Source organism: Actinomadura rubteroloni, from assembly GCF_002911665.1.
Lineage (GTDB): Bacteria > Actinomycetota > Actinomycetes > Streptosporangiales > Streptosporangiaceae > Spirillospora > Spirillospora rubteroloni.
The window spans coordinates 1191459-1303776 of sequence record NZ_MTBP01000002.1 but is presented as its reverse complement, the minus strand read 5'-3'; the positions used below and the strand labels follow the sequence as shown (position 1 = coordinate 1303776).

Below are 112318 nucleotides of genomic sequence, written 5' to 3'. Positions count from 1 at the left end.
CAGGCCGAGGAGGTCGCGCAGGAGGTCCTGGTCGAGGTGTGGCGCACCGCCGCCCGCTACGACGCCGACCGGGGCGGGGCCCTGGCGTGGATCATGACGCTGGCGCACCGCCGCGCCGTGGACCGCGTCCGCTCCGCGCAGGCCGCCGCCGACCGGGAGGAGCGCGCCCACCGCGCGGACGGCCCGGCGTTCGACGCCGTCAGCGAGGAGGTCGAGGGACGGCTGGAGCGCGAACGCGTCCGCCGCTGCCTGGACGGGCTCACCGAGATCCAGCGCGAGTCCGTCACGCTCGCTTATTACGGCGGCCATACGTACCGCGAGGTCGCCGAACTGCTCGGGACGTCCCTCGGTACCGTGAAGACGAGAATGCGCGACGGCCTGATCCGGCTGCGCGACTGCCTGGGAGCGGGATCATGACCGACGCCGTCCACGGGCTCGCCGGCCCGTACGCCCTGGACGCGCTCGGACCCGACGAGCGCCGCGACTTCGAACGCCACCTGGACGGCTGCGCCGTGTGCGCCGCCGAGGTCGGGGAACTGGCGGAGACCGCCGCGCGGCTCGGCGCCGCCGCCGCGCGCCCGGCGCCCGCCGCGCTGCGCGCCCGCGTCCTCGCCGAGGCCGCCCGCACCCGGCAGGCCCCGCCGCGCCTGCCCGCCGCCCGGACGCGGCGGCTGCGGCGGATCGTCCCCGCGCTCGCGGCGGCGGCGTGCCTGGTCCTCGCGACCGGGCTCGGCGCCGGCTGGTACCAGGCCGATCGGCGCGCGCGGCACGCCGAGGCCAGCTCGCACATGATGGCCGACATGATGTCGGCGCCCGACGCCCGGACGGTCGCCGGATCGGTCGCGACGGGCGGGCACGGCATGGTCGTCATGTCCCACGACCGCGACGCGGCCGTCGTCATGCTCAGCGGCCTGGACGAGGCCCCCGCCGGACGCACCTACGCCGTGTGGCTCATGGGCGACGGCGCGCCCCGCCCGGCCGGGCGGATGCGCGTCGCCGACAAGCCCGCGATGATCCACGGCCTCGGCCGCGCCACCGGCGTCTACGTCACCGTCGAGCCGATGGACGGGTCCGCCGAGCCCGCCGGGCCGGAGATCTTCACGGCGCGCTGGACGGGCTGAGCTACTTCGTCCGGCGGTCCACGACGGGCACCGCGTGGCGGCGGCGGATCTCCCGGACGAGTTCGGGGAGCGTCGCGTCCCAGCGCGGGCCGACCGGCACGCACCAGCGCAGCGCCTCGGCGGCGCCCTCGGGGAGCCTGTCGGCCGGGACGTCCGGCAGCGTCAGCACGACCAGCCGGTTGCGCTCGGCGGTGCGGACCATGTCCATCATCGCCTCGGTCGGCAGGAACACGACGAAGTCCTGCCGTCCCTTGCGGGTGCCGTCCACACCGCGCCGCAGCGCGCCCACGGCCGTGACCCCCGACCACGCCAGCACGGCCCCGCGCGCGGCGGGCAGCGGCCAGCGCGCAGGACGCCGCACGCCCGCGTCGTCCACCACCAGGACCGGACGGCGCGACAGCATCCGCCCGAGCGCCACCGCCAGCCCCGCGCCGAACAGCACGATGCCGAGCGCGCCGAGGACCGCGAACACCGCGCCGCCGAGCCCGAACCCGCGCAGCACCCCGCCGGTGATGAACCCCGCCGACGCCAGCAGCAGGATCAGGCAGGACACCGCCTGCGCGGCGGCCCGCCACGTCGGCCGGGCCCGGACGGCGAACGGCTCCACCGTCAGCGCCTCTTCACCGCGCAGAGCAGCCCGTCGCCGACCGGGAGCAGCAGCGGGACCAGGCGTTCGTCCTCCCGGACGGCCTGGATCACCTCGCGTATCGCGCGCGTGTCGGCGTCGCGGCGCGTCGGGTCGGCCACGCGGTGGTTCCACAGCGCGTTGTCGAACGCCACGACCCCGCCCGGCCGCAGCAGCCGCAGCGCCGCCTCCAGGTACTCGGGGTACTCCTGTTTGACGGCGTCGCAGAAGACGATGTCGTAGGCGTTGTCGGTGAGCCGGGGCAGGACGTCCAGCGCCCGTCCGACGATCATCCGGGTCCGGGCCGTGCCGAGGCCCGCCTCCCGGTAGGCCAGCTTGGCGAGCCGCTGGTGCTCGTGGTCGACGTCCACGCTGGTCAGGACGGCGTCCTTGGCCATGCCGCGCAGCAGCCAGATCCCCGAGACGCCGCAGCCGGAACCGACCTCCACGACCGTCCGGGCACCGATCAGCGCGGCCAGGAACCGCAGCGCGGCGCCGCCGGCGGGGCCGATCGGGACCGCGCCGACCTCCGCGCCGCGGCGGCGGGCGGCCAGCAGCGCCTCGTCCTCGGCCGGGAAGTCCTCCACGTAGGCGAGCGTGGCGGAAAGGGCGTCGATGGCTGCCTCCTAGCGGGACCCCGCCTGGCTCATGCTGGAAAGACCATATCGCTGACCGGGAACCAAACGCCGGTACCGCGCGTTGGAGCGGGTGATGACGTCGCCGGACGATCTCCCAGACGCCCGGCGGTGCGACAGAAGGAAACGCCCCAGCCCAGGCGCGACCGTGTCGTTCCAGACGACGGTGTTGGTCATCAGAGAGGAACACCCGGCATCATGGGAGTGGCAGCACTGAGATTCACGGGCGCCGTGGGCGTGGCCCCCCGGCAGTCCGCCCGCGAGAACGCCCCCGAGGCCGCGTGGGCGCCGCCGTCCTGGGACGAGGTCGTCCGCGAACACTCGGCGCGGGTCTACCGGCTGGCCTACCGCCTCACCGGCAACCAGCACGACGCCGAGGACCTCACGCAGGAGGTCTTCGTCCGCGTGTTCCGGTCGCTGTCGAACTACACGCCCGGCACGTTCGAGGGCTGGCTGCACCGCATCACCACGAACCTGTTCCTCGACGGCGCCCGCCGCCGGCAGCGGATCCGCTTCGAGGGCCTCGCCGACGACGCCGCCGAACGCCTCCAGGGCCGCGAGCCCACCCCGGCGCAGGCGTTCGACGACAGCAACTTCGACGCCGACGTCCAGGCCGCGCTGGACGCCCTCGCGCCCGAGTACCGGGCCGCGGTCGTTTTGTGCGACATCGAGGGGCTCTCCTACGAGGAGATCTCCGCGACGCTCGGCGTCAAGCTCGGCACCGTGCGCAGCCGCATCCACCGGGGCCGGTCCCAGCTCCGCGCCGCGCTGGAGCACCGCGCCCCGCGCCGTGCCGCCGCACCGGACATCGCACCGGACATCGAGGCCGCCGCGCGCTGACCGGCGCCCCGACCGACCTGCCCGATCCGCCTGCCCGATCCACTAGGAGCCACGTGAGCTGTCTGGGGGAACGTCTGACCGCGCTGGTCGACGGTGAACTGGACGCCGAGGAGCGCGAGCGCGCCCACGCGCACCTCGCCCGCTGCGCGGACTGCCGCGCCGAGGCCGAGGTGCTGCGCGGCCTGAAGAACCGGCTGCGCGGCCTCGCGGGGCCGGGCGCGGGGGCCGCTCCGTCCGGGGACTTCCTGGCCCGGCTGAACGGGCTGGCCGAACCGCCGCCCGCGCCGGCGTGCGGACCCGTCCGGCCGCCGCGCCCCGCGCGTCCGGTCCGGCCCCGCGACACCCGTCCCCGCGCCGGCAGGCCCGCCGGACGGCCCGGAACCCCCGCCGACCGGCGGGGCACCCGGCGCACGGTCGTCGCCGTCGGCGCGGCCACCCTGTTCCTCGGGCTCGGCGGCGGCGCCTACATCGCGGGCGGACGGCAGGACGCCCCGCAGGTCAGCCCCGCCTTCGACCGGTTCGCGGTCGAGCACTCACTGCTGTCGGGCGAGTCGCCCGTCTCCGACCCCCTGACCGACCCCAGCACCCTCCAGACGGCCGTGCCCCTCCCGACCCGGCCGTGACGCGTGCGCGGCTGCGCGCGCCGTACGGACGCGGCTGCGCCCTGCTCGCGGGCGGGCTCGCCGCCGCCGTCGCGCTGACCGGCGGATCGCTCGGGGAGCCGCCCGGCAGCCGCGGCCCCGCCGACGACGCCGGGGCCGTCCGGCTGCTGCGCGCCGCCGCCGACGCCGCCCGCCGCGTGCCCTACCGGGGCCGCCGCTACCTGACGGTCGGGGACGCGCGCACGACGTCCACCGTCGTCCACACGCCCGGAACGGGCACCGCGTACGGGTCCGTGCTCAGCCCGGACGGGATCGCCGCCGACCCGCCGTCCGGGCCCGTGCTGTCCGCGCTGCTGCGCAACTACACCGTCCGTCGCGCCGCCGGGACGCGCCTGCTCGGCCGCGCCGCGCACCTGGTCGAGGCGCACCGCGACGGCGGACGGGTCGCCGGACGGTTCTGGCTCGACGCCGCCACCGGCCTGCTCCTGCGCCGCGACCTGTTCGACGTCCAGGGCCGCCGCGTCGTGGAATCCGGGTTCAGCCGCCTGACCATCGGATCGGGAGGCCCGCAGCTCGCCGCCCGCCTCCCCAGCGGGATCTGGCCGGACCGGCTCGGCCCCGCCGCCCGCGCCGCGCTCCGCGACCGGGGCTGGCCGCTGCCCGAGACCCTGCCCGGCCGGTTCCGGCTGTTCGACGCCCGCCGCGCCGCCGACGGGGCCGTCCACCTCGGCTTCTCCGACGGCCTCGCGGCGCTGTCGGTGTTCGTCCAGCCGGGACGGCTCGCGCCCGGTTCCCTCTCCGGATGGCATCGCTTCGGCCAAGGGCTGTTCGTCCGTGATGACGATCTCCTGCATCATTGGGCGATCACGTCCGGTGCTGGGTATGTCCTCACCGTCGTGACGGAGGCCCCGGCGTCCACCGCCGTCTCCGTCGCGGCCGGGCTGCGGCCCCGCCGGGACGCGGTCGGCGCCCGGCTGAGCCGTGGTGCGCGCAGGCTAGGCTCATGGCTCGATCCGCTCGACTGACGGGTTTTACGCCCGTCACATGCCTTCCTCGCCACGATGAGGGCAACTGATCAGAAACGGTGCTCGGCAGGAGAGTTGGGGATGACGGAAGAGAACCGGTCGCCGTCGGACGACGAGCGCCCCGTCGCCGGGGCCGGAGCGGCGCGCCAGGACGACGAAGCACTCGCCGCGCGGCCGGAGGCTCCCCGGGCCACGATGATCGACCAGGAGCAGCCCGTCCCGGTGGACGACCCCGAGGAGCCCCCCGCCGCTCCCGAGCCCGGCGACCGGCACGTCGCGGGCGGCTTCACGCCGCCGGACGGGCCCGCCGACGTTCCGGTCGCGATGCCGGCGGGCCCGCCCCCCGAGCAGCAGCCGCGCCCGTGGGGCTCCCCGGCCGGGCCAGAGGCGCCGGTCGACCCGCGGCAGCGGCCCGGGTTCGTCCCGCACGACGCGCCCGCCCACCCCTACGGGTGGCAGGGGGCGCCGCCGCAGGGCCCGCCGCTGAACGGCCAGCCGCCGCAGGGCGCGCGCCCGATGGCCGGATACGGCCAGCAGCCGCCGCCGCCCGGCACCGGCCCGAACTGGGCGCCGGTGCCGCCGCCCCCGCCGTCCTCGCTGCGCGGTCCCGGCCTCGGCCTGATCGCGATCATCGTGGCGGTCGTGGCGCTGGTGTCGGCGGGCGTCGGCGCCGGTGTCGCGGTGCTGGCGTCCGACGACGACCAGGGCACCGTCAGCCTCGGCGGCGACGGGGGCGGGGGCGGCGGCGGGGCCAGCCGCCCGCCGGACTCGGTCGCGGGCATCGCGCGGCGCGTGCTGCCGAGCGTCGTCATGATCCGCGTGAAGAGCGCCACCGAGGAGGGCGCCGGGACGGGCTTCATCGTCAACGGCGGCTACATCGTCACCAACAACCACGTCGCGGCGGGCGCCGGGCAGGGCGGGCAGATCCAGATCGTCTTCAACGACAAGAAGACGCTGCCCGCGACCGTCAAGGGCACCGACCCGAGTTCGGACGTCGCCGTCCTCAAGCCCGAGGGCCAGCACGACCTGCCCGCGCTCTCGCTCGGCAACTCCGACCAGATCGCGGTCGGCGACCCGGTCATCGCGATCGGGTCCCCGCTCGGGCTCCAGGGCTCGGTGACGACCGGGATCGTCAGCTCGCTGAACCGCGCCGTCCCGACGCAGAGCGAGAACGGCGGCGACGCGACCTACCTCAACGCGATCCAGACCGACGCGGCGATCAACCCCGGCAACTCGGGCGGGCCGCTGGTCGACACCAAGGGCCGCGTGATCGGGATGAACACGGCGATCGCGACGCTCGGCAGCCAGTCGCTCCAGGGCCAGAGCCAGAGCGGCAGCATCGGCCTCGGCTTCGCGATCCCGATCAACCAGGCGCGGCGCGTCGCCCAGGAGATCATCAACAACGGGAGCGTCAAGCAGGCGAAGATGGGCGTCCTGCCGGACCCGCGGTCGCAGGACGGCGCCAAGATCATGGAGCAGCCGGTCCAGGGCCAGCAGCCGATCACCCCGGGCGGCCCGGCGGCCAAGGCGGGCCTCAAGCCCGGCGACGTGATCACCAAGGTCGACTCCCAGCCGATCGAGGACGCGTCCGACCTCATCGCCCTGATCCGCAGCAAGGCCCCGGGCGACAAGATCAAGGTGACCTACGTCCGGAACGGCAAGGAGAACACGGTCGAGCTGACCCTCTCCGCCGGCTGACCCCGGAAATGCCTGACGGGCGCGGAACCCCACCCACCTGGGGGTCCGCGCCCGTCGTCGTGGGGCGGGGGGCTGGTCAGCGGCGCTGGTGTCCCCAGGGGCCGGTGATCGCGAGGACGATGCCGGGCGTCTGGATGTTGGCGAACAGGATGCGGCCGTCCAGGCTGAACGTCGGGCCGGTGAACTCGCTCTCGTTGAGGTCGTTGCGGGCGACGGTGTAGGCCTTGCCGCCGTCCGTCACGCCGTAGAGGTGGCTGACGCCCTCGCCGTCCTCGGCGAGGATCAGGCCGCCGTGCGGGGAGACGGTGATGTTGTCGGGGCCGTCGTAGTTGCCGGCGTCCTTGGACGGGTCGGGGTTCACGCCGAAGATCGTCTTGAGCGTGACGGTCTCGCTGCGCGGGTCGTAGAACCAGACCTGGCCGTCGTGCTCGTTGACGCTGCCGTCGCTGCTGCGCGCGAAGCTGGCGACGAAGTACGCGCCGCCGTCGCCCCAGTACGCGCCCTCCAGCTTGTGGCTGCGGGTCACCTGGTCGTCGGTGAACTGCTTGCGGACCGACGTGGTCTTGGCGTCGCGGTCGGGGACGTCCACCCAGGTCACGCGGTAGCGCGTGCCGGGCTGCGTGGCCTGCGACAGGTCCTTGATGTGCGTGGTGCCCTTGAAGACCTTCATCGCCTGGAGACGGCCGGCGGTGTCGCCGCCCTTGCCGAGGGCGAGCTTGCGCAGCGCGCCCTTGCCGGCGCGGTAGCCGTGCGGCGGCGTCCAGCGGTAGTAGAGGCCGTTCGGGCCGCCCGCGTCCTCGGTGAGGAAGATCGCGCCGGTGCGCGGGTCGACGGCGACGGCCTCGTGCGAGTAGCGGCCGAGGAACTTCAGCGGGACGGGGCTCGTGTTGGCGTCCCGCTCGAACGGGTCTACCTCGAAGACGTAGCCGTGGTCCTTGGTGAACGCGCCGCCCGCGCGCTGCTCGGTCTCCTCGCAGGTCAGCCAGGTGCCCCACGGGGTCCGGCCGCCGGCGCAGTTGTTGTGCGTCCCGGCGAGCGAGACGTACTCGCGGACGCGCGAGCCGTCCTTGGCGACGTCGATCGTGGTGGTGCCGCCGCCCGCGCCCGGGTCGTAGGTCAGGCCGTCCAGCGCCGGGACCTTGAACGGCTCGCCGCCGCTGATCTCGTGGTTGTTGACGAGCGCGTAGCGGTGGCCGTGGGCGAAGAACGCGGTGCCGTCGGCGTCGCTCGGCGTCGCCTGGCCGGACTCCAGCTTCGTCACGCCCGCCTCGGCGACGACCTTGTAGGAGAAGCCCTTGGGGAGCGCGAGGAGCCCCTTCGGGTCCGGGACGACGGGGCCGTAGCCCGCCGCGTGCCGCGTGACCTGCGCCATCGCGGGGTCGGCGATGGCCGCGAGACTGCCGGCGACGGCGATGCCGATGCCGCCGGCCGCGCCGGAGCGCAGCACGTCGCGACGGGAAAACGAAGAAGCCAAGACGATCACCTTTGGAAAACTCGTCCACAGCGGCCGGATCGCCGCAAAAAGCATTGAAACGATCCATATCGTCCGCGCGACCGGCCCACGGGCGACGCGAAGGGAAACTTCCGACGAACGTTCACGTTCGGCGTCCCCGCCGCGCCGGACGGGCGTCGGGGGCGGGTCCGGCGCGCTCGGGACGGCGGCTACGCTGAGGTGACCCCGGCCGCGCCGGGGCCGCTCATGTGGGGAGGTCGGGTGTTCGACGTCGGACTCGGCGAGATGGTGGTGCTCGTCGTCCTGGCCCTGGTGATCTTCGGCGACAAGCTGCCGGGCGCCGCCCAGCAGCTCGGCCGGACGCTCCGCCAGTTCCGCATGATGGCCGACAACGCCAAGGCCGAGCTGCAGAAGGGCCTCGGGCCGGAGTTCAAGGACTTCGACGTCGCGGACCTGAACCCGAAGACGTTCGTCCGCAAGCACCTCTTCGAGGACGACCCGCTGGACTTCATGCGCGACGAGGCCCCGTTCGACGACCCGGTCGCGCACGGCGGGCTGGGGAACGGCGAGCGCCCGCCCTTCGACCCCGAGGCCACCTGAGCGGACGCCGCGCCGGACGGTCAGCCGCCGAAGTAGTGCCCCTTGTCCAGGTCCTCCAGCAGTCCGGGCTGCGTCGGCTCCCAGCCCAGAAGCTCCCGGGTCGCCGCGCTGGACGCCGGGGCGTCGGCCCCGATGAACGCGGCCAGCCAGCCGAAGTGCGCGGGCGCGTCCTCGGGTGAGACCGACGCCGCCGGGACGCCGAGGTGGCGGCCGATGACCTCGGCGATCTCCCGGATCGGCACCCCCTCGTCGGCGTTCGCGTGCAGCACCGACCCCGCCGGGGCCTTCTCCAGCGCTAGCCGGAACAGCCGCGCCGCGTCCAGCCGGTGCCCGGCGGGCCAGCGGTTGGCGCCGTCGCCGATGTAGCCGGCGAGGCCCTTCTCGCGGGCGACGGCGATCAGCGTCGCCATGAAGCCCTGGTCGCCGTCGCCGTGCGTCGTCGGGGCGAGCCGCACGACGGACGACCGGACGCCCGTCGCCGCCAGGGACAGCGTGTAGAGCGCCGTGGCCTGCCGGGCGCGCGGGCCTTCGGGCAGCAGGGGGAACGTTCCGAGGCCGTCCGCCTCGGTGGCGACCCGGCCGGGCGGGGCGATGCCGACGGTGCCGGACGCGATCGTGAACGGACGGTCCGAGCCCGCCAGCGCCGCGCCGATCGTCTCGACGGCGCGGCGGTCGGCCGTCGCGGCGGCGGCGAAGTCGCCCTGGCCGAAGGCGACGTCGTGCTTGAACGCGAGGTGGGCGACGCCGTCGGAGTCGGCGGCGGCGGCGCCGAGGACGTCGAGGTCGTCCAGCGAGCCCCGGCGGACCTCGGCCCCGGCCGCGGCGAGGGCGGCGGCGGAGGCGTCCGAGCGGGCCAGGCCGACGACCTGGTGGCCCGCGCCGAGCAGTTCGGGGACGAGGGCGGAACCGATCCAGCCGGTCGCGCCGGTGATGAGAACGCGCATGGGGTGACCCTTCGCAGCGGAGTTGATGTCAGTCACTGTCTTCGACACTACCACCGTCATGTCAGTGCCTGTCATCGTCTACGATGCCCAACATGGGGCGATGGGTGCCGGACGCGCGCGGCCGGCTGGAACGGGCGGCGCTGGAGCTGTACGCCGAGCACGGCTACGAGCGGACGACCGTCGCCGAGATCGCCGCCCGCGCGGGCCTCACCGAGCGCACGTTCTTCCGCCACTTCGCCGACAAGCGCGAAGTGCTGTTCGGCGGGGCCGAGCCGCTCCGGGACCTGATCGTGCGGACGGCCGCCGAGGCGCCCGCGTCCGCCGCGCCGATCACGGTCGCGGCGGCGGCGGTCGAGGCCGTCGGCGTGGTCCTCGGGGAGCGCCGGACGGCGGCGCGGCAGCGGCAGGCCGTCATCGACGCCCATCCCGAGCTGCGCGAACGCGAGCTGATCAAGCTGGCGGCGCTCGGGGACGCGCTGGCCGGCGCCCTGCGCGACCGGGGCGTCCCCGACCTCGCCGCCGCGCTCGCCGCCGAAGCGGGCCTCGCCGCGTTCAAGGTCGCCGCCGACCGGTGGATCCACGGGCCGGACGGGGAGCCGCTGGCCGCCGGGATCCGGGAGGCGTTCGCCGAGCTGAAGACGATCACCGCCGGCTGACCGGGGGAACGCCGAAGGCCCCGTCCCGGACGTCCGGGACGGGGCCTTCGCGGTGCGTCGGCGCGGTGTGTCAGCGGCCCTTGGGCGAGATCCCGAGGGACATGCCGGCCAGCCCGCGCGACCGGCCGCCGAGCGAGTCGGCGATCTTCCGCAGCTCCTTGGCGGCCTCGGCGTCGGGGTCGCCGAGGACGAGCGGGGTGCCGTTGTCGCCGCCCTCGCGCAGCCGCGCGTCGATCGGGACCTGCCCGAGCAGCGGGACGCGGGTGCCGAGCGTCGTGGCGAGCGCGTCCGCGACCGCCTGCCCGCCGCCCGAGCCGAAGATCTCCTGCCGCTCGCCGCAGTGCGCGCAGGTCAGGTACGACATGTTCTCGATCACGCCGACGACCTGCTGGTGCGTCTGCGCGGCGATGGCCCCGGCGCGCTCGGCGACCTCGGCGGCGGCCTGCTGCGGCGTCGTCACGACCAGGATCTCGGCGGACGGCAGGAGCTGCGCCACCGAGATGGCGATGTCGCCGGTGCCGGGCGGCAGGTCCATCAGCAGGATGTCCAGGTCGCCCCAGTACACGTCCGCGAGGAACTGCTGGAGCGCGCGGTGCAGCATCGGCCCGCGCCACACGACCGGCTGGTTCCCGGCGGTGAACATCCCGACCGAGATCACCTTCACGTCGTGCGCGGTCGGAGGCATGATCATGTCCTCGACCTTGGTGGGCGCGTGCTCGACGCCGAGCATGCGCGGCACCGAGTGGCCGTAGATGTCGGCGTCCACCACGCCGACCTTGCGGCCCTGCGCGGCCAGCGCCGCCGCCAGGTTCACCGTGACCGACGACTTGCCGACGCCGCCCTTGCCGCTCGCGACCGCGTAGACCTTGGTCAGCGAGTTCGGCTTGGCGAACGGGATCTCCTTGGCGGCCTCGCCGCCGCGCAGCTTGGTCTGGAGCGCCTTGCGCTGCTCCTCGTTCATGACGTCCAGCTCGACGGCGACCGAGGTCACGCCGTCCAGACGACTCACGGCCTCCGTGACGTTGCGGGTGAGGGTGTCCTTCATCGGACAGCCCGCCACGGTGAGGAAGATGCCGACGCTGACCGTGCCGTCCGGCGCGATGTCGACGCTCTTCACCATGTCGAGCTCGGTGATGGGCTTGCGGATCTCAGGATCGTTCACGGTCGCGAGCGCCGCGGTCACCTGCTCCGTCGTTAGCTGGGAGGCCATGCACCCATGGTATGGACTCCGGAACGGTGCTAGGGCCGCGGGTCCCGGTTGTCCAGCTCCTTGATCAGCGCCTGCAGCTCGGACCGGACGAAGTCCCGCGTCGCGACCTCGTTCAGCGCCAGCCGCAGCCCGGCGATCTCCCGGGTCAGGTACTCGGTGTCGGCGATGCTGCGCTCGTTGCGCGCCCGGTCCTGCTCGTACTGGACGCGGTCCCGGTCGTCCTGCCGGTTCTGGGCCAGCAGGATCAGCGGCGCCGCGTAGGACGCCTGGAGCGACAGGATCAGCGTCAGGAAGATGAACGGGTAGGGGTCCCAGCGCAGGGCCGGCGGCGCGAGAGCGTTCCACGCCCCCCACACGACGATGAACACGGTCATGTAGACGAGGAACCGAGCCGTCCCGAGGAACCGGGCGATGCGCTCGGACACCTGCCCGAACGACTCCGGGTCGTAGTGCGGCCGGGGGACGAGCGTGCGGCGGATCTCGCGCGGCTGGTCCAGCCGTGGCGACGTCATGGGTCCTCCGTCGGGCCGGTGCGTTCGTCGTCGGCGGCGCGGCGCAGCGCCTCCTCCTCGGGGTCGGCGCCCTCCAGCGCGGACGCCTCCATCACGGTCTCGCGCCAGTTCGCGGGCAGGAGGTTGTCGAGGACGTCGTCGATCGTCACCGCGCCGAGCAGGTGCCCGTCCTCGTCCACGACCGGCCCGGCGACCAGGTTGTAGGTGGCGAGGTACATCGCGACGTCCTGGAGCCGTTCGCGCGGACGCAGCGGCTCCAGCTCGGTGTCGGCGATCCCGCTGACGAGGGTGGGCGGCGGTTCGCGCAGCAGCCGCTGGAAATGGACGGTGCCGAGATAACGCCCGGTGGGGGTCTCGACCGGGGGACGGCAGACGTAGACCTGCGCGGCGAGCGCGGGGTTGAGGTCGGGGTTGCGGATGTTGGCGAGGGCTTCGGCGACCGTCGTGTCGGGGGCGAGGACGACCGGGTCGGTGGTCATGAGACCGCCCGCCGTGTCGTCCTCGTAGGTGAGCAGGCGGCGCAGCGGCGCGGCCTCGTGCGGCTCCATCAGCAGCAGCAGGTTCTCGCGCTGCTCGGCGGGCAGGTCGCGCAGCAGGTCGGTGGCGTCGTCGGGGCCCATCGCCTCCAGGACGTCGGCGGCCCGCTCGACCTCCAGCTTGCCGAGGATCTCGACCCGGTCGTCCTCGGGCAGCTCCTCCAGGACGTCGGCGAGACGCTCGTCGTCCAGCGCGGCGGCGACCTCCCCGCGCCGCTTCTCGGGCAGCTCGTGGACGACGTTGGCGAGGTCGGCGGCCTTCATCCGCTCGAACGCGGCGAGCAGCCCGGCCGCGCCCTGCCCGTACTCGACGATCGAGAAGCCTTCGACCTCGTCCCAGTCCACGACGCGGCTCTCGCCCCGGCGGCGCAGCCCGCGCGGCCGTGCCGGGCGCGGCGGCCGCACGGCGACCTTCGCCACGACCCAGTCGCGGGTGCGGGTGGGCTCCATCGCGACGTCCACGACGGTGACGCGGTCGCCGTCGGTGCGGAGCCGGACCGTCCGGTCCAGCATCTCGGCGAGCACCAGCGTCTCGGACTCGTGCTGGCGGAAACGGCGGATGTTGAGCCGTCCGTCGAACACGACGGCGTCCGGCTCGATGACGGTGACGCGCGTGATCGGCAGGAACACCGGACGGCGCGGCGAGACCTCCACCACCAGGCCGAGGACGCGCGGCATGCGGCGGCCGAGACGGAGCGACACGACGACGTCGCGGACCCGTCCGACCTGGTCGCCGACCGGATCGAACACCGCGATCCCGGCCAGGCGGGCGATGAACACCCGCGTCGAAGATCCGCTCATGCGCACGAGCGTACCCACGGGACCTGCGGCCATCCGGCGGCCGGTCGGGTCCTAGCGGTCGGCGCGGCGGCGCTTCCCGCCGACCAGGCGCGGCGGCGGACCCGCGGTGGCGGCCGGGGTCGGGATCGGGCGGACGGTCGCGTACGCGTCGTCGTGCGCGCCGGGGCCGTCCGCGTCGCCGTCCGGGGTGAGGCGGATCACGTACGATTCGGCCGCCCAGCGCTCGGCCTGGCCGTCGTGGGACGCGGCGTTGAGCCGGTCCTTGGCGAGCTGCGGGACGACCGCGTCCCACAGCTCGGTGCCGGGCTGAACGGTCTCGGTACGGGCCGTGAACGCGACGAGCCGTCCGCCCTTGTCCTTGCTGCGGACGATCACCCGGACGGTCTCGGCCTCGGGCAGGCCGGGCAGCGGCTGCTCGCCGTCGCCGCCCGTCAGGACGTACGCCGACCCGTCGTGCCACAGGTGCCAGGCGGCGCGGGGCTGCGGGAGGCCGGGCAGGTCCAGCCACAGCAGGCCCGACTTCTTGGCCGCCTCCTCCACCAGCGCGCTGTTGTCCTCACCCATGCCCGTCAGGGTCTCACACCCGCCGCTACGATCCGGCGCATGAGATCACGGCGCACGGTCCTCGCGGTCCCCGGCAGCAATCCCCGCTTCATCGAGAAGGCGCAGGGGCTGCCCGCCGACGAGATCTTCCTCGACCTGGAGGACGCCGTGGCGCCGTCGGCGAAGGCCGAGGCGCGCAAGCTGGTCGTGGCGGCGCTCAACGAGGGCGACTGGACGGGGAAGGTCCGCGCCGTCCGGATCAACGACCTCGCGACGCCGTGGGCGTACCGGGACGTCATCGACGTCGTGGAGGGCGCCGGCTCCCACCTCGACTGCCTGATCCTGCCGAAGGCGCAGGACGCCTCGCACGTCCAGTGGCTGGACCGGCTGCTCACCCAGATCGAGCTGGCCACCGGCCTGGAGCGCGGACGCATCGGCATCGAGGCCCAGATCGAGGACGCCCGGGGCATGACCGCGATCGACGCCATCGCCGCGTCCTCGCCCCGGCTGGAGAGCCTGGTGTTCGGGCCCGGCGATTTCATGGCGTCCATCAACATGCGGACGCTGACCGTGGGGGAGCAGCCGCCCGGTTATACCGAGGGCGACGCCTACCACTACATCCTCATGCGGATCCTGCTCGCGGCACGCGCCAACGATCTGCAGGCGGTGGACGGCCCGTACTTCAACGTCCGCGACGTGGACGCGTTCCGCCGCGTCGCGGGCCGGTCGGCGGCGCTCGGCTTCGACGGGAAGTGGGTGCTGCACCCCGCGCAGATCGAGGCCGGGAACGAGGTGTTCTCGCCGTCGCAGGACGACTACGACCACGCCGAGCTGATCCTCGACGCCTACGCCCACGCCACCGACGTGGAGGGCCGCGGCGCGGCGACGCTCGGCGACGAGATGATCGACGAGGCGTCCCGCAAGATGGCGCTGGTCGTCGCGGCCAAGGGCCGCGCCGCGGGCCTCCGCCGCACCCGGACGTTCTCGCCCCCGTCCTGACGCGGATCGTCGGCGGGTCCGCGTACGCTGCGTAGCGACGGGTTCGGGGCACGGGGAGGCAGACGGTGACGCGACCTTCGGACGACGGCTGGGCTCCGCCCGACGCGGCCTACCCCGACGGCCCCCGCCCCGCCCCGACCCCCGACGCGGACGGCTGGGCGGGCCCCGACGAGAACCCCGCCCCGCCCACCCCGCCCCCGCCGGGCTGGCAATGGCCCCAGCACTACACCCCACCCGGCACACCGGGCACCCACGTCCCTCCAGGCACACCTGGCACACCGGGCGGCTACGCCCCACCCGGCACGCCCGCCCCACCCGGCACGTACGGGCAGCCGGGCGGCTACGGTCCGCCGGGCACGCCGGGCATGTACGACACGTCAGGCGCGCCAGGCACGTACGGCGAACGCGACGCCTTGGGCGCCCCCGCCCAGCCGGGTGCGTACGGGCAGCCGGGCGGTTACGGGGCGCCGGGTGCGCCCGGTGTTTTCGCCCCTCCCGGCGCGTACGGGCCGCCGGGGGGCTATGGGCCGCCGGGGCCGGCGGCTTACGCGTACGGGCAGCCGCCGCCGCGTCGGGTGTGGAGCGTCGCGCCGGAGGCGGGCGTGCCGTACCACCGGATGGCGCGGACGGCCGCGCATCGCTGGTGGCGGCCGATCGCCGGGACGTTCGCGGGCGCCGCCGCTTATCTGCTGCTCGCCGTCGCGCTGATGATCGCGTTCCTCATCGGGTACGCGGTCGTGACCGGCGGAGCCCCGGACGTGTCCGGCGACGACACCGAGTTCTTCGGCGACCCGACGACCGATCTCGCGTTCAACCTGCTGTCCATCGCGCTGCTGCTCCCGGTCGTGCTGCTGGCGGCGTGGGCGGTGCAGCGGCGGCGGCCGGGGACGGTCGCGTCCGTGGTCGGGCGGCTGCGCTGGCGGTGGCTCGCCGTCTGCGGCGGCGCCGCCGTGCTGTTCTGCGCCGTGTCGTACGGGTTCGGGCTCGCCGCCCAGACCGTCGCGCCCGACGACGCGACCGAGGACGGCACGTGGGTCGGCTGGGGGAGCTTCATCGGCCCGGCGATCGTGATCCTGCTGTTCGCGCCGCTCCAGTCGGCGGCCGAGGAGTTCACCTTCCGGGGCTGGATCCTCCAGGGCGTCGGCGCGTGGACGCTGGAGAGCCGCACCGGGCGCGTCGCCCGCGCGTTCAGCCGCGTGCTGCGGACGCCGTGGCCCGGCATCGTCGTCGGTTCGGCGCTGTTCGCGTCCGCGCACGGCTACACCGGCTGGGGTGTCCTCGACGTCTTCCTGTTCGGGGCCATCGCCGCGTGGCTGACCGTCCGCACGGGCGGGCTGGAGGCGGGCATCGCGATGCACGTCTGCAACAACCTCATGGCGTTCCTCGTCCCGGCGGCGATCGGCACGCTCGACCTGGAGCAGGGCGCGGTGCCCGGCGCGTACGTCGTCGCCGACGTCGCGTCGATGCTGGTCTACGCGGGGCTCGTCGTGCTCCTGGCCCGCCGGTTCAAGGTCGCCCGGGTCACAGCGCCGGTCACAGCGGCGGGCTGAACGTCCAGCCCTCGGCGAGCAGCGCGTCCACGGCGGCGACGGCGGCGGCGAGGCGTTCGCCCGGCGTCCCGGTGACGACGACGTGCCGCATCCCGCGCCGCGACAGCTCGTCCCGGAACCGGCCGTCCATCCACGCACGGATGTCGGCGCCGTCGCGCCAGCCGTCCTGTTCGAACGGCACCCCGGCGGCGGCCGTGAGGATCCACAGGTGGTGCGGGGCGCGGGCGTGCAGCCGCTCGACGTCCGGGGCCGCCGCGCCGAGGTAGCGCTCGTGCCACAGCGCGGTCGCGAACGCGTCGGTGTCGCAGACCAGCAGCGGCGAGCCCGCGCGGGCCGCCGCGTCCTCCAGCGCCAGGTGCCGCTCGGCGATCGTCGTGAACTCCGCCGACTCCCACGCCAGGTCGTCCAGCCACAGGCCCGGGTTCCCGGACGCGCGGCGCGCCGCCGCCAGCTTCTCCTCGGTGAACGTCCGGCCGTACTCGGGCACCCACCGCGTCGCGGCCCACGGCCCGCCGCGCGCGGCGTAGTGCGCGGCGAGCGCCCGCGCCAGCGTGGTCGAGCCGGTGGACTCCGCGCCGACGACCACGACGCGCCGCGCCAGGTACGCCCGGACGGGCGGCGCCAGCCACTCCCACGCCGCGACCGGGTCGCGGCGCACGGCCGTCCCGCTGACGGGGAACCGGACGCGCGGCGGGTCGACGGGCACGTGCGCCGCGCCGAACCGGCGGGCCAGCTCGGGGCCGTACTCCTCGGAGCTGAACACCGCGTCCACGGGCGGACGGGGCGCGTCCGGCCCGGCGAGCGCGGCCAGGCCGCTCCGGAACGCGTCCACGTGCGCCGTCCAGATCGCGTCGGACGCGTAATCGACCTCGACGTCGTCCATCACGGGGACGACGTCCACCTGCGGTTGCGGATGCTGCTCGCGCAGCCACGCCGTCCGCAACGCAAGGGGCACGCTCTCCGCCGTGGACGCGCACACCAGCACGGAGACCCGCGCACATTGCTCCGCCGCTCGGTCGATGAGGTGATGGTGGCCCGCGTGCGGCGGATAGAACTTGCCGATGACGAGTCCGTGCGCGTACCGGGTCATCCGGCGACCGCCGCGCGCCGGTCCCGCGACCAGGCCAGCAGGCCGCCGACGCACAGCGCGAGGAACAGCACGTACAGGCCGGACGTGAGCTTGAGGTCCTTGTAGAAGTACAGCGGGATGTAGACCAGGTCGGCGGTTATCCACAGCCACCACGACTCCAGCAGCTTGCGGGACTGCCCGTACGTCGCGGCCAGGGACAGCGCGGTGGTGAACGCGTCCCAGAACGGGACGGTCGAGTCCGTCCACCGCGCGAGCATCCACGTCAGCAGCCCGGTGGCAACGACGGTCGCCGCACCGAGCGCCGCCCATTCCATCGGGGTCGTCCGCCGGACGGGCAGCGCGTCCCGTCCGTCCCCGGCGTACAGCCAGACGTACCAGCCGTAGAACTGAAGCACGAGGTACACGGCCTGGAGCCCGGCGTCCGCGTACAGGCCGCCGTCCAGGAACACCAGGCCGAGCAGGACCACGTTCACCGCCCCGACCGGCCAGTTCGCGATGTTCTGCCGCACGACGAGCCACACGTTCACCGCGCCGGTCGCGAAGCCGAGCAGCTCCGCCCGGCTCGTCGGGACGGTCCCGAGATGGAACGCGGGCCGCAGCAGCGGGCCGATCAGGTCGTGCAGCACGGGAAACTCCAGGTGGGGCGAGGGGCGGCGAAGATCCTAGAGGACGCCGAACGACACGAGCGCGGCCACCAGCCCCGGCACGAGCGGCAGCCCGTCCAGCTCCGCGACCGGGACGAACCGGACGTCGTCCGCGTCGTCCCCCGCCCGCAGCGCCCCGCCCGCGACCGTCGCCGCGTAGTCGTGGATCTCGTAGACGCAGCCCGGCCCCGGACGGTCCACCGTGCCGAGCAGCGCGCCCGGCACGACGTCCAGGCCGGTCTCCTCGCGCAGCTCGCGCACGACGGCCGCCGCGTCGTCCTCGCCGGGCTCGACGCGTCCGCCCGGCACCGACCACGACCCGGCCGACGGCGGACGGCCGCGCCGCACCAGCAGGATCCGCCCCGCGTCGTCCCGGACGACCGCCCCCACGCACCGCACGCGCATGAACCTCATTGTGGCGGAAGGATGACCAGGTTTTTGCAGGTCCACGCGTTGACGTCCGCCGGCCCCCCGGCGCAGGGTGAGGAGTCATGGAGGCATGCCCACGCTGCTTCGGGGCGCTGCACGCCGACCGGACCTGCGCGACGCACGGCGCGGTGCTCCCGTGGCGGCCCGCGAACGTCCCCGGCCCGGACGAACTGGCCGCCGTCCTGCTCGACACGCGCGTCCCGGTCTGGGTGCCGTGGCCGCTGCCGTCCGGCTGGCTCGTCACCGGCTTCGCGTCGGTCGGCGACGCCGGCACCGGGACGCGCGCCGTCGCCGTCGCCCTGTCGGCCCCCGGCCTGCTGCGCGGACGCGCCGACCTCGTCCTGGTCGCCGAGGAACCCGGCATCGGGCTCGGCGCCCACCTCGCCGGGCTGCCCGGCCCCGACCCCGGCGCCGGGTTCGACAGCGCCGCGCCGCACGCCAAGCTCGCCGTCGGCGGTCCGCGCGCGTCCTGCGGCCTCGCGGTGCCGCTGTGGGCCGTCCCGTCCGGCCCCGGCCGCGCCGCGTTCGTCGGCGAGGCGCTCGGCGACTGGCTGTGGGCGGTGCTGTGGCCCGCCGAGGCGGGCGTCCTGCTCATGGAGGCGACGGGCCTGCTCGACCTCCGCGAACCCGGCCTCGCCGTCGACCTCCCCTACGGCCCGCTCAGCTCCCGCGTCGCCGTTCGGCCATGAGGAGCGCTCGGCCGTCGCGCGCCCCGGGCGGGAAGATCGCGAAGCGATGCGGCACTCGCACGAGCGCAGCAGGCCGGGATTGCTATGAATGACGCATGGACCCCCGGCGCATCGACCTGCACAGCCACAGCGACGTCTCCGACGGCACCCGCCCGCCCGCCGAAGTGGTGGCGCGGGCCGTCGCCGCCGGACTGGACGTCCTCGCGCTCACCGACCACGACACGACCGCCGGGTGGGACGCGGCGGTCGCCGCCCTGCCGCCCGGCCTGACGCTCGTGCGCGGCGCGGAGCTGTCGTGCCACCGGGACGGACGCGTCGTCCACCTGCTCGCCTACCTCTTCGACCCGTCCGACGCCGCGCTCACCGCCGAGCTGGACCGCGTCCGCGACGACCGGACCGTCCGGGCGCAGGCGATGGTGGACAAGCTCGTCGAACTCGGCGCCGACCTGACGTTCGAGGACGTCCTCGCGCAGGCCGGAAGCGCCGCGATCGGACGGCCGCACATCGCGCGGGCGCTGGTCGCGGCGGGCGCCGTCGCCACCGTGGAGGAGGCGTTCACCCCCGACTGGATCGGCGAGGGGGGCCGCGCCCACGTCGACCGGTACGCGCTGGACCCGGCGACGGCCGTCCGGCTCGTCCGGGGCGCGGGCGGCGCGGCCGTCCTCGCCCACCCCCGCGCCCGCCGCTACGGCTACGACTACCGCGACGAGCTGATCGAGGAACTGGCCGCGGCCGGGCTGACGGGCGTCGAGGTCGACCATCCCGAGCAGGACGCCGCCGAACGCGAGCCGCTGCGCGCCGCCGCCCGCGCGCTCGGGCTCGTCGTCACCGGGTCCAGCGACGACCACGGCGCGATGACCGGCGACCGGCTCGGCGCGGAGACCACCGACCCCGCCGCCTACGCCGCGCTCGTCGCCGCGACGTCCGGCGCTGTAACGCCCGTCACCGCCGCGCGGTAGGGTGCGGGGCGTGGACGCGCGCATTGATCAGGTGGTGACGTCGGGGACGACCGCCGTCGAGGACACCGAACACGACGTCGAGAACAACACCTACCTCGTCGGCGACGACGACGAGGTCATCGTGATCGACCCGGGATTCGACGCCGAGGCGGTCCTCAAGGCGGTCGGCGACCGCGAGGTCATGGCCGTCATCCTCACCGACGGCAACGAGCACCACCTCGCCACCGCGCTGGAGGTCGCCGCCGCCGGCGAGGAGGACGAGGACGACTGGGCCCCCATCGCCCTGCACCGCTCCGACCGGCTGCTGTGGCGCGACTACTTCGGCCGCCTCGCCAAGTCCGAGGAGGACGAGGACGACGCCAAGGCGCTGCGGTCGGTCGAGCCCGACATCTGGCTGGAGGACGGCGGCGTCTTCGAGATCGCCGACGCGCAGCTCGAGATCGTGCACACGCCCGGCCACACGCCCGGCAGCGTCAGCGTGATCAGCGAGCAGCTCGGCGTGCTGTTCTCCGGCGACACGCTGCACCGGGGCCGTCCGGGCTCGGTCGGCGGCGTCTTCGACGACCTGCGCAAGCAGCTCAACTCGATCGGCGCGCTGCTCACCCCGCTGCCGAAGGACCTGCGGGTCCTGCCCGGCCAGGGCGAGGAGACCACGGTCGGCGAAGAGGACGCGCGCTGGGACACCTGGGGCGCGCTCGGCGGCGAGGACGACTGAGCGCGCGGTGAGCGGCGAGCAGCTCGGCTTCGAGGGGATGCCGCGCCGGCTCTACGCCTGCACGCCGTCCCGGCTCAACACCTGGCTGGACTGCCCGCGCCGGTACCGGATGACGTATCTGGACCGTCCGGCGCCGCCCAAGGGGCCGCCGTGGGCGCACAACAGCCTCGGGGCCAGCGTTCACAACGCGCTCGCGGGCTGGTGGCGGCTGCCGGAGCCGGACCGGACCCCGGCCGCCGCCGGGACGCTGCTGGCGCGCGGCTGGCTGACCGACGGCTTCCGCGACGCCGAGCAGTCGGCGCAGCAGCGGGAGCGGGCGCGGGAGATGGTGGAACGGTACGCGTCCGGGCTCGACCCGGCGGCCGAACCGCTCGGCGTGGAGCGGACGGTCGCGACCCGCACCGACCGCATCGCCGTCTCGGGCCGCATCGACCGGCTGGACGCGCGCGGCGACGAACTGGCCGTCGTGGACTACAAGACGGGCCGCCGCCCGCTGACCTCCGACGACGCGCGCGGGTCGCTGGCCCTCGCGCTGTACGCGGTGGCGGCGTCGCGGGTGCTGCGCCGCCCGTGCCGGACGGTCGAGCTGCACCATCTGCCGACCGGCGAGGTCGCCGCCTGGGAGCACTCGGACGCCTCCCTGGACCGCCAGCTCCGCCGCGCCGAGTCGATCGCCGCCGAGGCCGAGGCCGCCGACACCGCCTACCGGAACCGTGTTCCGAAACCGCGTTCCGGTACCGCGCCGATCGACCACGCGCCGCACGACGAGCTTTTCCCGCCCCGTCCGGGCACCCTGTGCGCTTGGTGCGACTTCGCCCGCCACTGCCCCGAAGGCCGCGCCGCCGCCCCGGCCAAAGACCCCTGGGCCGCCGTCTCCTAGATCACCCGGCGCACGCGCGCCGTCGCCCGGTCAACGCACGTGCGCGACCGTCGACGGGAACACGCTCCCGGGGACGGTCAGGCGGGGACGGGCCAGCGGCGGGGGTCGCGCAGGCCGTAGAGGCCGCGGGCGAGGTCGTAGCCCTCGGCGGCGAGGCGCTGCCGGGCGCCGTCCAGCATCGCGCGGGTCGGCTTGGCGAAGGCGCGGTCGTGGACGCGTTCGGGCACCGTGCTGAGCGCCGTCCGGAAGGAGCGCAGCGCGGCGGTCACGGCGGGCCGGGGGACTTCCGGCAGGGTGCCGTACATGCGGCGCGCCCAGTCCGGCAGCGCGTAGTAGCAGAGGGCGCCGAACGGGAAGTAGCCCGGCTTGCCCGCGCTCAGGAAGCGCAGTTCGGGCGGCAGCGTCGGCCACAGCAGGAACCGGACGGTCGCCGCCGCCTCCTCGGTCACCCGCAGGACGGGCCGCATGGCGGCGAAGTAGTCCTCCATCTCCGCGACGCTGCCCGGCACGTCCTCGGCGTGCAGGCCCACGTAGGTGGCGGTGCGGCGCTGCTCGTCCAGGTACCGGTCCGCCATCGCGGGCGTCAGCGGCAGCCCGGACCGCCGCGCGACCTCCAGGTAGGAGTAGACCTCCGCGCAGTGCACCCAGAGCAGCAACTCGGGCTGGTCCAGCCGCTCCCGCTTGCCGGTGTCGTGGTTGAGGATGCGCAGGCTGCGGTGGATGCCCCGGACGCGGGCGGCGAGCGCGTCGAGCTCGGCCGGCGCGCCGAACGTGGCCGTCCCGACGAAGTCCGCCGTGCGCTGGAGCCGGCCGAACGGGTCCTCCTGGAAGGTGGAGTTCTGCCAGACCCCCCACATCGCGAGCGGGTGCAGCGCCTGGAGCATGAGGCTCCGCACGCCGCCGACCCACATCGACCGGTCGATGTGGACGCGCCAGGTGACGCTCTCGGGGGGCTGGACGGTCGCGGACATCGGCACGCCTCCGCATCGGTTGATCGGTCGAACCGATGAAAGTGTGCCATTACTGACGTCCGCGGCCCACCCCCGGGTCAGCGGAGGCGGCGCTCGGCGGCGTTCCAGAACGTGGTCAGGGCGGCGGCGGTCGTCTCGGGGGCGTCCACGGCGGGGGAGTGGGCCGCGCTCGGGATCACGACCCGCGTCGCGTCGAGCTGCTCGGCCATCTCCGCCTGGATGCGCGGCTGCCAGACGTCGTCGTCCTCCCCGTACAGGACGAGGACGCCGAACCCGTCGTCGCGGGCGCGCTTGGCCAGCTCCTCGACCCGGTCGGGGGCGGTGAGCAGGCCGTCGGCCATCGCGCGCAGGCCCGTCGGGCAGTTCGCGAGCGTCCGCCGGCGCAGGAACGCGATGATGTCGGCCGGGACGCCGCGCTCCACCGCGTCCGGCTCGATCGCGAGCGTCCAGATCTGCTCCATGCCGATCTCGGGGATCGCGTCCCGCAGTGCCGCCGCGCGCCGGGCGGCCGGGCCGACGAGCCCGGCGGGGCCCGAGCTCATCAGTGTCAGCGAGGCGGGCAGGACGGCGTCCGCCAGCACCGCCTCCCGCACGATCAGCCCGCCGAACGAGTGCCCGACGAGGTGGAGGGGTTCGGGCCCGAGCGTCTCGGCGATCGCGGCGATGTCCGCGCCGAGCTCCGGCCGCGCGTACACCGCCGGGTCGTCGGGCGAGCCGGGGCTCTCGTGCTGGCCGCGCTGGTCGATCGCGAGGACGCGGCGGCCGGCCGCCGCGAGCGTCTGCAGGACGGCGATGAAGTCCTCTTTGCTGCCGGTGAAACCGGGCACGAGCAGGGCCAGGCCGCGTTCGACGACCCCCGACCCCGGCAGGGCCTCCAGCGCGGCGAACGTGCCGCGCGAGGTCTCGACGGACGTCCGGCGGACGCCGGGGGGCAGGGTCAGGAACGGGGGCGTGCTCACAGAGCGCCACCATACTAAACCCGACGGCGAGAACACCGGTCACGGGCCTTCGGTGGTAACGTCCGGTTCGTGGGGCCGCTACCGGAGATCTCCGCGCACCGCCGGGACGCCGCCGGCGTGACCGGGCTGCACGACGCCGTCGCGTCCGGCGCCGAGTACGTCGAGATCGACGTGCGCCGGGCGGGGGACGGGAGTCTCGTCGTCCACCATGATCCCGTGGTGGGCGGGCTGCCGCTGCGGCGGCTGAGCCGGGAGCGCATCGAGGAGGTCGCGGCCCGTCCGGTGCCCGCCGTCGCCGACGCGATGGAGATCATCGCGCGGGGCGCACGCGGGCATCTCGACCTCAAGGAGCCGGGCGTCGAGCAGGAGACGGTCGGGCTCGCGATGGAGATCTTCGGGCCGGGACGGTTCGTCGTCACCACCCGGGACGCGGCCGTCCTGCGGCGCGTGAAGAACGAGTTCCCCGACGCGTCCACGGCCCTGTCGGTGGGCCGGGGAATGCTGGAGCGGGGCGCTGCGGGCGATCTGGCGCCGCTGCGGGCGATCCGCACGTCCGGCGCCGACATGGTGGCGCTGAACCACCGCCTCGCGCGCGTCGGCGTGCTGCGCCAGTGCGCGCGGGCGGGCTATCCGGTCATGCTGTGGACGGTCAACGCCGAGCGCCTGATCAGGCGCTTCCTGCGCGATCCCCGGGTGGCGGTCCTCGTGACGGACCGCCCGAGGACCGCGCTGGCGCTGCGTTGAACCGTGCCCCGCGCGACGGCGGGGCCGGGCCTCACGAGTTGTACGGGTCGTGGTCGGCGGACTTGCCGGCGCGGGTGCGGCGGCGGGTCCGGGTGCGCTCGGTGACCACGGTGTCACCGGACGCCTCGGCGGGCTGTGCGGGCTGCGACGCGGCCTCGGCGGCCGGTGCGGCGGCGGGCTTGGCGGCACGGGTCCGCTTGCGGGCGGGCCTGGTCCGCTTCGGCGCCTCCGCCGGGGCGGCGGCCGCGGGCTCGGCCGCGGGCTCGGCTACGGGCTCGCTGGGCGCGGACGTCTCGGCCACCGCGTCTTCGGCGACGGGCTGGCCCGCACGCGTCCGGGAGCGGCTCCGCTTGCGCCGCGGCTTGGCCGGACGCTCGGGCTCGGGCTGCTCCCGCTCCCGCTCGCGCGGGGCCTGGCTGCGGTTGCGGCCCGTCTCGCCGATGTCCTCCAGCGCCTCGGCGTCCAGCCCGGCGCGTTCGCCGCGCTGCTCCTTCGGGAGCGTTCCGGTCGTGCCGGACGGGATGCCGAGCGTCGCGTAGAAGTGCTCGGACGTGGAGTAGGTCTCCTCGGGCGTCGCGAACGGCAGCCCGAGCGTCCCGTTGATCAGCTTCCAGCGCTGCAGGTCGGACCAGTCCACGAGCGTGACCGCCACGCCCTCCTTGCCCGCGCGGCCGGTGCGGCCGATGCGGTGGACGTAGGTGTCGGCGCTGTCGGGGCACTCGTAGTTGACGACGTGCGTGACGTCGTCCACGTCGAGCCCGCGGGCGGCGACGTCCGTCGCGACCAGCACGTCGATCTTGCCGTTGCGGAACGCGCGCAGCGCCCGCTCGCGCTGACTCTGCCCGAGGTCGCCGTGGACGGCGGCCGCGTCGAACCCGCGCTGGGCCAGGTCGCCCGCGACCCGGTCGCACGCGCGCTTGGTCTGGCAGAAGACCATGGTGAGCCCACGGCCGTCCGCCTGGAGGATGCGCGCGAGCATCTCGGGCTTGTCCATCTGGTGGGCCTGCCACACGTGCTGCACGACCTGGGGGGTCGCGTCGGACTCGCTGTGGGACTCGGCGCGGACGTTCGTCGGACGGGTCAGGTAGCGCCGCGACAGCGACACGATCTCGCCCGGCATCGTCGCCGAGAACAGCATCGTCTGCCGCTGGGCGGGGATGCGGTCGATGATCCGCTCGATGTCGGGGAGGAACCCGAGGTCGAGCATGCGGTCGGCCTCGTCCAGGACGAGGACGCCGACCTCGGAGAGGTCCAGGTGCTTCTGCTTGACCAGGTCGAGCAGGCGGCCGGGGGTGCCGACGACGACGTCGACGCCCGCGCGCAGCGCCTCGACCTGCGGCTCGTAGGCGCGTCCGCCGTAGACGGCGAGGACGCGGGTGCCGATCTTGCCGCCGGCGACGACCAGGTCGTCGGTGACCTGGCTGGCCAGCTCGCGGGTCGGGGCGACGACGAGGGCCTGGGGCCGCTTGCCGCCGTGGGTGATCCGCTGGAGCAGGGCCACGCCGAAGGCGAGGGTCTTGCCGGTGCCGGTGCGGGCCTGGCCGATGATGTCGTGGCCGCCGAGGGCGATCGGCAGCGCCAGTTCCTGGATCGGGAACGCGTTGACGATGCCCTCGGTCTCCAGGGCGTCTGCTATCTCGGGTCGGACCCCGAGTTCACGAAAGGTAGTCAGGGCTTTCAGCCTCCATAGTGCGGGGTCCTCGCTCCGTGCGCGGCGCCGCGGTGGTACCCCGGCCGCGCCGGGGCGGCGGGCCGAAGGGGTCCGCCACGGGGGCGGGTCGCGGCGCCGGTCGGGTTCCGGGCCGTCGTCCGCGTCCCGTGTCCGCGCGCTCATGCGGGAGGGACCAGCCGTCGATCATTCCTTGGGCGACCGCAGTCAGGGGTTGAAAGCAGTCACTCGCTGTGGCTGCGTGCGGTCACACTCCGCGACGCAGTGTACCGACCTCGGTTTCACTACACCAATGGTCGATCACTGGTGCTAACGGTTCCCGCCTTCGCCGTATTCCATGCCCGGGCACCAGGCCCGATCTGACAAGCGATTTTACCGTTTCATCGAGGTTCTGGCCAGTTGCGGCCACGGCGTTTCGCGGCGGAGTTGCGGGGGGCTCGTGCCCGGACGCGGCGAGGCCCCCGTCGCGGGGGACGACGGGGGCCTCAAGCCTGCCGTGGGCTAGTGCGAACGGCCGATCCGGCCGCCGCGCGCGGACGTCATGCCCGCGACCCCGAGCGCCGCGATCACCACCGAGAACACGAACGCGATCACCGATCCGGCGCCGAGCGCGTGCGCGACCACGCCGCCGAGGACCGCGCCGACGATGCCGATGAGGATCGTCAGCAGGATGCCGATGGGGTTGCGGCCCGGCACGATCAGACGGGCCAGGGCACCGATGACGGCACCCACCAGAATGAACCAGAGAACCGTCAGGACCATGAGTCGATCACCCTTCCGTTCCAGGTCGTGCCGTCGGGCGGCGCGACCGTTCGGTCAGATGACGATGTGCCCGCTCAGCGGAGTTCAAACGTCGCGGTCAGATGGTGCCGCCGAAGCCGACGCGGCGGTCCTCATCCTCGCCGAACTCCAGATAGCCCAGCCGCCGGGCGGGTACGACGATCTTTCCGCCCTTGCGGTCGGCCAGGACGAGAACGCCGTTCTCCTCCGCCAGCGCCTCGGCGAGCGCGCGTTCCACCTCCGCCGCGCTCTGCGGCGTGTCGACCACGAGTTCCCGCGCCACGTACTGGACGCCGATGCGCACCTGCACGGCCGCCCCCTCTCGCCTGTGGCCGCCCCGGACGGGCGTCCCGGCTTCGATCGTGGCACGCCGGGCGGACGGTTCGCGCGCCGGCCGGTTCGCCGGGAGTGAAACGCTAGGACGTGCGCGGGAAGCCCGAGATGCCGCGCCAGGCGAGTCGCGCGATGATCGACTCGGCGGTCTCCTTCGGGATCGGACGGTGCTGGCCGAGCCAGTACCGCGCGCTGACCTCGGCCATCCCGACCAGGCCCATGCCGAGCAGGTGCGCCTCGTCCTGCGGGCAGCCGGTGTCCTCGACGATCACCTGGGCGATCATCTCGGCGCACTGCTGGTTGGCGCGGTCGACGCGGGCGCGGACCGGGGCGACGTTGCGCAGGTCCGACTCGAACACCAGCCGGTACGCCTCGCCCTCGCCCGCCACGAAGTCGTAGAACGCCTGCATGCTCGCCTGCACGCGCAGCTTGTTGTCGGAGGTGGACCCGAGCGCGTCGCGGACGGTCTTCACCAGCGACTCGGCGTGCTCGTCCAGCAGCGCCAGGTACAGCTCCAGCTTGCCGGGGAAGTGCTGGTAGAGCACCGGCTTGCTGACCCCGGCCCGCTCGGCGATCTCGTCCATCGCCGCGGCGTGGTAGCCCTGGGCGACGAACACCTCCTGCGCCGCGCCGAGCAACTGCCTGCGACGTGCCAGCCGCGGCAGCCTCGTGCCACGGGGGCGGGCGTCCGGGGTAGCGGCCACCTCACACTCCGATCACCGGTTCAGTGCGACGGGAGGGGCGCCCGTCGCGGAAACTGTGTCCTTATCCTACGCGTCAGTAACCTCATGGTCATCAAGCGACGCCCAGGTCATGGTGTCAGGGTGCGATCGCTCCCGGGGCTGAAACCGCAGGAGAAGGCCGCAGAACGGGCGTGTCGCCGGTCAGCGGTAGTCGTCTTCGTCGTCCGGGATCTCGTGGCCCTGTTCGGACACATCCGCTTCGTTCGCTTCGTCCGGAACGTTCCCGGGCCAGACGCGCGGCTCCTCGCCGGGCCGGAGCGCCGCCCGCTGCTCGGCGGTGTCCGCCTCGGGCTTCTCGTCGTCCGGACCGATCCCGCTGTTCTCGCTCATCGGCTTCCCCTCTCGTAGGTTCCCCTTGCTCAGGGGAGGGCGGTCGTGCGTTCGTCCAGCAGGGGGGCCAGCAGATCGCCGTCCTTCTCGACGCGGGCCAGGACCTCGTCCGGGGTGAAGGCCAGGTCGGACGGGTCCGCGCAGGCCTCCACCTCGGCCCAGGTGACGGGCGTCGAGACCGACGGGTGCGCCGCCGCCCGCAGCGAGTAGGGCGCGACCGTTGTCTTCGCCGGGTTGTTCTGGCTCCAGTCCACGAAGACCTTCCCGGTCCGGAGTTTCTTCTCCATTCTGCTGACGACCAGGTCCGGGTGTTCGCTCTCCAGGCGCTGCGCGGCGCGTTTGGCGTAGTCGGACGTCCTGCCCGTCTCCTTGACGGGCACGTAGAGGTGCATTCCCTTTTTGCCGCTCGTTTTGGCCAGCGGTTCCAGGCCGTCCTCGGCGAGCAGGTCGCGGAGCAGGAGCGCCACGCGGCAGGCGTCGAGCAGGCCGGCGGGAGGGCCGGGGTCCAGGTCGAACACCATGAGGTCGGGGTCGCGGCGGGCGCCGCGCGGGCCGACGCGCCATTGCGGGATGTGCAGTTCCAGCGCGGCGAGATTGGCGCACCAGACGAGCGTCGGAAGGTCGTCCACGACGACGTAGTCGACCGATTCACGGCCGCGCGAACTGCCCGGCGTCGCGATCGTGACCGTCCGCACCCAGTCGGGCGTGTGGGACGGCGCGTTCTTCTCGAAGAACTTCTGGCCGTCCACGCCGTCCGGATAGCGGATCCGCGTCGCCGCGCGTGCCCGGACGTGCGGCAGCAGCACCGGCGCCGCCCGGACGTAGTAGTCGATCACCTCGCCCTTGGTGAAGTCGGGGAAGAGGGGCTTGTCCAGGTTGGAGAGGGTGAGATCCCGTCCTTCGACGGTCACGCCCGTCCGCTCACGACTGCTCATGGGTCACCTCCCGCGGGTCCTTGTCGTCGCGCAGGCCCCGCCACGTGGGGAACCGCAGCCGTCCTTCCCCGGTGAGCGCGCCGTACGCCACGTCCCCGACCAGGCGCGGCTCGACCCAGCGGGCGTCGCGGGTCAACTCGCGCGGCAGCGGCTCGGCGAACGGGCTGCCGGGACGGGCGAGCGGGGCGAGCAGGGCGCCGAGGTCGTCCAGGACGCGGTCGGTGAACCCCGTGCCGACGTGGCCGAGGAAGACCAGGCGCCCGTCGGCGTCGTACTCGCCGAGCAGCAGCGAGCCGACCCCGCCCTCGCGGCGGCCCTTGCCGGGCTTCCAGCCGCAGACCACGGCCTCGCGGGTGTGGAAGTTCTTGACCTTCCGCCAGTCCGGGACGCGGCGGCCCGGCCGGTAGGGCGAGTCGAGGCGCTTGGCGAGCAGGCCCTCCAGCCGCTGTTCGAGCGTGAAGTCCAGCAGCTCCTTGACCTGGCCGGTGTCGGAGCCGTCGAGGTAGGGCGGGACCTCCACCGGGCCGCTGGCGGCGAGGTCGAGGCCGGCGAGATGGGCGCGGCGCTCGGTGTAGGGGAGGTCCAGGAGCGTCCGGCCGTCCAGGGACAGCAGGTCGAAGACGACATAGCGGACGGGCACGTCCCGGACGAGCCGCGCCGGCGGACGCTCGACGTGCATGCGGTGCTGGAGGCGCCCGAAGCTCGGCCGGCCCTCCTCGAACGCGACGACCTCGCCGTCCAGCACGGCGTCGCGCCCGGCGAGCAGGTCGGCGAGGCCGGACAGCTCGGGGTAGCGGCCGGTCACCTCGGTCCCGCGCCGTCCGACGGCGTGGACGGCGCCGCCCGCGGTGCGCGCGAGGACCCGCACGCCGTCCCACTTCAGCTCCAGGGCCCAGCGCGCGCCGTCGGCGGGCAGGTCCCCGGTGACGGCCGTCATCGGCGGGATCGGCCACGGCAAGCTCATACCGGCTCCCTACCCGGCCCGGGGTTCCGGGAAAAAGGCCGGAAGGGTGCCGGAACGCCAAAACGAATCTAGCCATGACGCTAGTGAGAACTGTCCTGCGGGTAAGGGTCGGTCATGCGCAGTATCTGGAAGGGCGCCATCTCGTTCGGGCTGGTCACGATCCCGGTGAAGCTGTACTCGGCCACCGAGCAGCGCGACGTCTCCTTCCACCAGGTGCACCGCACCGACGGGGGACGCATCCGCTACAAGCGGGTCTGCACGCTCGACGGCGAGGAGGTCTCCTACGGCGACATCGCCAAGGGCTTCGAGCTGCCCGGGGGCGAGATGGTCGTCCTCACCGACGAGGACTTCGCCGAGCTGCCGCTGTCCACGAGCCGGCGCATCGACGTCCTGCAGTTCGTCGAGGCGGCCGAGGTCGACCCGATCTACTTCGCCAAGTCGTACTACCTGGAGCCCGACCAGCAGGGGGCCAAGCCCTACGTCCTGCTGCGCGACGCGCTGGCGGGCAGCGGACAGGTCGCGATCGTCAAGGTGGCGCTGCGCCAGCGCGAGTCGCTGGCGACGCTGCGCGTCCGCGACAACGTGTTCGTGCTGGAGACGATGCTGTGGCCGGACGAGGTCCGCGCGCCGTCCTTCCCGTTCATGAACGAGGAGATCGAGGTCCGCAAGCAGGAGCTGACGATGGCGTCCTCGCTCATCGAGTCGATGCAGGGCGACTTCGACCCGGGCGAGTACAAGGACGCCTACCGCGAGGCGCTCCAGGCCGTCATCGACGCCAAGGTCGAGGGACGCGAGGTGACCCGTCCGGCCGCGCCCGAGGAGGAGGCGCCGGCCGCCGACCTGCTCGGCGCGCTGCGGGCCAGCGTCGAGGCGGCCAAGAAGAGCCGGGCGGAGAAGAAGCCGGCGGCCCCGCGCAAGGAGGCCGCCCCGGAGAAGAAGGCCAAGGCCAAGCCGCGGAGCAGGAAGACGGCCTGACCGGTCCTGACCGCGGCGGCGCGGATGCCCTCCGCACCGCGCCGCCACGGGGATCAGGGGCCGACGCCGAGATGTCCCCATCCTCCGGTCGCCGGACCGGTGATCACAAGCACTTTCCGTGATTTCGCGGTCACGTACCGGCCGGTTCGAGGACGGGCGGCGCGGCCTCCTCGCGGATGCCGTACCGGCGGTAGAGCCGGGCGAGCGGGCCGGGCGACCACCAGTTGACGCGGCCGAGCAGCCGCATCGCCGCCGGGACGAGCAGCATCCGCACCAGCGTGGCGTCCAGCGCGACGGCGACGACCATCCCGACGCCGGTCATCTTGATGAACGACACCCCGGACGTGGAGAACGCGCCCATCACCACGATGAACAGCGCGGCGGCCCCGGTGATGATCTGCCCGGTGCGTTGCAGGCCCGACGCGACGGACGCCGCCACGTCCCCGGTGGCGTCGTACCGTTCGCGGACGCGGGACAGCAGGAACACCTCATAGTCCATCGTGAGGCCGAACAGCATCGCCACCATGAGGATCGGCATCGCGGGGTTGAGCATGCCGGTCGCGGTGAAGCCGAGGACGTCCGAGAGCGTCCCCTCCTGGAAGATCTGCACGACGATCCCGAACGTCGCCGACAGCGACAGCGCGGTCATCAGGATGGCCTTCAACGGCAGCACGACCGATCCGAACGCGAGGAACAGCAGGACGAACGTCGCGAGCCCGACCGTCAGCGCCAGCCACGGCAGGCGCGACCCGAGCGCGTGGAGGCTGTCCACCAGTTCGGCGGTCTCGCCGCCGACGAGCACCCGCGCCCCGGGGGGCGGCGCGGCGGCCCGGACGTCGGCGACGATCCGGCGGGCGGTACCGGAGTCGGGGTCGCCGGGGTACCGGACGTCGATCTCCGCGGCGCCCCCGCGGGCGCGGGCGACGGCGGCCCCGGCGACCCCCGGGATCCGGGCGAGCGTCGCGGCGAACCCGGTCGCGTCGCCCGGCCGCTGCATCCCGGTGACGATCACGCGGATCGGCGTCGTCGCGCCGCCCGGGAAGTCGCGGTCCAGCGCCTCGGCGGCGACGCGCGTCTCCGCGCCCGCCGGCAGGACGCGCGCGTCGTTCCCGCCCCAGGAGATGCGCAGCAGCGGCGAGCCGAGCGCCAGCAGGACGACCACGATCCCGGCGAGCGCGAGGACGGGACGCCGCATGACGCCGCGTCCGAGCCGGTACCAGCGGCCCTGGTCCTCGGGCTTGCGCTCGGTCCTCCTCCGCCGGAACGAGAGGGCGTCGACGCGGCGTCCGAGCAGGGCCAGCAGGACGGGCAGGACGGTCAGCGCCGCCGCCGCGCACACGAGGACGGTCGCGACGCCGCCGAAGCCCATCGACCGCAGGAACATCTGCGGGAACAGGGTCAGTCCGGCCAGTGAGACCGCGACCGTGACGCCGGAGACGAGGACCGTCCGTCCGGCGGTGGCCATCGTGCGGCCGAGCGCGCCCTCGACGCCGTCGGGGCCGTCCAGTTCCTCCCGGAACCTCGACACGATGAACAGGCCGTAGTCGATCGCCAGGCCGAGGCCGAGGAACGTCGTGATGTTGACCGCGAAGATCGACACGTCGGTGACGGCGGTGAGGACGTGCAGCGCGGTGAACGAGCCGAGGATCGCCACGCCGCCGATGACGAGCGGCAGGCTCGCGGCGACCAGCCCGCCGAAGATCACGACGAGCAGGATCAGCAGGATCGGCAGGGACAGGCCTTCCGCGCGTCCGATGTCGGCGCTGACGCGGTCGTTGACGGCCGTTTCGGTCGCGACGGGGCCGCCGAGGCGCACCGTCAGGCCGTCGGCGCGCTCCAGGCGCGGCTTCACCGCCTCGTAGGCGTCCGAGCGGGCCTGGTCGGTGGCGCCCGCGAGGCGCAGGGCCGCGTAGGTGGCCGTCCGGTCGTGGCTGACCAGCGCGGGCGAGCGGGTGGACCAGTAGGTCCCGGCGCTCGCGACCCGGTCCTTGGGCAGCGCGCCGAGCTGCCGGTCGATGGCGGCGCGGACGGACGGGTCGTCGATCGTCCGTCCCCGCGGCGCCCGGTAGAGCACGACGACGTCCGTGGCGTCGCGGCCGAGCGCGCGTTCGGCGGCGTCGACCGCGGCGGCGCTCTCGCTGCCCGGCGTCGTGAACCCGCCGGCCGAGCTGAGTGCGCCGAACACGCCGGTGCCCCAGACGGCGGCGATGACCAGCGCGATCACCGACAGGACGAGTGCGGGCCGTCGCCGTCGGTGCAGTAGTCGTCCCCAGCGTTCCAGCATGGGCCCCTCCGTGAAACTGCTTAGCTCTAGTAAACGGTGTTAACTGGTGAACGGTGTTAACATCGCATGGCTCCAGTGAGGGCGTCAAGCGGCGGAGGAGGGCGCGATGGAGAGCCGGCGGGAACGGCAGCGCGCCGCGACCGTGGACGAGATCACCCGCACGGCGCGGCGGATCCTGGTCGCGGACGGCGTCGAGGCGGTCACGCTGCGGGCCATCGCCCGCGACATGGGCATGACCGCGCCCGGCCTCTACCGCTACTTCGGCAATCACGGTGAACTGCTGCGCCATCTCGTGGCCGCGCTGTTCCGCGAGATCACCGAAGAGCTGGAAAAGGGGATGGACGCCCTCCCGAACCGGGAGATCGGCCTCAAGTTCCTCACGGTCGGCCGGGTCTTCCGCGAATGGTGCCTGGCCCACCCGCGCGAGTTCGCGCTCTTGTTCGGCGCGCCGCCGCCCGCGTTGGACGACGAAGGGCCGATCGACATCGCCGACGAGTGCGGCCGTCAGTTCGCCATGACGTTCATGCAGCTCTTCCTGCACCTCTGGGAGCACCACCCGTTCCCGGTGGCGTCCGACGACGAGCTGGACCCGTCGCTGCGCGTCCAGCTCGCGCGCTACCGGGAGACGCGCGGCATCGACCTTCCGCTCGCCGTCCTGCAAATCTTTTTGAACTGCTGGGTGCGGCTGGAGGGCGTGATCAGCATGGAGGTCTTCGGGCATCTCGATTTCGCTCTCGACGACGCCGAGCCCCTTTTCGAGCTGACCTTGAAGGACCTCGCCGAAATGCTGCACGTGCCGTACACGCCGCCCCGGGGCTGAGGACGGCGCGGCGGTTCCCGCGGCCTCGCGCGGCGGCGTCGGCTAGCGTCGGCCGCATGGGGGACGGCCTGCGGACGGTGCGGCTCGACCGGTGGCACGACGCCGACTTCGAGCTGCTGCGGCGGTTGAACGCGCCGGAGATGACCGACCATCTGGGCGGCCCGGAGAGCGAGTGGGACGTCTTCGGCCGCCATCAGCGCTACCTGTCGTACACCGAGCCGGGCGTCGTGGAGCTGTTCGCGGTGGAGGCCGACGGCGAGCGGATCGGGACGATCGGCTACTGGGAGCGGACCTGGCGCGACGAGCCCGGGTACGAGACGGGCTGGACCGTCCTGCCCTCCTTCCAGGGGCGCGGCGTCGCGACGGCGGCGGCGCTGGCGCTCGTCGCGCGGCTCGGGGCCGTGGCGCGGCACCGCTTCCTGTACGCGTTCCCGTCAGTGGACCATCCGGCGTCGAACGCGGTGTGCCGCAAGGCGGGGTTCACGCTGCTCGGCGAGACGGACTTCCTGTATCCGCGCGTCCCCTCGATGCGGGTGTGCGAGTGGCGGCTCGACCTGGACCCACCTTGATGTAGCTAGGTACATTAAGCGGGTGAGCGGAGTGCAGCGGGTCACCGGGCCTCTCCTGGACGTGCTGGAAGCGCTGGTCGAGGTTTACCGGCAGGACGGCGAGGTCCACGGCTGGGACCTCATGAAGACGACGCGGCGGGCCGGGCCGACCGTCTACCGCGTGCTGGACCGGCTGGAGGACGCCGGATGGGTCGCGGCGCGCTGGGAGGACGCGGCGCCGGACCCGTCCCGGCCGCGCCGCCGCTTCTACCGGCTGAACCCCGACGGGCTCGCCGCCGCGCGGACCCTGCTCGCCGAACGCCGTCCCGCCGCGCTCGACCGGACGTCCCGCCCGCCCCGGCCCGCATCCGGAACAACGTTCCGCCGCCTCTTCCGCCCACGTCCCACCGGAGGCACGACGTGACGGCGGCGCAATTCGTGTGCGCCGTCGCGGCGGGGCTCGTGGCGGCGGAGTGCGGCGACCTCGCGCCGTGGATCGCGCGGCGACTCGTCGTGTGGTCGGCGCACGCGCGCTACCGCGACGCGGAACGGGCCGCCGTCCGCACAGAAGAGTTGCAGGCCGTCCTCGCGGACCGTCCGACGCGCCTGCTCAAGCTCGCCACCGCGTTCGGCTTCACCCTCGCCGCCGTCGCGACGCTTACGACCCGCGCCACGCTCCACGCAGCGTCCCGCGCATCCCGGGCCGGGTTCGGCCGTCGCGCCGCCGTCCGGACGCGTGTGCGCGCGGCCGGCGTCCTGGCCGCCACGGCGAGTTCCAGCGGCGTGCTGACGTACTGCCTGCTCGGGCTGAACGAGGAACCGTCCGGCGGACTGGCGCTGGGCGTGGCGCTGAGCGGACTCGGCCTCGCCGGCACCTGGCGGTTGCGGCACGCCGTCCGCAGTCGGTGAAAAGAGGACGGCGCCCCTCCGCCGGGAGGGGCGCCGTCGCGCGTGTCAGTAGCTGGGCAGGCTCGGGTCGATCTGGTTGACCCAGGCCACGATGCCGCCGCCGACGTGGACGGCGTCGGAGAAGCCCGCGCTCTTCACGACCGCGAGCGCCTCCGCCGACCGCACGCCCGACTTGCAGTGCAGGACGATCTTCTTGTCCTGCGGCAGCCGCTCCAGCGCGGACCCGTTGAGGAAGTCGCCCTTCGGGATGAGCGTCGCCCCCGGGATGGAGACGATCTCGTACTCGTTGGGCTCCCGGACGTCCACGAGGAAGATGTCCTCGCCCCGGTCCTGGAGCGCCTTGAGGTCGTGGACGGAGATCGTGGAGTCCTTCGCGGCCTCGGCGGCCTCGTCCGACACCGCGCCGCAGAAGGCGTCGTAGTCCTCCAGCAGCTCGGTCTGCGTCGGGTTCTTGCCGCACAGCGGGCACTCGGGGTCCTTGCGGACCTTCACCGAGCGGTAGCTCATCTCCAGGGCGTCGTAGATCAGCAGCCGTCCGACGAGCGGCTCGCCGATGCCGGTGAGCAGCTTGATGGCCTCGTTGACCTGCACCGACCCGATGGACGCGCACAGCACGCCGAGCACGCCCCCCTCGGCGCACGACGGGACCATGCCGGGCGGCGGCGGCTCGGGGTAGAGGCAGCGGTAGCACGGGCCGTGCTCGGCCCAGAACACCGACGCCTGGCCGTCGAACCGGTAGATCGAGCCCCACACGTACGGCTTGCCGAGCAGGACGGCCGCGTCGTTCACCATGTAGCGGGTGGCGAAGTTGTCGGTGCCGTCCACGATGAGGTCGTAGCCGGAGAAAATCTCCAGGACGTTGTCCCGGTCCAGCGCCGTGTTGTGGACGACCACGTCGATGAGCGGGTTGATGTCGCGGACGGTCGCGGCGGCCGACTCGGCCTTCGGCAGCCCGAGCGTGGACTGCCGGTGGATGATCTGCCGCTGGAGGTTGGACTCGTCCACGACGTCGAAGTCGATGATCCCGAGCGTCCCGACGCCCGCCGCCGCCAGGTACATGAGCGCGGGGGAACCGAGGCCGCCGGCGCCGACGCACAGGACCCGGGCGTTCTTCAGGCGCTTCTGCCCGGACATCCCGACGTCCGGAATGATCAGATGGCGCGAGTAACGGTTGACCTCGTCGCGGGTGAGCTCCGCTGCGGGCTCGACCAGAGGTGGCAACGACACGGTGACTGCTCCTGTGCTGACGCTCGAAGGGGGCGGACGCCATCGTCCTGTCATCGCACAACCTTGCCATGCGGCTCGCGCATTCCCGAAGCCTGCCCTGGGGCTGTGAACACGCATGTCAACGCCCGGACGGGCATGGACCGTCCCGGAACGGGGACGAGGCGTCCGACGAGAGGAGCCGTCATGCTGTTCCGGAGACGCCGTACCAAACGCACGCCCAGCCTGCGCGAGACGAGGGCTCGGATGCGCACCGACAAGGCCGAGACCGATCTGCTCGCCACCGAGGCGCGCATCCACGCGGAGGCCGCCTTGATCCGGCGGGGACTGCGGCCCCGGCGCTGAGGTAAGGCCGCGATGGCGGGAACAATCGCTAATCTTGGCTGTTGTGGCGTTCCTGCCCCCCTCCTCCCGGCTTCCGGCCCGTCCCCCCGACGCGCCGTGGACGCCCCCGCCGACGCGGCTCGGCCTGACGGCCCGCCAGTGGGCGGTCGCGGCGATCACGGTGGCGTCCTGCCTGCTGCTGACCGCCGGGGTCTCCGTGGTGGCGGGCTGGCTGACGCTGCACCGCGACCCGACGGCGGCGGAGTTGGAGCGCGCGGCGAACCGGGACGTGGCCCGCCGCTGGTCCGCCTGGCCCGCCGGCCGGATCTTCCCCGGCACGCTGCCCTACCAGCCCGGCGGCGGGCCCGGCGAGACCGCGCGGCGGCTCGGGATCCTGCCCGACACCGGTTGCCCGGACGCCGTGGACGCGCAGATCGCCGCGCTGCTCACCGCCAACGGCTGCCGCGCCGCGCTGCGCGCCACCTACGCGGACGCGCTGGGCGGCGTCGTGACGACCGTCGCCGTCGTCGCGTTCCCCGACCCGTCCGGGGCGGACCGGGCGTTCCGCGAGCTGCAGAAGGCGTCGTCCGGGGACGGTGACGGGCGCATCGGCCCGGCGGTGCGCGCGGCGGCCTTCCCGGGGACGTCCTCGGCGCCGTTCACCGACGCGTCCCGCATGAACCGCACCTCGACCCGCGCGGGGCCGTACCTTCTGCTGACCGCTTCCGGCCTGTTCGACGGACGTCCCGCGAGCACGGTCACCAAGCCGCTGCCCGGCGACCCGTTCGGTATCGCGCCGCAGCTCGCGGCGCAGATCGGGCGGACGCTGGCGGCCCGTCCGCTGCCGTCGTGCGGCGGCGCCGATTGGCGGTGCTGACGATGCGTCTCGTCCGTGGCGCGGCATTCCTCGCCGCCGCTCTCGCCCTGCTGCCGCAGGTTCCCGCGTCCGCCGACGGGATCCGCGACCGGCAGTACGGCTTCCTGCGGCTCATCGAGGCGGACAAGGCGTGGCGGACGACGCGCGGCGCCGGAGTCACGGTGGCCGTCGTGGACAGCGGCGTCGATCCCTTGCACGCCGACCTCGCCGGGTCCGTCACCACCGGCCCCGACATGATCAAGGACGCCGACCGGGGAACGAAGCCCAAACGCCTGCACGGCACCGGCATGGCGTCCCTCATCGCGGGCCACGGGCACGGTCCTGGGAACGGGTCGGGCGTGATCGGGCTGGCGCCGCAGGCCAAGATCCTCGCGATCCGCGTCCTCGCCGAGCCGGAGGACCCCGGATACGCGCGCTACCGGTCGACGGAGGCGGACCGGAACTCGGTCGCGCAGGGCATCCGGTACGCCGCCGACCACGGCGCGGACGTGATCAACCTCTCGCTCGGCCGGACCGGCGAGGCCCCCGCCGAACGCGCCGCGATCGCCTACGCGATCAACAAGGGCGTCGTGGTCGTGTCGGCGGTCGGCAACGACGGCGACAAGCTCGGCGGCCTCGACCAGGACGGCTTCGCGCCCTACTCCTACCCGGCGTCCTACCCCGGCGTGATCGCGGTCGCGGCGACGACCGAGGGCCGGACGCGCGCCGAGTTCTCCAACCGCAACTACTCCGCGCTCGTCGCCGCGCCCGGCGAGGGCCTGACGATCGCGGGTCCGGGCAAGGCCTACTTCGTCAGCGCCGGGACGAGCGACGCGAGCGCCGTCGTGTCCGGCATCGCCGCCCTGATCCGCTCGGAGCACCGCGGGCTCGCGCCCGCGCTCGTCGCGCAGGCCCTCGTGCAGAGCGCGCAGGGCGGCGGACGCTACACGCCCGACGTCGGCTATGGCGAGGTGGGCGCCGCCCGCGCCCTGACCGCCGCCGCGCGCCTCGCGGGTTCCCCGCCCCAGACCGGCAAGCGGGCGGCCGAGCGCTTCGGCGGCCCGTCCGGCCCGGTGGCGATCATCGACCGTCCGGCCTGGATGAAACCGCTGATCGTCTTCGTGATCGTCGGGGGAGTGGGCGGCGCGGCGGCCGGAGTCCTGATCGCCTTGACGCTGTTCCGGCGTCACCCGCGTCCGGCCACAGCACCTTTCATGACGGGCCCACCCCCGGCTTCCCCACCTGGCATGGCCGGCCCTCCGCCGACCATGACGGATTCCCTGCCCGGCACAGCATCTCCGCGACCCCTGCCTCCGGACCCGCCGGAAACGATCGTCCCGCCGCCCCCGGACACAGCGGATTCCCCGCCGGAAACGCCGGACAGGGCAGGTCCTCCGCCGGACACGGCTGACTAACCCCGCACGGCGGATTCGCCTCCGCCGGGATGGCGGATTCTCCGCGGGCGGCGGCCCGGCTGAGCCGTCTCCGCCGGGGACGGCGGGTCGGTGGACGCCGGGCGGGGCGGGTCGCCTGCGGCGCTAGCTGGCGGATTCGCCGCCGCCGGGCGATTCCCCTCCGGTATGAGGTCCGTTACGCTCCGCTCGTGTCGCGCGCCGAGATCTCCGCTCCCGATGTGGAGCCGCCGCCGTCCGGGCGGGCCGTGCGCCGGACGCCGACCGCGCTCGTCGTGGCCGTCGCGGTCGGGTGCGCGGTCGCGCTCGCGCTGTCGGTGGCGCGGCTGACCGCCGAGCTGACGCGGTCGCCGACGCGGGCCGAGGCCGTCGCGGCGCGGTCGGCGGAGATCGCCGCGCGGTACCGGACGTGGCCCGCCGGGCGCATCTTCCCCGCGTCGCTTCCGTACACGTTGGACGGTGCGCGGGCGACGGCGCGCCGCCTCGGCATCGCATCCGGCACCGGCTGCGCGTCCGGCGTGGACGCGGCGATGGTCAAAGCGCTGGACGCGCTGGGCTGCCGGGCCGTCCTGCGCGCGACCTACCTGGACCAGTCGCAGGGTCTGGGGGTGACGGTCGGCGTGGTCGTGCTGGCGGACGCGGCGCGAGCCCGCCGCGCGGCCGAGAGCCTTACGCCGCACGGCGCGGTCCTGGGCGTCCGGGCGCTGACGTTCGCGGGCTCACTGGCCGGACATTTCACGGACAAGGCGCGGCAGACCACCGCCATCGGTAACGACGGCCCTTACGTCGTCGCGGCGACGGCCGGTTACGCGGACGGCCGCCCGCGCCGCGGGCATCCTCAGCCCGACCTGATCACGCTGACGCGCCGGCTCGCGTCGGGGATCCTCACGCCGCTGACCAGGCCCGTCCCGCTGACGTGCGACGACAGGCATTTCTCATGCTGACGCCGCGCCGCCCGGCCGCCTTTCCCACCGGCCGACCGAGAGAGGCTCTGCCTTCCGATCGTCCGACAGGAATTGTCCCGGCCGGTCTCCCGACAAAGACGGCTCCTAACGTTCGGCCGGAAGAAATTCCGCTCGCCGGGCGCCCGCCGCGAAGCCTCCCTTTCGGTCGGTCGATAGAAATCAGGTCCCTCGGCCACCCGGCCGGCGAGTTCTCTTTCTGCCGACGGATGGAAAGCAGGCGCCGGGGACGGGCGGCGCGCGGCATCGGGTGCGCCGTCGCGGCGGTCGTGCTGCTCGTCGCATGCGTCGCGGGTCCGGTGCGCGCCGACCAGGTGCGCAACGCGATGGCACCCGTCCTCGACGCCCTCGGAGTACCGCGCGCCTGGCGGCTGACGAGGGGTGCGGGCGTGACGGTGGCCGTCCTCGACTCCGGTGTGGACGGCGCACAGGCCGACCTCGCAGGCTCCGTCACCCAAGGCCCCGACTACACCGAGGGCGCGAACCCGCCCGGCACCCTGCCGCGCCGCGTCCACGGCACGAACATGGCCTCGATCATCGCCGGGCACGGCCACGGCCCGGGCGACGCCGACGGCGTCACGGGCGTGGCCCCCGAGGCGCGGCTGCTCTCCGTCCGCGTGATCCTGGAGCGCGACGAGCCGGGCTTCACCGTCTTCACCCGCGAGCCGCGCTTCGCGGGCACGATCGCCGCGGGCATCCGCTACGCGGTGGACCACGGCGCGGACGTCCTGAACCTGTCGCTCGGCCGCTCCTACCCGACCCGCGCCGAACGCGAGGCCGTCGCCTACGCGCTCGCCCACGGAACGGTCGTGGTCGCCGCGGCGGGCAACAACGGCGAGGACACGCGCACGCCCGGCCCGTCCCGCCCCGCCTGCGCCCCCAGCCCCGTCCAGCCGCACAGCGCCGCGCGCCCGAGCGGTTCGGTGCGGCTGAGCGGGGCTGAGGAGATGGAGCGGTCGGGGTGCTCGGTGCGGGCGGCGACGAAGTTCACCTATCCGGCGTCCTTCCCCGGCGTCATCTCGGTGGCGGCCGTGGACGCGAACGGGCGGCACGCCGGCTTCTCCAACCGCAACTCGGCCGTCGTCGTCTCGGCGCCCGGCGTCCGGATCATCGGGGCGGGGCCGGGCGGGCAGTACTGGGTCGGCGACGGCACCAGTCCCGCCACCGCGTTCGTGTCGGGTGTGGCCGCCTTGATCCGTGCTCGGCACCCGCACCTCGCGCCCGCGCTGGTCGAGCAGGCGATCACGACCGGCACGCAGCACCGGCCGAAGCGCGGCTACGACACCGGCGTCGGGTTCGGACGGGTGGACGCGTACGCCGCGCTGGTTGCGTCCGACGCGTTGGCAGGCCATCACGGCTCCGACTTCGGCCTTCCCGCCGGTAGGCATTTCGCCGCCGGATCCTCGGAGCCCGTGATGGTCGTCCACCGCAGCACCGCCGTGGTCGTCACGACGATCACGACCGCCGCGCTGGCCGCGCTCGGCATGTTCGCCGCGATTCCGATTCTGCTTCGCCGACGCCGCGAGACGGTGTGGCCCGAGGACTGAGGGCCGTCCCGGCGTCCGCCTGCGCACGCCGCGAGCCGTGCGCCCGCCGCCTGGACGGCGAGATCGTCCGGCGTGGGGGCGGGTTATCCACAGGGCGGAGTTGGGCTTGGTCGGGGAGGAGGGTGATGAGCGACAATCGGCGGCATGGACCCCGATGACTACGCCGAGGCCGTGCTGGACACCGTGGAGCGCATCCCGCCCGGCAAGGTCATGGCGTACGGCGACGTCGCCGAGATGGTCGGGACCGGCGGGCCGCGGCAGGTCGGACGGGTCATGGCCCATTTCGGCGGCGGTGTTCCCTGGTGGCGGGTGCTGCGCGCCGACGGATCCCCGCCGTCGGGGCATGAGGTCCGCGCGTTGGAGGAATACCGCGTCGAGGGCACGCCGCTGCGTCCCGACGGCCGGCGCGTGGACATGCGCCGTGCCCGCTGGGACGGCGCATGAAAGGACAAAAGCACCCATGTTTCCCACCCGTAACCGTCCGGGCACATGGCCCGAACAAACGTTTCGTATGTTCCTCCCGTGAAGACCGCTGACCTGCTCCAGGACGACGACCTGGCGCTCCGGCCGCTCGCCTGCGCGACCGCGCTCGACCGTCCGGTGCGCCAGGTGTTCGTGACGGACCTGCCCGACCCGAGCCGTTACCTGGACGGCGGCGAACTCGTCCTCACCGGGCTCATGTGGCGGCGCGGCCCGTACGACTCGGTGCCGTTCGTCGCGTCGCTCGCCGCGCGGGGGATCGCGGCGCTCGGCGCGGGGGAGGCGGCCGCGCCCGTCCCCGACGACTTGGTGGAGGCGTGCGAGCGGTACGGGGTCCCGCTCGTGGCCGTCCCGGCGCAGACGACGCTGTCACGGGTGATGGCGATCGTCGTCCGGCGCCTGGACGCCGAGACGTCCGCGGCGGGCGCGACGCTCCCCGCGTCCCATGAGGCGCTGCTGGCGCGCCTCCCCGCCGAGGCGCGCCGCGGCTTCCGCCAGCAGGTGCTCGGCGCGATCACCGCCTACGACCGCCGCTACCGCAGCGACCTGCTCGGCACCCTCGCCCAGTTCCTCGCCTGCTCCGGTTCCTGGACGGCCTGCGCCCGTCGCCTGAACCTCCACGTCAACACGCTGCGCTACCGGATCCGCCGCATCGAGGAACTCACCGGCCGCGACCTTTCGTCCCTGGACGACCGAGTGGACCTCCTCCTGGCCCTACGCGCCTGACCCCGCCCCAAACCGCCCCGGGCACCCGCGCCCACCCGCCCGAAGCATCCCGCGCCCACCCGGCAGGCGCCCCCGCGCGCCGCACGAGCCCGCCCCGCATCCACCTGAAGTGGCGCGCCGACCCCAGGCGACCCCAACGGCCGGCCCCTGCGCGGTCGGCGCGGCGCGCTGTCGTCCGAGGCCAGTGACCCGGCTCTCGCGCGATGCGCGCCCGGCCCGGCGTGCCCCGCCTGCACGCGGCCGGCCCAACTGAGGAGTCGTGCCGCGCGTCTCCAGGCATGCCCGCCCGCGACCGGACCTACTGTCCGCGCGCCTGGCCCGCGCACTATCCGCATCCTGGCGCCGCGTGCTGGTTCTGCGCGCGTTGCTGAGTGTGAGCGAACGCGAGCGTGCGCGTCCACGTGCGGCTGGGGCTGTGCGCTTGGTCCCGCGTGGTCTGCACGCACGCTCGGCCCTGCGTGCGTTGCGGGCTTTGGGCGACCGCGAGCGTGCGCGTCGGCGTGCGGCTGGGGCCGTGTGCTTGTTCGCGGGTGGTTTGCGCTCACGCTTGGTCCTGCGCGGCTGGGTCACGCCTGGTCGGGCTTGGGTGTTGGGTGGCGTGGGTTGTGGGGGTTTGGGTGGGTGGGCCGGGGGCGGAGCGGCTCGGGTTGGGGGCGGCGTGGACGCAAGTGTCTCGATCTTCTGCTGAAATCGTCTCTTGTGCCGCCAGGGTCTTACCGTCTCGTGCGCCGCGCCGGTCCCAGCCGGGTCGCGGTGCCGGAGCTCGATGGGCGGCAGCGGCGTGTCGTGGAGCACGGCGGCGGTCCGTTGCTCGTGCTCGCCGGGCCCGGGACGGGGAAGACCACCACGATCGTCGAGGCGGTCGTGGAGCGGATCGAGAACCGGAACGTTGATCCGGAACGGGTGCTCGTCCTGACGTTCAGCCGTAAGGCGGCCGAGGAGCTGCGGCAGCGGATCACCGGGCGGCTGAGGCGCACGACGCGCACGCCGCTCGCGCTCACGTTCCACAGTTACGCGTACGCGCTGCTCCATCGGGACGCGCTCGCGCGGGGGGAGGAGCCGCCCCGGCTGCTGTCGGGGCCGGAGCAGCTTCTCGAAGTAAGGCGGCTGCTGGAAGGCGAGCGGGCGGACGGCGCTCGCGGCTGGCCCCCTGATCTCCACGAGACGCTCGCCACCCGGGGCTTCGCCGAGGAACTGCGGGACTTCATGCTGCGGGCCGCCGAGCGCGGGATCTACGGGGACGACCTCGCGGGCCTCGGCAAGATCCGGGGACGTCCGGAATGGGTGGCGATCGGCGCGTTCATGGAGCGGTACGCGGCGCGGTTCGACGTCGATCCCGTCCCGACGCTCGACTACGGCCAGCTCATCCAGGAGGCCGCCGGCACCCTCGCCGACGAGGACGCCCTGTTCCGCGAACGCGACGCCTACGACGTCGTGTTCGTCGACGAGTACCAGGACACCGACCCGGCTCAGGAGGACCTGCTCCAGAAGCTGGCGGGCGAGGGCCGCGACCTGATCGTCGTCGGCGACCCCGACCAGTCGATCTACGGGTTCCGGGGCGCGGACGTGCGCGGCATCCAGGAGTTCCCCGACCGGTTCCGGACGATCACCGGCGAGCCGGCGCCCGTCGTCGCGCTGCGGACGTGCCGGCGGATGGGCCCGGCGATCCTGGCCGCGTCCCGGCGCGTCGCGCAGCGGCTGCCCGCGTCCCCGCGCGCAGGGGACGAGCATCGCGCGCTGCTGCATCCGCCGGACCTGGAGGAGGGCGAGGTCCACGCCGTCATCGCCGACTCCGAGAGCCAGGAGGCGGCGCTGGTCGCGGACGAGCTGCGCCGCGCCCACCTGCTCGACGGCGTCCCGTGGTCGCGGATGGCGGTGCTGGTGCGGAGCGCGGCGCAGCAGGTCCCGGCGCTCCGAAGAGCGCTCGCGCAGGCGGGCGTCCCGGCGATCGTGACGGGCGACGACGTGCCGCTGATGGCCGAGCCCGCCGTCCGCCCGTTCCTGCTGCTGCTGCGCGCCGCGCTGAAGAAAGGCTTCCTGGACGAGGAGGTCGCCGAGGACCTGCTGACGGGCCCGCTCGGCGGCGCGGACGCCCTCGCGCTGCGCCGCCTCAAGCGCGCCCTGCGGGACCTGGAGGAGATCGCGGGCCAGAACCGGACGCTCGGCGAGCTGATGGTCGCGGCCGTCAGCGACGTCGGCGAACTCGCGCTCGTCCACGAGAAGGTCCGCGCGCCCGCCGAGCGCGTCGCGAGCCTCATCGAGACCGCGCGCAAGAGCGCCGACCGGGGCGGGTCCGCCGAGGACGTGCTGTGGGACGTGTGGCGCGCGAGCGGACGCGCCGACGTCCTGCTGGAGCAGAGCGTGAAGGGCGGGATGCGCGGGGCGTCCGCCGACCGGGACCTCGACGCGGTCGTCGCGCTGTTCGACCACGCCGCCCGGTTCGTGGACCGGCTCCCGCACGCGGGCCCTGAGCTGTTCGTGGACGACATCGCGGGCCAGGAGATCGCGGGCGACACGCTCGCCGACCGGGCGCCCGAGGGCGAGGCCGTCCGGATCCTCACCGCGCACCGCGCGAAGGGCCTGGAGTGGGACGTCGTGGTCGTGGCGGGCGTCCAGGAGGGCGTCTGGCCGGACGTGCGGCTGCGCGGCTCCCTGCTCGGCCTGGAGGAACTGCTCGAATACGCGGCGGGCACGCAGATCGAGCCGGGCGCGGCGGCGGGCGCGTCGATGGCCGCGAAGATGCTGCACGAGGAGCGCCGCCTGTTCTACGTCGCGGTGACGCGGGCGCGCAGGCGGCTGGTCGTGACGGCGGTCGGCGGCGAGGACACCGAGGAGCGCCCGTCCCGGTTCCTGAACGAGCTGGTCCCGGGCGCGCTGGAGCGGTCGCGGCTGGACGAGAAGACGCGCTGGCTGTCGCTGCCCGCGCTCGTCGCGGATCTGCGGTCGGTGGTCGCGGACCCGTCCCGTCCCGAGGCGCTGCGCCGCGCCGCCGCCGGCCACCTCGCCCGCCTCGCCCGCGCCGGGGTGCGCGGCGCGAGCCCCGACCAGTGGTACGCGATCACCGCGCTGTCGGATCCGGGGCCGGCGTTCGACGACGGCGAGCAGATCCAGGTGTCGCCGTCCCAGGTCGAGACGTTCACGACGTGCGGGCTGCGCTGGCTGCTGACCTCGGCGGTCGGCGCGCAGGACGGCGGCCCGAACGAGTACGCGGCGATGGGCAAGGTCGTCCACGCGGTGGCGGAGATGGCGGGCGCGGACGACGGCGTCACCGAGGTGGACGTCGCGCGCCGCCTGGACGAGATCTGGAACGACCTGGACTTCCGCAGCGCCTGGTACTCGGACAAGCAGCGCGAGCAGGCGGCGGCGATGGTCGACAAGTTCCTCGCCTGGCACCGGCAGAACCCGAACGAGGTCGTCGCGCTGGAGGAGTCGTTCCGGGTGGACCTCGGCCGCGTCGTCATCAAGGGCCGCATCGACCGGGCCGAGCGGGACGAGCAGGGACGCGCCGTCATCATCGACATCAAGACGTCCACGACGCACGTCCCGAAGGAGGACCTGGCGCGCCACCCGCAGCTCGGCGTGTACCAGTACGCGGTGATGCTCGGCGCGTTCGAGCGGCACGGGCTGATCGAGCCGGGCGGGGCCAAGCTCGTCCAGGTCGGGAAGGCGGCGTTCACGGCGAAGGCCCGCGAGCAGGAGCAGCCGCCGCCGGGCGAGGACGCCGACCCCGAGTGGCCGAAGAAGCTGGTCGAGATCGTCGCGACGGGCATGGCGAGCGACGTGTTCCAGGCGCGGGTGAACGAGAAGTGTCGGAGCTGTCCCGTACGGTCGTGCTGTCCGGTGCACGACGAGGGGGGACGGGTCGGTTCATGATCACTCCGGCGGAGCTGGCGCGCCTGCTGGAGCTGCCGGAGCCGACGCGCGAGCAGGCGGAGGTGATCGCGGCGCCGCTGGCGCCGATGGCGGTGATCGCGGGCGCCGGGTCGGGCAAGAGCGAGACGATGGCGGCCCGCGTGGTGTGGCTGGTGGCGAACGGGTTCGTCCGGCCGGAGCGGGTGCTCGGGCTGACGTTCACCCGCAAGGCCGCCGCCGAGCTGGCCGTCCGGGTCCGCAAGCGGCTGGACGCGCTGTTCGAGGCGCTGCCCGAGGACGAGCTGGAACGCCTCGGCGGCGACGACCTGCGCCACGGCGAGCCGATGGTCGCGACGTACCACTCCTACGCGGCGCGGCTGTTCGGCGACCACGCGCTGCGCGAGGCGCTGGAGCCGACGATGCGGCTGATCTCCCCGGCGGTCGCGTGGCAGCTCTGCTCGCGGGTCGTGGACGCCTACGACGGCCCGATGGACGAGGTGGACTGGTCGCCCGACACCGTCACCAAGGCCGTCATGGAACTGGCGGGCGACCTGGCGGAGCATCTGCGCGGCCCGGAGGACATCCGGCGCGTCGGGGCGTGGCTGGACGCCCGGTTCGCCGCGCTCGCCAAGCCGCTGAACGCGCAGCGCGACATCGTCCGCAAACAGGCCGTCCGGGAGCGGCTCCTGCCGCTGATCGAGGCGTACCGGCAAGCCAAGCGCAACCGGGAGGTCGTGGACCACGGCGACCAGATGGCCCTCGCCGCGCGCATCGCGGCCCGGCATCCCGAGGTCGGGATGATCGAGCGGTCGCGGTTCTCGGTCGTGCTGCTGGACGAGTACCAGGACACGAGCCAGGCGCAGCTCGTCCTGCTGCGGTCGCTGTTCGGCGGCGGGCACCCGGTGACGGCGGTCGGCGACCCGTGCCAGTCGATCTACGGCTGGCGCGGGGCGAGCGCGGGGAACCTGCTGCGGTTCACCCACGACTTCCCGCGCCGTCCGGCGATCGAGGGACCGCGCGGACGGCCCGCCGAGCCCGCGCCCGTCCGGCAGCTCAGCCGCAGCTTCCGCAACGGCGAGCGGATCCTCGCCGCCGCCGCGCGCGTCCAGGAGGAACTGCGCGCCGACACCGCGCAGGTGCCGGTGCTGACGCCGGGCGCGGGCCGGGAGGGGCGCGGACGGGTCGAGTGCGCGCTGCTGCCGACCGTCGAGGACGAGGCCGAGCGCATCGCCGCCCGCGTCCTCGCCCTCCCGCTGGCGGAGACGGCGCCCGACGGGGAGCCGTCCGACGAGCCGCTGCGCTGGTCCGACATCGCGGTCCTCGCCCGCAAGCGCTCGCAGTTCCCGCTGATCCGGCGTGCGCTGGAGGCGCGGGGGATTCCGGTGGAGGTGGTCGGGCTCGGCGGGCTGCTGACCGTCCCGGAGGTGCAGGACGTCGTCGCGACGTTGCGCGTGATGCACGACCCGTCCGCCGGGGCGGCGCTGGCGCGGCTGCTGACCGGCCCGCGCTGGCGGCTCGGCCCGCGCGACCTGGTGGCGCTCGGCCGCCGCGCCCGCGAGCTGGCTTTGGACGCGGCCCGCGACATCACGCCGCCCGAGACGCCGCCCGAGGCCGCGCCGCCCGGGGACGCCGATCCGCTGAGCCGTCTGGTCACCGAGCTGAACCAGGAGACCGGCAGCCTCATCGACGCGCTGGACGACCTCGGCCCGTCGCCGGGAGGTCGGTCGGGGTCGGTTGGTCGGGGGAATACAGCGTTCTCGCCGGAGGGCTACGGCCGGTTGCGCCGGTTGCGCGACGAGCTGCGGCAGTTGCGCTCGCAGGCCGGGCTGGCGCTGCCCGACCTCGTCACCGAGGTGGAACGCGCGCTCGGGCTGGACATCGAGGTCGCGGCGCGGTCCGGGCTCGACCCGGTCACCGCCCGCGCCGACCTGGACGCGTTCGTCGACGCCGCCGCCGCGTTCGCCGGCGACGCCGAGGACCCGACGCTCGGCGCGTTCCTGGCGTACCTGTCGGCCGCCGAGTCCGAGGAGTTCGGGCTGGAGGCCGGACGGGTCGGCGAGACCGACAGCGTGAAGCTGCTGACCGTCCACGCGTCCAAGGGCCTGGAGTGGCCGGTCGTGATCGTGCCGGGGCTGGCGTCGGCGGCGCAGAAGAACGGGGCGCCCGCGAAGGGCTCGGTGTTCCCGTCGCCGCCGCAGAACGCCACCCGCTGGACGGCCAACGCCCGCGTCCTGCCGTTCCCGCTGCGCGGCGACCGCCTGGACCTGCCCGTCCTGCGCGGCCTGGAGAAGGACGACCTCGCCGCGTTCGACGCCGCCTGCGCCGAACGCGACCTGCGCGAGGAGCGGCGGCTCGCCTACGTCGCGGTGACGCGGGCGTCGAGCCTGCTCATCGCGACGGGCTACCGGTGGGGCGCGTCGGGGCGTCCGCTCGGGCCGTCGCCGTTCCTGGAGGAGATCCGCGCGGTGTGCCTGGCGGGCGCGGGCACGGTCGCGGCGTGGGCGGAGCCGCCCGAGGACGGCGCGGCGAACCCGCTGCTCGCGCGCGCCGAGGAGGGCGCGTGGCCGCCGCAGCCCGACACCGGCCCGCGCTACGCGGCGATCGTGGAGGCGGCGCGGATGGTCGAGGACGCGACGCGCGGCCGGAACCGTCCGTGGGCGGGCCGCGACGGGCTCGCCGAGCCGGACCGGCTGCGCATGTCGGCGTGGGCGCGGGACGTGGAACTGCTGCTCGCCGAACGCGACCGGGGCCGCGGCGGGGACGGCCTCCAGGTCGAGCTGCCCGCGCATCTGACGGTGTCGTCGCTGGTCACGCTGGCCCGCGACCCGGCGGCGCTGGCCCGGCAGATCCGCCGTCCGATGCCGCGTCCGCCCGCGCCGCACGCCCGGCGCGGCACCGCGTTCCACTCCTGGCTGGAGGGCCGCTGGGGGCAGCAGCGGCTGCTGGACCTGGACGAGCTGCCCGGCGCCACCGACGCCGAGGCCGCCCCCGACACCGACTTCGAGGAGTTGCGCGTCCGGTTCGAGGAGTCGGAGTGGGCCGCGCGGGAGCCGCTGGACATCGAGGTCCCGTTCGAGACGATGATCGGGGACCGGCTCGTCCGGGGCCGGATGGACGCGGTGTTCCGCTCCGGCGCGGACGCCTACGAGGTCGTGGACTGGAAGACGGGCGCGCTCCCGTCCGACGCCGACGCCGCGGCCGCCGCCGTGCAGCTCGCCGCGTACCGGCTGGCGTGGGCGGAGCTGGCGGGCGTGCCGCTGGACCGGGTGAGCGCCGCGTTCCACTACGTCCGAGCCAACCGGACAATTCGCCCAGCCGACCTGTTGGACGCGTCCGGGCTCGCCGCGCTCCTGGAAACCGTTCCCGCGACCTGACCGGCGCGAAAACCCGGGCCACTGAGAATTCCAGCGGGAAAACGCGCGCTCACGGCGGACTGCGCGTTCTGTTTTGTCAATCGGCTCCGTGGCGCCGCGCGGGGGCGCGTGGTTGCGTATGCGCGTGACGACCAGCGTGAAAGGGGTGACGGGACGATGGGGGTTCCCACGGTGAACGACACGGCGGTGGACGAACGGCATCCGCCGATGAAAGTGAGGCGCGTCACCTTTGATTGGTCGCGGACGCCCGTCCACTGGATTCCGGACGCACCTGCGGCCACCCATATGGTGAATTTCTTCCAAATTTTGCTGACCACGGGCGAGAAATGGTTCGTCCAGTGCGTGCAGGAGGCGACGCCGTACCTGGACGACCCGCGGCTGCGCGCCGAGATCAAGGACTTCATCGGGCAGGAGATCGTCCACGCGCGCAACCACCAGGGCGTCCTGGACCAGTTGCTCGCCGAGAACGGCCTGCCGACCGACCACATCACCGGGCCCGCGCACGCGCAGCTCACCGAGCGCGCGAAGAAGATGGCCGAGCTGGCGCGGCGCTCGCCGCGCAGGTTCCGGCGGCGGCTGCTGTTCGAGCTGGGCGCGGTGAGCGCGATCGAGCACTACACGGCGGTCGTCGGCGAGTGGATCATCAAGAACACCGTGCTGGACGAGTGCGGCGCCGACCCGGTCATGCTGGACCTGTTCCGCTGGCACGGCGCCGAGGAGGTCGAGCACCGGTCGGTGGTGTTCGACGTCTTCGAGCAGCTCGGCGGGAAGTACCCGCTGCGCGCGGTGTCGTGGGTGATCGCGGTGACGCTGCTGTCGTCCACGCTGGCGGCGGGCACGCTGGACCTGCTGCGCCGCGACCCGGCGATCAAGGGACCGGTGACGCTCCCGCGCGTCTACCGCTCCTATCGCAGGTCGGTGCGGCGCGGGCAGATCCCGGGCATGGCGATGTTCTTCCTCAAGGAGGGACTGATCTATCTGCGTCCGTCGCACCACCCGTCGAAGGTGTGCTCGACGCAGCTCGCGGTCGACTACCTCAAGCGGTCCCCGGCGGCGCAGGCGGCGGGATATACACCTTACTGACCGGCCGAAACGCGTGATGACCGTCACCGGCACTGGTCAGGCGCACGCGATTCCGGGATGATCCGTGGGCAGGAACCCGAGGAGGCGGCGTGCCGACGACCCACGACGAGAGAATCGTTGCCGAGTTCACCAAGCAGGCGGTCACGTTCGCCGATCCGAGCCTGAACGGCGCGTTCGTCAACCATCTGGACCGGCTGATCGCGTTCGCCGACCCCGAACTCGACCTGGACGACATCGTGCTGGAGGTCGCCGCCGGGACGGGCATCGTCGGCCGGGCGCTGGCGCCGCGCGTCCGGCACGTCACCGCGCTCGACCTCACGCCCGCGATGCTGGCGACGGGCAAGTGCGACGCGGACCGGGCCGGGCTGACGAACGTCACGTTCACGCTCGGCGACGCGACCGCGCTGCCCTACCTGGACAAGTCGTACACGCTGATCATCACGCGGTTCTCCGTCCACCAGGTCGCCGACCCGGCGCGGATGATCGCCGAGATGGCGCGGGTCGGCCGGCCCGGCGCGGCGCTGATCATCGCCGACATCGTCCGGCCGGACGGGCTGGACGGCGACCCCGACCGGATCGAGCGGCTGCGCGACCCGTCGCACGGCACGCTGCTCACTGCCGACCGGATCGCGGCGCTGGTCGAGGACGCTGGCGCGGAGGTCAAGCGCACGGACGGGTACGAGATCGTCCGGCCGCTGGAGCCGTGGCTGGCGTCCGCGCGGACGCCCTCCGACGTCGCCGACCAGATCCGCGCGGAGTTGACCGCCGAGCTGGCCGGAGGCCCGGCGACGGGGATGCGGCCCGTCCGGAAAGACGGCGAACTTCACTTCACCCACTCGTACCTGCACCTTCAGGCGAATGTTGGGTGAAAGGGGCGACTTACTCGTCCAAACGTTCGACTCGGCTCGCTTGTGTGTTCTATCTTGTCGAACATGCTTTCTAGCACCGCGCTTCCCCCGGGCCGCGAGCCCGCCGCGCTGGCCATGCGCATCGGCGTCGTCGCGGCCGAGGCGGCGCTCGCCACGTTCGCCCGCAACCTCGACCTGGACGCCCTCGCCGACGGCCCGGTCGACTTCCAGGGCGCCATCAACCCGCACGAGTGGCCGGTGTTCTCCCTGGTGATCGACACGCTCGCCGAAGCTTCCCCCGACGACGGCCGCACCCTGGACGAGCGCCGCACCGAGGCCCTGAACGACCTGGCCCGCATCTGCCTGGCCGCCAAATCCCGCGCCGCCTGACCACGTCGGTCAGGCGTCGGGGAGGGAGCGGCGGCGGACCTTGCCGGTGCTCGTGCGGGGGAGTTCGGGGACGAACACGATGTCGCGCGGCACCTTGAAGCGGGCCAGGCGCTGCCTGACGTAGTCGCGCAGGTCGTCGGCCGTCGTCGCCGCGCCGGGGACGAGCACGACGTGGGCGGCGAGGCGTTCGCCGAAGGTGTCGTCGGGGACGCCGGTGACGGTGACCTCGGCGACGTCCTCGTGCCGGTTCAGCAGGTCCTCCACCTCGCCGGGGAAGACGTTCTCGCCGCCGGAGACGATCATGTCGTCGGCGCGGCCGTCCACGAAGAGGCGGCCGGACGCGTCCAGGTGGCCGAGGTCGCCGGTCGCGGTCAGGCCGTTCCGGACGTCCTTGCCGCCCCCGCCGGTGTAGCCGGAGAAGCGCAGGCCGCCGCCGGTGAAGATCTCGCCGGTCTCGCCCGCCGGGAGTTCGCGGCCGTCGGCGTCCAGGATCTTCACCTTGATGCCGAGGGACGGGCGGCCGACCGTGCCGGGCGCGGCGCGCAGGTCCTCGGGGGTCGCGATGGCGGCCCAGCCGGTCTCGGTCGCGCCGTAGAGGTTGCGCAGGACGTCCCCGAACTCGTCCATGAACCGCTCCGAGAGGTGCGGGAGCAGCGCCGAGCCGCCGCACAGGACCGTTCTCAGCGACATCGGGCGCGGCCCGTACGGGACGTCCAGCATCCGCTGGAGCATGATCGGCACGGCGACGAGCGTGCCCGCCTCGTGCCGTTCGATCGCCGCGAGCGTCGCGGCCGGGTCGAACCGGGGGGCCAGGACGACCGGCGAGCCGAGCGCCAGCCCCATCATCAGGAACCCGAAGCCGAGGACGTGGAACAGCGGCGGCGCCACCACCACCGGCGACCCCGACCGCATCGGCGCGCGGCGCGCGAACGACAGGCCCCCGGCGAGCAGCGCGGGCAGCGAGTAGTCGTGGCGTGCGCCTTTCGGGGTGCCGGTCGTGCCGGACGTCATGATCACGAGCCGGCCCGGCCGTTCGGGGGAGAAGGGCACCGGCTCGACGTCCTCGATGAGCGAGCCGAGCTGCGCGTCGCCGTAGCTGTGGACGCGGACCCCGGCGAATCCGGACGCGTCCACCAGCTCGTCGAACTCGGCGTCGTGCAGCAGCAGCGCGATGCCCTCGCGGTCGGCGACGGCGCCGAGCTGCGGCGCGGAGAAGTCGGTGTTCAGCAGGACGACGTCGTGCCCGAGCCGCGACAGGCCCAGCACCGCGAGGACGAAGCCGCGGTGGTTGCGGGCGAGGACGCCGATCCGTCCGTCCCCGGTGACGCTGTCGCGCAGCGCGGTGGCGAGCGCGGCGGCCTTGCGCTCCAGCTCGGCGAACGTCAGCGTGCCGCGCTCGTCGATCAGCGCGACGCGGTGCGGGAAGCGCAGCGCGGACATCGCGCCGACGACCGCCGGGACGGCCCCGTACCGCGTCATCTGGAACGGGACGCGCGCCAGCCGGTCGGGTCGCGCGGTGCCGGCGAGGAGGTTGCCCGCCAGCGTCCGGATCGTCTCCAGCGGCATGACGACGGCCTCCCTTGCGAGCGTCTTCTGTCGCCCTACCCGGATATAACGGGATCAGCCGCGCCGGTTCTAGCCATGAAAGGCACAAATGGCCATCGAACTTCCCAAAATCTCCGCGCCCGCGCGCCGCGCGCTGGCGGCGGCGGGCCACGACGACCTGGAGAGCCTGACGACCGCGACCGAACGCGAGATCGCCGGCCTGCACGGCATGGGGCCGAAGGCCCTCGGCACGCTGCGCGAAGCCCTCGCCGAACACGGCCTCGCGTTCAGAGCGGATTGAACGCCGTGTGATCGGCGTCCGCGACTCCGCGGCGGCACCCCGAGATCGAGCGCCGTGTGATCGGTGTCCGCGACCTCGCGTTCAACGCGAGCCGAGCGCCGGGGCGGCACCCCGAGATCGAGGGCCGTGTGATCGGTGTCCGCGACCTCGCGTTCAACGCGAGCCGAGCGCCGGGGCGGCACCCCGAGATCGAGGGCCGTGTGATCGGTGTCCGCGTCCTCGCGTTCAACGCGAGGTGAGCACCGGGGCGTCAGGAGTGCGGTACGCGTCGCGGGTTCAGCGGGGGCGCAGGTTCGTCTTCGCGGGGAACGGCACGCCCGTCGGGCAGTAGCGCGCGCGCCCGGCGTTTCGCGGCCCCGCGATCGGAGCGGGGGCGTTCTGCGGCTTCCCGCTCAGAGCGGGTTGAGGGTCGGGACGTAGCCCGCCGCGCGGTCGGCGTCGCGGCCCCAGCGGGCGCGCAGGTTCGCCTTCGCGGGGAACGGCACCCCGGCCAGCAGCGCCCGCACGCCCGGACGGTCCGCGTAGCCGGAGCCGGTGAGGGCGCGGCGGACCGTGCGCCACAGGTCGCGGTCGAGGGCGGGGTGCAGGTCGGCGACGGCCGCCGCGACCTCCGCGAGGTGGTTGACGAACAGGCAGTACACGACGCGGTTCCAGCCGCGCTCGGCGTCGTAGGAGACGGCGGCGCGGACGGCGTCCGGGACGCCGCGCAGGTCCCAGCGCCCGGCGGTGAGCTTGGTGCCCTCCAGGTCGCGGAACACCGCGCGGACGGGCATGCCGTCGTCGTCCACGGTCATCAGCACGTTCTGCAGATGCGGTTCGAGCACGACGCCGTGGTCGAGGTACGCGGCGAGGACGGGACGCAGCGTCAGCCGGACGTACGCGTCCCACCAGCGCGCCGCGCCGTCCGGCGACGCGAGCGCGGGCAGCCCGGCGAGCGCGGTCCCGTACGGGTCGGCGAGCGCGGCGGCCAGCAGCGGCGTGCCGGGCAGGCCGCGCACGCCCTGCCGGACGATCGTCCCGAAGCCTTCGTAGAGGCGCGGGTCAGCGAGGGAGACGGTCCGGTAGGCGGGCTCGGCGAGCAGGTCGGCGTCCAGGCCCGCGAAGACCGGGCGGAGCAGCCCGTCCAGCAGCACCGCGCCCTCCAGCTCGTACCAGGCGTTCTTGCGGACGCAGTTGGTGATCCGCACGTCCAGGCTGAACTTGAGGAACAGGTCGGCGTCGGGCACGTGGACCGTCCGGACCGACGACGTCGGGTACACGAGCGGCCCGCCCGCGCCGAGGTCGCGCACGACGCCGTCGGCGAGCGCACGCCGCAGCACCGGACGCGCCGCGAGCAGCGCGAACTGCCACGGATGCACCGGAAGCGGACGGTATCCGGGCGGCACCGGCGGCGCGTCCAGCGCGGCGAACGCCCCGGCGTCGCCGCCCTCGGCGACCGCGTCGGCGCGCACCGCGAGCCACCGCGCGCGGAACCGCGCCCGCGCCTCGGGCGCGTACGGCAGCCAGTCGGCGGGCGCGCCCTGCCGGGCCTTCGGCGACGGGTGGAAGCGATGCCCGGCGACGAGCGAGCGCTCGGAGGCGAGGTAGGGGTCCGGGTCGTCGGGGACGCCGGCGCGCGCGGCGAGGATCGCGTCGAGCGCCGTCCGGCTGTCGCGGACCTGGGCGGGGAACTCGGGGTTCGCGCGGCCGGTCGCGAGCTCCAGCTCCCCGGCGGCGAGGTCGGCGATCCGCTCCCAGCCCGCCGGCTCCCACGCGTCGCCGCGCCGCTCCTCCACGGGCGGGACGAGCCGGAACGTCGGGCCCACCGGCGGCCGTGCCAGCCCGGCGCGCAGCCGGACCCCGGCGCGGGGGAGCCGCAGGACGAGCCGTCCGCCGTCCCGCCACACCTGGCGGTCGGGCGCGCACACCTCGCGGACGAGGCAGTTCAGCAGCGCGATGGCCGTGGCGTCGTCGGCGGTCACGGTCCGGTGGGTCAGCAGCACGTCGCGTCCCGGAGGTAGTTCGGCCCGCTCGGGCCGTAGTGCTTGTTGATGTCGGCGGCCCCGGTGCGGGCCTTGTCCACGAGCGTCCCGGCGGTGAGCATGGCCTTGGCGGGCAGCCGGGGCGCGTCGAGCGTGCGGGCGCGCAGGAACGCGGCACTCGGCCCGGCCGCGGCGTCCGGCGCGGCGTCCCGTGCCGCGGCCAGCGCCGCGTCGAGGCGGTCCCGGACGAGCGCGACCGCGTCCGGCAGCAGTCCCCGCGCGGCCAGCTCGAACGCGGGCGCGGCGGCGCAGAGGCGCAGCGTGATGGTCGTGAACACGCGGGCCAGCGCTTCGGGGTCGCGGGTGCGCATGCGGACGTCGGTGAACGGTGCGTCGGCCAACATTCCGTCGTTGTCCTTGATGAGCAGCCGGACGTCGCGCGGGTCGTCGCCGAGGACCAGGGCGACGTTCTGCTGGTGGGCCTCCAGCGCGATCCCGTACCGGAACAACGTTACGTTTACGGTGAAGAGCGCGTCGAGATAGGCGCGGAAGAGCGCCGCGACGTCCCAGCGCGCGATGACCGGACCGCCGTCGGGGTCCTCGGCGAGCAGCGCGGCGACGGGCACGACGTGCTTGTCCGCGATCTCCGCCGGGAAACGCCGGACGAGGTACCCGAGCAGCGGCGACCCGGCGTGCCCGTAGGTCTGCTCGTCGGCGAGCACCACGGGCAGATGCGGCTCGCGGTCCAGGACGCGGCGCAGGACCCGTTCGGCCAGCGCGCCGTCCGCGAGCGTCGCCGGGACGATCGTCCGCCGGTTCCGCAGGCCCAGCGTGCTCGTCGGCAGCGGGACCTTGACGTGCGTCAGCGGGTCGACGGCGACCGTCCGCATCGACAGCGTCGGCCGCACCCGCGTGGCCGGGCCGGCCATCGCGCCGTCGAGCAGAGGCACGGTGAGCGGATGCACGGGGAACAGGTCGCCGGGCCACCAGGACGGGAGCGTCCCGGCGGCGGCGACGCGCGGCGCCCGCGTCCAGCGCAGCGCGAACTCCGGCGCGTGCTCGGGCGCGTACCGCTCCAGGTCGGCGGCGGTCAGGCCGGTCCGCGCGCGGCCGAGCGGATGGACGGGATGGTCGGTGAACGCGGCGAGCGTGTCGTAGAAGACGCCGGGCCCGAGCCGGTCGGCGCCCCGCAGCCGCGCGAGAACGCCCGCGTGAATCTCCGCTTGGACACGGTGCGCCGCGAGCGCGTCCCGGCACTCGCGCTCGAACGCGTCCACGTCGTCGCGCGGATCGGCGAGCACGCGGACGGCCGCGAACACGTCTTCCAGCAGCAGGCGGGGCGCGCGGGTCCGGTCCGATGTCGCGTCGGGCTGCGGGCCGGGTGCGCGCGTTCGGTCTGTCGTCGTGTCGGGGTGCGGTGGGGTGGGTTCGCAGGTCCAGTCTGAGGTCGTGCCGGGGCGGAGGGGGATGTCTCGGGCGGGCAGCTTGAGGACGCCGTCGTGCACGCGTGACCGCAGGCCCGCGTAGTCCTCGCGCAGGAGGGCGTCCAGGACGCGGGCGGCGAGCAGTGCCTCGGTCGTGTGGGCGTCCGGGTGCGGGCGGGGCGGTACCGGGCGGTCGTCGCGCGGCTCGGTCACGCGACCGTCCAGGTGCGGGCGGCGCGGAAGCGGGCGATCGCCGCGTCCACCGTCGCGGGGTCCGGGCCGATGGCGCGGATCGTCCCGAGGAAGTCGCGATTGGTGCGGGCGATCTCGATCGTCTCGCCGACGGCGCGCTGCGGGCGGTAGGAGACGTGGACGGCGCCGTCCGCGACGTCCTCGACGCCGGGGGCGGCGGTCAGCGTGCCCGGGGTGGTCGCGAGCACGACCTCGGCCACCGCGTGACGGTTCGGCGCGGGCGTCGGCGGAGGCAGCGGACGGCCGAGATGCACGGCCAGGATGTGCTCGAACAGCGGCACGTCCAGCAGGTCTGCCAGGAGGAAGTCGCAGTGGTCGCCGATGAGGCGGTAGTTCACCTCGATGATCCGCGCCCGTCCGGCGTGGACGACGAACTCGGTGTGGCACGCCCCGAATCCGACGCCGAGCGCGGCGAGCTGCCGCAGGATTTGCGCGGTCTCGGGCGGGGGCGGCGCCCATTCCAGCCGCTCTTCGATGAAATGCGGGGGAGGGGAAAGGCACGTCCGGTACGAGCCGAGGACGCGCGTCTCGACGCCGTCGCCGAGGGTTTCGAGAGTGCGCAGCTCGCCGGGCAGATATTCCTCGACGATCAGCGGGTCGTCCCGGCGGGCGGCGATCTCGGCGCGGCGGGCCGTCAGCTCGGCCGCGTCCGCGACGAGGAACACGTCCTCGCTGGCCACGCCGCCGCGCGGCTTCAGGACGAGCGGAAAAGGCGCGTCGGAAGGAACGGACTCGGCGTCGGCGGAGAACACCGGGTCGAGAGCAGCGAGATGGCGGCGCGTGAGCCGTTTGTCCTTGGTGCGCAGAGCCGCCCGCCAGTCCTTGCCGGGCAGGCCGAAATAGGCGGCGGCGAGCGCGACCGGCGTCTGGAGGAAGTCGCTGTTGGTGAAGAGCGCGAGCGGGTCGTCCACCGCCGCGACGAGAGCCCGGACGTCGGTGACGTCGCAGCGCACGACCGGGCCGTCGAACGCGTGGTCGTCCGGACGGTCGGTGAGCAGCACGACCGGGACGCCGAGCCGCGCGGCGGCGGGCAGGAACCCGTGGTCCACCGCGTCGGTGGGCTTCCCGGCGACGACGTACAGCGCGCCCACGACCGCCCCTTCAGTGAGGTAAGCCTTGCCTAACAGAGCGTGGTCATCATAGGACGGCCGGAACCGGGCGCGTGCGGGAACCGCGGAGATCGTCGGGAAGGATGGACGGCATGGACCTCGTTGACCGCTGGGTCGCGCTCGCCGGGGAGCAGGCCCGCCGCATCGGCGCCGACCTCGCCGACCGCTACGCCGAACCGCACCGCCGCTACCACACCGGCGCGCACCTGGCCGCCGTCCTGGACCTCGTGGACGAGCTGGCCGCCCACGCCGAGGACCCCGACGCCGTAAGGCTCGCCGCCTGGTTCCACGACGCGGTGTACGACCCGCAGCGCGCCGACAACGAGGAGCGCAGCGCCCGCCTCGCGGCCCGCATCCTCGGCGGGACGGACCTGGCGGAGGCGACGGTCGCGGAGGTCGTCCGGCTCGTCCGGCTCACGACCAACCACGACCCCGAGCCCGGCGACGGCAACGGCGCTGTGCTGTGCGACGCGGACCTGGCCGTCCTCGGCGCGGAACCGGACGCCTACGCCGCGTACGCCGCCGCCGTACGCGAGGAGTACGCGTTCGTCCCCGAGGAGATCTTCCGCGCGGCGCGGGCGGAGGTGCTGCACGGGCTCGCGGACGTCCCGTCCCTCTACCGGACGCCCGAGGCCCGCGCCCGCTTCGAGGAGCGCGCCCGCGCGAACATCCGCACCGAACTCACGCTCCTCGGCGCTTAGGCCGGCGCAGGCCCGCCGCCTTGAGACGGGACAGCAGCTCACGGCAGCCGACCGCGTGCGCGCCCGCCGACAACGCCGCCGCGTACAAGTCCTCGGGGACGTCGTAGTGGTCGCGGTCGAACGCGCGCGGCGGCATACCGATCCGCGCCGCGAAGGTGTGCAGCTCGTCGTAGGAGACGTCGCTGACCATGTGCGACCAGACCCGTCCGCGCGCGGGCCACAGCGGCGGATCTATGTAGATCACGGACTCGCCTCCCCTAGAGTGCGTGTGCAGAGACGACACTAGGGGGATTCCGGCAGGTGAACGACGTAGTCCGCTATATCGCGGCGCACCGCGACGCCTTCCTCTCCGATCTCACGGAGTGGCTGTCCATCCCGTCGGTGTCCGGCGACCCGGCGCGTGCCGGGGACGTGCGGCGCTCCGCCGAATGGCTCGCCGCGCACCTGCGGCGCACCGGGTTCCCGACCGTCGAGGTCTGGGAGACCGGCGGCCATCCGGCCGTGTTCGCCGAGTGGCCCGCCGCCGACGCCGCCGCGCCCGCCGCGCTCGTCTACGGGCACCACGACGTCCAGCCCGTCGAGCCGCTGGACGAATGGGAGACCGACCCGTTCGCGCCCGTCCAGCGCGGGGACCGGCTGATCGGTCGCGGCACGTCCGACGACAAGGGCCAGATCTTCTTCCACACGCTCGGGTTGCGCGCCGGGCTGGCCGCGTCCGGTGCGTCCGCGCCGCCGGTCACGCTGAAGCTGCTGGTGGAGGGCGAGGAAGAGTCCGGGTCCGTTCATTTCGCGGACCTGCTGCGAGAGCGGCGCGACCGGCTCGCCTGCGACGTCGTCGTCATCAGCGACACGACGATGTGGGCGGAGGACGTCCCGTCCATGTGCACGGGGATGCGCGGACTCACCGAGGCCGAGCTGACCGTGCGCGGGCCGGACACCGACCTGCACTCCGGGTCGTTCGGCGGGGCCGTCCCGAACCCGCTGCACGCGCTCGCGACGATGGTCGCCGCGCTGCACGACGCGGACGGACGCGTCACGCTCCCCGGCTTCTACGACGACGTGATCCCGCTGACCGACGACGAGCGCGTCCTGTTCGCCAAGCTGCCGTTCGACGAGGACGCGTGGCTGCGCACCGCGGGCAACAGCCGCGCCGCATATGGCGAGGCCGGTTATACGACGCTGGAACGCGTCTGGGCCCGTCCGACCGCCGAGGTCAACGGGATGTGGGGCGGGCACACCGGGCCGGGCGGCAAGACGATCGTCCCGCGCGAGGCGCACGCCAAGATCTCGTTCCGGCTCGTCGCGGGGCAGGACCCGGCGCGCGTCCAGGAGCAGTTCCGGGCGTGGGCCGCCGCGCACACGCCGCCGGGCGTCGCGGTCGAGGTGCGGATCCCGGGCGGCGGCGTCCGGCCGTGCTTCTCCCCGATCGACTCGCCCGGCGTGCGCGCCGCCCGCGCCGCGATGGAGCGCGCGTTCGGGACCGAGATCCTGTTCACGCGCGAGGGCGGCAGCGGGCCCGAGGCCGACCTCGCGGACGTCCTCGGCGCGCCGCTGGTCTTCCTCGCCGTCGGCCTGGCCGGCGACCGCATCCACGCGCCGAACGAGAAGGTCGAGATCCCGCTGCTGCTGAAGGGCGCGGAGGCCGCCGCGTACCTGTGGGACGAACTCGCCGCCGCACTGCGTTAGGGACGAACGTGGAAAATACGCCGCTGGAATGGCTCGCCCTCGCCCGCGGGGACCTGGACCGCGCGGGCGAACGCCGCCGCGACGCGGACTGGGTCGCCGCGCTGTGGAAGGACCCGCGCGCCCGCGTGCTGGTCGTGGAGAAGGGCCGCACGCTCGTCGCGGGCCGCACCGCGCTGGTCGAGGTCGCGCCCGCCGACGCCCCGCCCGGCGACCCGTGGCTGCTCGGCGTCGAGCCCGACGGGACGCCGCACTTCGCCGTCCCCGGGCCGCTGCCGGAGGTCGAGGGCGCCGAGCCCGCCGGTCTCCGGCACGTCGGCGCGCTGCTCGGCGACCGCGACTCGGGGCTGCTGACGCTCGCCGTCGCGCTCGCGCACTGGCACGCCACGCACCGGTTCTGCCCGCGCTGCGGGACGGAGACGCGCGTCGAGTCCGCCGGGCACGTCCGCGTCTGCCCCAGCGACGGCAGCGAGCACCACCCGCGCGTCGACCCGGCCGTGATCATGCTCGTCCGGGACGACGACGACCGCGTCCTGCTCGCGCGCGGCCCGCAGTGGCCCGCCGACCGCCGCTCGATCCTCGCCGGGTTCGTGGAGCCCGGGGAGTCGCTGGAGCAGGCCGTCGCGCGGGAGGTGCGCGAAGAGGTCGGGATCGAGGTCCGGGACGTCCGGTACCTCGGGAGCCAGCCGTGGCCGCTGCCGCAGAGCCTCATGCTTGGGTTCTTCGCGCGGGCGGACGGTTCGACGCTCCTGCGTCCGGACAGCGACGAGATAACCGACGCCGATTGGTACTCGCGGGACGAGCTGACCGCCGCCATCGGATCCGGCGACATCATCGCGCCCGGCCCGCTGTCGATCGCCGCGCAGCTCATCATGCGCTGGTACGGCGGGCCGCTGCCGAAGATGCCGGACTTCTGAGACGCCGAGAGCCCGTCCGGACGGACGGGCTCTCCGCGGTCGGTCAGAGGGCGCCGAGCTCCGTCAGGTGCCGCTTGACCTCCTTGGCGCTGGGGTTCGTCAGCACCACGTCGTCGCCGATCGTCACGGTCGGGACGGTCTGGTTGCCGCCGTTCACGCTCATCACGAACTCGGCGGCGGCGGGGTCGCGCTCGATGTCGATCTCCACCATCTCGATGCCCTCGCGGGCGAGCTGGGACTTCAGTCGGCGGCAGAATCCGCACCAGGTCGTCGTGTACATGGTGAGGGGCGTGGCCATCGGTGCGTCGTCTCCTCGCTGCTCGGGCGTCTCGGCGTCTGGAACAACAGCGCCGCAGTGTGCGGCATTCCGGAGGTTATCCACAACCCCTCGTCCCCGCTTCGCTCCGTCCGTCCCTCCTGCAAGGATGACCCCCATGGACGCACAGGCGGTGCTCGCGGGCCTCGACCCGGAACAGCGCGCGGTCGCCGAGGCCGTGCGCGGTCCGGTGTGCGTGCTCGCCGGAGCCGGGACGGGCAAGACGCGCGCGATCACCCACCGGATCGCCTACGCCATCCTCACCGGGCGGATGAGCCCGCAGCGCGTCCTCGCCCTGACGTTCACCAACCGGGCGGCGGGGGAGCTGCGGGGGCGGCTCACCCGGCTGGGCGCGACCGGCGTCCAGGCCCGGACGTTCCACGCCGCCGCGCTGCGCCAGCTCTCCTACTTCTGGCCGCGCGTGATCGGGGGCGACCGGCCGACGATCCTGAAATCGAAGATCCCGCTCGTCCGGGAGGCCGCGTCGGTGTGCCGGGTGTCGCTCGGCGGCACCGAGCTGCGCGCCGTCGCGGACGAGATCGAGTGGGCGAAGGTCACCCAGCACCGTCCCGAGGACTACGCGGCGGGCGTCGCGCGGGCCGGCCGCAAGTCCTCGGTGAACGTGGTGGACGTCGCCAACCTCTACGCGATGTACGAGCAGCTCCGCCGCGAGCGCAACCTGCTCGACTTCGAGGGGATGCTGGAGCTGACGGCGGCGGTGATCGGCGAGCATCCCGAGGTCGCGCGGGAGGTCCGCGAGCAGTACCGGCACTTCGTGGTGGACGAGTTCCAGGACGTCAACCCGCTCCAGAAGCTGCTGCTGTCGATGTGGCTCGGCGACCGGGACGACCTGTGCGTCGTCGGCGACCCCAACCAGACGATCTACTCGTTCACCGGGGCCACGCCGCGCTACCTGCTGGACTTCACGCGCGAGTTCCCGGACGCGACGGTGGTCAAGCTCGTCCGCGACTACCGCTCCACGCCGCAGGTCGTCGCGCTGGCCAACGGGGTGATCGACCGGGCGGTCGGGGAGGAGGCGCGGCGGCACCGGCTGGAGCTGGTCGCGCAGCGCCCGCCCGGCCCCGAGCCCGACTTCACCGCCTACGCCGACGAGATCGCCGAGGCCGAGGACGTGGCGCGCCGCGCGCGGGAGCTGGTCGAGAAGGGCGTGCCCGCGCGGGAGATCGCGGTGCTGTTCCGGGTGAACGCGCAGTCGCAGGCGTACGAGTCGGCGCTGGCGTCGCAGAACGTCCCGTACGTGGTGCGGGGGGCGGAGCGGTTCTTCGAGCGTCCCGAGGTGCGCGAGGCGGTGGTGCGGCTGCGCGGCGCGTCCCGGGCCGGCGCGGACGCCGAGACCGACGGGACGGGCCTCATCCACACCGTGCGGCACGTGCTGTCGGGCGCGGGGTTCAGCGACCGTCCGCCGGAGGGCGCGGGCGCGCCGCGGGCGCGCTGGGAGTCGTTGGCCGCGCTGGCGCAGTTGGCCGAGGACATGGCGGCGGACAATCCGCGCGCGTCCCTGCCGGACTTCGTCGCCGAGCTGGAGGTCCGCGCGGCGGCCCAGCACGCGCCGCCGCTGGAGGGCGTGACGCTGGCGTCCCTGCACGCGGCGAAGGGCCTGGAGTGGGACGCGGTGTTCTTGGTCGGGCTGGTCGAGGGCATGATGCCGATCATCTACGCGGACACCCCGGCGGCCGTCGAAGAGGAACGCCGACTCCTCTACGTGGGCGTGACGCGAGCCCGCGAGCACCTGCACCTGTCCTGGGGCCTGGCGCGCTCGCCGGGCGGCGGCCGTCAGCGGCAGCCGTCGCGCTTCCTGGACGGCCTGACGCCCAAGGCGTCCACGCACGCCCCACCGTCCGTCGACCGGATTAAGACCCGCCGCGTGGCCAAGGGCCCCCAGCCGTGCCGGGTGTGCGGGCGTCCGCTGACGGCGGCGGTGGAGCGCAAGCTGGGCCGCTGCGAGGACTGCCCGGCGGAGATGAACGAGAACGTCCTGGTCGCCCTGAAGGACTGGCGGGCCGAGATCTCGGCGGAACAACGCGTCCCGGCCTACGTCGTCTTCACCGACGCGACCCTCCAAGCGATAGCCGAACGCGCCCCCGAGACCCTGGAGGACCTGGCCCAGATCCCGGGCGTCGGAAAGGTGAAACTGGACCGCTACGGCCCGGCCGTCCTCTCCCTCTGCTCCTGACCTCGGACGCACCGCGGCGGCAGCTCGTCGGCCGGACGTCGAGAACATCCGGCCGACGAGCTTGCAGGGATCAGGGGTTGGTGAGCGCCTTCACGACGGCGGACGGGTCGCCGTCGAAGTAGTCGCGGACGACGCTCTGGAGCACGGCCAGCGCGCGGAGGCCGGGCACGAACTCGGCCTCCTGGAGCGGGGCGGCGGGTTCCCTGGCGTTGCCGATCTCGAGCAGCTCGTGGATCTCGGTCGCGTGGTAGCGCCGGTGCCCGGACGGCAGCGTGATCGGGTTCAGCGTCCCGGTCCGCGCCCATCGCGTGACGGTATTGGGGTCGACGCGGAAGAACTGCGCCACCTCGGACGGCGTGTAGAGGGTCGGCTGGTTCTCTTTGGGGTTCGTGGAGTCGGTCATCGCCTTACGTTTCGTTCGGGTCGGATGGTGCTTCGGACGGGGACCTCCGGGCCGTGCGCGGACCGATCGCCCGGCACGTCGTGCGCGACGGCGCCCGGCGCGGCCCGGAGGGGTTGAGGGTTACCGGCGGTCCGGGCGCGGTGCGCCGGACGCCGGGACGCGGGACCCGGTGCCGGACGGCTCGCCGCTGACCGGGTCTCGCGACAGCATGTGTCCCGCTTCGACGCTGCGGACCTGTTCATGACCGTCCCGCCGGGCGGCGCGTCCGCGACCGGGCCCGCGTAGCCGGACGGGGCCGTGGACGCGGGGCCCTCCGGGTGGAGTCCCCTCGTCGGGACCGGCGAGCCGAGGGCCCGCCCACCCCGCCCCACCCGGAGGAGTTCATGGGTCGGGGACGTCCGGTGAGGCACCGGGATCTGCCAGGTGCTCGCGTCCTGCGCGGCCCCGCTGGATTGAATGGAACGGATCGGGCGGGCGGCGCGGGGAGCGCGTTCATCGCGGACGCTCGTTCGACCTGGACAGGAGACGGCGGACGGTCGGCTGGACGGACAGGCGGCCGTGGACGACCTCGGCGGCGAAGCGTCCGAAGGCGGAAAGCCCGGCCGTGACGGTGCGGAGGTCGTCCCGGGACATCAGCGGTCCGGGTGGCGGCGGATGCCGAGGACGTTCGCGACGGCGAAGGACGCGCTCACCAGATCGCCTGCAGGGCCGATGACGTTGCGGGGGTCGAAGCCCCAGACGAACGCCCATCCTTCGTTGGAGAGGTCGCACCCGACGTCCTCCGTGGCGTCGTGCCAGGCGAGCCGCAGCATCGGCGGCAGGCCCGCCTTGAACTGCGAGATTCGGGCACCCACCTCGGGGTAGCGCTCGCGCATCGTGAGGCCCAGCGCCTCCAGGAACACGAGCCGCTGGTTGGACGGTGGCCCACTGACCGTTGTGTCCATCACTTTCACCTCTTTCCTTCGCTCCGGTCGACGCGGCAAGTGCGCCGCATCGGCTGCGCTCTCCTGCAAGTCGGATCACGGCGACCTGCACCTTTTAGAGCTAGCTCTATCTCACACGGGCTGGTGTTCGATGTCAATAGAGCTAGCTCTATAGGCTGGGGTGAGACATAATGATCGGGTTCCGAACCGAGAGGGAGGTCATGACCACCGGATACCGCGACCTTGCCGACGTCCTGCGCCAGGCGATCCAGCGCGGCGACCACCCACCGGGCAGCACGCTGCCGAAACAGGATGAGATCGCCGCCGAGCACGGGGTCAACATCAAGACCGTCCGGCAAGCGGTCCGGCTCCTGGAAGCCGAAGGTCTGGTCACGCCCGTGCGCCGACGCGGCACCGTCGTCCGCCAGCACCCGCCCATGAAACGCCTCGGCGTAGACCGCTACGCCAAGCGGAAGTGGAAGTCCGGCCTCGTCGCCTTCGCCGCCGACCGCGAAGGCTCACAGCGGGAGTGGAAACTCACCGACCAGACCCAACAGGTCCGCCAGGTCCCGGCCGACCCCGTCGTGGCCACCGCTCTGGGAATCGATGAGGGGACGCCCGTCTACGAGCGCGCCCGCCTCATCAAGGACGGCCAGACGCCGACCCACACACTGACCAGCTATTACCGCACCGAGGACGTCGAAGGCACGCCTTTGATCGATCCCTCACCGGGACCGGCGGGCCACGGCGGCGGCTTCGCCGTCCTCACCGGCCGGGGCCTCGAACCCGACAGCATCACCGAGACACTGCGCGGCCGAATGCCCACCCAGGAGGAGATCGAGCTACTCGCCCTCCCCGCCGGGGAACCGGTGATCGAACTGCACCGCACCACCTATGCCGCCCAAAGCCGCGCCGTCGAATTCGCGCGCGGCATCCATGCCGCCTCTCGTTTTTCCTGGACCTACTCCTTCACCATCCCCGAGTGAGGCATCCGATGACGAGCACGATCCCGGCCGCCCATCGCGGCGACGTGGAAATCTTGTGGAACTACCACGACATGCACCACCCGCTGCGTCCTGCGGACATCGCCATCGGACTCGGCAGCCACGATCTCGGCGTCGCCACTTGCGCCGCCGACCTGTACCACCGCGGCCTCGTCCCGCGCATCGTGTTCACCGGCGCGAACGCCCCTACCACTGTTGAGCGCTTCCCGCGCGGCGAAGCCGTCCACTACCGCGAACACGCCCTCGACAACGGCGTCCCTGACACGGCGATCCTGATCGAGACTCACGCCACCAACACCGGCGAGAACATCGCGAACACTCGCCGGCTCTTGGCCGACCACGACATCACCGTCGCTTCGGCAATCCTCATCTCGCGGCCCTACCAGCAGCGCCGCGCCTACGCCACCGCCCGTAAACTCTGGCCCGAACTCGCCATTTCCTGCGCGTCCAGGCCGCTACCGCTGGACGCCTACGTCGCTACCATCGGCGACGCCGACCGCGTCATCTCCATGCTCGTAGGCGACACCCAGCGCATCCTGGTCTACCCCGGCAAAGGCTTCGCGATCCCGCAGCCCATGCCTGCTGCCGTCCACGACGCCTACGAACGCCTCATCCACGCTGGCTACACGGCGCGCCTCATCCCCACCACTCAGCCCCAATGAGAACGAAAGGCGACAAGCTCCCCTTCATCTTCGACGGCGACATTCCTGACAACGCGATCACCGGGCGCTCGAGCCACGCGCGCACGCGGGCGAACATCGAGAAGGCCGTCCAGCTTGGCGTCCCGCTGCGCGTCGCCACCGACGATGCCCAGCGCGTCACCGAGGCCCGCGCAAACGCGAAGCACTCGGCGCCACCCGCTCTGCCTCGACCACGCCCGTCCGGCCGCGCCGCCCACGACCAGCATCTTGATCCGTCCGAGCTCCCCGGCAAACTGCTGCCACGGCATCGCGACCGTGTCACCGGACGAGGACATATCACCGTGCGTGCTCTCTCTTTGGATGTCGGTGAGTAGCGTTCGACGGGCGTCGCTGCGCGAGTTTCTGTCGGGGTCGCGATGGCCCCGGCCCCAGCGGCGACCGCCGGTGCGTCCCTGCCGGAAGCGCGTGGTGCCCAAGGCGTGCGACCCGCAGTGCGGCCCCTCGTTCGTTCCCCGGCGGAACTGTGTTCCGGTTGGTGCGTGCGTCCCCGCTGTCGAGGAAGAGAGGTCCTGTTGTTCGTCCGAAGGTTGCGCATCCTCGCCGATCAGGTTCCATGGGATCAGTGGCCGTTCACCGTTCCGGCGATCGCCGAGGTCACGCGGGACGGGCTGGAGTTCGCGCGGCCGGTGACCTTCCTCGTCGGCGAGAACGCGTCGGGGAAGAGCACGCTGCTCGAAGCGATCGCCGAGGGGTTCGGGCTGGACGCGCGCGGCGGACGGGCGGGACGCAAATACAGCAACAACCGGCCGCGCACGCCGCTCGGCCAGGTGATCGACCTCGACCTGACGGCCGCGGGCGCGCGGATGCGCGGTGGCCCGCGAGCCCGCAAGAAGGGGTTCTTCCTCCGGGCCGAGACGGTGTTCGGGCTCGCGGAGACCGTCTCGGGCATGAACGGCTACTGGGACGCCGACGTGCTGGAGCAGAGCCACGGCGAGGGCTTCTGGACCATCCTGGACTCGATGTTCCGCGAGCCCAGCCTCTACCTCCTGGACGAGCCCGAAGCCGCCTTGTCCTTCACGTCCTGCCTCCGGCTCGTCGGCCTGCTGGACGAACTCGGGCGCACGGGCGCGCAGGTCGTCTGTGCGACACACTCACCGATCATCTCGGCGCTGCCCGGCGCGGACATCGTGGAAGTCGGCGAGCACGGCCTCCGCCGCACGTCCTGGGACGACCTGGACATGGTCGACCACTATCGCCGCTACCTCGGCGACCCCGCCGCCTACCTGCGCCGGATCGTCGGCCCGCCCCCGCCGTGACCGAGGAGGCGGACGCGGCGTACCGCGCCTGGCTCTGCGAAATCCTGGACGCGGCGGCCGTCGCCCGCCTCCTCAAGCGCGCCGAACTCGACGATCACCCCGGCCTCGTCCCGGCACTCCACCATCTGGCAGGTCACCTTCGGTGATCGGCCTCGATCGCGCACGCCCGGCCGCGGGGCGGTTCGGCCGGGCGTGTGCGACCATTTCCCCGGCGGGGCGGCGGCGATTACTCGCGGCGTATCCAGAGCGACTCGATCCTGTCGTTCATGGCTCCCACATAGTCGACGTACATCGTGGGGAGGCCGTTGCGCCAGGTCATCCGGTCGCCGGAGTAGTTGATGAGGTCATAGCCCGTCACGAGGTTGCAGTACGAATACGTTTGGAACGCGGAAGTCCTGTTCGCCATGTATCCCGTAAAGCGGTAGCGGTAGCCGTCGATGTCGCACGGGCCGGCGTTTCCGCGGATTTCCATCTGTGCCCCGCCGTTGCCCACAGTGTTCTCGTAGGCCACCATGAGCAGCGTGGACGAGGCGGCTGCCGCCTTCAGGGACGGCGCGTCCTTGCCGTCGGCGCAGGTCTTGGACACGACCGGCGACATCTTTCCCTTCGCCGCCTTGCCGATGACGGTCACGCAGTGCTGGCCCTTCTGGGGAGCCGCCTGGGCCGGTGCCGCCAATCCGATTCCTGCCACTACCGCCGCGGCGCTGAACCCGATCGCGGCCTTGATGATCTTCGTTCTCATATCCGCCCCCCGTCCTCATGCACGAAATGGCCGCCGATGCCGATGGCGGCGTGTCCTTTTGGATTGTTCCAAACCTTGCCACGAGTTCCGCGGGACCTGCAATGGGCGAATGATGCAATATCCGTGCGGGCCGATAGCCCGTGGGTTATCGACGGCGCAGCCGCGGTGACGGTCGCGCAGCGCCGGCCTGCGGGCACCGCGCCGCCGGAAGAACGCGTCGGCGGGCGGTCAACTCGTCATGGTGATGGCGAACAGCACGGCGACATCGATCCCGTGCAGGACCAGGGCGGCCAGCGAGTCCGTGCCCATGCCGGCGATACGGCGGCGCGGACGGAACAGCCGTTCGACCGCGTAGACGAGCGTGAGCAGCATCCCGAGCGCCGTGAGTTAGATGTCGGTGTCGCCCGCGTGCGTGAATTGGGTGGGGGACGGGTGCTGAATGTTTCTTGGAAGTTGGGGACGGGGTGTCGGGTCGGGGTGGTCGCGTTCGTAGCAGGGGTGAGGCCGGCCGTGAGGGGCGGCGACGAGGACAGCGGGAGCGATCATGAAGCTGACCACCGTGACGCAGATGACCATCGACGGTGTCGTGCAGGGCAACGGGGGCGCGTCGGACGAGGACCGCAGGAACGGGTTCGAGCGCGGCGGGTGGGCGCTCGGGAAGGGCGACGGCGACACCCGCGCGTTCATCGACCGGACGTATCGGCGCGCCGACGCGTTCCTGTTCGGACGGCGGACCTACGAGCTGTTCGCCGGCTCGTGGGGGACGATGACGGTCCAGGACGCGCCCGCGTGGGCGGGAGTCATCGAATCGTTGAACACGCGGCCCAAGTACGTGGCGTCGAGGACGCTCACGGACGCCGCGTGGTCGGGTACGACGGTCCTGTCGGGGGACGTCGCGGCGGCCGTCCGCGAGCTGAAGTCCCGGCCGGGCGGTGAACTCCAGGTCCACGGCAGCGGCATCCTGACCCGGTGGCTGCTGGAGAACGGGCTGGTGGACGAGATGATCATGATCACCGTCCCGGTGGTCGTCGGGCAGGGCGCGCGGCTGTTCCCCGACGCGGGTCCTGATCTCGCACTCGACCTGGTCGAGTCGCGCGTCGACTCCAAGGGCGTGACGATCCAGGTTCTCCGCCCGGCCGGGCGTCCGCGGTACGCGCCGGCGGCCTGACGTCCCGAACCATCGACCAAAGGAGGAGCCGCCGGATGACCAGCCGGGGAGGTCAGGATGTGGTGACTATCGCGAAGAGGCCCGCGACGCCTACCGCGTACAGGACTAGCGCGGTCAGGGAGTCGATGCCCATCCCCGCGATGCGGCGGCGCGGACGGAACAGCAGGCCGGCCGCGTAGACGAGCGTGAGCAGCATCGCGAGCGCGGTGAGATAGATGTCGGTGCCCTCGGCGTGCGTCAGCACTGCTTGCCCGGAGAGCAGCGTCGCCGGGAGGAACAGCACCGGGAGGAACGCGTTGCCGCCGAAGATGTCGCTGACCGCGAGCTGGTAGTCCCCGGCGCGGACGGACGCGAGACCGGTCGAGACCTCGGGCAGCGACGTCGCGGCGGCGAGCACCGTCCCGCCGAACAGGACGCCCGACAGCCCGATCCGGTCGGCGACGGCCTCGCCGCTGCGCTCCAGCACGACCCCCGCGAGGAGGGTGACCAGTGCGGCGACGGCGAAGATGGTCGCGGAGCGCGCCGTCCCGACGTCCCTGCGAGCCGCCTTCTCGCGGCTGTGCCCGCGTGGTGGCCCCTGGTTGTCGGGGGCCTCGCCGGACGCCTGCCACGGGAGGGACCCGTCGGCCTTGCGGAGCAGGAAGAGGCCGGCCGCCCACAGGATCGCGATGAGCACCGAGCCGGGCGCCAGGCGCAGCGCGATCAGCCCGCTCGGCAACTGGCTCGCGGCCACGACGACCGCGAGCACGGCGACGACCAGCGCCGCTTCGAGGACGAGCAGGAGTGACGCGGCCCGGTAGGTCAGCGGGAACCGGCCCGTGCCGCCGAACGCGTCCAGCACCACGAGCACGACCGTCTGGATCGCGATGCCGCCGAGGATGTTGCCGACCGCGAGGCCGACCTTCCCGGACGTCGCCGCCCCGACGACGATCGCGATCTCGGGAAGGTTGGTCGCGACGGCCAGCAGGATCAGGCCGCCGAGCGCCGATCCGAGATGCAGCCGGACGGACAGGACGTCGGTCTGCGCCGACAACTGGACGCCCGCGACCCAGATCGCAGCGGCGGCCCCCGCGAACACCGCGAGGAGAAGGGGCAAGGACAGACCGGTCACAGACTCCCCGCAACGTCAGATCTTCTGGGCGAGCAGGCCGGTACCCGGGCATTACCGGGGCAAACGGCTAGCCGACCTTGGCATCCCAGTCGATGTGGTGGCGGTGTTCGGGGGCCAGCGCCTTCTCGGGGGTGAGGACCGTCCGGGTCAGCAGGGGCGTCATCAGCCGCATCATGCGAAGGGCTGCGGGGCCGAGGGTCTTGGTCCGGTTCGTCCGGGCGGCGCGGGCGGCGACGCGCTCCACGCGGGGCCGGCGCAGCGCCTCGTAGCGGGCGAGCGCGGACGGCACGTCCGGCAGGTCGCGCAGGCAGCGGGCGAGCTGCACCCCGCTCTCGGCGGCGAGCGACGCGCCCTGGCCGGAACTCGGGGACGGCGCGTGGACGGCGTCCCCGACCAGCACCATCCGTCCCCGGTGCCAGTGCGGGACGCTCGGCATGATCTCCACCGTCCCGAACGCGACGAGGTCTTCGGGCGCGGTGTGCCGGACGAGGTCGCGGCCGGGCCGGTCGTCGGCGTAGAGGTCGCGCAGGCGTTCCAGCCAGTGCGCGGGGGACGTCCGCCGCGCGTCCGCGCCGGTCAGCGGCTCGGCGTGCGGGACGTTGGCGAACCACGCGGTGCGGCCGTCCGGCTGGAGCCAGTACCCGAGGAAGCCTCGGCTTCCGAACGCGAAGACGGCCGTGTCGGTGTCGGACGGGACGGCGACGTCGGCGAGCCCGCCGAAGTTCAGCAGCGGGACGTGGCGGGGCGCGGGCGCGTCCGGGTCGATGAGCGTCCGGACGGTCGACCGGATCCCGTCCGCGCCGACGAGCAGGTCGGCGGTCTCGGCGGTGCCGTCCGCGAACCGCGCCGTGATCCCCGTCGCGGACTCCTCGACACCGACGAGACGCCGCCCGTGCCGGATCTCGACGCCCTGCGCGACGGCCCGGTCGTGCAGGGCGCGGAACAGGTCCGACCGCCAGAGCGCGCGGCTCGGCGGCAGGTCGGGGAGGCCGTCGAGGACGGTGATCGGGCGCCCCGTCCCGTCCGCCAGCACGGACCGCGTGATGGGCTGCCCGACGCCGGACAGATCGGCGTTCACGGCGCGCAGCGCGTCGAGGCCGTTGGGCGCGACGCTGAGGGTGCCGCCGACGCCGTCCGCCGTGCCCGTGTACGCCTCGTGGACGGTCGCGTCGATCCCGGCCTTCCGCAGCGCCATCGCGGTGACCGGCCCGGCGATGCCGCCGCCGATCACGAGCGCCCTTCCGATGGTGGTCATGTCATCTCTCCCAGGTGCTCGGTCATCGCCTTCCACTCCTTCGCGTAGTCCGGCCGCCGGAGGTAGGCGACGAGCCGGTCGACGAACTGCAACTCGGCCTCGACCAGCGCCAGCTCGTATTCGTCCTCGACCACGAACACCCAGGCCAGGCCGCCGTCCGTGGCCGCCTGCACGGCGGAGCGCACCGCCTCGGCCCGCGCGGTCAGCGCCGCCGCGCGGGCGGCGAGCAGCTCGACCGTCTCGGCGGGCGGCAGGACGCTCAGCAGCGACAGCGCCATCCCGAAGTGCGGGTACTCCTCCTTCGGGGTGGAGACCAGCTCGCGCAGCCAGTCGTACAGCTCGCCGCGTCCGGTGTCGGTGAGCGCGTAGACGGTGCGCTCGGGCCGCTCGGTGTCGCGCACGGTCTCCTGCGCCGCGACGAGCCCGGCCTTGGCGAGCTGCTTCACGACCATGTAGAGCGAGCCGCGGTTGTACTTGAAGTTCTTGTCCTTCTCGGTCTCCTGCAGGCGGCGGCCCAGCTCGTAGGGGTGCATCGGCCCCATCAGCAGGAACGCGAGCACCGCGAGGGCCAGCGGGTTGGGCACCGGACGCCGGTCGGTCACGGATCCTCCTTTTAGTTGATATCAACTATCCGGGTTCAGATAGTTGATGTCAACTAAGACTGCGTGAACACAGCACGTGACGCTACGGTTCGCTTCTGTAACAGCCGTTGGGAACTGAAGGAGCATTCGTGAAGGCCATGAAGATCGGTGCGGTGCTCGTGGCGGCGGTCCTCGGCGGAATCCCGGCGCTCCCCGCCGCCGCCGACGAGCCCGCCGTCTACACCTGCGAGGACGCGACGATGACGCCGTCCTTCCCGTCCAACGTCTTCGCGCACGACTGCGCCGGCCCGGACGGCGACGGCGTCGCGCCGGGCCGCGTCGTCATCGCCAAGTACAACCAGGCCCGCGACTGCAAGCGCGTCCACGCCTATGAGAACGGGCAGGTGCGCGGCTACGAGTGCGAACTCGTGCATCCGTAGCGAACCGGGTGAGCGAGAGGGACGGTCCCGCTACGCTCACCCGGAATGGACGCTTTCAGTGACGCTCTGCTGACGATCGCCGCGCCCCACCTCGGATGGGTGATCGAGCAACTCGACACGTTCCACGCCGCCGTTCCCCAGGGCCGCGTCGAGCATGACGCGGCGCTGGGCGTCGCCTGGATCGGCGGCCGTGAACTCCCGGCGGAACTGCTGGGCTCCTATGCCGAGGACGCGACCTTTCAATGGGCCTGGGACAAGAGCGGCCTGAGCGGAGCGCCCGGCCTGAGCGCGTCGCTCAAGCTCAAGGCGATAGGGGAGAAGAACGCCGTCCCCGAACTGACGCACGGAATGGTCGACCTCGGCCACTTCTTCGACCCGCGACGGGCCGCGCGGACGCTCGCGCTCCTGGCGACGGGCCTGCTCGGCGCACGCGGCACCCTCGACTTCTCCCACGGCGGACGGGCTTTGACGCTCCTGGTCACCGACGACCCCGCCATTCCCGCCGCCGCCCCCGACCCGGCCACAGCCGGAACGGCGCTCGGCACGGCCGCGTCCTTGCTGAAGGTGAACGCCGAAGAACTGATCACCGGTTATGCCGCGCATCACGGCCTCGCCGCCGAGCCCGTCCCGGACGGCCTGCGACTGAAACTGAAAGACGGCCACAGCGTCCACGCCCGCATCAAGGACGGCCACCTGGCCGAAGTACAGGTCGAAGGCCCGGAAGGGCCGGTGGAGCAGAAGGAATTCCACCCCGCCCCGGCCGCCGACGACCCCGCCGCCGCCTTCTTCCCCGCCGCCCTGCTCACCGAACTGGCCCGCGACTCCGCAGCCGCGCTGGACCGGGGCTCGGTGGCCCTCGGCGACCATCTCCACGCCCTCGGCTGGACGGCCGGCCCGCCCGTCTGGGAGGACGGCCGAGCCCGCTACGGCGACGTCTTCACCGCCGAAGCCCACGAGATCGGCGTCTACCACGCCGACACCGGCACCTGGACGTGGAGCGACTGGGACGGCGCCGCACGCGTCCGCGAGGCCGCGACCGAGCACGGCGCCGACCACATCGCCGCCGACGAGGTGGCACTGCCGCAGAGCGAAGTCCAGATCTTCCCGGCCATCCTGCTCGCGCGATCCGCCGTCCACCGGGGCGGGGCGCGCGGCCTCGCCCGCATCCCGGCGGGCGACGACCAGCGCTACGTCGCGATCACCGACACGCGCGTCCCCGAGCCCGCCGCGTCGATCGCCGTCATGCCCGACGTCCTGCTCTCCGCCGCCCATTTCCTCCAGGAGTTGACCCCCGGAGCGGTGCGCTACGCGACGATGCGCGCGATGGTCCTCGGCTACTTCGACGCCTACGGGATGAAGCCGCTCACCGTGGCGGAACCGGAGATGCTGATCGGGATGCGCGGCCTCCACGAAGTGCGCGTCGAGTTGAGCGACGACGGCACGGTGAACCGGGCGGTGTCCGGCGTCCAGGGCACGCTCGGCTAACCGCGCCTGCGCTGCGCCACCAGCAGGACGACGAAGATCGCGGCGGCGCCGCCGAGCCCGCTGACCGGCAGCAGCGCGCTCACGAGCGGCTGCGACGGCTGCGGACTCGGACGCGGGACCATCGTCGGCAGGATCGAGCCGGGCCCCGGCTCGGACGCGCGGGCCGGCCCCCCGCTCACGACCAGGAACACGAACGCCAGCGCGAGCAGACCGCGCCTCACGCGTCGCCCCGGGCGAAGGCGCGGCGGACGGCGAAGCCCGCGACCGTCGCGACGAGCACCGCGATCGCCCCCGCGAGGACGAGCAGCCAGAGCCCGCCGTCCCCCGGTTCGTCCGCCGTCTGCGCGGCGGCGGGCGCGGTCGAGGCCGCGCCGACGCTGAGGTGGATCACGCCGTCCGCGACGTGCCCGTCGTCGGCGCTCACCGACCGCCACGCGACGGCGACCGGCCCCCGAACGGCGGCCGGGACGCCGCTCAGATCGGCGACGAGCGCGTCCGGATCCCGGGCGTCCGCGCGGAGCGGCAGCCGCGTCGCGCCGAGCGTGACCACCGACGACGCGGCGGACGGCCGTTCGGTGAACGTCAGCGTCATCGTGCGGGGGAGGGCCGTGAGCACCGCGCCCTCGGCCGGGTCGGACGAGCGCAGTTCGGCGTGCGCGTGCGCGGCGGCGGTCGTCGCGAGGACGGCCCCGAGCACGAGGACGCCCGACAGACGGCGCAGAACGGACATGGACGGTTCTCCTTCATTCATCGGCGTCGGGCCGGGAGGCGGGGGAGGTGAGGAGCAGCAGGCAGAAGACCGCGACGACGCAGACGAGCCCGGCGATCGGCAGCAGCGGGTTCACCGACTTGCCGGCCGCGGCGGCGACGGGAGCCGCCTGCGTCGGCGTCATCGCGGGCATCGTGACGGCCGGGGCGGCGGACCGCGTGGCCCGCGGCCGGGGCGAGTCCGTCCGGACGCGCGGACGGGCCGGGGCGGCGTGCCGGTGGACGGTCGGGGTGGCCACCGGCTGGACGGTGACGCGGGCGCGCATGTCCGGGTGCACCGAGCAGTAATAGAAGTACGTCCCGGGAACGCGGAAGGTGTAACTCCAAGACCGTCCGCGCTGCAAGAGCGGGGACCGCAGCGCCTGCGGCCCGCTGGTCGTGACGACGTCGTGGGGGACGGGGTCCAGGTTCGTCCAGGTGACGGTGTCGCCGACGCGGACGGTCAGGTTCGCGGACTGGTAGGCGGTGCCCTTCATCCGGACGTGCAGCGCGGCGGCGCTCGCGGCCGGCGCGTCGACCAGCAGCGCGGGCGGCGCGCACAGGAACAGGGCCAGGACCGCCGTCGTGCCGCGCCGGGGGATGCGGGTGCCCATCGGCTCTCCTTCGGATCGGTTCGGGCAGAATCGGTGGGGTCAGCAACCGCCGCCGAGGAGCCCGTCGAGGCCGGGCTTGAGGATGTCCTGCACGAGGACGGTGTGGGACTTCAGGTAGCTGTCCACCGCGAGCGCGTCCGACAACTGCTCGGCCGGTGAACGCTGCAGATGCGCGACGTACAGATGCTGGAGCAGCGGCTGCAGCCCCTTGAGGACCTCCTGCACGCCGCCCACGCCCGATTCCAGGATCATCTGGACCCACGCCGTGTGGGTCTTGATGTACTGGTCGAGCGCCAGCGCGTCCGCGATCTGCTGGGACGGCGAACGCTGCAGGTGGGCGGTGTAGATGTGCTGAAGGATGATGGTGAGCATCTCGTTCAGCGCCCCGGTGCACGGCGTCCCGTCGCCCGGCGGAGGCGTCGGCGTCCCGGACGGCATCGGGTGGCCCGTCGGCTTGGACGTGGGCTTGGCAGTCGGCTTGGCCGTCGGCGTGGGCGACGCGCCGCCCCCCGAGACCGTCACCGCGGCCTTCATGTCCGGGTGGTAGGCGCAGTAGTAGGAGTACGTCCCGGCCGTGGTGAACGTGTAGGAGAAGGACGCGCCCTTGTCCATCTCCCCCGAGTCGATCTTCTTGGGACCCGAGGTCGTCGTCACCGTGTGCGGCGCGGAGTCGTCGTTGATCCAGGTGACCTTCTGCCCGGCGGACACCTTCAGCGCGGACGGCGAGAACGCGTAGTTCTTGATGTGCACCACGACGGCGGCGGTCGCGGCCACGGGCGCGCGGGTGTCGGCGACCGGCACGGCACGCGGACGGTCGAGCGCGTCCGTCCCGGCCACGGGATGCGTCGCGCCGAGCCGGGAGCCGGAAGCGCCGGCGGTCAGCCCGACGAGGCTCAGCATCGCCACGGCCGTGGCGAGGGCCGCGCAGATCGTCAGCAGGAGCCGGCGCCGGGGGGCGGCGGGCAGTCGGGCGGGTGGTCGTCGCACGGGTGGTTCCTTTCGATGGGGGTGCGGGCGCGGTCGCCCGCACCGGGGGGTCGCGGCGCGCACGCCGCGACGGCGAGGGGTCAGCGGCCCGGAGCGGCCGTGACGAGGAGGGTCGCGGCGACGAGCACGACGGACAGCAGCGCCGTCTCGATCGCGACGGAGTACACGAACGGGCGGACGGTCGCCGCGTCGCCGCCCCGCCGCACGGCGAGGTCCAGGCGTCCGCCCACCCACCGCTTGCTGCGCTGCGCCGCGCCCAGCACCAGCGCGAAGATCGCGAGCTTGGCCAGCAGCAGGCGCCCGTAGGAGGTGTCCAGCAGCCCGGAGACCGAGCCGACGAGCTGCCAGGCGAGGACGAGCCCGGACGCCGCGATGGCGAGCACGCAGCCGAGCGCGAGCATCGAGTACCGGGGGACGACCTGCGCCAGTTCCTCCGGACGGCGCCGCCGCAGGACGCCGAGCAGCAGGATCACCAGGCCGCCGAACCACAGCGACGCGCCCGTGAGGTGCAGCACGTCCGCCGTCTCGCTGAGGAACGGCCGCGCGGTGCCGGTGGCGTGGCTCGTCATGCCGGTGGTGCGCACCAGCCCGAACGCGACGGCCAGCGCCGCGACCCGCCACGGGGCGCGGCGGACGGCCCGGTCGCCGGCCCGCAGCGCCCAGGCGAGGACGACCGAGGCGAGCACCCACAGCAGGCCCTTGACCGCCCACACCTCGCCGGGATGGTCGTCCAGGACGGTGCCCCAGACGTGCGGGCTCGTCACGTCCGACAACGGCCGCATCGCGGTGTAGACGCCCTGGAGCGCGATGCCCGCCACGGCCGCCGCGGTCCCGGCGGCCCAGGCGGCGACCATGAGCTGCCGGACGCGCCGGTCCCACGCGCCCTCGGGCCACAGCAGCGCGAGGAACGCCAGGCCGCCGACGAACACCGCCAGTCCGAGGTAGCCGACCGCCTTGGCCGTCGTCAGGAGGGGACGGACGCCCGGATGGTCGTGCGGTGCGGCGGGCGGCGGGGCGACCACCGGTTCCCGGGACGCCGACGTGCTCGGCGCCGGACTCGGCCCGGGGGCCGCGGCGGCGGCCGGGGCCGCGAGCGCCAGCCACACCAGGGCCAGCGCGCAGAACGCGACGCGGCGGAAGAGCATCACTTGCCGCCGTCCGGAGGACAGTCCGCCGCGTCGCCGAGAAGTGGAGCGAGCAGCGGCGTCAGCGCGCCCCGCTCCTTCCCGTGGTTCAGCGGCAGGAGCGGGCCGACCAGCGGCCCGGTGAGCGGGTTCACGACGGGTCCGAGCAGGCCGGCGCACGTCTGCGGGACGGACGGCGCGGGCCGGTCCGGCGGCGTCGGCGCGGTCGGCGTGTGCCTCGGCGCGGGCGGTTTCTCGGGCGGGGAGTCGGGCGGGGTCTCCGGCGGGACGGGCGCCGGAGTCGGATCCGCTCCGGGATCGGGGCCGGGGTCGACGGCCGGGGGCGCGGGGGGCGGCGGACCGTCGGCCGGTGGCAGCGGGACCGGGGCGGGAGCCGGCGTCACGGGCTCGGGCGCCGCGCCCGGCGGGGGCCCGGCGGCCCGGCCGGTGCTCGTCCAGGAGACCCCGAGGCCGGAGGCGTAGCCGACGAGGATCACGACGGTGCCGACGAGCACGGCGGACACCAGGGCGCCCCGGCGGTCGACGGAGGGGGCTCGGGCGGGGGATTTCATGGCGGTGACCTCACCGCCGCCGACCGGACGTTGCGTTCGTGACGCGGGAGCGGTCGGCGGCCATCTGGCTTCTCAGGCGATCTGCGTCGCCGCAAGGCTGCCGAATCCCCTGTTGCGGCGAGTGACACGGCTGTTACGGCGACGGCAAGAACCCCGCACGCCGACGATCACCGTCGGTGAGGCAACAGTCACGTTGACACGATGGTGAGGTCCTCTAGGCTCCGAAATGCCGCTGTACCTGCGGTTTGCCGCCTTTACCGGCTGTGAAGTCCCGGACGCGTCCGGTGGCCGCCGGGGTGCCGACGCGAGCACGGCCGGACGTTTGGGACACTTGCCGATGTGAAGGAGACCCTGAAAGAACTGCTCGATCTGCTGGATCTGGAGCAGATCGAGAACGACATCTTCCGCGGGCGCAGCTCCGCGGAGCGTCAGCAGCGGGTGTTCGGCGGCCAGGTCGCGGGGCAGGCGCTCGTCGCCGCCGGACGCACCGTGCCGCCCAACCGGCAGGTGCACTCGCTGCACGCGTACTTCATCCGTCCGGGCGACCCGCTCGTGCCGATCGTCTACACGGTCGACCGGGTGCGGGACGGACGGTCCTTCACGACACGCCGCGTCCTCGCCATCCAGCACGGCAAGGCGATCTTCAGCCTGTCGGCGTCGTTCCAGGTCGCCGAGGAGGGCATCGAGCACCAGGCCGCGATGCCGGACGCGCCCGACCCCGAGACGCTGCCGACCGCGCGGGAGCGGTTCGCGCCGCTGTGGGGCGCCGAGCTGGCGGAGAAGTGGGTGAGCCGCAGGCCGTTCGACGTCCGGCACGCGACGCCGCTGACCTGGGAGGCGATCAAGGACCCGTCGCTCGCGTCGCCCGTCTCTTCGGTGTGGCTGCGCGTGGACGGCGAACTCCCCGACGACCCGCTGCTGCACGTCTGCCTGATGACGTACGCGTCCGACATGACGCTGCTGGACACCGTCCTGCTCAACCACGCCCTCGCGTGGGGCGAGAAGGGGACGATGGGCGCCAGCCTCGACCACGCCATGTGGTTCCACCGGCCGTTCCGCGCCGACGACTGGCTGCTCTACCAGCAGGACACCCCGTTCGCCGGGAACGCGCGCGGCCTCGCGCGCGGCCAGGTCTTCACGCGGGACGGTCAGCTCGTCGTGTCGGTGATGCAGGAGGGCCTCATCCGCACCACCGGTGCCTGAGACGCGGGAGCGCGGCCCGGAGTTCGGGCCGCGCGGCGTGAACTGAACCACGAAACCGCAGGTCAAAAATATCTTGCCGACTTCGCAGCGGGCCCCGTACGCTCGTCGCGAGCAATGAACCGGCCGTGCGAACGGCCCCGATGCGCCAGAGAGGCGGTGTGTAGTCCGGTGATCACCATTTACGCGAAATCGTGGCAGAGCCTGACCGCCACGTGCCCTGGCGCGTCCCTGAACGACGGCGGGCCGGCCCTTCGCGGCACGGTGACGCCGAGCGGTCTGCAGCGACGTGACGTCCAGCCCGTCTCGGGCTATGTCGCGGTCGCGCAGCGTCCGAGCGCGCAGCGAGTCCAGGCGCCGCTGGGTCGCCATGAGTCCGTCAACGCCCTGCGGGCGCTCGACGGGTTCGGCGCCCCGGCGATGGCCGAACTCTCCCCGCGGGGAGATGTGTCGGGTCCGTACCCCTGGAGGCCACCGGTCTAGAACCACCGGCGAGCCCCCAGGCCGCGGATCCGATCACCGGATCCGCGGCCTTTTGTTTTCCCGAAGACCACCGACACACCCGTTGGAATCCAATGAGAGGAACCAGGGTGACCGTGACGCAGGGGGCTCTCGCGATGAGCGAAGAGGACCTCACCCTTCCCTGCCGGACCGACCCGGAGCTGTTCTTCGCGGAGGCTCCCGCCGACGTGGAACTCGCCAAGGCGCTGTGCCTGGAGTGCCCGCTGCGCAAGCAGTGCCTCGCGGGCGCCATGGAGCGCAAGGAGCCCTGGGGCGTCTGGGGCGGCGAGCTGTTCGTGCGCGGCGAGATCGTCGCGCGCAAGCGGCCCCGTGGCCGTCCCCGCAAGCACCCGCTGCCGGACGGCGTCTGACCTGGTGGGCGGGGCGGCTCCGGCCGCCCCGCCCGGCCGTGGAGGAGAGAGATGACCATGACGATGCCCGCCCCGGAGCGGCTGCGGCGCGCGGCGCTCGTGCGCCGGACGCGGCGGGACGCGCAGATCCGCGCCGCCCGCGTCCGGCGCGTGCTGCTCGCCCCGGTCCGCTCCGGGGAACTCCCGGAACAGCGCGTCCGGGATCGGTAGCCGACGCCCCGGGCCTCCTGCGGGGGCGGTCCGGGGCCGCTGAACGTGCCCGGCCGGTCGCAGGCGCCGTCCGTCCTTCCCGGGATGGTTTCGACGGATCGCGCGCCTCCCGGCCGGGCCTCCCCGGGCGCCCGCGGACGGTTCCCTCCCGTCCCGGCGCCCTGCCGGAAGCCCGCGCGTCTCATCAACGCGCGGGCTTCCGCCGTTCTCAGGCGAGCCGTCCGCCGCCGTCCACGTGCAGGGTCGTCCCGGTGACGAACGGGTTGGCGAGCGCGAGGAGCGCGGCGGACGCGACGTCCTCGGTGCGGCCGACGGTGCCGGTCGGGTTGCGGGCGGCGGTGTCGGCGAAGAAGGCGTCCTTGGCGTCGCCGAGGCCGTCCCACACGCCGGAGTCGATGACGCCGGGGGAGATCGCGTTCACCCGGACCGGCGCCAGCTCCACCGCGAGGGCCTCGGCGAGGAACGCGACCGCGCCGTTCGTCGCGGCCATGACCGTGCGTCCGGGCACGGGCCGCCACGCGGCGACGCCGGAGAACAGCAGCACCGAGCCGCCCGGACGGAACCGGCCGGCGAAGTGCTTGGCCAGCATGATCGGCCCGATCACCTTGGCGTCGAACGCGCGGGTCACGGCCGCGCGGTCCAACTCGGTGACCGGGCCGTTGGCGCGGTCGGCGCCGAGCGCCACGAGATGGTCGAGCGTCCCGACGCGCTCGGCGAGCGCGCGGATCGAGTCCTCGTCGGCGAGGTCGACGCGGGCGTCGGCGTCCGGGCCCCGTCCGGCGAGGACGACCTCGGCCCCGGCGGCGGTCGCGTCGGCGGCGATGCGGCGGGCGATGCCCGACCGGCTCCCGATGATGAGCAGTTTCTTGTCGCGCAGTGTCATGACCTCCACAGCGCCGTCCGGTGCCGGAACCATCCCGTCGCCGCATGAGGGTTTTCGGGACAAGCCATAGAATCAGCGAATGGCAACGCTGCGCGCACTGGAATGCTTCGTGGCCGTCCTCGACCACGGCTCGGTGACCGAGGCCGCCGCGCGGCTGCACCTGTCGCAGCCCGCGCTGTCCCACCAGCTCGCCGCGCTGGAACGGGAGATCGGCGCGCCCGTCGTGGAGCGGCTGCCGCGCGGGGTGCGGCCGACCGTCGCCGGACGGGCCGTCGAGGCGGACGCGCGGGCCGCCCTCGCCGCCGCCCGCCGCGTCGTGGAGACCGGACGGGCCGTCGCGGCGGGCTCCACCGGACGCCTGCGCATCGCGTGCGCCGAGAGCATGACGGCCGGGCTGCTCGCGCCGGTGCTGCGCGCGTGGCGGCGGCGGTCCCCGGACGTCCACCTGACGCTCACCGAGACCACCAGCGCGGACGTCCTCGCCGCCGCCGTGGCCGCCGACGAAGCCGACATCGCCGTCGGGCCGCGCCCGGACCGCTGGACGGGCGCGTCCGGCGTGATCGGCCCGGAGGAGATCGTCGCGGTGCTGCCGCCCGGCGACCCGGCGGCGGACGCCCCCGCGATCACGCTCGCCGAGCTGGCCGAACGGCCGATCGTCCACTACCACCCCGACAACGGGCTGGGCGGCTGGCTGGACGCGGTCGCCGCGCGGCACGGCGTGGTGCTGGCGGCGGCGATGCGGACGCGTCAGTCCGCGACGGCGGCGCGGCTCGCGGCGGCGGGGCTCGGCGCGGCGCTGGTCCCGACGAGCGCGCTCGCGGCGTCGTTCGCGGGGACGCTGCGGCGGCTCGACCCGGTCCTGCGGCGGGACGTGGTGACGCTCGTCGGCCGGCCGGGCGACCCGGTCGTGCGGCGGTTCGAGGCGGACCTGCTGCGGCGGGGCGTCCCGGTGCCCCGCGCGATCACGGCGAAGCTGGCTCCGGGTCGGCGAAGCCCGGCACCCACCTGATCGACTCGGCGCGGGCGGGGATCTCGCATTCGAGCTGGCAGAGCACGCCCGTCCCGGCCGACAGGACCCGGTGGACGATCACGTACTCCGGCGGCAGGTTGAGCTGCCGGACGACGTTCGTCGGCCGCAGGTCCGTGACCTTCGCGGCCATGTCCCGCAGCCACTCCCGGTTGAACTTGAACGTCTCGGTGACGAACGGCTCGGTGATCGGCGCGAGGAACGCCTGGAGCGACTCGGTGTCGATCGTGACGCCCGCGCGGATGAAGTCCTCGTCGCGCAGCGCCCGCTCGATCTCGTCGATGTCGGCGAGGGTGCCGATGCGCAGCAGCCGACCCATCCGCTCGGCGAACGCGGACGGGATGCGGTCCACGGCGCCGAAGTCCAGGACGCCGAGCCGGCCGTCGGCCAGCAGCCGGAAGTTGCCCGGGTGCGGGTCGCCGTGCAGCATCCCGGCGCGCTTGGCGCCCGACAGCAGGAACCGGCAGTACAGCAGCGCGGCGTGGTCGCGCTGCTCCTGGTCGCCCTCGCTGATGACCTTGGACAGCGGGACGCCGTCGATCCACTCGGTGACCAGGACGTCCCCGGCCTGCGCGATCACCTCGGGGATGTAGAAGTCGGGGTCGTCGGGCGGGTAGGCCTCGCGCATCCGCGTCTGCGACGCCGCCTCGATCGTGTAGTCGAGTTCTTCGACCACGCGCTCCTTCAACTCGGCGAGCATCGACTTGACGTCCAGGCCCGGCATGAGGACGCCGAACAGCCGTCCGAGCCGCGCGAGCTGGTTGAAGTCGCTGATCAGCGCCTTGCCCGCGCCGGGGTACTGGACCTTGACGGCGACCGCGCGGCCGTCCGACCAGACGGCCTTGTGCACCTGGCCGATGGACGCGGCGGCGGCGGGCGCGTCGTCGAACTCGGTGAACGCGTCGCGCCAGTCCGGGCCGAGCGCGCCCGCGAGGACCTTGTGGACGGCGGACGCGGGCAGCGGGGGAGCGGCCTCCTGGAGCCGGGTCAGCGTGGCGCGGTACGGCCCGGCGATCTCCGGCGGCAGCGCGGCCTCGAAGATCGACAGCATCTGGCCGAGCTTCATCGCCCCGCCCTTCAGCTCGCCGAGGACCTTGAAGAGCTGCTCGGCGGTGCGCTGCTGGATCTCCACCGCGACGGCCTCGGCGGGCCGCCCGAGCGTGCGCTTGCCGAGGCCCAGCGCGGTGCGTCCGGCGAACCCGAGCGGAAGGGACGCCAGCTTTGCCGACCGCGTCACCGCGCGGCGAGGTAGGTCGCTCACGTCCTCATTGTCCGCGATGGACCTGGTTTCCCGCCACAGCGCCGGTCCACAAAACCGAGCGAGCGCTTTGGTGGTGATCCGCGTCACCTGCGCAAACGCGGTAAGTGTGCGCTTTCTCACCCTGAACCGGCGAACCGGGCGCCCGCTGCGGCACAGTCGAGCCCGGCCGACCCGGGCGCCGCCCGCTTCGTCGTCGGGCCGGGCTACGGCTCAAAGGTCACGGCAGGGCTCGGCCCCGGCTCCCGTCCGTCACCAAGGCGATCACACTCGGCCACTGTCCTTTCGGCCATGATCCTTTTTGTGGGCGGGCCCGGCGTCCGCCCGGCCGCGCGCGTGATCCCGCGTTCACTCCGGTGTCACCGGATCGTCACGTGATCAATCCGTGATTGGACGCGGAAAGGGCGGGAGGCCGCTTCCCCACGGCCGTCCCGCCCGGTCCGCGCGACCGTTCGCGCGGTGTCAGCGCGGCGCGCGGCGGCGGACCATCCGCGCCGCCGCGATCGACAGCGCGAGCGGCGCCACCACCTCGACCAGCCCGATCGCCACCGTCGCCCGGACGCCGAGCCGCGGCGCCGCGCGCCGGGCCAGCGGGCGCAGCGCCCGCGCCGCGAACCGCCCGGCCACGGCCCCGAGCACGCCGCCCGCCAGCCGCGTCGGCCGCCAGCGGCCGTCCTTCGTCGTCCTGCACGCACCCATCGCGACCCCCGGTTCGGTCTCCGTTACGGCTGGCACGGAAAGTACCCGAACGAACACGGAGAGAAACGCTCATGCGGGCCGTGCCGGGCGGGCCGTCCGGTGCCGGCGGGGCTCCTGCGTCCTCACCCCGCCCCCGGAAAGCATGTGATGATTGCGCGGAATCCTTGGGCTAAAGGTAAAAAGATTGCGGTTGACCAGGGCTAATGCCAATTGACCCCTGTGGTTTTCACCAACGATTGGGTACGGTTCAGGTGTGCCCCCATACGTTGAGGTCCGCCGAAGCAGCCGTCGCCGGCGGACGGTGTCCGCCTACCGCGACGGGGACAAGGTCGTCGTCCTGCTGCCCTCCCGGCTCAGCAAGGCCGAGGAGGAACAGTGGGTCGCCACCCTCCTGGAGCGGCTCGCCGAGCGCGAACGGCGCCGGCGCCCGAGCGACGACGACCTGTTCGCCCGGGCGCTGGAGCTGTCCCGCCGCCACCTGGACGCCCGCGCCGTCCCGATGAGCGTCCGCTGGGTCGACAACCAGAACGCCCGCTGGGGATCGTGCACCCCCGACGACGGCACGATCCGCCTGTCGACCCGGCTGCGCGGGATGCCGTCCTGGGTGCTGGACTACGTCCTCGTCCACGAGCTGGCGCACCTGCTCATCCCGGGCCACGGACCGGACTTCTGGGACCTCGTCGGCAACTACCCGAAGGCCGAGCGGGCGCGCGGCTACCTCGAGGGCGTCGCCGCCACCGCGCACCTCCCGCTGGCCCTGGAGGACGACGCCGACGAGCTGGAACCCGCCCGCCGCAGCGTCGCAGGCTGACCCGCGCCCCCGCGCGTCAGGCGAGGGAGCGGGCCACCAGGCGGCGCGTCGCCGTGTCGGACTCCGGCGGCAGGGCGTCGACGGGGAACCAGCGCAGGTCGTCGGACTCGTCGCTGATCACGGGCACGGCGCCCGGCGGGGCCGTCGCGCGGAACTCGACGTCCAGATGCCACGAGCCGCCCGGATGGCACGGCACGCGGTGGCGGTCGAGCGAGACCGGCACCGGATCCAGCCGCAGGCCCGCGATGCCGGACTCCTCCGTCGCCTCGCGGAGCGCGGCCGCCGCGAGCGTCGCGTCACCGTCCTCGCAGTGCCCGCCCAGTTGCAGCCACCGCTTCAGCTTCCCGTGCAGCGTCAGCAGCACCCGCGTCCCGGACGCGTCCAGCAGCGCCGTGCTCGCCGTGATGTGACCCGGCGCGCACGCGCGGCGCGTCCCGTCCGGATGGGACGCCAGATGCTCCAGGAACACCGCGCGCAGCTCGTCCTGGCCGGCATCGGGCGCGGTCCAGCCGGACAGGACCCGCACCGCGTCCGCGTGCAGCGGATCGGTCATGCGCGCCCGACGCGCGGGTACGACGCCCCCGACCGGCGACGGCGCTCATGGTCGGTCGGACGGTGCCAGCACAGCGCCGACCGCGCCGCCTGGCGGCGCACCGCCACGGCGGACGACGCCCCGTGCAGCGCGCAGCAGCCCAGCCGGGTCCTCCGGACGGCCCGGCGGCGGGGCGGCCTCACGCGCCGTCCCCCTCGTCGTCCTTCTTCTTCTCCTCGTCGGCCTCCGAGAGCAGCGAGTCCAGGCCGGACAGGTCCGCCGTCTCGCCGCGCACGAACGCGTCCGGGTCCTCCAGGTCGGCCGCGCCGGGCAGCAGGTCGGGGTGGTCCCAGACGGCGTCGCGGCCGTCGGTGCCGCGCGCCTCGGTCAGCGCCCGCCACAGCGTCGCCGCCTCGCGCAGCCGCCGGGGGCGCAGCTCCAGGCCGACGAGCGTCGCGAACGTCCGCTCCGCCGGGCCGCCCGTCGCGCGGCGCCGCCGGACGGCCTCGGCGAGCTTCACCGCGTCCGGCAGCCGTCCCTCGGCGACCCGGTTCACGACCGTGTCCACCCAGCCCTCGACCAGGGCCAGCGCGGTCTCCAGCCGGGCGAGCGCCGCCTTCTGCTGCGGCGTCTCCTCCGGCTGGAGCGACAGCTCGCCGCCGAGCGCCTCCTGGATCGCCTCCGGGTTGGACAGGTCGAGACCCTGCACGGCCTGCTCGATGCCGGAAAGGTCGACCGTGATGCCGCGCGCGTACTCCTCGACGGCGCCGAGCAGATGCGCCCGCAGCCACGGGACGTGCGCGAACAGCCGCTGGTGCGCGGCCTCGCGCAGCGCCAGGTAGAGCCGGACCTCGTCGTCGGGGACCTCCAGGCCCTTCCCGAACGCCTCGACCCCGGCGGGCAGCAGCGCGCCGACGCCGTCGGGCGCCAGCGGCAGGCCCACGTCGGCGGAGCCCACGACCTCGCGGGCCAGCGCGCCGAGCGCCTGCCCGGCCTGGCCGCCGACCATCGCGCCCGCCATCTGCCGGACCATGCCGATCAGCGGACCGGCCATCGCCTGCATCTCGGCGGGGATCTCGCCGCCGCCGAGCGCGCCGCCCATCGACTCGACCATGCGGGCCGCGATCGGGTCGCAGACCTTCGACCACACCGGCAGCGTCTGCTCGATCCACTCCGACCGGCTCCACGCCTTCGGCGTCCGGATTCCGGCGGGAAGGGACGTCCCCTCGTCGAGCCAGAGGTCGGCCAGCCGGAGCGCCTCCTCGACCTGGCGCCGTTCGGCGTCCACGATCGAGGGGTCGCCGTGCTCGGCGACCGCGTGCCGCGCGATGTCCTTGGCCATGTCCCAGTTCAGCGGGCCTCCGTCGGAGCCGCCGGGGGACTGGCCGCCGATCATGTCCGCGAAGCGGTGCAGCATGTCGGCGAACTGCCGCATGTCGCCGCCGCCCATGCCCCCGAACGGATCCTGGGGCCTGTCGTCGTCGCCGTCGCCGCCCGGACGGTTGAAGCCGAAGGGTGTGCCGGTCATCGGTTCGCCCCCGGGATGCATGATGGGCTCATATCAGCAACGTTAGCCGGTCGCGGCGACGTCGCGTACCCGAGGAAGGGGGCACCTCCGTGGCAACGGGCAAGGTTCGCCCTCGGCGTAGCCAGGGGCCTGTGGTGGCCGTCACCGGCGCCGCCGAGGGGACCGGACGGCTGCTGGCCGCCCGCCTCGTCGCGAGCGAGGAGATCCGCAAGGTCGTCGCGATCGACGCGCACCGGGGCGACGTCGACGGCGCCGTGTGGCGGGTCGCTGACGTCCGCGACCCGCTGCTGACCGGACGCCTCGCCGGCGTGGACGTCGTCGTCCATCTCGACCTGGTCTGCTCGCCCGACCTGGACGCGCGCGAGCGCCGCACCCACAACGTGCGCGGAGCGCAGACCGTCGTGCTCGCCGCCGCCGCGGCCCGCGTCCGCCGCGTGGTGCTCGTCACCAGCGCGATGGTCTACGGCGCGGACCCGACCAACCCCGTCCCGCTCACCGAGGACGCCCCGCTGCGCGCCGAGGAGAACGAGAGCGTCGCGGGCGACTACCTGGAGATCGAGGAGCTGGCGGCGTCGGCGGCGGGCGTCCACCCGGGCCTGGACGTCACCGTCGTGCGGCCCGCCGCGCTCGTCGGGCCCGGCATCGACACCGTCATCACCCGGCATTTCGAGGCGCCGCGCCTGCTCACGGTGAAGGGCAGCACGGCGGGCTGGCAGTTCTGCCACATCGAGGACCTCGCCGCCGCGCTCGAACTCGTCGTCACCGCCGACCTCGCCGGGCCGCTCGCCGTCGGCGCGGACGGCTGGCTCACGCTGGACGAGGCCGTCGAGATCACCGGCAAGCGCTCCTTCGAGCTGCCCGCCGCGCTCACGTTCGGGATGGCGCAGCGGCTGCACCGGCTCGGCATGACGCCCGCGCCCGCCACCGACCTGCACTTCGTCGCCTACCCGTGGGCCGTGGACGGCGCCCGGCTGCGCGCGGCGGGCTGGAAGCCGCGCTACGACAACGCCGCCGCGCTGCGCGTCCTCGTCGAGGAGACGGCCGGGCGGCACGCCGTCGTCGGCCGCCGCGTCGGCGGCAAGGAGGCCACGATGGCGACGGCCGCCGGGGCGACGGTCGCGGCGATCGGCGCCGCCGCCGCGATCCGCCGCGCCCGGCGGCGCCGCCGCTGACTCAGGAGTTGCCGGGCGTCGGCGTCGGTTTCGGCGTGGCCTTCGGGGCCGCGCCGGCCTTGGCCAGCGCGTCCTTGGCCGCCTTGATCCGCTTCCACGCCTCGCCCATCGCGCCGTAGTCGTTCTTGCGCTGCGCGGCCTCGAAGTCGTTGACGGCCTTCTGCAGGTCGGCGATGGCCTGCCGCGCGTCGCCGGTCAGCGTCGTGCCGCCGTCCCCGCCGTCCCCGCCGGTGGACGGCGCCGGGCCGTCGCCGAAGATCTTCTCCAGCGCGGCCGGGAGGTCCCCGGCGGACGCGATCCGGTCCCCGAACCGGACGAGCACCTGCCGCATCAGCGGGTACGGCGCCTGCTCGCTGCCGCCGGACGCCTTGGCGTACATCGGCTCGACGTACAGCAGCCCGCCCGCGAACGGGATCGTCAGCAGGTTGCCCTTCACGGTCGTGTTGCCCTGCTGGAGCTTGTAGAGGGCGTCCTTGACCTGCGGGTCCGTCTCGAACGAGTTCTGCACCTGGCCCGGCCCCTGCGCGGGCGGCGTCCGCGGCAACTGGAGGATCTTGATCTGCCCGTAGTTGCCCGGGTCGGACGTGACGGCCATGAACGCCGCCAGGTTCGGGCTGTTGCGCGGGTTGAACGCCGTCGTCAGCGAGAAGCTCTTGCCGGGCGCGCCCGGCATCTGGACGCTCTGGTAGTACGGCGGCTGGCGGCGTCCCTTGGCGCCCGGGTCCTCGGGGACGTCCCAGAAGCCTTCGCCGTTGTAGAACGCCGACGGGTCCGTCACGTGGTACTTGGCGAGGATCTGCCGCTGCACCTTGAACAGGTCCTGCGGGTAGCGGAAGTGCGCCTCCAGCGCCTTCGGCACGGCCGAGCGGGGCTGCACCGTGCCCTTGAACACCTTCATCCACGTCTTCGCGACCGGGTCGGAGGTGTCCCACTGGTAGAGCTTCACGGTGCCGTCGTAGGCGTCGACGGTGGCCTTCACCGAGTTGCGCATGTAGTTGATGGTGTCGTTGGCCTGCCGCGCCACCGCCGACCGGGTGTCGGTGATCGTGTCGCGGGTGGCGTTGCCGAGGCTCGTGTTCTCCGAGTACGGGTAGCCGGTCGCGGTGGTGTAGCCGTCCACGATCCACTGGACGCGCCCGTCGATGACCGCCGGATACGGATCGCCGTCCACCGTCAGCCACGGCGCGGCGTGCTGCACCATCTCGCGGGGCGTCCGGTCGTAGAGGATCTTCGCGTCCTTGTTGATCGCGCCCGACAGCAGGAGGTTCTTCTCCTGGAACTTCGTCGCGTACAGCAGCCGGTGGAAGAACGAGTCGATCGGGACGCCGCCCTTGCCCGCGTAGGTGTTGTTCTTCTGGCCCGCCGCGCTGTTGTCGGGGTAGTCCAGCTCCTGCTGGCCGCGTCCGCCGACCACCGAGTAGGACGGCGAGCGCTCGCCGAAGTAGATCTGCGGGCGCTCCACCTTGATCTGCGCGTCGCCGCTCGCGGGCATGTCCTTGGTGAGGAAGTTCGGTACGCCGCCGTCCGCGAGCTGGTCGCCGAGCGCCGACACCAGGCCGTACCCGTGGGTGTAGACCATGCGGTCCTTCACCCAGCTCTGCTGCCCGGCCGGGGCGCCCGACAGCTCGCGCAGCGCGACGACCGTGTCGGTGGGCTTGCCGTTGATGAGGTACCGGTCGACGTCCAGGATGTCGGGGAAGCGGTAGAACGGGCGGACCTGCTGGAGCTGCTGGAACGTCTCGCTCACCACGTTCGGGTCCAGGAGCCGGACGCCGTCGATCGTCGCCTTCGCCGCCCGCAGCTTCTTCGGGTCGGTCTCGACCTGGGTGCCGTACGCGACGACCTGCGCGCCGTCCACCCCGTACGCCCGCCGCGTCGCCTCGATGTTGCGCTCGATGAACCGGCGTTCCTTCGCCAGCTCGTCCGGACGGACCTGGAACTGCTGGATCACCAGCGGGTACACCCCGCCGAGCAGGATCGCCGACAGCACCAGCAGCGTGAACCCGACGCCGGGCAGCATCATCCCGCGCCGCAGCAGGTTGCTGAGGAACAGCCCCGCGCAGATCAGCGCGATGATCGCCAGGATCGTCTTCGCCGGGAGCAGCGCGTTCACGTCGGTGTAGGACGCGCCGGTCGTCACGCCGCGCTCGGAGTGCACCAGCCCGTACCGGTCGAACCAGTACGCGAACGCCTTCAACAGGACGAACAGCCCGACCAGCACCGACAGATGCGCCCGCGCCGCCGGGCTCGCCTTGTCGCCTGGCCCCTGCAACCGCAGCCCGCCGTACAGGTAGTGGACCATCACCGCCGCGACGATCGACAGGATGACCGTCGCGAACACCACGCCGAGCACCAGCCGCAGGAACGGGTACGTGAAGACGTAGAACGACACGTCCTTGTGGAACTGCGGGTCCTCCACGCCGAACGGCGTCCGGTTCAGGAACGCCAGCCACGTCGGCCACTGGCCCATCACCGACGAGCCCGTCAGCACGCCCAGCGCGACCAGCGCGCCCGCGGTCACCAGCCGCCGGCGCGGGTCGATGATCGCCCGGTAGCGCTCCAGCCCCTGCTGTTCCACCGACAGCGGCCGGTACGCGGGCGGCACCTTGTACGCCACGACCATGTTCGCGCCCACGGCCAGCGCCATCAGCAGGCCCGAGCCCGCGAACAGGACGGCGCGCGCCGAGAGCTGCGTCGTATAGACGCCGGAGAAACCGATCGAGCGGTACCACAGCAGGTTCGTCCACACCGCCGTGAACACCAGGTACGCGATCAGCAGGACGGCGAGGGCGACCAGCACGGGCACCACCAGGCGGCTCCGGCCGGAGCCGAGCCCGCGCCCCGGGCCTGGGGTCCGGAAGGTCAAGGGGCTACTCCGTTTCGACGTTCACGCGACCGGCGGACCCCGCCGGTTCCTGTCTAAGCAACTTACCGATTCTGCCCGGGGTTCCCGCACCGCGCCGTTTCCCGAGCCGCCAAGATGGTTCCGTGAGCCTTCTGGAAGAAGTCGTACGGGACCTGGAACGTCACACCGCGGCGGGCGGATGGGACGCGCCGCCGCGGCTGTACGCGCTCGTCCCGAGCGCCGAGCTGCGCACCGCCGAACCCGAACTGGCCGACGAACTCGGGATCGGCGCGGACGGCGAGACGCTCGCCGCCCTCGAACAACCCGAACTCCCCGCACAAGGATCGGTGGAGGAGTCCCTGGCCACCATCGCATGGCCGGACGCGGTCGCGGGCTGCGCCCTCGTCATCGAGCGCGTCGTCCTGCCCCCCGAGGCCGAGGACGGCATCCCCGACGACGAGGCCGAGGCCGCCGCGTGGATCGCCGCGCACCCCGGCCGCGAGGACGTCCGGATGATCGTCGGCGTGCTGCGCGACGGCACCCGGCACTCCGCCCTCCGGTTGCGCCGCCACGACAGCGACGACGAGGTGCTCCTCGGGCCCGACCTCGTCCCCGCCCTCGCCGACGCGCTCGCGCTGACGCTCGAACCCGACGAGCCGGACGACGACGGGGAACCGTCCGCCGGGTAATGTGCGGCGCGTGACCGATGTGCCCGCGCCCGCCGCCGATCCGATCCGGCTCGCCCGCGTCCAGGACGCGCCGCTGTCGGTCGACGAGGTCCTCGCCGCCGTCGGCGACCCCGCCGCCGGGGGCGTCGCCCTCTTCGTCGGAACGGTCCGCGACCACGACCACGCGCGGGCCGTCCGCGCCCTCTCCTACAGCGCCCACCCCTCCGTCGAGGACGAACTGCGCACGGTGCTGGGCAAGGTCGCGGCGGAGTTCCCCGTCCGCGGGCTCGCCGCCGTCCACCGCGTCGGCGACCTCGCGGTCGGTGACCTCGCCGTCGTCGTCGCCGCGTCCTGCCCGCACCGCGCCGAGGCGTTCGCCGCCTGCCGCCGCCTGATCGACGACCTCAAGGCGCAGGTGCCGATCTGGAAGCACCAGCAATTCTCCGACGGCGGGGACGAGTGGGTCGGGGCCTGCTGAACGGCCCCGGGCGCATAGAGTTTCCGCCATGTCCCGACACGCCGTCACCCTGACCGTCGCGAGCGTCCTCGTCCTGCTGCTGGCCGCGGTCGCGTCGGTCCTGAAAGTGCCCTACGTGGAGCTGATGCCGGGACCCACGAGCAACACGCTCGGCACCAACGACAAGGGCGAGCCGGTCATCCGCATCGACGGCCGGCAGACCTATCCCGACACCGGGCACCTCAATTTCACGACCGTCTCGTTCCGCGGCGGCCCCGGCGCCCGCATGGACCTGCTCACCATTCTCAACGGATGGCTGAAGAAGGACGTCGCGGTCGTCCCCGAGGAGACCTACTTCCCGAAGAACCAGACGCAGAAGCAGGTCGACGAGGAGAACACGCGGGAGATGGCCGACTCGCAGCAGAGCGCCCAGGTGGCCGCGCTGCGCGAACTCGGGATCGCCGTTCCGTCGCACATCGTCGTCCAGGCCGTGCAGAAGGGCAAGCCCGCCGACGGGCAGCTCCGCGCCGGGGACGAGATCGTCGCGCTGGACGGCAAGAAGGTCGCCGCCGTGTCCGAGGTGACGGCGCGGATGAGCAAGCGGCGGCCCGGCTCGGTCGCCGTCCTGACCGTCCGGCGCGGCGGCAAGGACCAGAACATCGCGCTGACGACGGTCGCGTCCGACGACGGCAAGCGAGCCGTGGTCGGGGTCGTCCTCGGCACCGGCTACACGATGCCCTTCAAGATCAACATCAGTGTCGGGGACATCGGCGGCCCCAGCGCCGGCCTCATGTTCTCCCTGGCCATCGTCGACAAGCTCACCCCCGGCGCCCTCACCGGCGGCAAGTTCATCGCCGGCACCGGCCAGATCGACCCGGACGGCACCGTCCAGCAGATCGGCGGCATCCAGCAGAAGATGATCGCCGCCCGCGCCGCCGGCGCCACGATCTTCCTCACGCCCAAGGGCAACTGCGCCGACGCCGCACCCGTCCGGCCCAAGGGCCTCCGGCTCGTCCGCGCCGACAACCTCCACCAGGCCCGTCAGGCCCTCGAAGCCCTCACCACCGGCAAGGGCGCCGTCCCCTCCTGCCCCTGAATTTGCGTAAGCCCCCGCACCCCCATAGAGTTAAGACATCGCCGCGGGGTGGAGCAGTTCGGTAGCTCGCTGGGCTCATAACCCAGAGGTCGCAGGTTCAAATCCTGTCCCCGCTACGGATTGGGATCCGTCTGGTCGCAAACCTTTGGTTTGCTTCCGGGCGGATCCTTCGCTTTTTGTCGGGGGGACGACCCCCCGTGCCCCCCGATGTGGGGGGCTCCGCCCCCCACGCCCCCTTTGTGGCTTGGTTGTTGGTCGTTTTTGCCTTTTTGGTCCTTTTTCTGTGTAGTGGTCTGTCTGTGGTCATGGCTTTGTGGTTCGTCCGGCCGCACCTAAAGAAGAACAACCTGATGAGAGGCCCTGGTGCCGTTCAGGGGGCCGTTAGGTGGGGGGAGAGGGTCAGGGCCAGGTGCAGGGTCAGGCGGTCCTGGCCTGTTGTCAGGTCCAGTTCGGTGAGGGCTTCGATCCTCGTCAGGCGGTGGTAGAGGGTCTGGCGGTGGATGCCCAGGGACTCGGCCGTGGGCTTGATCGCTCCCGCGTTCTCCAGGAACAGGCGGGCCGTGTCGGTCAATGTCGCGTTGGTCAGGAGACGGGTGATGCCCTCGGTGAGGATCGCCTCGTTGAGGGACGTGTCGTCGGACCAGCGGAGCAGGCGCAGGGCGCCCAGGGAGTCCCACGTCCTCGTTGTGCCCGGTTCGGTTGCCCGTGCCGCTGTTCTCGCTCGCTGCCAGGCTTCGCGGACTCCGGTCAGGGACGCGCAGTGCTCGTGGATTCCCGCCGTCACCGGGCCGCTGCTGCGCTCCTCCAGCAGGCTCCTCGCTCGCGCGACCACCGAGGACGGGTCGCGGCCCGGTAGCGGGACCAGCAGGACGTGGTCGCCTTCCCACGTCGTCGTGAGGACGGAGCGGGGGAGTTGCCAGGGGTTCAGGACGTCTGTGCCTTGGGCTCTCAGGACTGCTACCGCCACCGGGGTTTCTATGCTGACGTCGGCTGCCGCTCTCGTGCGTACTTCGTGGTCGGTGGAGAGTAGTTCGGCCAGCTTCAGGCCTAGGTCGCCGCGTTCTCTGGCCTGGCGTGCCATTTGCAGGCCCGCGCGTTCGCAGAGAGGGGCGGCGCTTGCGGCGCGGGCGGTGTCGATGCGTTCTTCGTCGTCCAGCAGCCACAGGTAGCCGTAGGTCACGCCGTTCCAGCGGACGGGCAGGCAAAGGCGTCCGAGCACGCCCGCCGCGTGGTCGGCGGGGATGCGGACCGGGCCCGTCGCGCGGGCTATGCCGTAGCGCTCGAACCTCGACCGGACGGCCTCCGTCGAGCGGCGGTGCAGGATCGACTCCATCCGCACCGGATCGATCGTCGTGCCGTGCGCCGCGTACGCGACGAGGTGGAAGTCGCGGTCCTCCAGGGTCGCGGGAGCCCCGAGCAGTTCGGCCGTCCGCTCGGTGACCTCCTGAAGATCGTCGGCCATCCGCCCTCCCTCTGACATTTGTCGCGACAATCGTGGCCACTGACGTGACATTTGACTGTATGCCCCGGCGAAGGACGCTTCTTACCGTCAGGTCAGACCCTTAGACCTCGGGGAGGAACTCGTGGCCAGTTCCCTGCTTCTCGCGGCCGCCCGCAGCGCGCGGCTCCGCGACGCGATCACCGCGCTGCCGCCCACCCGGAGCGTCGTGGACCGGTTCGTCGCGGGGGAGGACCTGGACGCCGCGCTCCGGACCGTCCGCGACCTCACCCGGCACGGGCTCCGGGTCACCCTCGACCACCTCGGCGAGGACACGACCGAGCGGGCGCAGGCCGACGCCACCCGCGACGCCTACCTGCGGCTGTTCGACCGGCTCGCCGCCGACGGCCTCGCCGACGGCGCGGAGGCGTCGGTCAAGCTGTCGGCGCTCGGGCGGGCGCTCCCCGGCGACGGCGCGTCGATCGCGCTGGACAACGCGCTCGCCGTCGCCGCCGCGGCCCACCGGGGCGGCATGACGGTCACGCTCGACATGGAGGACCACACCACGGTCGACTCCACGCTCGCCGTGCTCGGCAAGCTCCGCGCGGAGTTCCCGTCCACGGGCGTCGCGATCCAGGCCATGCTGCGGCGGACGGAGGGTGATCTGCGCGATCTCGTCCATGAAGGGTCGCGGGTGCGGCTCGTCAAGGGCGCCTACGCCGAGCCGCCGTCCGTCGCGTACCAGGCCAAGGCCGACGTGGACCGCGCGTACGTCCGGGCGCTGCGCCTGCTCATGGAAGGCGACGGCTATCCGATGGTCGCCAGCCACGATCCCCGGATGCTGGACATCGCCAAGGCCCTCGCCGTCCGCGCCGGACGCGCCCCGGGCGGCCACGAGTTCCAGATGCTCTACGGCATCCGGACCGGTGAGCAGCGGCGGCTCGCGGCGGCGGGCGAGACGATGCGCGTCTACGTGCCCTACGGCGTCGACTGGTACGGCTACTTCACGCGCCGGCTGGCCGAGCGTCCCGCCAACCTCGCCTTCTTCCTCCGTTCCCTCGTCTCCCGCTGAGGAGGTCCCCCGCATGGACGCCGTCACTTCTGTCCCCGCGCCCGTCAACGAACCCGTCCACGGTTACGCGCCCGGCAGCCCGGAGCGCGCCCGGCTGACGGCGGCGCTCGCCGAGCTGGCCGCCGGCCCGATCGACCTGCCGATGACGATCGGGGGGCGTGAGCGCCTCGGCGGCGGGGCGAAGACCGACGTCGTCCAGCCGCACCGGCACGCCGCCGTGCTCGGCACGTTCGGCGCCGCGACGCGCGAGGACGCCCGGGACGCCGTCGACGCCGCGCTCGCCGCCGCCCCGGCCTGGCGTGCGCTGCCGTTCGACGAGCGTGCCGCGGTCTTCCTGCGCGCCGCCGACCTGCTCGCCGGGCCGTGGCGGGAGACGATGGTGGCCGCGACGATGCTGGGGCAGTCCAAGACCGTCCAGCAGGCGGAGATCGACAGCCCGTGCGAGCTGGTCGATTTCTGGCGGTTCAACGTCCACTACGCGCGGCGGATCCTGGCCGAGCAGCCGATCAGCGGCCCCGGGGTGTGGAACCGCACCGACCACCGGCCGCTGGAGGGGTTCGTCTACGCGATCACGCCGTTCAACTTCACCGCGATCGCCGCGAACCTGCCGACCGCGCCCGCGCTGATGGGCAACGTCGTCGTGTGGAAGCCGTCGCCGACGCAGACGTACGCGGCCGTCCTCACGATGCGGCTGCTGCGCGAGGCCGGGCTGCCGGACGGTGTCATCAACCTCGTCACGGGCGATGGGCAGGCCGTTTCGGACGTCTTGCTCACCCATCCCGACCTGGCCGGAATCCACTTCACCGGGTCCACCACCACGTTCCAGCACCTTTGGCGGACGGTCGGCGAGAACATCTCGGGCTACCGGACGTATCCTCGTCTCGTCGGCGAGACCGGCGGCAAGGACTTCGTCGTCGCGCACCCGTCCGCCGACCCCGCCGTGGTGAAGACGGCGCTCGTGCGCGGCGCGTTCGAGTACCAGGGGCAGAAGTGCTCCGCCGCGTCCCGCGCGTACGTCCCGCGCTCGCTCTGGGAGGACGGACTCCGCGACGCCCTCGCCGCCGAGGTCGACGCGCTGCCGATGGGCGACGTCACCGACCTGCGCAGCTTCCTCGGCGCCGTCATCGACGCCCGCGCCTACACCCGCAACAAGGCCGCTATCGAACGTGCCGCCGCGGATCCCACCGTCGAGGTACTGGCCGGGGGAGCGTGCGACGACAGCGTCGGGTACTTCGTGCGGCCTACCGTTCTCGTCGGTACCGATCCATCGCACGAGATCTTCACCGAGGAGTACTTCGGGCCGATCCTCGCCGTCCACGTGTACGACGACGCCCGGTACGAGGACACGCTGCACCAGCTCGAATCCGTCGCCCGGTACGCGCTCACCGGCGCCGTCATCGCCACCGACCGCGCCGCCGTCGCCCGCGCCCAGGAGATCCTGCGGTTCGCCGCCGGGAACTTCTACGTCAACGACAAGCCCACCGGCGCCGTCGTCGGGCAGCAGCCGTTCGGCGGCGGACGCGCCTCGGGGACGAACGACAAGGCCGGATCGCCGCAGAACCTCCTGCGCTGGACGTCGCCCCGCTCGATCAAGGAGACGTTCGTCCCGGCGACCGACCACCGCTACCCCCACATGGGGTGAGCGATGGCGGAGATCCGCGCATGGGTACGGGCTTTGATCGGCTGCGCCGCCGTGGTCGGCGGGTACTGGGCCGTCCCGCTGCGCTGGGGCGAACTGCGCGGCGGCCACGGCTTCGTACGGCTCGCCGGCGCGCTCGCCGCGCTCCTCCTCCTGACGTACCTCGTCGCCGTCCAGGCCCGCCGGGCCCTCCGCGCGCGCCGCATCGGCGAACGCCTCGCCCTGCTCGCGACGGTCGTCACCGCCGTCTCCGTGACGTTCGCCGCCCGCTACTACACGCTCGCCGACCAGTTCCACGGGATCACCACCCGGCTCGACGCCTTCTACTTCGCGGTCACGACCCTGACCACCGTCGGCTACGGCGACATCGTCGCCACCGGGCAGACCGCCCGCGCCGTCGTCACCGTCCAGATGGCCTTCGATCTGATCATCCTCGCGTCCGTCCTGACCCTCGTCCTCAGCTCCGCCCGTCCCGGCGACGACACCCCCGCGCCCTAACCCGTTTGCGTAAGCACCCCCGCCCCCATAGAGTTAAGACATCGCCGCGGGGTGGAGCAGTTCGGTAGCTCGCTGGGCTCATAACCCAGAGGTCGCAGGTTCAAATCCTGTCCCCGCTACGGATCCGGGGTCCGCTTGGTCGCAAACTTCGTTTGCTCCCAAGCGGACCTTCGCCTTTTATCGGGGGGACGACCCCCCGTGCCCCCCGATGTGGGGGGCTCCGCCCCCCACGCCCCCTCTAGGGTTGGGGTGTGTTCTCTCGTTTTGGGTTTGTGTTGGTTGACGGGCTTTGTGTGGTTGTTTTCGTCGTTCTCGGGCGGCGTACGCATGAAGGTCTTGGGGGGTTGGGCGGTGTTCTTCATACGGCCTGGCCGTTCCTTGTCGGGCTGGTGGTCGGGTGGCTTGTCTCCCGGGCCTGGGTTCGGCCTTTTTCGCTCGTGCCCGTCGGGGTTGTTCTGTGGGTGTCCACTGTTGTCGTGGGCATGATCTTGCGTCGTGTTTCCGGGCAGGGGACGGCCTTCGCGTTCGTTGTCGTCGCGTTCATTTTTCTCGGGGTGACTCTGCTCGGGTGGCGTGGTATCGGCTCGCTCGTCCTGCGGCGTCGGACGTGATGGATCGCACTGCCCGCCATCGGGCTCGGTTCTCCTCGGTCAGGGTGGTTCGGCTCAGAAAGCTGAGTCTTCGGTCGGCGGAAGTCCTCAATTTGTTGAGTTAGAAAACGAACTGCCTGTGAATATCTTTCACCGGCAGCCGTCTCCCCGCCGCGTCTGCGCGCTGCCGCCCTCACCGGCAGTGATCCTTCTTTTCGAGGAGCAGACTTCTTGCTGTCCGCGACACGAGCAGCGCTGCGTCGGACGGGGGCCGTCATCCTGGCGATGGCGCTTCCGATCCTGTCGGTCAACGCCGTTCACCAGGCCGGAGCCCAGGCTCAGCCGAAACCGCCCAAGATTCACGTCATGGCGCCGCGCTCCGGTGCCCAGGCGAAGGTCGCCGCGGGTGAGCCGCAGCTCCAGGCGTTCAAGGGTGTCGTCCAGACCGCGCCGGTCGTCTACATCGACTACTGGGGATGGACGTCCGACCCCAGCGGAGAGAAGCCCTACCTGGAGAACTTTCTGTCCTCCATCGGGGGCACACCGTGGGTCAAGTCCGTGCTCCAGTACGGTGCCGGCGCGCCCGCCGACCTGCTGAAGGGCACCTGGTCCAGCACCACGGCGATCCCGGCGACCCCGACCTACGACGACATCCGGGCCGAAGCCGACCGGGCCGCGCAGCACTTCGGGGTGGCGGACGACCTGAACGTCCAGATCATTGTCGCGACCCCCACCGGCCATAGTTCGGGCGGTTTCGGCATCAGTTACTGCGGTTACCACGGCACGATCGGGTTGGGGGCCATGCCGCAGGTCACCTACACGAACCTGCCGTACAACACCGACAAGAGCAACTGCGGGACGAACGTCGTCAACCCCGGTGCGAGCGGCCTGCTCGACGGGGTCAGCATGGTCGCGGGACACGAACTCGTCGAGTCGATCACTGATCCGCTGCTCAACTCCTGGTCCGACTCGAACAGCCAGGAGAACGCCGACAAGTGCTCCTGGAAGAACCCCCAGGGCAATGTCACGACCAGTGCGGGGACGTTCGCCGTCCAATCGTTGTGGAGCAATACGACCGCGAGCTGTGTGCTCTCGACCGTTCCGCCCAGCTCGCCGCCTGCCAGCCCTACGAAGAACATCCGGAACGACGACGGGAACGGCAACGAGACCGTCTACGGGACCGTGGACCTCGGCGGCTCTCCGGGCTTCGGCTGGATCGAGTACGGGACGACCACCGCCTACGGCTCCACGGTCGGCTTCGACCCGATCGCCTCGGCGAACACCACGCCGTACCAGTACCAGGCGACCGGCCTGACCCCTGGAACGACGTACCACTTCCGGGTCCACCTGGCCAATGAAGCCGGGCTCATCGCCAGTTCCGACGCCACGTTCGTTCCCACGGGGTTCGGGTCGGCCAACGCCATCGCCCTTTCCGGGACCGGCAATGAGTCCGTCATCGGCACGGTGCACCTCGAACCCGGCACCTCGGCTACCGCGACGCTCAGCTACGGAACCAGCGCTTCTTATGGCTCCACGGCCACGGTCAACGTCACCGCCAACGCGTCCGGGGTGGCGTACGCGTCCTTCTATCGTCCGGGGTTGAACGCCGCCACGACCTACCACTACAAGATCGACGTCAGCGGGTCCGTCCACTTCGGCTCGGGTGACCTGACCTTCACCACGTCCTGATCTGCCCGGCCGCCCCGTTTCTCCTTTGCGGGGCGGCCGGTCCCTCTCGTCAGGCGCCGATCGCTCGCATCATCGCGGGCCACGAGCGGTCCAGTTCGTCCTGCCAGTAGACCCAGGAGTGGGTGCCCCGCTCGTAGAGGTGGGTCGTCACCGGGATCTTCAACTCGTTGAGGCGGTCCAGGAACGGCTTGGTCGTGTAGTAGCAGAACGCCTCGGCCGGGTCGGCGAACTGGGCCGTGGGCGGGTCCAGGGGGCCGGGGAGTCCGTTCTTGGCGACGGAGACGTAGAGCTTCGTCCCGCGCAGGTTCGCCGCCTGGGACACCGGGTCGTGCTGCACCCAGATGTCGTGCTGCCAGAACGGGTCGCCCCACATTGTGAACTTGTCGACGTTGAAGCCCAGGCCGTTCCAGCCTTTCAGGCCGTCCAGGCCCGTGTTCATGACGGTCGAGACGCCCGCCGTCAGCAGGGACGCGAACGGGCTGTAGGCCGCCGCGTACTTGAACATCCCCGGGTGCCTGGCCGCGTAGATCAGCGCGCCGTAGCCGCCGGTGGACTGGCCGAACGCCGCGCGCTTCGTGCCCGCTCGGTACTGCTGCTCCAGAAGGGGGCGCAGTTCCTTCAGGTGGAACGTCTCCCAGGCGTAGCTGTTGCCGAAGCCGTAGTTCCACCAGTCGGTGTAGCCGCCCGCGTAGCCGCCCTCGGGCATCACGACGATCACCTGGCGGCGCAGCGAGCGGGCCGCGATGTCGGTGTGGTTGTTCCACGCCTGGTAGTTCTCGTTGCCGCCGTGGAACGCGTAGACGACGGGCCACGTCCGGTCCGCGGTCTTCGACCAGCCGTTCGGCAGCATCAGCCGCACCGGCAGGTCGCGGTTCATCGCCGCCGAGTGGACGGTCAGGTCGACGATGTGGCTGCCCAGTCGTTTCTCCGCGACGACGCGCGCTCCCGAGGCGCGGGCGGGCGCGGCGAGGAGGCCGCCGCCCAGGGCCGCGCCGGCCGTAACGGCTGCGGTACGGCAGAAGGCACGCCGGTTCTGCATGGGTGAACTCCTTGGTCCGAGGGGCCGGGGCGGACCCGGCAGCGCGAACCGTAACAACCGGGACGACCTGCGAGAATCACGTCAGGTGAACGATCTTGAGGGGCCGTTTGTAAGCCGGATCACATACATCTGCGGCCTACCCCCCGTTTCCTGCTCGTTTCGGTTGACGTGGACGTTGCGGCGCTGGTGAAGTTACCCACGGGTCACGTCTGTGAAGGGGAAACGATGGCAACTGCGCTGCGGGACTGGCTGGACAAGCCGAACACCGATCGCGGCGTCCACCTGGCGGCCGACGGCGACGGGTGGGAGTTCCGCGACTACGGCGCGATCGCCTCGGCGGCCCGGCGCACGGCGTCCGCGCTCATCGACGAGGGCGTGCGGCCCGGGGACGTCGTGTGCGTGGTGCTGCCGACCGACTTCACCTGCATCGAGACCTACTTCGCCGTCTGGGTCGCGGGCGCGACCGTGTGCCTGATCACGCCGCCGTTGTTCCAGAGCGGCGAGGACTACGTCAACCACGTCGCGGCGATCCTGCGGCAGGCTCGGCCGTCGCTGGTCGTCGCGTCCGACGAGCTGGCCGGCGACACCGCCGCCGCGATGGAACGCGCCGGGCTGGCCGGTGCGCCGTGGCGGCCCCGGCAGGCGGCGGACGAGGCCGAGCTGCGCGAGCCCGGTGAGCTCGCGCTGCTCCAGTTCACGTCCGGGTCGAGCGGCGCGCCGCGCGGCGTCATGGTCACCTGGGAGAACCTGGCGGCCAACAGCGACCTGATCGTCCGCAGCTCCGACTACGAGGACGGCGACGTCGTCGCGTCCTGGCTGCCGCTGTACCACGACATGGGCCTGATCGGCACGTTCATCACCCCGATCGCGCGGCAGGGGACGCTGCGCCTCCTGCGTCCCGACCACTTCATCCGCGACCCCGCCCGCTGGATCCGCTGCTTCGCCGAGGCCCGGCACACGGCCGCGCCGCCGTTCGCGTACGCCTACGTCGCGCGGCGCGTGAAGGCCGAGCAGCTCGAAGGGATCGACCTGTCCGGCTGGAAGATGGCGTTGATCGGCGCGGAGCCGATCGACCCGCACTCGCTGGAGGTCTTCGCCGAGTTGCTGGAGCCGTTCGGGTTCTCCCGGACGGCGTTCCGTCCCGCCTACGGCATGGCCGAGACGACCCTGCTGATCTCGCTGGACAAGGAGGCGCGCGACCCGCTCGCGGTGCGTCCCGACAGCGAGTCGCTGGCGTTCGGCGAGCCCGTGAGGATCCTCGACCAGCACACGCTCGGGCCGCACTCGGTCGGCGCGAAGGCGGGCTGGGTCGTCGGGTGCGGCACGCCCGAGCCGGACGTCCCCGTCACCATCGTGGACGACGCGGGCAACGAACTGCCCGCCGGACGGCTCGGCGAGATCGTCGTCGGCGGGCCGTCGGCCTGCAAGGGCTACTACGCGGGTGCCGAGGGCAAGTCCACGCGCTTCGAGCACGGCACGGGAGGCCGGCCGGGGTCGGCCGGCCGGGGAACACTGGTCTTCACGGGCGACGCCGGGTTCTTCCACGAGGGCCAACTCTTCGTGCTCGGACGCATGGGCGACTCCATCAAGGTTCGGGGCCGCTCGGTCTACGTCGAGGACCTGGAGGCGAAGATCGCCGAGGTCACCAAGCTCGGCAAGGGCCGGATCGTCGTCGTCGGCGTCCCGGGCGCGGGAAAGAAGGGCCTCGCGCTCTTCGCCGAGACCGCCGACGCTCCGTGGGCCGCCGACGTGCGGGAGATGCTGCGCCGCCGGGTCGGCGAGGACGTCGAAGTCACGATCGTCGTCGGGTCCGGGCTGATTCAGCGGACGTCCAGCGGCAAGCCCCGCCGCCGCTACATGTGGGAGCGCCTCCAGGCGGGCGCGATGGGCGGCGCGCGGGTCGTCGGGGCCTGACAAGGGGCTGACCAGCGGGCGGTCAAGGGTTTTCCCGGCGATCGTCCAGGTGATATGACTGGCCCGATGCCGCCCGTTGTGAGAGCTTTTCGCCGAATCGGTGCCCGTGTGACCGCCACCGCGCAGAACGCGCTGGAGGTCGCACGGTTCGGCGGCCTGGACACCGGCGACGACGCCACCCCGCACGAGATCGCCGCCGAGGGCCGGATCTACCGGCTGCGGCACTACCACCCGGAGGAGCCCGCCGGACGGCCGGTCGTGCTGCTCGTCCCGCCGCTGATGATCACCGCCGAGGTGTACGACATCTCCTCGAACGTCAGCGCGGTCGCCGAACTGCACCGGCGCGGCGTCGACCCGTGGGTCGTGGACTTCGGGGCACCCGAGCGCGAGCCCGGCGGGCTGGAGCGGACGGTCTCCGACCACGTCCTCGCGGTGAGCGACGCCGTGGACCGCGTCCGCGCCGCCACCGGACGCGACGTCCACCTCGCCGGGTACTCCCAGGGCGGCATGTTCGTCTACCAGGCCGCCGCGTACCGGCGCAGCGCGGGCGTCGCCTCGGTGATCACGTTCGGCAGCCCGGCCGACATCAGCGGCTCGCTGCCGTTCGGCGTCCCGGCGCGGCTCGCCGGGGAGGCCGCCGAGCACATCCCGGACGCCCTGCTGCGCGGCTTCGACGTCCCCGGCTGGGTGACGCGGACGGGCTTCCAGCTCCTCAGCCCGGTGAAGTCGGTGCGCAGCCGCGTCGAGTTCGTCCTCGCCCTGCACGATCGCGAGCGGCTGGCCCCGCGCGAGCGGCAGCGCCGGTTCCTGGAGCGCGAGGGCTGGGTGTCGTGGCCCGGGCCGGCGCTGCTGGAGTTCATCCGCAACTTCGTCCAGCACAACCGGATGCTCACCGGCGGGTTCACGATCGGGGACCGGCTCGTCACGCTCGCCGACCTGTCCTGCCCGGTGCTGACGTTCGTCGGCGAGGTGGACGAGATCGCGCCGCCGCCGATGGTGCGCGGCATCCGGCGCGCGGCGCCGCGCGCCCCGGTGTACGAGGCACCGCTGCGGGCCGGGCATTTCGGGCTCGTCGTCGGGACGCTCGCGATGGCGCAGACCTGGCCCGCCGTCGCCGAGTGGGCGGCCGGGGGGATGCCCGCGATCGTCCGGCCGGCCGAGGGCGACCCGGCGCCGCCCCCGCCCGGCGGCACCGCCGGGTACGGGCTGCGGCTCGCGCTCGGCGCGGGCGGCGGGGCCGCGCGGGCGGCGGCCGGGACGGCGGCGCGGGCGCTGCGCGGGTCCCGGCAGCTCGGGCGCCAGGCCGTCCAGAACCTGCCGCGCCTCGCCCGGCTGGAGCGCATCCAGGCCACGACGCGGGTGTCGCTCGGGCTGCTGCTGGACGAGCAGGCCCGGCACCGCCCCGACGAGGTGTTCTTCCTCTACCGGGGCCGCGCGTACACGAACACCGCCGCCAAGAGCCGCATCGACGCCGTCGTGCGCGGGCTCATCGCGATCGGCGTGCGGCGCGGCGAGCCGGTGGGCGTGCTGATGCGGACCCGTCCGACGGCGCTCGCGCTGGTCGCCGCACTGAACCGGCTCGGCGCGGTCGCGGTGCTGCTGCGCCCGGACGGCGAACCCGAGCGGGAGGCGGCGCTCGCGCGGATCGCCCGCGTCATCGCCGACCCCGAGAACGCCGCGCTCGCCGCGACGCTCGGCGTGCCCGCGCACCTGCTCGGCGGCGGCGCCGACCGCGACCCCCGGCTGGACGACATGGAGCGCATCGACCCGTCCGCGGTCGCGCTGCCCGGCTGGTACCGGCCCGACCCCGGACGCGCGGGCGACACCGCGTTCGTGCTGTTCACCGGGGTGGGGGAGACGCTGCGGGCGAGCCGCGTCACCAACCGCCGCTGGGCCATGTCGGCGTACGGGACGGCGTCGTCGGCGTCCCTGTCACCGGCCGACACCGTCTACTCGATCACGCCGCTCCAGCACCCGTCCGCGCTGCTCATGAGCCTCGGCGGCGCGGTCGCCAGCGGCGCGCGGCTCGCCCTGGCCAGCGGCTACGACCCCGAGACGTTCTGGGACGAGGCCCGCCGCTACGGCGTGACCGTCGCGTCCTACGCCTGGACGCTGCTGCGCGACCTCGTCAACGCGCCGCCGCAGCCGGGGGAGCGGCACCACGCGGTGCGGCTGTTCATCGGGTCGGGGATGCCGCGCGGGCTGTGGCGGCGCGTGGAGGAGCGGTTCGCGCCCGCCCGCGTGCTGGAGTTCTACGCGTCCACGACGGGCGAGGCGATCCTGGTCAACCTCGGCGGGACGAAGCCGGGGTCGCTCGGCCGTCCGCTGCCGGGCAGCGCGCCCGTCCGGCTCGCCCGCTACGACCTGGAACGCGGCGGCCTGGTGTACGGGCCGCGCGGGTTCGCGCAGGAGTGCGAACCGGGCGAGATCGGGATGCTGCTGGCGCGCGTCCGTCCGGCGGCGCTGGCCACGGCCGCGCGCCCGGTGCGCGGCGTGTTCGCGCCCGAGGACGCCTGGACGATCACCGGCGACCTGTTCCGCCGCGACGCCGACGGCGACTTCTGGCCGGTCGGCCGGGAGGACGAGCTGATCCGCGCCGCGACCGGGATCGTCCCGCCCGGCCCGATCCGCGACGCGCTCGGCGACCTGCCCGGCGTCGACCAGGTCGCCGTCTACGCCGTCGGGACGGGCGGCGGCGAGCTGGCCGCCGCCGCCGTGACGCTGCGCGCGGGCACCGAGCTGAAGCCGGTGGACGTGTCGGAGGCCCTGCTCAAGGTGGAGCCGATGCTGCGTCCCGCGGTGGTGCGCGTCGTGGACGCTATCCCCACGACGCCCGGCCACCGGCCCCTGACCGACGCGCTGCGCGCCGAGGGCGTGCCGCCCGCCGGGCCGGGCGCCTACTTCCGGGACAAGTCCGGCGCGTACCGTCCGCTCAGCGAGACGGCGCGGCGCCGCCTGACCGCTCAGCGGCGGACGTAGACCGCCGTGCCGTTGCGGACGAGCCCGTAGATCCGGTCCCCGACGTCCATCGGGAGGCGGACGCAGCCGTGCGACACGTCGCGGTCGGGCACGTCCAGCGAGCCGTGCATCGCGAACCCGCCGTGGAAGTACAGCGGCCGGTACATCCAGCCGAGGTAGGACTTGTGCCAGCCGTTGATGCGCCGCTCGACGCGGAAGTTGCCGGTGGGCGTGCGGGCGACGCCGCAGCGTCCGGCCTGGCAGAAGTGGCGGCCCGAGCCCGACGACAGGTGCGAGATCAGCACGACGCGCCGCGCCTTGTAGACGACGAGGACACGGTGCCGCAGGTCGATGTCGACGCGCGTCGGGCGGGAGCGCCGGACGAGCCGGTGCGGGCCGTGCGGGTGGCGGAGGGCGCGCTGCGTCCGCGCGTCCACGACCCCGGTCGCCTTCAGCCCGTTGACGTGCTGGAACGCCCAGACGGCCGCCCGCGTCGTCTCGCGGAACCGGCCGTTGGCCTCGCCCGGCCAGTAGTGCAGGGCCTTCAGGCGCCGCTGGAGCCGGGTGACGTCGGGGCCGTCGCTGCCGAGGTGGAGCGCGGCGGGCGCCGGCGCGGCTGCGGGCGCCGCGACGGCGGGCGCGGCGGGCGCGAGGACGAGGAGACCGGCGGCCAGCAGGGCCGTGCGCGGGAACATGCCCGCGACCCTAGAGCCGTCGGCCCCGGCCGCCCCGGCAGTGCACCGGGCCCTGGGGGAGACTTTGCCGTCTCTCGGCAGCCGCGTTACCTCTGGTAACTCTGTACTTACTGGCCTGGCGGGGCTAGAACGGTACCTAGCCCCCGAACGTCCGCATGTCGCCCCCGGAGGACTCATGGCCGCCCGCATCCTCGCCGCGCCCCCCGACGGCAGCCGGCTCAAGCCCGTCACCGGCGCGCCCGGCCTCCCGTACATCGGGCAGACGCTCCAGGTCATGCGGAACCCGTTCGGCACGGCCACCAAGCGGTACGAGCAGTTCGGCCCGGTGAGCTGGTCCTGGCTGCTCGGCCGGAGAACCGTCACCGTCCAGGGACCCGAGGCGGCCGAGATCGTCCTGGTCAACCGCGACAAGGTGTTCGCGAGCGGCCCCGCGTGGAGCTACTACATCGGGCCGTTCTTCCGGCGCGGCATCATGCTGCTCGACTTCGAGGAGCACCTGCACCACCGCCGGATCATGCAGCAGGCGTTCACCCGCGACCGGCTCGCCGCCTACATGGCCGCGATGGCGCCCGGCATCGGACGCGGCCTGGACGCCTGGACGCCCGGCGACCGGTTCACCGTCCACGACCACGTCAAGCAGCTCACGCTCGACCTCGCCGTGGACGTGTTCATGGGCGTCGACCTGGACCGCGCCGAGGCCGACCGGATCAACGGGGCGTTCGTGGACGCCGTCCGGGCCGGGACCGCCTACGTCCGGTTCCCCGTGCCGGGCCTGCGCTGGCAGCGGGGGCTGCGGGCGCGCCGCGTCCTGGAGGACTTCTTCCGCGCGCACCTGCCCGCCAAGCGCCGGGACGGCGGGGACGACCTGTTCGCCGCGCTCTGCCAGGCCGAGACCGACGACGGCCACCGGTTCACCGACGACGATGTCGTCAACCACATGATCTTCGTGCTGATGGCCGCGCACGACACCACGACGATCACGCTGACCACGATGGCGTACTACCTCGCCAAGCACCCCGAGTGGCAGGAGCGGCTGCGGGACGAATCCCTGGCGCTCGGGAAGCCCGTCCTGGCCTTCGAGGACCTGGACGCGCTCACCGGCGTCGACCTCGTCATGAAGGAGGCGCTGCGGCTCGTCGCGCCCGTGCCCGCGCTGCCGCGCCGCGCCGTCCGCGACACCGAGATCCTCGGCCACCACATCCCGGCGGGGACGACCGTCGTCGTCCCGCTGCTCACCAACCACCGCATGCCCGAGTGGTGGCCCGACCCCGAGCGCTTCGACCCCGAACGGTTCGCGCGCCGCGAGGACAAGGTCCACCGGTACGCGTGGGAGCCGTTCGGGGGCGGCGCGCACAAATGCATCGGGCTCCACTTCGCGGGGATGCAGGTGAAGAGCATCATGCATCAGTGGCTGCTGCGGTATCGGTGGAGTGTGCCCGGACGGTACACGTGGCCGCTGGACACGACGTCCCTGCCGTCGCCGAAGGACGGGCTGCCCGTCCGCCTGGACCCGCTGGAGGCGTCATGAGCAAGGTCATCGCGATCACCGGGGCCGCGCGCGGCATCGGGCTGGCCACCGCCCGCGCGCTGAGCGACCGGGGCGCGCTCGTGGCGCTCGGGGACGTCGACGCCGACGCCGTCCGGGCGGCGGGGGAGCGGCTCGGCGTGCCCGCGTTCCCGCTGGACGTGACGGCGCGCGCGTCCTTCACGTCCTTCCTCGACGGCGTGGAGGAAGCCCTCGGGCCGCTGTCGGTGCTGGTCAACAACGCGGGGATCATGCCGATCGGGCCGCTGACCGAGGAGAGCGACGCGGACGCCCGGCGCTGCCTCGACGTCAACGTCCACGGCGTCATGCTCGGCACCAAGCTCGCCGTCGCGCGGATGGCGCCGCGCGGGCGGGGGCACGTCGTCAACATCGCGTCGCTCGCGGGCGTCCTGCCGACGCCGGGGCTCGCGCTCTACAACGCGAGCAAGGCCGCCGTCGTCGCGTTCACCGAGGCCGCCCGGCTGGAGGTGCTCGACCAGGGGCTGCACGTCAGCGCGGTCCTGCCGTCGTTCACCTCCACCGAGCTGATCGCCGGGACGCGGAGCCCGAAGGGGATGCCGAACAACGCGCCCGAGGACGTCGCGGCGGCCGTCGTGGACCTGGTCGCCCGGCCGCGCCCGCAGGTCGTCGTGCCGCGCCGGCTCGCGTCCCGGGTACGGCTCGGCGCGCTGCTGCCGGACCGGGTGCGGCGCGCGGCGGCCCACCGGTACGGGCTGGACACGCTGTTCCTCGACTACGACGCCGACGCCCGCCGCGCCTACGACGCGCGGATCCGGGACGGCGCATGACATACGTCACATCCCGGCAGGTCGGACGGTGACCTAGGCTCGCACCCGAACGGCGTTCAGTCACGGGGAGGCGGGCAATGGAGTCAGCGGTCGTCCGGACGGCGTACGGGCGGGTGCGCGGCACCGTCCGCGACGGGATCTCGTCCTACCTGGGCATCCCCTACGCGGCGCCGCCGTTCGGCCCGAACCGGTTCCGTCCGCCGCAGCCGCCCGAGCCGTGGGACGGCGTCCGCGACGCCACCGCGTACGGCCCCACCGCCCCGAAGCCCGGCTACGCGGGCGTCTTCCGCACGCTGCTGTCCGATCCGGACATCCCGGGCGACGACTGCCTCAACCTCAACGTCTGGACGCCCGACCCGGGCGCGGCCGGGCTGCCCGTCATGGTGTGGATCCACGGCGGCGCGTTCCGCAACGGGTCCGGCGCCGTGGGGATCTACGACGGGTCGGCGTTCGCCCGTGACGGCGTCGTCTGCGTGACGCTCAACTACCGGCTCGGCGTCGAGGGCTTCGCGCACCTGCCCGGCGCGCCCGACAACCGGGGGCTGCGCGACCAGATCGCCGCGCTGGAATGGGTCCGCGACAACATCGCCGCGTTCGGCGGCGACCCCGCGCGCGTCACGGTCGCGGGCGAGTCGGCGGGCGGGATGAGCGTGGCGACGCTGCTCTCCCGCGACCTCGGGCTGTTCCACCGGGCCGTCGCGCAGAGCGGCGCGGGCCAGGTCGCGCAGGAGCCCGCGGACGCGCTGCGCGTCACGGCGGAGATCGCCGCGCGGCTCGGGATCCCCGCCACCGCCGAGGCGTTCGCCGCGCTGCCGCCCGCCAAGATCCTCCCGGTGGAGGACGCCGTCGGGAACGAGGTCGCGATGCTGCCCGCCCCGGA

General features: G+C 73.3%; 114 protein-coding genes, 2 tRNA genes and 1 pseudogene (2 of these 117 only partly in view). 66 read left to right on the top strand and 51 right to left on the bottom strand.

All coding sequences use genetic code 11. The features are described 5' to 3' along the window. Both BTM25_RS17635 and BTM25_RS17630 read left to right on the top strand, forming a co-directional pair. Window positions 1-417 carry the 3' portion of a sigma-70 family RNA polymerase sigma factor gene (locus BTM25_RS17635; RefSeq protein WP_103563956.1) on the top strand. 168 nt of this gene lie to the left of the window's left edge, so the window shows 417 of its 585 coding nt (coding positions 169-585); the start codon falls outside the window, past its left edge; the stop codon is at window positions 415-417. After that, the gene (locus tag BTM25_RS17630; protein ID WP_103563955.1) at window positions 414-1121 is read left to right on the top strand and encodes an anti-sigma factor; all 708 of its coding nucleotides are present in this window, start codon (window positions 414-416) and stop codon (window positions 1119-1121) included. Before BTM25_RS17635 ends, BTM25_RS17630 begins: the two co-directional genes overlap by 4 nt. A gap of 1 nt (window position 1122) precedes the next feature. Here BTM25_RS17630 and BTM25_RS17625 read toward each other — a convergent pair whose 3' ends face one another. After that, window positions 1123-1728, bottom strand: a complete 606-nt coding sequence (locus BTM25_RS17625) for a hypothetical protein (protein ID WP_103563954.1) — start codon at window positions 1726-1728, stop codon at window positions 1123-1125. 2 nt (window positions 1729-1730) lie between these two features. Then, window positions 1731-2333, bottom strand: a complete 603-nt coding sequence (locus BTM25_RS17620; RefSeq protein ID WP_103563953.1) for an O-methyltransferase — start codon at window positions 2331-2333, stop codon at window positions 1731-1733. A gap of 246 nt (window positions 2334-2579) precedes the next feature. Here BTM25_RS17620 and sigE point away from each other — a divergent pair, with 246 nt between their 5' ends. From sigE to BTM25_RS17600, 4 genes are all read left to right on the top strand, one after another. Next, the gene (gene sigE, locus BTM25_RS17615; RefSeq protein WP_235828458.1) at window positions 2580-3221 is read left to right on the top strand and encodes an RNA polymerase sigma factor SigE; all 642 of its coding nucleotides are present in this window, start codon (window positions 2580-2582) and stop codon (window positions 3219-3221) included. Window positions 3222-3274: 53 nt separating this feature from the next. Then, window positions 3275-3844, top strand: coding sequence for an anti-sigma factor family protein (locus BTM25_RS17610; RefSeq protein WP_103563952.1), 570 nt, complete (start codon window positions 3275-3277; stop codon window positions 3842-3844). Continuing rightward, window positions 3841-4848 carry a sigma-E factor regulatory protein RseB domain-containing protein gene (locus BTM25_RS17605; RefSeq protein ID WP_103563951.1) on the top strand — a complete coding sequence of 336 codons (1008 nt, stop codon included), beginning with the start codon at window positions 3841-3843 and terminating at the stop codon, window positions 4846-4848. Before BTM25_RS17610 ends, BTM25_RS17605 begins: the two co-directional genes overlap by 4 nt. Window positions 4849-4929: 81 nt before the next feature. Beyond that, window positions 4930-6546 carry a trypsin-like peptidase domain-containing protein gene (locus BTM25_RS17600; RefSeq protein WP_103563950.1) on the top strand — a complete coding sequence of 539 codons (1617 nt, stop codon included), beginning with the start codon at window positions 4930-4932 and terminating at the stop codon, window positions 6544-6546. A gap of 76 nt (window positions 6547-6622) precedes the next feature. Here the strand turns inward: BTM25_RS17600 and BTM25_RS17595 are convergent, their stop codons facing one another. Then, complete coding sequence (locus BTM25_RS17595) at window positions 6623-8020, bottom strand: alkaline phosphatase PhoX (RefSeq protein WP_235828457.1); 1398 nt, start codon at window positions 8018-8020, stop codon at window positions 6623-6625. Window positions 8021-8260: 240 nt separating this feature from the next. Between BTM25_RS17595 and BTM25_RS17590 the strand changes: the two genes are divergently transcribed. Beyond that, a complete protein-coding gene (locus BTM25_RS17590; RefSeq protein WP_103563948.1) occupies window positions 8261-8599 on the top strand; it encodes a sec-independent translocase in 339 nt (112 codons plus the stop codon). 20 nt (window positions 8600-8619) lie between these two features. On the opposite strand, the gene BTM25_RS17585 is transcribed toward BTM25_RS17590, so the two are convergent. Further along, a complete protein-coding gene (locus tag BTM25_RS17585; RefSeq protein WP_103563947.1) occupies window positions 8620-9543 on the bottom strand; it encodes an SDR family oxidoreductase in 924 nt (307 codons plus the stop codon). Between the two features lie 92 nt (window positions 9544-9635). Between BTM25_RS17585 and BTM25_RS17580 the strand changes: the two genes are divergently transcribed. Then, window positions 9636-10199, top strand: a complete 564-nt coding sequence (locus BTM25_RS17580; protein WP_103563946.1) for a TetR/AcrR family transcriptional regulator — start codon at window positions 9636-9638, stop codon at window positions 10197-10199. A gap of 70 nt (window positions 10200-10269) precedes the next feature. Here the strand turns inward: BTM25_RS17580 and BTM25_RS17575 are convergent, their stop codons facing one another. The 4 genes from BTM25_RS17575 to BTM25_RS17560 are packed head-to-tail and all read right to left on the bottom strand — an operon-like array spanning window position 10270 to window position 13822. Further along, complete coding sequence (locus BTM25_RS17575) at window positions 10270-11409, bottom strand: Mrp/NBP35 family ATP-binding protein (RefSeq protein ID WP_103563945.1); 1140 nt, start codon at window positions 11407-11409, stop codon at window positions 10270-10272. A gap of 29 nt (window positions 11410-11438) precedes the next feature. Further along, the gene (locus BTM25_RS17570; protein WP_103563944.1) at window positions 11439-11921 is read right to left on the bottom strand and encodes a DUF1003 domain-containing protein; all 483 of its coding nucleotides are present in this window, start codon (window positions 11919-11921) and stop codon (window positions 11439-11441) included. Continuing rightward, window positions 11918-13258 (bottom strand): magnesium transporter MgtE N-terminal domain-containing protein, encoded by a 1341-nt coding sequence (locus BTM25_RS17565; RefSeq protein ID WP_103563943.1) that lies wholly within the window; start codon window positions 13256-13258, stop codon window positions 11918-11920. The genes BTM25_RS17570 and BTM25_RS17565 overlap by 4 nt, the downstream gene beginning before the upstream one ends. A gap of 51 nt (window positions 13259-13309) precedes the next feature. Then, window positions 13310-13822, bottom strand: coding sequence for a hypothetical protein (locus BTM25_RS17560; RefSeq protein ID WP_103564700.1), 513 nt, complete (start codon window positions 13820-13822; stop codon window positions 13310-13312). A 39-nt stretch (window positions 13823-13861) separates the two neighbouring features. Here BTM25_RS17560 and BTM25_RS17555 point away from each other — a divergent pair, with 39 nt between their 5' ends. After that, on the top strand, window positions 13862-14800 hold the full coding sequence (locus BTM25_RS17555; protein ID WP_205648132.1) for an HpcH/HpaI aldolase/citrate lyase family protein: 939 nt from the start codon (window positions 13862-13864) through the stop codon (window positions 14798-14800). A gap of 65 nt (window positions 14801-14865) precedes the next feature. After that, window positions 14866-16350, top strand: coding sequence for a CPBP family intramembrane glutamic endopeptidase (locus BTM25_RS29250; protein WP_146059070.1), 1485 nt, complete (start codon window positions 14866-14868; stop codon window positions 16348-16350). On the opposite strand, the gene BTM25_RS17545 is transcribed toward BTM25_RS29250, so the two are convergent. Genes BTM25_RS17545 through BTM25_RS17535 form a run of 3 tightly spaced genes read right to left on the bottom strand, consistent with a single transcriptional unit; the run spans window position 16334 to window position 18489 of the window. After that, window positions 16334-17440 (bottom strand): AAA family ATPase, encoded by a 1107-nt coding sequence (locus BTM25_RS17545; protein WP_103563941.1) that lies wholly within the window; start codon window positions 17438-17440, stop codon window positions 16334-16336. The genes BTM25_RS29250 and BTM25_RS17545 overlap by 17 nt on opposite strands. After that, a complete protein-coding gene (gene pnuC, locus BTM25_RS17540; RefSeq protein WP_103563940.1) occupies window positions 17437-18066 on the bottom strand; it encodes a nicotinamide riboside transporter PnuC in 630 nt (209 codons plus the stop codon). The genes BTM25_RS17545 and pnuC overlap by 4 nt, the downstream gene beginning before the upstream one ends. Before the next feature lie 36 nt (window positions 18067-18102). Next, a complete protein-coding gene (locus BTM25_RS17535; protein ID WP_103563939.1) occupies window positions 18103-18489 on the bottom strand; it encodes an NUDIX hydrolase in 387 nt (128 codons plus the stop codon). Window positions 18490-18575: 86 nt separating this feature from the next. Between BTM25_RS17535 and BTM25_RS17530 the strand changes: the two genes are divergently transcribed. From BTM25_RS17530 to BTM25_RS17515, 4 genes are all read left to right on the top strand, one after another. Beyond that, window positions 18576-19202: a DUF6758 family protein gene (locus tag BTM25_RS17530; RefSeq protein WP_103563938.1), complete on the top strand. Its 627-nt coding sequence runs from the start codon at window positions 18576-18578 to the stop codon at window positions 19200-19202. Between the two features lie 95 nt (window positions 19203-19297). After that, on the top strand, window positions 19298-20161 hold the full coding sequence (locus tag BTM25_RS17525; RefSeq protein WP_103563937.1) for a PHP domain-containing protein: 864 nt from the start codon (window positions 19298-19300) through the stop codon (window positions 20159-20161). A 10-nt stretch (window positions 20162-20171) separates the two neighbouring features. Next, on the top strand, window positions 20172-20876 hold the full coding sequence (locus BTM25_RS17520; RefSeq protein ID WP_103564698.1) for an MBL fold metallo-hydrolase: 705 nt from the start codon (window positions 20172-20174) through the stop codon (window positions 20874-20876). 7 nt (window positions 20877-20883) lie between these two features. Then, a complete protein-coding gene (locus BTM25_RS17515; RefSeq protein ID WP_235828456.1) occupies window positions 20884-21756 on the top strand; it encodes a RecB family exonuclease in 873 nt (290 codons plus the stop codon). A 77-nt stretch (window positions 21757-21833) separates the two neighbouring features. On the opposite strand, the gene BTM25_RS17510 is transcribed toward BTM25_RS17515, so the two are convergent. Together BTM25_RS17510 and BTM25_RS17505 are read right to left on the bottom strand one after the other, a co-directional pair. Then, complete coding sequence (locus BTM25_RS17510) at window positions 21834-22727, bottom strand: oxygenase MpaB family protein (protein ID WP_103563936.1); 894 nt, start codon at window positions 22725-22727, stop codon at window positions 21834-21836. A 77-nt stretch (window positions 22728-22804) separates the two neighbouring features. After that, entirely contained in the window at window positions 22805-23686 is an 882-nt protein-coding gene (locus BTM25_RS17505; protein WP_103563935.1) for an alpha/beta fold hydrolase, read from the bottom strand. A gap of 69 nt (window positions 23687-23755) precedes the next feature. Here BTM25_RS17505 and BTM25_RS17500 point away from each other — a divergent pair, with 69 nt between their 5' ends. Beyond that, window positions 23756-24430, top strand: a complete 675-nt coding sequence (locus tag BTM25_RS17500) for a glycerophosphodiester phosphodiesterase (protein ID WP_103563934.1) — start codon at window positions 23756-23758, stop codon at window positions 24428-24430. A 31-nt stretch (window positions 24431-24461) separates the two neighbouring features. On the opposite strand, the gene BTM25_RS17495 is transcribed toward BTM25_RS17500, so the two are convergent. From BTM25_RS17495 to ligD (BTM25_RS17465), 7 genes are all read right to left on the bottom strand, one after another. After that, on the bottom strand, window positions 24462-26264 hold the full coding sequence (locus BTM25_RS17495) for a DEAD/DEAH box helicase (RefSeq protein WP_235828455.1): 1803 nt from the start codon (window positions 26262-26264) through the stop codon (window positions 24462-24464). Window positions 26265-26600: 336 nt separating this feature from the next. Continuing rightward, window positions 26601-26861: a GlsB/YeaQ/YmgE family stress response membrane protein gene (locus BTM25_RS17490; protein ID WP_103563933.1), complete on the bottom strand. Its 261-nt coding sequence runs from the start codon at window positions 26859-26861 to the stop codon at window positions 26601-26603. A gap of 97 nt (window positions 26862-26958) precedes the next feature. Further along, window positions 26959-27189 (bottom strand): DUF3107 domain-containing protein, encoded by a 231-nt coding sequence (locus BTM25_RS17485; RefSeq protein WP_103563932.1) that lies wholly within the window; start codon window positions 27187-27189, stop codon window positions 26959-26961. A gap of 106 nt (window positions 27190-27295) precedes the next feature. Beyond that, window positions 27296-27916, bottom strand: a complete 621-nt coding sequence (locus BTM25_RS17480) for a TetR/AcrR family transcriptional regulator (RefSeq protein ID WP_103563931.1) — start codon at window positions 27914-27916, stop codon at window positions 27296-27298. A 180-nt stretch (window positions 27917-28096) separates the two neighbouring features. Beyond that, window positions 28097-28285, bottom strand: coding sequence for a hypothetical protein (locus BTM25_RS17475; protein WP_103563930.1), 189 nt, complete (start codon window positions 28283-28285; stop codon window positions 28097-28099). Window positions 28286-28314: 29 nt separating this feature from the next. Then, window positions 28315-29220, bottom strand: a complete 906-nt coding sequence (ligD, locus tag BTM25_RS17470) for a non-homologous end-joining DNA ligase (protein WP_103563929.1) — start codon at window positions 29218-29220, stop codon at window positions 28315-28317. Then, complete coding sequence (ligD, locus tag BTM25_RS17465; RefSeq protein ID WP_103563928.1) at window positions 29207-30184, bottom strand: non-homologous end-joining DNA ligase; 978 nt, start codon at window positions 30182-30184, stop codon at window positions 29207-29209. The genes ligD (BTM25_RS17470) and ligD (BTM25_RS17465) overlap by 14 nt, the downstream gene beginning before the upstream one ends. Window positions 30185-30298: 114 nt before the next feature. On the opposite strand from ligD (BTM25_RS17465), the gene ku reads away from it, so the two are divergent. After that, window positions 30299-31159, top strand: a complete 861-nt coding sequence (gene ku / locus BTM25_RS17460) for a non-homologous end joining protein Ku (protein ID WP_103563927.1) — start codon at window positions 30299-30301, stop codon at window positions 31157-31159. 130 nt (window positions 31160-31289) lie between these two features. Here ku and BTM25_RS17455 read toward each other — a convergent pair whose 3' ends face one another. Next, complete coding sequence (locus tag BTM25_RS17455) at window positions 31290-33443, bottom strand: MMPL family transporter (protein ID WP_103563926.1); 2154 nt, start codon at window positions 33441-33443, stop codon at window positions 31290-31292. Window positions 33444-33549: 106 nt separating this feature from the next. Between BTM25_RS17455 and BTM25_RS17450 the strand changes: the two genes are divergently transcribed. Genes BTM25_RS17450 through BTM25_RS17435 form a run of 4 tightly spaced genes read left to right on the top strand, consistent with a single transcriptional unit; the run spans window position 33550 to window position 35720 of the window. Continuing rightward, window positions 33550-34263, top strand: coding sequence for a TetR/AcrR family transcriptional regulator (locus tag BTM25_RS17450; protein ID WP_103563925.1), 714 nt, complete (start codon window positions 33550-33552; stop codon window positions 34261-34263). A 56-nt stretch (window positions 34264-34319) separates the two neighbouring features. Continuing rightward, window positions 34320-34832, top strand: a complete 513-nt coding sequence (locus tag BTM25_RS17445) for a GNAT family N-acetyltransferase (RefSeq protein WP_103563924.1) — start codon at window positions 34320-34322, stop codon at window positions 34830-34832. Window positions 34833-34854: 22 nt separating this feature from the next. Beyond that, complete coding sequence (locus BTM25_RS17440; RefSeq protein WP_103563923.1) at window positions 34855-35235, top strand: PadR family transcriptional regulator; 381 nt, start codon at window positions 34855-34857, stop codon at window positions 35233-35235. Next, window positions 35232-35720 carry a hypothetical protein gene (locus tag BTM25_RS17435; protein ID WP_103563922.1) on the top strand — a complete coding sequence of 163 codons (489 nt, stop codon included), beginning with the start codon at window positions 35232-35234 and terminating at the stop codon, window positions 35718-35720. The genes BTM25_RS17440 and BTM25_RS17435 overlap by 4 nt, the downstream gene beginning before the upstream one ends. Before the next feature lie 45 nt (window positions 35721-35765). Here the strand turns inward: BTM25_RS17435 and moeZ are convergent, their stop codons facing one another. Beyond that, on the bottom strand, window positions 35766-36947 hold the full coding sequence (moeZ, locus tag BTM25_RS17430) for an adenylyltransferase/sulfurtransferase MoeZ (protein WP_103563921.1): 1182 nt from the start codon (window positions 36945-36947) through the stop codon (window positions 35766-35768). 376 nt (window positions 36948-37323) lie between these two features. Between moeZ and BTM25_RS17425 the strand changes: the two genes are divergently transcribed. The 11 genes from BTM25_RS17425 (at window position 37324) to BTM25_RS17375 (ending at window position 52798) form a co-directional block, all read left to right on the top strand. After that, window positions 37324-38145 (top strand): hypothetical protein, encoded by an 822-nt coding sequence (locus tag BTM25_RS17425; protein WP_146059069.1) that lies wholly within the window; start codon window positions 37324-37326, stop codon window positions 38143-38145. A gap of 2 nt (window positions 38146-38147) precedes the next feature. Beyond that, complete coding sequence (locus BTM25_RS17420) at window positions 38148-39539, top strand: S8 family serine peptidase (RefSeq protein WP_205648131.1); 1392 nt, start codon at window positions 38148-38150, stop codon at window positions 39537-39539. Window positions 39540-39727: 188 nt separating this feature from the next. Continuing rightward, window positions 39728-40480 (top strand): hypothetical protein, encoded by a 753-nt coding sequence (locus BTM25_RS17415; protein ID WP_103563919.1) that lies wholly within the window; start codon window positions 39728-39730, stop codon window positions 40478-40480. A gap of 227 nt (window positions 40481-40707) precedes the next feature. Further along, window positions 40708-42045 (top strand): S8 family serine peptidase, encoded by a 1338-nt coding sequence (locus BTM25_RS17410; RefSeq protein ID WP_235828454.1) that lies wholly within the window; start codon window positions 40708-40710, stop codon window positions 42043-42045. Between the two features lie 144 nt (window positions 42046-42189). Continuing rightward, window positions 42190-42489: an MGMT family protein gene (locus BTM25_RS17405; RefSeq protein ID WP_103563918.1), complete on the top strand. Its 300-nt coding sequence runs from the start codon at window positions 42190-42192 to the stop codon at window positions 42487-42489. 78 nt (window positions 42490-42567) lie between these two features. Then, window positions 42568-43251: a PucR family transcriptional regulator gene (locus BTM25_RS17400; protein ID WP_235828453.1), complete on the top strand. Its 684-nt coding sequence runs from the start codon at window positions 42568-42570 to the stop codon at window positions 43249-43251. Between the two features lie 723 nt (window positions 43252-43974). Next, entirely contained in the window at window positions 43975-47124 is a 3150-nt protein-coding gene (locus tag BTM25_RS17395) for an ATP-dependent helicase (protein WP_103563916.1), read from the top strand. Continuing rightward, window positions 47121-50477, top strand: a complete 3357-nt coding sequence (locus BTM25_RS17390) for an ATP-dependent DNA helicase (RefSeq protein ID WP_103563915.1) — start codon at window positions 47121-47123, stop codon at window positions 50475-50477. Before BTM25_RS17395 ends, BTM25_RS17390 begins: the two co-directional genes overlap by 4 nt. 156 nt (window positions 50478-50633) lie before the next feature. Next, entirely contained in the window at window positions 50634-51560 is a 927-nt protein-coding gene (locus tag BTM25_RS17385) for a metal-dependent hydrolase (protein WP_103563914.1), read from the top strand. Between the two features lie 89 nt (window positions 51561-51649). Next, the gene (locus BTM25_RS17380; RefSeq protein ID WP_103563913.1) at window positions 51650-52429 is read left to right on the top strand and encodes a class I SAM-dependent methyltransferase; all 780 of its coding nucleotides are present in this window, start codon (window positions 51650-51652) and stop codon (window positions 52427-52429) included. A 63-nt stretch (window positions 52430-52492) separates the two neighbouring features. Further along, a complete protein-coding gene (locus tag BTM25_RS17375; RefSeq protein WP_103563912.1) occupies window positions 52493-52798 on the top strand; it encodes a hypothetical protein in 306 nt (101 codons plus the stop codon). 9 nt (window positions 52799-52807) lie between these two features. On the opposite strand, the gene BTM25_RS17370 is transcribed toward BTM25_RS17375, so the two are convergent. After that, a complete protein-coding gene (locus BTM25_RS17370; RefSeq protein ID WP_103563911.1) occupies window positions 52808-54364 on the bottom strand; it encodes an AMP-binding protein in 1557 nt (518 codons plus the stop codon). Window positions 54365-54452: 88 nt separating this feature from the next. Between BTM25_RS17370 and BTM25_RS17365 the strand changes: the two genes are divergently transcribed. Further along, complete coding sequence (locus tag BTM25_RS17365) at window positions 54453-54644, top strand: helix-hairpin-helix domain-containing protein (protein ID WP_103563910.1); 192 nt, start codon at window positions 54453-54455, stop codon at window positions 54642-54644. 56 nt (window positions 54645-54700) lie between these two features. Next, window positions 54701-54883: a hypothetical protein gene (locus BTM25_RS17360; protein WP_103563909.1), complete on the top strand. Its 183-nt coding sequence runs from the start codon at window positions 54701-54703 to the stop codon at window positions 54881-54883. Window positions 54884-55036: 153 nt separating this feature from the next. Here BTM25_RS17360 and BTM25_RS17355 read toward each other — a convergent pair whose 3' ends face one another. Genes BTM25_RS17355 through BTM25_RS17345 form a run of 3 tightly spaced genes read right to left on the bottom strand, consistent with a single transcriptional unit; the run spans window position 55037 to window position 59372 of the window. Beyond that, window positions 55037-56626 carry an IucA/IucC family protein gene (locus tag BTM25_RS17355; protein WP_103563908.1) on the bottom strand — a complete coding sequence of 530 codons (1590 nt, stop codon included), beginning with the start codon at window positions 56624-56626 and terminating at the stop codon, window positions 55037-55039. Continuing rightward, window positions 56617-58242: an IucA/IucC family protein gene (locus BTM25_RS17350; RefSeq protein WP_103563907.1), complete on the bottom strand. Its 1626-nt coding sequence runs from the start codon at window positions 58240-58242 to the stop codon at window positions 56617-56619. The genes BTM25_RS17355 and BTM25_RS17350 overlap by 10 nt, the downstream gene beginning before the upstream one ends. Continuing rightward, the gene (locus tag BTM25_RS17345; RefSeq protein WP_103563906.1) at window positions 58239-59372 is read right to left on the bottom strand and encodes an ATP-grasp domain-containing protein; all 1134 of its coding nucleotides are present in this window, start codon (window positions 59370-59372) and stop codon (window positions 58239-58241) included. Before BTM25_RS17345 ends, BTM25_RS17350 begins: the two co-directional genes overlap by 4 nt. A 110-nt stretch (window positions 59373-59482) precedes the next feature. Between BTM25_RS17345 and BTM25_RS17340 the strand changes: the two genes are divergently transcribed. Then, window positions 59483-60091 (top strand): HD domain-containing protein, encoded by a 609-nt coding sequence (locus tag BTM25_RS17340; protein WP_103563905.1) that lies wholly within the window; start codon window positions 59483-59485, stop codon window positions 60089-60091. Here BTM25_RS17340 and BTM25_RS17335 read toward each other — a convergent pair. Further along, the gene (locus tag BTM25_RS17335) at window positions 60072-60335 is read right to left on the bottom strand and encodes a DUF4031 domain-containing protein (protein ID WP_103563904.1); all 264 of its coding nucleotides are present in this window, start codon (window positions 60333-60335) and stop codon (window positions 60072-60074) included. The genes BTM25_RS17340 and BTM25_RS17335 overlap by 20 nt on opposite strands. Before the next feature lie 56 nt (window positions 60336-60391). Between BTM25_RS17335 and BTM25_RS17330 the strand changes: the two genes are divergently transcribed. Then, the gene (locus BTM25_RS17330; protein WP_103563903.1) at window positions 60392-61777 is read left to right on the top strand and encodes a dipeptidase; all 1386 of its coding nucleotides are present in this window, start codon (window positions 60392-60394) and stop codon (window positions 61775-61777) included. An 8-nt stretch (window positions 61778-61785) separates the two neighbouring features. Next, window positions 61786-62691 carry an NAD(+) diphosphatase gene (gene nudC, locus BTM25_RS17325; protein ID WP_103563902.1) on the top strand — a complete coding sequence of 302 codons (906 nt, stop codon included), beginning with the start codon at window positions 61786-61788 and terminating at the stop codon, window positions 62689-62691. 43 nt (window positions 62692-62734) lie between these two features. Here the strand turns inward: nudC and BTM25_RS17320 are convergent, their stop codons facing one another. Next, on the bottom strand, window positions 62735-62989 hold the full coding sequence (locus tag BTM25_RS17320) for a mycoredoxin (RefSeq protein ID WP_103563901.1): 255 nt from the start codon (window positions 62987-62989) through the stop codon (window positions 62735-62737). A gap of 136 nt (window positions 62990-63125) precedes the next feature. Between BTM25_RS17320 and BTM25_RS17315 the strand changes: the two genes are divergently transcribed. Beyond that, entirely contained in the window at window positions 63126-65201 is a 2076-nt protein-coding gene (locus BTM25_RS17315; protein WP_103563900.1) for an ATP-dependent DNA helicase UvrD2, read from the top strand. A 193-nt stretch (window positions 65202-65394) separates the two neighbouring features. Here the strand turns inward: BTM25_RS17315 and BTM25_RS30950 are convergent. The 3 genes and pseudogenes from BTM25_RS30950 to BTM25_RS17305 all read right to left on the bottom strand — a co-directional run. Continuing rightward, window positions 65395-65604: pseudogene (locus BTM25_RS30950) on the bottom strand (helix-turn-helix domain-containing protein); the annotation flags it as partial. A gap of 492 nt (window positions 65605-66096) precedes the next feature. Beyond that, window positions 66097-66237, bottom strand: a complete 141-nt coding sequence (locus tag BTM25_RS29730; RefSeq protein WP_168212141.1) for a hypothetical protein — start codon at window positions 66235-66237, stop codon at window positions 66097-66099. Next, a complete protein-coding gene (locus BTM25_RS17305; protein ID WP_103563898.1) occupies window positions 66237-66548 on the bottom strand; it encodes a hypothetical protein in 312 nt (103 codons plus the stop codon). Before BTM25_RS17305 ends, BTM25_RS29730 begins: the two co-directional genes overlap by 1 nt. A 200-nt stretch (window positions 66549-66748) precedes the next feature. On the opposite strand from BTM25_RS17305, the gene BTM25_RS17300 reads away from it, so the two are divergent. From BTM25_RS17300 to BTM25_RS29725, 5 genes are all read left to right on the top strand, one after another. Continuing rightward, a complete protein-coding gene (locus tag BTM25_RS17300; RefSeq protein WP_103564694.1) occupies window positions 66749-67513 on the top strand; it encodes a GntR family transcriptional regulator in 765 nt (254 codons plus the stop codon). A gap of 8 nt (window positions 67514-67521) precedes the next feature. Further along, window positions 67522-68193: a YdcF family protein gene (locus BTM25_RS17295; protein WP_103563897.1), complete on the top strand. Its 672-nt coding sequence runs from the start codon at window positions 67522-67524 to the stop codon at window positions 68191-68193. Next, window positions 68190-68546: a hypothetical protein gene (locus tag BTM25_RS29245; RefSeq protein WP_146059068.1), complete on the top strand. Its 357-nt coding sequence runs from the start codon at window positions 68190-68192 to the stop codon at window positions 68544-68546. Before BTM25_RS17295 ends, BTM25_RS29245 begins: the two co-directional genes overlap by 4 nt. 198 nt (window positions 68547-68744) lie before the next feature. Beyond that, the gene (locus BTM25_RS17285) at window positions 68745-69488 is read left to right on the top strand and encodes an AAA family ATPase (protein ID WP_235828451.1); all 744 of its coding nucleotides are present in this window, start codon (window positions 68745-68747) and stop codon (window positions 69486-69488) included. Beyond that, window positions 69485-69634, top strand: a complete 150-nt coding sequence (locus tag BTM25_RS29725; protein WP_168212140.1) for a hypothetical protein — start codon at window positions 69485-69487, stop codon at window positions 69632-69634. Before BTM25_RS17285 ends, BTM25_RS29725 begins: the two co-directional genes overlap by 4 nt. 80 nt (window positions 69635-69714) lie before the next feature. Here BTM25_RS29725 and BTM25_RS17280 read toward each other — a convergent pair whose 3' ends face one another. Then, window positions 69715-70230 carry a hypothetical protein gene (locus BTM25_RS17280; protein WP_103563894.1) on the bottom strand — a complete coding sequence of 172 codons (516 nt, stop codon included), beginning with the start codon at window positions 70228-70230 and terminating at the stop codon, window positions 69715-69717. A 228-nt stretch (window positions 70231-70458) separates the two neighbouring features. Beyond that, window positions 70459-70602: a hypothetical protein gene (locus BTM25_RS29720; RefSeq protein WP_168212139.1), complete on the bottom strand. Its 144-nt coding sequence runs from the start codon at window positions 70600-70602 to the stop codon at window positions 70459-70461. Window positions 70603-70774: 172 nt separating this feature from the next. Between BTM25_RS29720 and BTM25_RS17275 the strand changes: the two genes are divergently transcribed. After that, window positions 70775-71398, top strand: a complete 624-nt coding sequence (locus BTM25_RS17275) for a dihydrofolate reductase family protein (RefSeq protein ID WP_103563893.1) — start codon at window positions 70775-70777, stop codon at window positions 71396-71398. Window positions 71399-71450: 52 nt separating this feature from the next. Here the strand turns inward: BTM25_RS17275 and BTM25_RS17270 are convergent, their stop codons facing one another. The 3 genes from BTM25_RS17270 to BTM25_RS17260 form a co-directional block, all read right to left on the bottom strand. Beyond that, the gene (locus BTM25_RS17270; protein ID WP_205648130.1) at window positions 71451-72494 is read right to left on the bottom strand and encodes a sodium:calcium antiporter; all 1044 of its coding nucleotides are present in this window, start codon (window positions 72492-72494) and stop codon (window positions 71451-71453) included. 82 nt (window positions 72495-72576) lie between these two features. Then, complete coding sequence (locus BTM25_RS17265; RefSeq protein ID WP_103563891.1) at window positions 72577-73764, bottom strand: FAD-dependent monooxygenase; 1188 nt, start codon at window positions 73762-73764, stop codon at window positions 72577-72579. Then, window positions 73761-74366: a PadR family transcriptional regulator gene (locus tag BTM25_RS17260; protein WP_103563890.1), complete on the bottom strand. Its 606-nt coding sequence runs from the start codon at window positions 74364-74366 to the stop codon at window positions 73761-73763. Before BTM25_RS17260 ends, BTM25_RS17265 begins: the two co-directional genes overlap by 4 nt. 128 nt (window positions 74367-74494) lie before the next feature. On the opposite strand from BTM25_RS17260, the gene BTM25_RS17255 reads away from it, so the two are divergent. Then, window positions 74495-74785 (top strand): hypothetical protein, encoded by a 291-nt coding sequence (locus BTM25_RS17255; RefSeq protein WP_103563889.1) that lies wholly within the window; start codon window positions 74495-74497, stop codon window positions 74783-74785. A 45-nt stretch (window positions 74786-74830) separates the two neighbouring features. Beyond that, window positions 74831-76270: a DUF6882 domain-containing protein gene (locus tag BTM25_RS17250; protein ID WP_103563888.1), complete on the top strand. Its 1440-nt coding sequence runs from the start codon at window positions 74831-74833 to the stop codon at window positions 76268-76270. Here BTM25_RS17250 and BTM25_RS17245 read toward each other — a convergent pair. From BTM25_RS17245 to BTM25_RS17220, 6 genes are all read right to left on the bottom strand, one after another. After that, window positions 76267-76491: a hypothetical protein gene (locus BTM25_RS17245; protein WP_103563887.1), complete on the bottom strand. Its 225-nt coding sequence runs from the start codon at window positions 76489-76491 to the stop codon at window positions 76267-76269. The genes BTM25_RS17250 and BTM25_RS17245 overlap by 4 nt on opposite strands. Further along, window positions 76488-77000, bottom strand: coding sequence for a copper resistance CopC family protein (locus tag BTM25_RS17240; RefSeq protein ID WP_168212138.1), 513 nt, complete (start codon window positions 76998-77000; stop codon window positions 76488-76490). The genes BTM25_RS17245 and BTM25_RS17240 overlap by 4 nt, the downstream gene beginning before the upstream one ends. Before the next feature lie 13 nt (window positions 77001-77013). Then, window positions 77014-77631, bottom strand: a complete 618-nt coding sequence (locus BTM25_RS17235) for a cupredoxin domain-containing protein (RefSeq protein WP_103563885.1) — start codon at window positions 77629-77631, stop codon at window positions 77014-77016. Between the two features lie 39 nt (window positions 77632-77670). Continuing rightward, on the bottom strand, window positions 77671-78618 hold the full coding sequence (locus tag BTM25_RS17230) for a cupredoxin domain-containing protein (RefSeq protein WP_205648129.1): 948 nt from the start codon (window positions 78616-78618) through the stop codon (window positions 77671-77673). Window positions 78619-78698: 80 nt separating this feature from the next. Next, complete coding sequence (locus BTM25_RS17225; protein ID WP_103563884.1) at window positions 78699-79763, bottom strand: copper resistance D family protein; 1065 nt, start codon at window positions 79761-79763, stop codon at window positions 78699-78701. Next, complete coding sequence (locus BTM25_RS17220) at window positions 79763-80314, bottom strand: hypothetical protein (protein WP_103563883.1); 552 nt, start codon at window positions 80312-80314, stop codon at window positions 79763-79765. Before BTM25_RS17220 ends, BTM25_RS17225 begins: the two co-directional genes overlap by 1 nt. Window positions 80315-80653: 339 nt before the next feature. Here BTM25_RS17220 and tesB point away from each other — a divergent pair, with 339 nt between their 5' ends. The 3 genes from tesB to BTM25_RS29715 all read left to right on the top strand — a co-directional run bounded on the left by tesB (window position 80654) and on the right by BTM25_RS29715 (window position 82596). Continuing rightward, the gene (tesB, locus tag BTM25_RS17215; RefSeq protein WP_103563882.1) at window positions 80654-81517 is read left to right on the top strand and encodes an acyl-CoA thioesterase II; all 864 of its coding nucleotides are present in this window, start codon (window positions 80654-80656) and stop codon (window positions 81515-81517) included. A 614-nt stretch (window positions 81518-82131) separates the two neighbouring features. Next, window positions 82132-82386: a WhiB family transcriptional regulator gene (locus BTM25_RS17205; protein ID WP_103564692.1), complete on the top strand. Its 255-nt coding sequence runs from the start codon at window positions 82132-82134 to the stop codon at window positions 82384-82386. 51 nt (window positions 82387-82437) lie between these two features. Then, entirely contained in the window at window positions 82438-82596 is a 159-nt protein-coding gene (locus BTM25_RS29715) for a hypothetical protein (protein ID WP_168212137.1), read from the top strand. Window positions 82597-82804: 208 nt separating this feature from the next. Here BTM25_RS29715 and BTM25_RS17200 read toward each other — a convergent pair whose 3' ends face one another. Then, the gene (locus BTM25_RS17200) at window positions 82805-83479 is read right to left on the bottom strand and encodes an SDR family oxidoreductase (RefSeq protein WP_103564691.1); all 675 of its coding nucleotides are present in this window, start codon (window positions 83477-83479) and stop codon (window positions 82805-82807) included. A gap of 79 nt (window positions 83480-83558) precedes the next feature. On the opposite strand from BTM25_RS17200, the gene BTM25_RS17195 reads away from it, so the two are divergent. Then, window positions 83559-84488, top strand: coding sequence for a LysR family transcriptional regulator (locus tag BTM25_RS17195; RefSeq protein WP_103563880.1), 930 nt, complete (start codon window positions 83559-83561; stop codon window positions 84486-84488). On the opposite strand, the gene BTM25_RS17190 is transcribed toward BTM25_RS17195, so the two are convergent. Both BTM25_RS17190 and BTM25_RS17185 read right to left on the bottom strand, forming a co-directional pair. Next, window positions 84442-85767, bottom strand: a complete 1326-nt coding sequence (locus tag BTM25_RS17190) for an ABC1 kinase family protein (protein WP_103563879.1) — start codon at window positions 85765-85767, stop codon at window positions 84442-84444. The genes BTM25_RS17195 and BTM25_RS17190 overlap by 47 nt on opposite strands. Before the next feature lie 459 nt (window positions 85768-86226). Further along, on the bottom strand, window positions 86227-86499 hold the full coding sequence (locus BTM25_RS17185) for a hypothetical protein (RefSeq protein WP_146059067.1): 273 nt from the start codon (window positions 86497-86499) through the stop codon (window positions 86227-86229). Window positions 86500-86764: 265 nt separating this feature from the next. On the opposite strand from BTM25_RS17185, the gene BTM25_RS17180 reads away from it, so the two are divergent. Next, on the top strand, window positions 86765-87274 hold the full coding sequence (locus BTM25_RS17180; RefSeq protein WP_103563877.1) for a M48 metallopeptidase family protein: 510 nt from the start codon (window positions 86765-86767) through the stop codon (window positions 87272-87274). 16 nt (window positions 87275-87290) lie between these two features. Here the strand turns inward: BTM25_RS17180 and BTM25_RS17175 are convergent, their stop codons facing one another. Both BTM25_RS17175 and BTM25_RS17170 read right to left on the bottom strand, forming a co-directional pair. Continuing rightward, a complete protein-coding gene (locus BTM25_RS17175; RefSeq protein WP_103563876.1) occupies window positions 87291-87827 on the bottom strand; it encodes an NUDIX hydrolase in 537 nt (178 codons plus the stop codon). 178 nt (window positions 87828-88005) lie between these two features. Further along, window positions 88006-89334: a zinc-dependent metalloprotease gene (locus BTM25_RS17170; RefSeq protein WP_103564690.1), complete on the bottom strand. Its 1329-nt coding sequence runs from the start codon at window positions 89332-89334 to the stop codon at window positions 88006-88008. Between the two features lie 131 nt (window positions 89335-89465). Here BTM25_RS17170 and BTM25_RS17165 point away from each other — a divergent pair, with 131 nt between their 5' ends. Then, complete coding sequence (locus tag BTM25_RS17165; RefSeq protein ID WP_205648128.1) at window positions 89466-90506, top strand: NAD-dependent epimerase/dehydratase family protein; 1041 nt, start codon at window positions 89466-89468, stop codon at window positions 90504-90506. Between the two features lies 1 nt (window position 90507). Here BTM25_RS17165 and BTM25_RS17160 read toward each other — a convergent pair whose 3' ends face one another. Continuing rightward, window positions 90508-93372, bottom strand: a complete 2865-nt coding sequence (locus tag BTM25_RS17160) for a UPF0182 family membrane protein (protein ID WP_103563874.1) — start codon at window positions 93370-93372, stop codon at window positions 90508-90510. Window positions 93373-93494: 122 nt separating this feature from the next. Between BTM25_RS17160 and BTM25_RS17155 the strand changes: the two genes are divergently transcribed. From BTM25_RS17155 to BTM25_RS17140, 4 genes are all read left to right on the top strand, one after another. After that, the gene (locus tag BTM25_RS17155; protein ID WP_103563873.1) at window positions 93495-94040 is read left to right on the top strand and encodes a PPA1309 family protein; all 546 of its coding nucleotides are present in this window, start codon (window positions 93495-93497) and stop codon (window positions 94038-94040) included. A 10-nt stretch (window positions 94041-94050) separates the two neighbouring features. Further along, window positions 94051-94497 carry a molybdenum cofactor biosynthesis protein MoaE gene (locus BTM25_RS17150; RefSeq protein WP_103564689.1) on the top strand — a complete coding sequence of 149 codons (447 nt, stop codon included), beginning with the start codon at window positions 94051-94053 and terminating at the stop codon, window positions 94495-94497. Window positions 94498-94525: 28 nt separating this feature from the next. Continuing rightward, window positions 94526-95572, top strand: a complete 1047-nt coding sequence (locus BTM25_RS17145) for a YlbL family protein (RefSeq protein WP_103563872.1) — start codon at window positions 94526-94528, stop codon at window positions 95570-95572. 42 nt (window positions 95573-95614) lie between these two features. Further along, window positions 95615-95688 (top strand) — tRNA-Met (locus tag BTM25_RS17140). A 254-nt stretch (window positions 95689-95942) separates the two neighbouring features. On the opposite strand, the gene BTM25_RS17135 is transcribed toward BTM25_RS17140, so the two are convergent. Continuing rightward, complete coding sequence (locus tag BTM25_RS17135) at window positions 95943-97034, bottom strand: PucR family transcriptional regulator (protein WP_168212135.1); 1092 nt, start codon at window positions 97032-97034, stop codon at window positions 95943-95945. Between the two features lie 121 nt (window positions 97035-97155). Here BTM25_RS17135 and BTM25_RS17130 point away from each other — a divergent pair, with 121 nt between their 5' ends. From BTM25_RS17130 to BTM25_RS17105, 6 genes are all read left to right on the top strand, one after another. Then, window positions 97156-98082, top strand: a complete 927-nt coding sequence (locus tag BTM25_RS17130) for a proline dehydrogenase family protein (RefSeq protein ID WP_103563870.1) — start codon at window positions 97156-97158, stop codon at window positions 98080-98082. Window positions 98083-98095: 13 nt separating this feature from the next. Beyond that, the gene (gene pruA / locus BTM25_RS17125) at window positions 98096-99724 is read left to right on the top strand and encodes an L-glutamate gamma-semialdehyde dehydrogenase (RefSeq protein WP_103563869.1); all 1629 of its coding nucleotides are present in this window, start codon (window positions 98096-98098) and stop codon (window positions 99722-99724) included. A gap of 3 nt (window positions 99725-99727) precedes the next feature. Beyond that, on the top strand, window positions 99728-100219 hold the full coding sequence (locus tag BTM25_RS17120; RefSeq protein ID WP_103563868.1) for a potassium channel family protein: 492 nt from the start codon (window positions 99728-99730) through the stop codon (window positions 100217-100219). A gap of 45 nt (window positions 100220-100264) precedes the next feature. After that, window positions 100265-100338, top strand: a tRNA-Met gene (locus tag BTM25_RS17115). 132 nt (window positions 100339-100470) lie between these two features. After that, window positions 100471-100830, top strand: coding sequence for a DUF3054 domain-containing protein (locus BTM25_RS17110; protein WP_103563867.1), 360 nt, complete (start codon window positions 100471-100473; stop codon window positions 100828-100830). A gap of 345 nt (window positions 100831-101175) precedes the next feature. After that, entirely contained in the window at window positions 101176-102498 is a 1323-nt protein-coding gene (locus tag BTM25_RS17105) for a fibronectin type III domain-containing protein (protein ID WP_146059066.1), read from the top strand. Window positions 102499-102547: 49 nt separating this feature from the next. Here BTM25_RS17105 and BTM25_RS17100 read toward each other — a convergent pair whose 3' ends face one another. Next, on the bottom strand, window positions 102548-103537 hold the full coding sequence (locus tag BTM25_RS17100) for an alpha/beta hydrolase (RefSeq protein WP_103563865.1): 990 nt from the start codon (window positions 103535-103537) through the stop codon (window positions 102548-102550). Window positions 103538-103762: 225 nt separating this feature from the next. Here BTM25_RS17100 and BTM25_RS17095 point away from each other — a divergent pair, with 225 nt between their 5' ends. Together BTM25_RS17095 and BTM25_RS17090 are read left to right on the top strand one after the other, a co-directional pair. Next, window positions 103763-105451 carry an AMP-binding protein gene (locus BTM25_RS17095; protein WP_103563864.1) on the top strand — a complete coding sequence of 563 codons (1689 nt, stop codon included), beginning with the start codon at window positions 103763-103765 and terminating at the stop codon, window positions 105449-105451. Window positions 105452-105559: 108 nt separating this feature from the next. Further along, window positions 105560-108430: an AMP-binding protein gene (locus tag BTM25_RS17090; RefSeq protein WP_235828450.1), complete on the top strand. Its 2871-nt coding sequence runs from the start codon at window positions 105560-105562 to the stop codon at window positions 108428-108430. On the opposite strand, the gene BTM25_RS17085 is transcribed toward BTM25_RS17090, so the two are convergent. After that, entirely contained in the window at window positions 108415-109104 is a 690-nt protein-coding gene (locus tag BTM25_RS17085; RefSeq protein WP_103563862.1) for a L,D-transpeptidase family protein, read from the bottom strand. The genes BTM25_RS17090 and BTM25_RS17085 overlap by 16 nt on opposite strands. Before the next feature lie 175 nt (window positions 109105-109279). Between BTM25_RS17085 and BTM25_RS17080 the strand changes: the two genes are divergently transcribed. From BTM25_RS17080 to BTM25_RS17070, 3 genes are all read left to right on the top strand, one after another. Next, window positions 109280-110632: a cytochrome P450 gene (locus BTM25_RS17080; RefSeq protein WP_103563861.1), complete on the top strand. Its 1353-nt coding sequence runs from the start codon at window positions 109280-109282 to the stop codon at window positions 110630-110632. Further along, window positions 110629-111438, top strand: a complete 810-nt coding sequence (locus BTM25_RS17075; RefSeq protein WP_103563860.1) for an SDR family oxidoreductase — start codon at window positions 110629-110631, stop codon at window positions 111436-111438. Before BTM25_RS17080 ends, BTM25_RS17075 begins: the two co-directional genes overlap by 4 nt. A 77-nt stretch (window positions 111439-111515) precedes the next feature. Beyond that, window positions 111516-112318: the 5' portion of a carboxylesterase/lipase family protein gene (locus tag BTM25_RS17070; protein WP_103563859.1), read on the top strand. It continues 586 nt past the right edge of the window; 803 of the gene's 1389 nt are visible here — the first part of the coding sequence; its start codon is at window positions 111516-111518; its stop codon lies beyond the right edge, outside the window.

What these genes read in the sequence shown, in the direction of transcription:
- BTM25_RS17545 (WP_103563941.1), bottom strand. Translation starts at nt 17,440, where the DNA reads ATGACCCGGTACGCGCACGGACTCGTCATCGGCAAGTTCTATCCGCCG.
- BTM25_RS29715 (WP_168212137.1), top strand. Translation starts at nt 82,438, where the DNA reads ATGACCATGACGATGCCCGCCCCGGAGCGGCTGCGGCGCGCGGCGCTC.
- BTM25_RS17145 (WP_103563872.1), top strand. Translation starts at nt 94,526, where the DNA reads ATGTCCCGACACGCCGTCACCCTGACCGTCGCGAGCGTCCTCGTCCTG.
- BTM25_RS29720 (WP_168212139.1), bottom strand. Translation starts at nt 70,602, where the DNA reads ATGCTGCTCACGCTCGTCTACGCGGTCGAACGGCTGTTCCGTCCGCGC.
- BTM25_RS17275 (WP_103563893.1), top strand. Translation starts at nt 70,775, where the DNA reads ATGAAGCTGACCACCGTGACGCAGATGACCATCGACGGTGTCGTGCAG.
- BTM25_RS17555 (WP_205648132.1), top strand. Translation starts at nt 13,862, where the DNA reads ATGAGATCACGGCGCACGGTCCTCGCGGTCCCCGGCAGCAATCCCCGC.
- BTM25_RS17085 (WP_103563862.1), bottom strand. Translation starts at nt 109,104, where the DNA reads ATGTTCCCGCGCACGGCCCTGCTGGCCGCCGGTCTCCTCGTCCTCGCG.
- BTM25_RS17575 (WP_103563945.1), bottom strand. Translation starts at nt 11,409, where the DNA reads ATGGCCTCCCAGCTAACGACGGAGCAGGTGACCGCGGCGCTCGCGACC.
- BTM25_RS17510 (WP_103563936.1), bottom strand. Translation starts at nt 22,727, where the DNA reads ATGTCCGCGACCGTCCAGCCCCCCGAGAGCGTCACCTGGCGCGTCCAC.
- BTM25_RS17565 (WP_103563943.1), bottom strand. Translation starts at nt 13,258, where the DNA reads ATGAGCGGATCTTCGACGCGGGTGTTCATCGCCCGCCTGGCCGGGATC.
- BTM25_RS17095 (WP_103563864.1), top strand. Translation starts at nt 103,763, where the DNA reads ATGGCAACTGCGCTGCGGGACTGGCTGGACAAGCCGAACACCGATCGC.
- BTM25_RS17450 (WP_103563925.1), top strand. Translation starts at nt 33,550, where the DNA reads ATGGAGAGCCGGCGGGAACGGCAGCGCGCCGCGACCGTGGACGAGATC.
- BTM25_RS17630 (WP_103563955.1), top strand. Translation starts at nt 414, where the DNA reads ATGACCGACGCCGTCCACGGGCTCGCCGGCCCGTACGCCCTGGACGCG.
- ligD (WP_103563928.1), bottom strand. Translation starts at nt 30,184, where the DNA reads ATGAGCTTGCCGTGGCCGATCCCGCCGATGACGGCCGTCACCGGGGAC.
- BTM25_RS17295 (WP_103563897.1), top strand. Translation starts at nt 67,522, where the DNA reads ATGACGAGCACGATCCCGGCCGCCCATCGCGGCGACGTGGAAATCTTG.
- BTM25_RS17385 (WP_103563914.1), top strand. Translation starts at nt 50,634, where the DNA reads ATGGGGGTTCCCACGGTGAACGACACGGCGGTGGACGAACGGCATCCG.
- BTM25_RS17340 (WP_103563905.1), top strand. Translation starts at nt 59,483, where the DNA reads ATGGACCTCGTTGACCGCTGGGTCGCGCTCGCCGGGGAGCAGGCCCGC.
- BTM25_RS17560 (WP_103564700.1), bottom strand. Translation starts at nt 13,822, where the DNA reads ATGGGTGAGGACAACAGCGCGCTGGTGGAGGAGGCGGCCAAGAAGTCG.
- BTM25_RS17370 (WP_103563911.1), bottom strand. Translation starts at nt 54,364, where the DNA reads ATGCCGCTGGAGACGATCCGGACGCTGGCGGGCAACCTCCTCGCCGGC.
- ligD (WP_103563929.1), bottom strand. Translation starts at nt 29,220, where the DNA reads ATGAGCAGTCGTGAGCGGACGGGCGTGACCGTCGAAGGACGGGATCTC.
- BTM25_RS17445 (WP_103563924.1), top strand. Translation starts at nt 34,320, where the DNA reads ATGGGGGACGGCCTGCGGACGGTGCGGCTCGACCGGTGGCACGACGCC.
- BTM25_RS17135 (WP_168212135.1), bottom strand. Translation starts at nt 97,034, where the DNA reads ATGGCCGACGATCTTCAGGAGGTCACCGAGCGGACGGCCGAACTGCTC.
- BTM25_RS17205 (WP_103564692.1), top strand. Translation starts at nt 82,132, where the DNA reads ATGAGCGAAGAGGACCTCACCCTTCCCTGCCGGACCGACCCGGAGCTG.
- BTM25_RS17475 (WP_103563930.1), bottom strand. Translation starts at nt 28,285, where the DNA reads ATGAGCGAGAACAGCGGGATCGGTCCGGACGACGAGAAGCCCGAGGCG.
- BTM25_RS17570 (WP_103563944.1), bottom strand. Translation starts at nt 11,921, where the DNA reads ATGACGTCGCCACGGCTGGACCAGCCGCGCGAGATCCGCCGCACGCTC.
- ku (WP_103563927.1), top strand. Translation starts at nt 30,299, where the DNA reads ATGCGCAGTATCTGGAAGGGCGCCATCTCGTTCGGGCTGGTCACGATC.
- BTM25_RS17105 (WP_146059066.1), top strand. Translation starts at nt 101,176, where the DNA reads ATGGCGCCGCGCTCCGGTGCCCAGGCGAAGGTCGCCGCGGGTGAGCCG.
- BTM25_RS17300 (WP_103564694.1), top strand. Translation starts at nt 66,749, where the DNA reads ATGACCACCGGATACCGCGACCTTGCCGACGTCCTGCGCCAGGCGATC.
- BTM25_RS17530 (WP_103563938.1), top strand. Translation starts at nt 18,576, where the DNA reads ATGGAGGCATGCCCACGCTGCTTCGGGGCGCTGCACGCCGACCGGACC.
- BTM25_RS17235 (WP_103563885.1), bottom strand. Translation starts at nt 77,631, where the DNA reads ATGGGCACCCGCATCCCCCGGCGCGGCACGACGGCGGTCCTGGCCCTG.
- BTM25_RS17600 (WP_103563950.1), top strand. Translation starts at nt 4,930, where the DNA reads ATGACGGAAGAGAACCGGTCGCCGTCGGACGACGAGCGCCCCGTCGCC.
- BTM25_RS17280 (WP_103563894.1), bottom strand. Translation starts at nt 70,230, where the DNA reads ATGAGAACGAAGATCATCAAGGCCGCGATCGGGTTCAGCGCCGCGGCG.
- pruA (WP_103563869.1), top strand. Translation starts at nt 98,096, where the DNA reads ATGGACGCCGTCACTTCTGTCCCCGCGCCCGTCAACGAACCCGTCCAC.
- BTM25_RS17315 (WP_103563900.1), top strand. Translation starts at nt 63,126, where the DNA reads ATGGACGCACAGGCGGTGCTCGCGGGCCTCGACCCGGAACAGCGCGCG.
- BTM25_RS17585 (WP_103563947.1), bottom strand. Translation starts at nt 9,543, where the DNA reads ATGCGCGTTCTCATCACCGGCGCGACCGGCTGGATCGGTTCCGCCCTC.
- BTM25_RS17240 (WP_168212138.1), bottom strand. Translation starts at nt 77,000, where the DNA reads ATGTCCGTTCTGCGCCGTCTGTCGGGCGTCCTCGTGCTCGGGGCCGTC.
- BTM25_RS29245 (WP_146059068.1), top strand. Translation starts at nt 68,190, where the DNA reads ATGAGAACGAAAGGCGACAAGCTCCCCTTCATCTTCGACGGCGACATT.
- BTM25_RS17265 (WP_103563891.1), bottom strand. Translation starts at nt 73,764, where the DNA reads ATGACCACCATCGGAAGGGCGCTCGTGATCGGCGGCGGCATCGCCGGG.
- BTM25_RS17580 (WP_103563946.1), top strand. Translation starts at nt 9,636, where the DNA reads ATGGGGCGATGGGTGCCGGACGCGCGCGGCCGGCTGGAACGGGCGGCG.
- BTM25_RS17390 (WP_103563915.1), top strand. Translation starts at nt 47,121, where the DNA reads ATGATCACTCCGGCGGAGCTGGCGCGCCTGCTGGAGCTGCCGGAGCCG.
- BTM25_RS17535 (WP_103563939.1), bottom strand. Translation starts at nt 18,489, where the DNA reads ATGCGCGTGCGGTGCGTGGGGGCGGTCGTCCGGGACGACGCGGGGCGG.
- BTM25_RS17170 (WP_103564690.1), bottom strand. Translation starts at nt 89,334, where the DNA reads ATGACCGGCACACCCTTCGGCTTCAACCGTCCGGGCGGCGACGGCGAC.
- BTM25_RS17375 (WP_103563912.1), top strand. Translation starts at nt 52,493, where the DNA reads ATGCTTTCTAGCACCGCGCTTCCCCCGGGCCGCGAGCCCGCCGCGCTG.
- BTM25_RS17405 (WP_103563918.1), top strand. Translation starts at nt 42,190, where the DNA reads ATGGACCCCGATGACTACGCCGAGGCCGTGCTGGACACCGTGGAGCGC.
- BTM25_RS17305 (WP_103563898.1), bottom strand. Translation starts at nt 66,548, where the DNA reads ATGGACACAACGGTCAGTGGGCCACCGTCCAACCAGCGGCTCGTGTTC.
- BTM25_RS17525 (WP_103563937.1), top strand. Translation starts at nt 19,298, where the DNA reads ATGGACCCCCGGCGCATCGACCTGCACAGCCACAGCGACGTCTCCGAC.
- BTM25_RS17220 (WP_103563883.1), bottom strand. Translation starts at nt 80,314, where the DNA reads ATGAAATCCCCCGCCCGAGCCCCCTCCGTCGACCGCCGGGGCGCCCTG.
- BTM25_RS17075 (WP_103563860.1), top strand. Translation starts at nt 110,629, where the DNA reads ATGAGCAAGGTCATCGCGATCACCGGGGCCGCGCGCGGCATCGGGCTG.
- BTM25_RS17365 (WP_103563910.1), top strand. Translation starts at nt 54,453, where the DNA reads ATGGCCATCGAACTTCCCAAAATCTCCGCGCCCGCGCGCCGCGCGCTG.
- BTM25_RS17250 (WP_103563888.1), top strand. Translation starts at nt 74,831, where the DNA reads ATGGACGCTTTCAGTGACGCTCTGCTGACGATCGCCGCGCCCCACCTC.
- BTM25_RS17080 (WP_103563861.1), top strand. Translation starts at nt 109,280, where the DNA reads ATGGCCGCCCGCATCCTCGCCGCGCCCCCCGACGGCAGCCGGCTCAAG.
- BTM25_RS29730 (WP_168212141.1), bottom strand. Translation starts at nt 66,237, where the DNA reads ATGTCCCGGGACGACCTCCGCACCGTCACGGCCGGGCTTTCCGCCTTC.
- BTM25_RS17420 (WP_205648131.1), top strand. Translation starts at nt 38,148, where the DNA reads ATGCGTCTCGTCCGTGGCGCGGCATTCCTCGCCGCCGCTCTCGCCCTG.
- BTM25_RS17455 (WP_103563926.1), bottom strand. Translation starts at nt 33,443, where the DNA reads ATGCTGGAACGCTGGGGACGACTACTGCACCGACGGCGACGGCCCGCA.
- BTM25_RS17200 (WP_103564691.1), bottom strand. Translation starts at nt 83,479, where the DNA reads ATGACACTGCGCGACAAGAAACTGCTCATCATCGGGAGCCGGTCGGGC.
- BTM25_RS17410 (WP_235828454.1), top strand. Translation starts at nt 40,708, where the DNA reads ATGGAAAGCAGGCGCCGGGGACGGGCGGCGCGCGGCATCGGGTGCGCC.
- BTM25_RS17490 (WP_103563933.1), bottom strand. Translation starts at nt 26,861, where the DNA reads ATGGTCCTGACGGTTCTCTGGTTCATTCTGGTGGGTGCCGTCATCGGT.
- BTM25_RS17320 (WP_103563901.1), bottom strand. Translation starts at nt 62,989, where the DNA reads ATGGCCACGCCCCTCACCATGTACACGACGACCTGGTGCGGATTCTGC.
- BTM25_RS17195 (WP_103563880.1), top strand. Translation starts at nt 83,559, where the DNA reads ATGGCAACGCTGCGCGCACTGGAATGCTTCGTGGCCGTCCTCGACCAC.
- sigE (WP_235828458.1), top strand. Translation starts at nt 2,580, where the DNA reads ATGGGAGTGGCAGCACTGAGATTCACGGGCGCCGTGGGCGTGGCCCCC.
- BTM25_RS17495 (WP_235828455.1), bottom strand. Translation starts at nt 26,264, where the DNA reads ATGAGCGCGCGGACACGGGACGCGGACGACGGCCCGGAACCCGACCGG.
- BTM25_RS17100 (WP_103563865.1), bottom strand. Translation starts at nt 103,537, where the DNA reads ATGCAGAACCGGCGTGCCTTCTGCCGTACCGCAGCCGTTACGGCCGGC.
- BTM25_RS17120 (WP_103563868.1), top strand. Translation starts at nt 99,728, where the DNA reads ATGGCGGAGATCCGCGCATGGGTACGGGCTTTGATCGGCTGCGCCGCC.
- BTM25_RS17225 (WP_103563884.1), bottom strand. Translation starts at nt 79,763, where the DNA reads ATGCTCTTCCGCCGCGTCGCGTTCTGCGCGCTGGCCCTGGTGTGGCTG.
- BTM25_RS17175 (WP_103563876.1), bottom strand. Translation starts at nt 87,827, where the DNA reads ATGACCGATCCGCTGCACGCGGACGCGGTGCGGGTCCTGTCCGGCTGG.